The organism is Streptacidiphilus sp. BW17 (assembly GCF_041262485.1).
GTDB lineage: Bacteria > Actinomycetota > Actinomycetes > Streptomycetales > Streptomycetaceae > Streptacidiphilus.
In genome coordinates this window covers 1-96782 of sequence record NZ_JBGCCR010000030.1, presented here as the reverse complement: position 1 = coordinate 96782, position 96782 = coordinate 1, and the positions used below count along the sequence as shown (strand labels likewise).

Genomic DNA, 96782 nt, shown 5'->3' with positions numbered 1-96782 from the left:
GCCCAACGCGAAGAGGTGATCCGCGTCTACACGGCCGATCGCATGGAAACCTCCCGTGCCACCATCCGCCGCCTCGCCGAACGCAGCAACGCCATACGGCAGGAATACACCGCCCGCTATTCGACGCTGCGAGCCCGCCTCTTCGGCTGGTCCCTCGCCGCTACGGCAGTCGCCATCCTGATTCAAGAGCTGCTTCTCGGTCCGTGAACCGCGGCGCACAGCCGGTGCGCAGAGGCCGGATCACACCCCGCGGGCCTGGCGGGCCCGGCGGGCCTGGCGCTGGAAGAGCCGCTCGGAGAACTTCAGCGCGAAGGCGCTGCAGAGCGCCAGCACAATGAGCACGCGCTGGCGGTGACGCCACAAGAGCCATGGCAATCCTCCGGTCTCTGTACCCCGGGTCGATAGCAGCAGCACCGACCTGCTGCGAAGCGACCGTGCACGCGGGCGGGTTGCCGCCAGTAGCCAGGACAACCAGGGCGAGGACGAGAACGAGCGACGAGAGCCAGGCCAGGATAAAGGCCAATCCCTTGCGTACTCCCCGCTCCGCGGACAGCAGGAGAATGAACGCGATGATCGGCGCCGGCTCAAGGGTGATGGCCAGGCCGAGCAGGACGAGTCAAGAACCGTGGCGATCGGCCATCGAGAGCCTCACGAACGTTGGGGGGCGTGCAGGCTTGGTATCCCTCACTCGGCAGGAGGGGTCCAGCGCATTCCTCGACCACGACGGTGCCTTCCGCTGCGGTCAGGCGAGCGGCCCGGGGACTTGGAAGTTGAAGCCTGCCCTGCTCGAGACGCTTACCGCCCTGGACTGCCACAGCAGCCTGGTCCCTTCCACCACACTGACACAGTGCGGCCTGTGGATCTCTTGGGGACTCACCGAACACGGCTCCTTGAGCACGGCCTCTGGAGATGGCGAGCGTATCGACCCGCCGGCTAACCCTTGAGGAAGCGCTCCGCCCACAGTCGCAGCATCTCGTCGTCGAACGCCGGGTTCTCACGCAGGACGCCGGTGAGTGCGAGGCCCCGGTGGAGCACCAGGAGTGACTCGCAGAGCAGGGGGAAGTCCTCGCGGCTGGTGACGCCCGGTCCGAGGATGTCGGCGATGAGGGCGCGTTGGACCGCGCCCACTTCGCCGCGTTCGCGAGGCCGCGGGACGCGACCGAGAGCCCACCGCGGGCGTCATCGCAAGACTGAGACACAAGGGCCTCCTGGGCTTCGGGCTTCGACAATCCCGAGCTGACCAGGAGGCCCTGTCTTCATGCGCGCACCCACTGAAGATCACCCGACCGAGCCGCACCAATCGAACCCGATGCTCACCATGATCGGTACGACAACGGCGTCTAAGGCTCCGAGTGCCGTTCAGGTGTCAACACCCTGATCACGCCGCGTCGCTCATACTCGCAACCTGATCCAAATGGCGCCCTCAGCTCAGCAGATCTGCACTCATCCGGATGTATTCCGAGCCCGTCCACAGGTCCTGGGCATGGCACTCGCGCCGGGGGCGGTTGAATCTCGGTATGAGCAAGAGTGACGCCGCGTCCCTGTTCGGTAACCGTTTCCTCACCATGCCAGCTCCTTCGGAGACGTTCCCCGAAGAGGGCATGACGGCGACGGACGCTATGAGGCTGCTGGACGAGGACCTCGTCATGGAGGGCGACCCGCAGCGCAACCTCGCCACGTTTGTCACCACGTGGATGGAGCCGGAGGCACGACGGATCATCGCCGAGAACCTCCACCGCAATTTCATCGACCACGCGGAGTACCCCATTTCCGCCGAGATCGAGCAGCGCTGCGTGCGCATGCTCGCGGACCTCTTCCACGCACCGGGCAAGACCACCGGATGTCGGACCCAGGGCTCGTCCGAGGCGATCATGCTCGGCGCGCTGTCGCTGAAGTGGAAGTGGCAGGAGCGCCGCCAGGCGGCCAACCTCTCGGTCGACCGACCCAACCTGGTCTTTGGCGGCGATGTCCACGTTGTGTGGGAGAAGTTCTGCCGCTACTTCGACGTCGAGCCGCGGATCGTGCCCCTTGCCGAAAACAAGTACACGATCGGTCCTGAGGACGTGGAGCCCCACCTCGACGAGAACACGATCGGCGTCGTCGCCGTCCTCGGCACCACGTTCACCGGCCACAAGGACGACGTCGTCGGGATCGACAAGCTTCTGCGGGACGTCCACAAGGAACGGGACCTCGACATCCCGATCCACGTTGACGCCGCCAGCGGCGGCTTCGTGTGGCCCTTCCTCTACCCGGACTCGAAATGGGACTTCCGGCTCGAGCGGGTCCGCTCGATCAACGTCTCGGGACACAAGTACGGCCTCGTCTACCCCGGCATCGGGTGGCTGGTCTTCCGTGAGGAGTCCGACCTGGCCGAGAAGCTCGTGTTCTACGAGAACTACCTGGGCAAGACCGACGCGACGTTCACGCTGAACTTCTCGACCGGCGCGTCGATGGTGCTCGCGCAGTACTACAACTTCGTACGGCTGGGTCGCCAGGGCTACACCTACGTCATGGAGACGATGCAGTCGAACGCCCGCGCGATGGCGGACAACCTGCGTAGGAGCGGCCGCTTCGAAGTGATCGGCAGCGACCTGGAGCAGCTACCGCTGGTGGCTTTCCGCCTCACCGGCAAGCACGCCTACGACGAGTCCGACATCGCCTGGCAGCTCCAGGCCGAGCGCGGCTGGATGGTGCCGGCGTACACGCTTCCGCCCAACGCCGAGCGGGTGAAAATCCTGCGTGCCCTCGTCAAAGAGACCCTGAGCCGCGAGCAGATCCATCGCCTGACCCAGGACATTGCCAACGCGTGTGCCACCTTGGACCACAAGGGTACGACCAGCGACGTCGAGCGGGCCCGGGTCAAGAGAGGGACGGGCTACTGACGCCCGCAACCCACACCCCTCTGGGACGGGCGGCGGAGTCGCTCCCTGGAGTTGAGCGTTGCGTCATCGTCAGAGGTGATGGCGGCGGCGTGCCCCCGCCGTCAGTGATCACGCGGTGCTTCGAGCCCGGCGGGCTCGATCGACCAGGCGGGTCGCTTCGGCGCGGCACCGTCCGAGTCGGTGACGACGGGGAACAGGGCTTCGCTCTGGGTGGCGGCGGGGTGGGTGCGGTGAGACCGGGTGCCCACGTCAGCTCCCGCGCAGCCATCAGCTCCGACGCTGCCGCCGCGTGCCGATAGATCCCCGACAGCACGTCCTCGCCCAGGCCGGGGCTGGGGGTCCAACTCTTCTTCCTTGCCCTCCGCCGTGAACTCCGGATTCCAGGCATACCCCACCCCCGCCATCCCACTGGCGTCCAGCACCTGACGGATCCGCGCTCCGGTCCCGATCGGCACCGTCGACTTCACCACCACGGCACGTAGCGCGGGCGCGCGCTTCAGGCCCTCGACCACCGACTAGACCCGCGACAGATCGGCGGCGCCCGTCGGCCCAGGCGGGGTGTCCACGCACGCGTAGGCGACCTCCGCCTGCGCCAGGGCCAGGCCCGCATCCAGAGTGAACGTCAGCCGCTCGGCGTTGCCCTGCAGCAGCGCGGCGAGGCCGGGCTCGTAGAATGGGACCTCGCCGCGCCGCAGCGCCTCGACTCTGTCCTCGGCGACGTCGCGCAGGACGACCTGGTGGCCCAGCTCGGCCAGGCACGCGCCGGTCACCAGACCGATGTAGCCCGCTCCGAAGATGGTGATTCGACGGCTCGACTCAACACCCGATGGCGGGGAATCCTCTCGACTCCCCCGAGGCCGCGGCCCGGACCCGATGAAGCACTCTACTGCGCCGCCCGGCATCGGCGGCGTGACCCGTGAATCCTGGCGACCGCTCCAGTACTGCCTCACTGCAGCTGAGTTGACCGGTGGCCTGGGCAAGGTGCTGACTTGACTGCCCCCTCCCTGATGGGAGGGGATTTCTGACTCACGCTGACTGATCGTCCTGCGGACGCTCTGTTCTTCCACGATCAACACCAGCCGGGTTCAGACCAGCCCGGACGAGCATCACTGAAGGCGCGCACGATTTGCCTTCCTGACGCATGATCAGAAAAGTCAGCATTAGGTCAGCATTGCTCTGGCCGACGTTGTCAGGCGCGGACATACTCGGGATCCGCAGTTCATCCCCGCCAGATCGACACGCCCCCCGGATCCGCCGGCCACGGCTTGCCCTCAGATTGCAACTTCTGCACCTGGCAGAACGGCCGCTATCGCCGTGCAGCACGGAAGGACCTGGTCACGGGCTTGCCCGGCGCCCCACACCAACCTCGCCCCCAAGGTCCACCCTCCAGGCGGACACTCGATCCGAGTCCCCCGCAAAGCTCCCTTGAACTAGGCTGTAGCTTCTGGCCAGAGGGAATGTCGGGCATATCACAACCCTGGCGTTTCTTCCCTGCTCAGAGGTGTGTCGCATCCTCCGTGGTCAGCAAAAGTCAGCATTGGTCGCGGAGGAGTCCCAGAGCATCGCAGCAAAGACCCTGGCCCACGGCATAGGCCAGTTCTTCAAGGACCGCACCCGTCCCGAGTCGCGGTGGGCGAACTGCCCGCACAACTGCACGATCAGGTACCGGAACGCCCAGGGCCAGCAGACCGGGGAAGCTGGGTTCTCCAACCAGGAGAAGGCCACCGCCCGCCTGACGGAGATCTACCGGGAGAAGCGCGAGCTCGCGGCAAAGAACCCGAGCAAGGCCGAGCACATCCGCAAGTACGGCTCCCTGCGCTTCAAGGAGTACGTGACGGAGTGGAGTGCGGGCGCTGGGCATGACACCGAGGTCACCAGTCTCGTTACGGGGCGGTGATGACGACTTTGCCCCGGATGTGCTTGCCCGCGAAGTCGGACACCGCCTGCGGGGCGTCGGCGAACGGGTAGGTAGCGCCGACCTCCACCCGCAGCCGCCCGTCGGCCGCGCGGGCGGCCAGGTCCTCCAGGTCGCCCGGCTCGGCGGTGAAGCTGCCGATGTAGACACCAGTGACTCCCCGGCCCAGGTCCTCCGGCCCGAACAGCGGGGAGACCAGCCTGCCCCCAGCGCGGACCGCGCGGGCCGTGCTGGAGAGCGCGTCACCGCGATTGATCAGGTCGACCACCGCATCCACCCCGTCCGGGACCTGACGCAGCGTCTGCTCCGCGACGTCGCCCGCCTTGTAGTCGACGGTGCCCTGCGCGCCGAGCCCGCGCACGTAGTCCGCGTCCTCGGGGGTTGCTGTGGCGATCACCTTGGCGCCGAGTGAGGCGGCGAGCTGCACCGCATACAGGCCGATGCCTCCCGTCGCGCCGACCACCAGTACGCTCTCGCCCACTGCCAGGCCGACTGCGCGCAGCAGGCACATGGCCGTCATCCCGGACTCGGGGATGGCCGCGCCGTGCGGTGCGACCAGGCCGGCGGGCCGCTTGGCGAGGTGCGGGCCCACCGCGACCACGGTGTACTCGGCGACGGCCCCGGCTTGACCGGTGAAGGCGAGCACCGGGTCGCCCGGTGCGTAGGCCGTCACCCCCTGACCGACTTCGGCGACGGTGCCCGCGGCGTCCATCCCCACGACGAGCGGGTGCTCGACCGGGAAGACCTCCTTCATCGCACCCGTGATCAGCGCAAGGTCCAGCGGGTTGAGGGCTGCGGCTTCCACCTTGACCAGCACCTCACCGGGACCTGCGACGGGCTTCGGGATGTCAGTGACGATGACCCCGTCGAGCGTCGTGTACTCGCGGGTTACGAGAGCCTTCATTCGGGAACTCCGGGGTGTCGGGGCGTCAGCGCGGAACAGGCCTCGTTCACTTCTACACCCTTGCGTCTCTGAACCCAGGTAAGCAGCGTCGGCGGCGCGGCCGCCAGCGGTGCTCTCCGACTCGGGCGTCCCCGAGGCCACCATCTCCGGCCTGTCCGGCGGCGCCTTCTCGATCACCTGGAACGGCCTGTCATCCGGTCGGTGTACCGACACCCGTGCAGGTCGAGTGAGAGGGGCGGGCCGACCGCCCCTACCGCGCGCCGATACGGCGGACGCCCCCAGCGCGTGTAGCTCCGTGCTCGGCCCTGGCGTTCTTCCCCGAGCCGGGCCATCCTGGCGCACTGAGCACCCGTCGGGCGGCGGAGGCCGGCGTGCCGTGAGCGGTGTCCTGCATGGACGCCCCCGCTCAGCTGGGGTACCGAGCAGCCCGGAACCAGAGGATGACGACGGTATCCCGTGGATGAGTGACGTGGGGATCGAGGCGAGGCAGGAACCATCCGACTCCGGGGAAGCGTGGACTCAGGAGGAGCCCGGGCCTGCCTCGATCCCCACCACAGTTCAGGCCCGTCCAAGGGTGTTCTCCAGACCGTGCCGACCTGCCAGCAGGGCCACGTCTCCCAGAGCGACGACTACTGCGATTACTGCGGACTGATCATTTCCGCAGGACCGCAAACCGCGCAGACGCCCGCGACCGGACGGCCTGGGCCTGAGCAGCCCACGCCGTCGGCTGATCTGCCGGCATGTCCGGCGTGCGCCACCCCGAGCACCGGTCGGTACTGCGAGGAATGCGGCTGCGACCGGGAGCTTCGCATCGGCTGCCATTGCCTTCACTACGGTCACGCAATACTGACGTAACGTCAGGAGTTGACTGCGCCTCTCCGTCTGGATCGGCCATCTCCATCTCGAGAATCGCATTGCTCGCGGAGGGCGAGATCCTGACCGGGTTCGCTGACCCGCGCCATGTCGCGGACTGTGAACTGGCACGGGTGCAGCGCACGCCCGCAGAGCTGCGCGGGCGCCTGTCTGAGGTCGGCGCCCGCGCGAAGCAGCTGAGGACGCCGATCGCGAAGCCCTCGCCACCCCCTGTTTCAGGTGCGCTTTGCGAGGTGCCCGGCTCGCAGGCGGTCGGCGAGGATGGCGATGCCCAGGACTCCGCCCAGAACGATATTGGTGTAGTTGGAGTTGATCTGAAGCGTCGTCAACCCGTTGTTGATCAGCTCCAGCAGAATCGTGCCTGCCACGATTCCGAGGATCCGGCCCTGGCCGCCGACCAGGCTGACACCGCCGATGACCGCCGCGGCGATCGCGGAGAGCTCCCATCCGACACCGACCCCGCTGGCGGAGCCGACACCCATGCGACCGAGTACCAGCATCGAGGCCAGGCCGGACAGGAGGGAGCTGGCCACGTACATCGAGATGACCCGCCGGTCGCCCCGGATGCCGGCCAGGCGCGCCGCCTCGGGATTGCCGCCGACCGCGTACACCTGGCGTCCCGCGTAGGTGCGTTCCAGGAAGAACCAGGCCAGCACGGCGACGATGACGAAGAGGATCAGGGGCACGGGGATCTGGGCGATGTAGGTCTGCCCGACGTCGCCGAAGAAGCCGGAGATCCCCACGATCGAGGTGCCCGAGGTGATCGCCAGGGTGACGCCCTGCGCCACCGTGTACGTCACCAGGGTCACGACGAAGGGCGGCATCTTGAGCCGTGTCACCGCGACGCCGTGCCACAGGCCCACAAGTCCGGTGATGGCGAGCGTCGCGATCACGGCGACCCCGGCCGGCAGGCCGGCCCGGACGTTGAACCAGGACATGAGGATCACCGAGGTGCCCAGCAGCGCGCCGACCGAGAGGTCGATGCCGCCGGTGAGGATGACCAGGGACTCCCCGATCGCGATGAGCCCGTACTGGGCCAGGTCGAAGCCCATGCCCTGGAGGTTGACCGCGCTGGCGAAGGTGTCACGGGCGAGCGCGAGTCCGATGAACACGGCCACGCAGGCTGTGACGACACCGACTTCGGGTGTCTCGACCAGGGTGCGCAGTCGGTGCCGCGAAGGCGTCTCGGCTCCCTCGCGGAGGGGAGCGGTCTGGGTGGTCATGCCGGTTCCTCCGTGCCTACCAGGTGCTGGGTGCCTGCGGCTGCTGTCATGATCCGTTCCTTGGTGAAGTGCTCACGCTGCAAGTCGGCGACTATCTGCCCGTGGGCCATGACGACGATCCGGTGACAGATCCAGAGCAGCTCCTCCAGTTCCGAGGAAGCCACCAGAACCGCCAGCCCGTTGCGCGCCGCCTTGTCGATGAGGTGGTAGATCTCGGCCTTCGCGCCGACGTCGACGCCACGGGTGGGCTCGTCCAGGAGCAGGAGGTCGGGGTTCGCATGCAGCCAGCGGCCGAAGACCACCTTCTGCTGGTTCCCGCCGGACAGGGATCCGATCGGCTGCTCCTGCGAGTGCATGCGCACCCCCAGGTCCTTGACGATCTGCCGTGAGCGGTCCTTGTCCCCCTTGGGGGTGAGCACGCCGTGCGAGGAGTCGCGGCGCAGGGTGGCCAGCGTCGCGTTCCATCGGACCGGGTGGTGCAGGAGCAGGGACTGCTCCTTGCGGTCCTCGGGTACCAGCCCGATTCCGGCGGCGACCGCGTCGGCCGGGTGCCGCGGGCGGAAGGGCTTTCCGTTCAGTTCCGTCTCACCGCCGGTGCGGGGCTGGGCGCCCATGACGGTGTGGAGCAGCCGACTGCGGCCGGAGCCCATCAGTCCGGCGACACCGACGATCTCTCCCGCGCGCAGCTCCAGGTCGACCGGGCCCAGGCCGTCGGCGGTCAGCCCGCGGGTGGCCAGGACGATGCGGGAGTCCACGGTGAAGGGCGGCGCGATGTCGCCGTGGGCCAGCTCGCTGCCGACCATCTCGCGGATCATGCGCTCCTCGGTGGCCTCCACCGGGCTGAGGTCCGCCACCAGCCTCCCGCTGCGCAGGACCACGACGCGGTCGGCGATGTCCCGCACCTCGTCGAGGCGGTGGCCGATGAACAGGACGGCTCCCCCCGCCGCGGTGTGCCGCCGGGCCAGGTCGAGCACCTTCCCGGCCTCCACCGGCCCCAGCGACGACGTGGGTTCGTCGAGGATGAGGACCAGGGGCCGGTTGCCCCAGGCCTTGGCGATCTCGATCATCTGCCGCAGCGGGACCGGCAGTTGCTCCACCGGCCGCTCGACGTCGACGCCGTGGACGCCGATGTCCTCGAGCAGCTCCCGGGCCTCCCTGGTGGTGCCGGAGCGGTCGAACAGCGCCCGGCGCAACGCGCCTGCGTTCTGGGTGGCACGGGTGTGGCGGCCCAGCAGCAGGTTCTCGGCGACGCTGAGCCGGCCCACCAGGGGGAACTCCTGCGCGACCATGCTGACGCCGAGGGCCTTTGCGTGGTCGGGCCGCCCCGGCTGCAGGGCCTGGCCGGCGATCAGGATCTCCCCCGCCGTCGGGGAGACGGTGCCGGACAGCACACCCATGAGGGTGGACTTTCCGGCGCCGTTCTCTCCTACGACACAGGTGATCTGACCACGCCGTAGCTCGAGCTCGGGGATGTCCAGTACGGTGACGGGACCGTAGCTCTTCTTCACCGCGCGCAGCACCGCAGCCGCGTCGGCAGCGTGTCCCGTGCTGGTGCGGGGAGCACTGGTGGTCATCTGTCTCACCCCGAGATGCCGAGCTGGGCCTGCTTGGCCTCGAAGGCGCTCAGGTTGCCCTGGGTCAGCACGCCGACGCCGGAGCTGAGGGTGGTGCCGTCGGACTCCAGGTAGGGCTTGACGATGTTCATCGTGGCGTTCGTGCCCAGCACCTTGAGTGCGGCGAGCAGGTAGGCGCCGGTGTAGCCCTGCTGGTAGGGCGACTGGACGATGCTGGCCTGGATGACGCCCTGCTTGATGAAGGTCAGGGTCTGCGCGTCCGTGTCGTCGGAGATGACCTTGACCTGGCCTGCCTTCCCGGCTGCCTGGACCGCCTGCGCGGCCGAGGGGCCGTCGTAGGAGTAGACCCCGTACAGGCCGTTGACGTTGGGGTCCGTCTGGATCGCGGTCTGCGCGTTGGTCAGGGCGTTGGAGGCATCCATGCCGTCCGACAGCTTGTTGACGACCTTGATGGCGGTGCCTTTCAGGGCGTCCTCGAATCCCTGGATGCGCTGGACCGCGTTGGACGCGGTGAGCGAGCCGACCAGGATCACCACCTCGCCCTTGCCCCCGAGTGCGGCCTTCATCGCCTCACCGGCCTTCATGCCTGCCTCGTAGTTCGGGGTGCCCAGGTAGAGGGCGGCGCCGTCCTCAGCGGGGAGGGGCGAGTCGATCGCCAGTACCGGGATTCCGGCCGAATCGGCGGATTGGATGGGTGACTTGATCGCAGTCGGGTCGATCGCCGAGACGGAGAAGGCGGAGATGCTCTGGCCGCGCAGGGTCTGGATGATCGAGAGCTGCTGGTCGAGCCGGCCATTGGCGGGGGCCTGGAAGGTGCCCTTGACTCCGAGGTCCGCGATGCCCTTGTTGAAACCGACCTTTCCGGCGTTCCAGTAGTCCACGGCGACGTTCACGACCATGGCCAGGTCCAGGCTGGACAGGTTCTTGCCCTGCAGAGCCGCCTTGAGAGCGGCGTCGACCTTGGCCAGGTCGGTGTCGTTGAACGTGATGTCGCCCTGGATCGGCGCTGCCGCGGCGGTGGCACCCGAGCTTCCGGCGTCGCTGCTGCTGCCGGCACCCTGCTTGCTGCAGGCGGTCACGATCAGCGTCATCGACGCGACTGCCACGATGGCCGCGACACGGAGGCCTCTGGCCCGGCGGGTTGCGGTAGCGCTCATGATGTCCTCTTCCGACTTCTGTCAGGGGTGGGTGGTGAGGAACGGCCGCGCGGAGGTCGCACGGCCAAGTCTGTTATCGCTAACATGCATGGCTGTCAGTTTGCTGTGCACGTGGGCTCGGTGAGACGAGGTCAGCGCCCCGGAGGACGGCCGCTGCTGGCCCGCAGGACCAGCTCCGGTGCGACAATCGCCGCCTGGTGGCCCACGGTCGTGCCTTTCTTGCGGGGATCGGGGGTCTCGACATGGTGCACCAGCAGTTCAAGGCCGCGTCGGCCCAGCTCGCCGAAGTCCTGCCGCACAGTCGTGAGCGGCGGGGCGAGGAACGCGGCCTCGGGGATGTCGTCGAAACCGACGACGCTCACGTCCTCAGGTACCCGCCGACCGATCTCGTGGAAGGCACGCAGAACTCCGAGCGCCATGTGGTCGTTGGCACAGAAAATCGCAGTCGCCGAGGAGTCACGACGCAGGCGCAGGCCCGCCTCGTATCCCGATCGGGACGACCAGTCGCCGGAAAGACTGTCGGGAACCCTCCGGGACCGGGCTCCAAGTGCGTTGCGCCATCCCGCCTCCCGCGCGTTGGCCTCGAGCCAGTCCGCCGGTCCCGCGACGTGGTGCACGGTCTCATGACCGAGGTCGAGCAGGTAGCGGACGGCTGCCTCGGCGCCGACGAGGTTGTCCACTCCCGCCCCCGGCAGTCGGGCGGGGTCGATCGCGCCCACGGTGACCATGGGGACGGTGCCGATGCGCTGCGCGAAAGCGGCGACGGTCAAGGCCTGCGACGCGATGACGGCGATGCCTTCGACGGCCTGGTCGCGCAGTCGGTCCACGGCTTCGCGAACGGAGCGGACATCCTGGTAGCGCAGACTCGCGATGCTGACGAAGTATCCGGCGCTGCGCGCCGCCTGCTCGATGCCGTGCAGCATCTGCGCAGGCCCGTAGAGCGCGCTGTCGAAGCTGATGACGCCGAGGGTCCGGGAACGACGGGTCACCAGCATGCGCGCCGCGGCGTTCGGACGGTAGTCCAGCTCACGGACTGCGGCCAGCACCCGCTCCCGGGTTGCCGGGCGGACGTTCGGACGGTCGTTGAGCACGCGGGAGACCGTCTGGTGGGAGACGCCGGCCAGTGCCGCGACATCCGCCATCACGGCTTGCACACCGTGGGCGGTCCTATCTGCTGGCATGTGCGACTCCTGGCCGTTCGGTGCTCTGAGAGAGGCTGGGGCTGCCGGCCCGCACTCGGCCCGACAGCCCCAGTGGTCGGGGGCACTCGATTGTTAGCGTTCACATACAGGCGCGTCAATGGGTCTTGCAGGTCACGATTGCGTTTCCCCCAACCCACGCCGAAGGGCATGCGGCAGCAGCGTCTCCGCGCATCAACCGAAGAGAGCGGCCCCGGGCACCGCAGCACGCTCGCGGGCTCAGAAGCCCTGCGCCAGACGGTGATAGGCCTGGTTCCAGCGCAGTTCCTGGGTGAGGCGACGCACCGTGGTGCCCGCGTCGATCAGGGCCAGTTCCGTGCCCGTCATCTCCGCGAAGTCATACAGCTCCTCGCTCCCGACCGCGGTGGAGAGCACCGTGTGATGGGGCCCGCCCGCAGTGAGCCACGCCTCCGCCGAGGTGGTCAGGTCCGGGCGCGGTGCCCAGACGGCGCGAGCCACGGGCAGGGCGGGCAAAGGCTCAGGCGGTTCGACGATGTCGATCTCGTTGGCCACCAGCCGGAACCGGTCGCCCATGTCCGCGAGACCGACCACCACGCCGACGCCGGGGTCCGCGTCGAAGACCAGCCGCACCGGGTCCTCCCGGCCGCCGATGCCCAGCGGGTGGATCTTCGCGCTCGGCCGAGCCGTGGTGATGCTGGGGCACACCTCGAGCATGTGCGCGCCGAGGATCAACTGCCGCCCGGGTGTCAGGTCGTAGGTGTAGTCCTCCATGAAGGACGTGCCCCCCGGGCGCCCTCGGCCCATGGACTTCAGCGTGCGCAGCAGCGCGGAGGTCTTCCAGTCGCCCTCGCCGCCGAAGCCGTACCCGTCGGCCATCAGCCGCTGCACCGCGACTCCTGGTAGCTGACGCAGGCCGCCCAGGTCCTGGAAGTTGGTGGTGAAGGCCTTGAAGCCGCCCTCACCCAGGAAGGTGCGCAGGCCGACCTCGATCCGGGCCGCGTAGCGCAGCGAGGCATGCCGCTCTCCCCCCTTCCGCAGTTCCGGAGCGACTGCGTACAGCTCCTCGTATTCCTTGGCCAACGCGTCGGCATCGGCATCCGAGACCGCGTCGACCACCTCGACCAGGTCGTTGACGCCGTAGGTGTTCACGGAGACGCCGAACCGCAGTTGCGCGTCGACCTTGTCGCCCTCGGTCACCGCGACGTCGCGCATGTTGTCCCCGAACCGGGCGATCCTCAGGCTGCGCAGCTCAGCGCGCCCCGCCGCGGCACGGGTCCACACCCCGACCCGGGAGGCGACTCGCGGGTCGCTGACGTGACCGGCGACCGTTTTGCGGGGTACGCCGAGACGTGACTGGACGTAGCCGAACTCGCGGTCGCCGTGGGCTGCTTGGTTGAGGTTCATGAAGTCCATGTCGATGCCGGCCCAGGGGATCTCGACATGCGACTGAGTGTGCAGGTGCAGCAACGGCTTGGCGAGCGCGTCCAGACCAGCGATCCACATCTTGGCCGGGGAGAACGTGTGCATCCAGGCCACGACACCGATGCAGGCGTCGTCCGCGTTGGCCTCCAGCATCACCCGGCGGATCGCCGCGGCATCGGTCAGCACCGGCTTCCAGACCAGCTCGGCTGCCAACTCGCCGCTTGCGTGCAGCTCCTGCGAGATCGCCCGGGACTGCGCGGCGACCTGCCCCAGGGTCTCCTCTCCGTACAGGTGCTGGCTGCCGGTGAGGAACCAGACCTGCTTCAGGTCGTCGGGAGTGGTCATGCGCCGGCTCCGGTCGTCGTCGTGTTCTGCTGGCCGTAGACGTTCTGGTAGCGGTCGTAGAGCTTGTCGATGTCGGCCTGGCCAAGCCGGGGCACCGGACCCAACTGCCGGGCCAGGTGCACGGTCCGTGCCACGTCCTCGCACATCACCGCTGCCTTGACGGCCGCCTTGGCGTCCTTGCCGATCGTGAAGACGCCGTGCTGACGCATGAGGACCGCGGGTGAGCGATGGTCCTTGAGGGTTGCCACGATGCCCTCGCCGATGGAGTGGTCACCGATCAGCGCGAAGGGCCCGACGGGGATGTCGTCGCCGAACTCGTCCCCCATGGCCGTGATCGCGCAGGGGATGGGCTCTCCGGCGGCGGACCAGGCGGTGGCGTAGGGCGAGTGGGTGTGCACCACTCCCCCGACCTCGGGCATGTTCCGGTAGACGTAGGCGTGGGCCGCGGTGTCGGAGGACGGCTGATGGTGGCCGTCGACGACACTCCCGTACAGATCGGTGACGATCATCGAATCGGGGGTGAGGTCCTCGTACGAGACCCCGGAGGGCTTGATCACCATCAGCTCCCTGCCGGGAACGCGGGCACTGACATTGCCACTGGTCCAGGCGACCAGCCCCCAGCGGATCAGCTCCGCGTGCAGGGCGCAGACTTCGGTCCTGAGCGCGTCAGTTGCTTCGGCAGTGCTCATGCGGGGGCTCCGTCGAGGTCGGGGAGGACGTTCGTGGTCCGTGCCTGGGCGCGCATGACGCGCAGCCGGTGCATCGCGGCGGAGCCGCCGCGGCCGAAATGGTCGTGCAGCTCCTTGTATTCGGCGTAGAGGAGGTCGTAGACGCGGGCCCGTTCGGGGTCGGGGGTGTACACGGCCCGGTGGATGCTGCCCATCGCGGCCGAGGCGGCGTGGATGTCCGGGTGGGCCCCGGCTGCCACCGCGGCGTGGACGGCGGAGCCCAGGGCGCCGCCCTGCTCGGAGCCGATCACGTTGATCGGACGGCACAGTACGTCGCTGTAGATCTGCATGAGGAAGGCGTTCTTCGGCAGGCCGCCTGCCACGGTGAACTCGGTGACCGGGACCCCGGCGAGCTCGAATGCGTCGACAACGGTGCGTGCGCCAAAAGCGGTGGCCTCCAGCAGCGCGCGGTAGATCTCCTCAAGGCGGGTGTCCAGGGTCAGTCCGAGCACGAGCCCCGACAGGTGGTGGTCGACCAGAACGGACCGGTTGCCGCTGTGCCAGTCCAGCGCCACCAGGCCGTGCGCACCGACGGGCTGAGCCGCGGCCTTCTCGGTGAGCAGCTGGTGCGGACCGATTCCACGCTCCCGGGCTTCACGGGCGTACTCCTCCGGCATCGCCGTACGCACCGCCCAGGCGAAGATGTCACCGACACCGGACTGGCCGGCCTCGTACCCCCAAAGGCCGGGGACGACCCCGTCCTTCACGACTCCGCACATCCCCGGTACGTCGGCGAGCCGGTCGGAGTTCATGATGTGGCAGGTGCTGGTGCCCATGATCGCCAGCATGTGTCCGGGCTCCAGGGCCCGGGCGGCGGCATTGGTGACGTGGGCGTCGACGTTGCCCACGCTGACCGGGATGCCCTCGTTCAAACCGGTCCACGCCGCCGCCCGGGAGCTCAGGGCGCCTGCGCGGCCGCCCGGCGGCGACAGGGGGAAGTCCAGCTTGTCGGTGAAGTCGCCGAACCCGGGATTGAGCTCACGCAGGAAGTCGGCGCTGGGACGCCCCGAGTCGCCGAGCAGGTCGGGCTGATGGATGCCCTTGTAGCCGGCGGTGCACAGATTGCGGCTCTCGGCGCCCGTCAGCTCCCAGACGATCCAGTCCGCCGCCTCGATCCACCGCTCCGCCGCCCGGTACAGTTCGGTGTCCTCTTCGAGGAGTTGCAGTGCCTTGGCGTACTCCCACTCGCTGGAGATCCTCCCGCCGTAGCGCCGCAGCCAGCTCTCCCCGCGCTGGGTGGCGAGAGCGTTGATCCGGTCCGCCTGCGCCTGCGCGGCGTGGTGCTTCCACAGCTTCGGGTACGCGTGCGGCCGCGCCGCGTAGTGCGCCAGTTCGCACAGGGGCGTCCCGTCCGCAGTGGTAGGCAGCACGGTGCACGCCGTGAAGTCGGTACCGATGCCGATCACCTGGCCCGCCGTCACGCCAGCCCGCTCCAGGGCCTTGGGCACTGCGAGGCGCAGGACGTCACGCCAGTCCTCGGGCACCTGCAACGCCCAGTCGGGCGGAAGCCGCTCACCGGTCGCGGGGAGCAGGTGCTCGACCGCCCCGTAGCGGTATTCGTGGACGGCCTCTCCCAGCTGAGTGCCGTCGGCGACGGAGACGACCACGGCACGGCCGGACAGAGTGCCGAAGTCCACGCCGATCGTCACGGCCTCGTCGAGTGGTATGCGCTCTCGCACCAGAAGGCTCCAGTCGTATGCGCCCGGCTCGGGGCCAGGGCAAATGTTAGCGATAACAATCTGCTCGAGGTCGGCCGCAAGTAACGGTCGGGGCGATCTCCAGCTCCGGGCGCATCGCAGGCCCGCCGCCCGCCGGGTGCATGGCGGTGCAACGGCCAGCAGCCAGAGCGATTGTGAACGCTAACAGGAGGCAACGTCAACCACTCGGCACCCGGAGACGCCGGATCCAAGCCGTCGGCCGGTGCCGCTCGGCGCGTTCGAGATGGCCATACCCAGCCGGAACCCCGCGCAGCCCTGTGTGACGGGCTGTCCGTTCGCTCAGCGGCTACCTTTTCCGGAGCGTGAGCGGCACCAGGTGCCAGTCGTAGTGACCGCGTCCTGCGCGCAGACCTTGGGCCTATAGTTGTGTGAGCGTGCACAGTCGTGCCGACGGAGGAGGAAGCGATGCCGCGTGGCGTGGAGAGTGCCGCGGGGCCTCGGCCCCCGACGATGGCGGACGTCGCCCAGCGGGCGGGTGTGTCGCACCAGACCGTCTCGCGCGTGCTCAGCGACCACCCCCATGTGCGCGAGGTGACCCGAGCCGAGGTGCTCCGCGCGATCGAGGAGCTGGGCTACCGGCGGAACTCCTCCGCACGCGCCCTGGTGACCCGGCGCACGCTGACCCTCGGGGTGGTGGCGTGCCATCCCACCCTGTTCGGCCCTGCCAGCACACTGCTCGGGCTGGAGGAGGCGGCCCGGGACGAGGGCTACATGGTCTCCACCGTGAACCTGCGTCACTACACCCGGACCGCTCTGTCCGACGCCATCGACCACCTGCGCGATCGGGGCGTGGAGGGGATCGTTGTCATCGTCCCGCAGCGCGAGGCCGTCTCTGCGCTCACCGAACTGAAGGTCCCGCTGCCGATGGTCACCGTCGAAGGCGGCCACGACCTGAAGATCCCCAGCGTCTCGGTGGACCAGCAACTCGGCGCGCGTCTGGCCACCGGCCACCTGCTCGCCACCGGCCATCCCACGGTGTGGCACGTGGCCGGGCCGATGGACTGGCTGGAGGCAGAGGCGCGGTGCACGGGCTGGCGGGCGGCGCTCGAGGAGGCCGGTGCTCCGGTCCCTGAGCCGCTCGTAGGAGACTGGACGCCGTTGTCGGGCTACCGCATCGGCCAGGAGCTGGCCGGACGAGTCGCGATGGATGCGGCGCAGCGGCGTGCCCAGGGGCCGACGGCCGTGTTCGTCGCCAACGACCAGATGGCGCTGGGCGTACTGCGTGCGCTGCGCGAAGCCGGCATGTCGGTTCCCGACGACGTGGCCGTGGTCGGCTTCGACGACATCCCCGAGGCGGAGTTCTTCCTTCCGCCGCTGACGACGATCCGGCAGAACTTCACCGCCGTGGGCCAGGCCAGCATCAGCCTGCTGGTCAGCCTGCTCGACACGCAGGCGACCCGACGCGATGAGCGAGTGGTCATACCGCCCCGCCTGGTCATCCGCGCCAGCAGCGCCGCCGCACTGCGTTGAGTCTCCGCACCGCTCTCTGCTTCCGGTGCGAACCGACCCGCCGGCACCGGCCGGCGTCACCCGCCGCATGGTGATGCACCGTCGGATGCAGCGTCCACCGCACCCCGCCCAGGCCCTGTCGTCAAACTCGCGTCGGATCAGCCCGGGTTGTCTGGTGCGGACAGCTGCAAGGCGGAGGATCGCCCTCGTACTGGGCCGTACTTGGGCGATGCGACAACGCAGCGTGGGGGCACCCCCTAGCCGAAGGCCGGGGGAGGCCGTACCAGGCAAGCCGGGCCCGGCGGGAGTTTGACGACAGGGCCTAGCCGTCCCCGCCGCCCCCTGGCCTCGCGGTTCCCCGAAGGTCCGTCAGAGTCCTTGACGTGCCTAGGCCATATGGTCATAGTGATGGCGATCGAGCGATCCCCCTCCCATCTTTCCGAGGGTGTTGTCCGTCCAGGAATGTTAGCGCTAACAGAGATCGCTCCCCTCCACGAGCTGCGGAGACGTCCGCTCCGTGCCGCGTGCGGTCCGTGAGACCGCCGTGCGCCCGGCAGCTCCTCCAACCACTCGAAGAGCAAAGGAGTCCGTGCATGACTGCCCACACGTGGCTGAGCCGTGCCCGCCGCGCCCTACTCGCCGGCGCGGCCGCGGCCGCGCTCGCCGTCGGGGTGCTCCCCGGCACCACCACGACCTCGCATGCCGCCACCCAAGCCCCGTGCGACATCTACGCCGCGGGCGGCACGCCGTGCGTCGCGGCGCACAGCACGACCCGCGCACTGTACGCGTCCTACGACGGACCGCTCTACCAGGTCCGCCGCGCCTCTGACAGCGCCACCCTGAACATCGGCGTCCTGAGCGCGGGAGGCTACGCCAACGCCGCTGCACAGGACTCGTTCTGCGCCGGCACGAGCTGTGTCATCACCCTCGTCTACGACCAGTCCGGGAGAGGCAACAACCTCACCCAGGCCCCCGCGGGCGGCGCGGCGGGCGGCCCCGACAACCTCGCCAACGCGTACGCCGCACCCGTAGTCGCTGGCGGACACGAGGCCTACGGTGTCTACATCGCGCCCGGCACCGGCTACCGCGACGACAACACCTCCGGAATCGCCACCGGCGACCAGCCCGAGGGCATGTACGCCGTCCTCGATGGCACCCACTACGACGCCGGGTGCTGCTTCGACTACGGCAACGCCGAGACCAGCAACACCGACACCGGCAACGGCCACATGGAGGCGATCTACTTCGGCAACATCAAGGCCTGGGGCTACGGAACCGGCAACGGGCCGTGGGTGATGGCCGATCAGGAGAACGGCCTGTTCTCCGGGGTCAACGCCGGCTACAACGCCAACGACCCCAGCGTGGACCACCGCTTCCTCACCGCCATGGTGAAGGGCGAGCCCAACTACTGGGCCATCCGCGCGGGCGACGCCCAATCCGGCAGCCTGTCGACCTACTACAGCGGCACTCGCCCCAACGTGTCCGGGTACAACCCCATGCACAAGGAAGGGGCCATCATCCTCGGCATCGGCGGCGACAACAGCGACAGCTCGTCCGGCACCTTCTACGAAGGGGTGATGACCTCCGGCTACCCCTCCGACGCCACCGAGAACGCCGTGCAGGCCAACATCACCGCCGTCGGCTACACCACCACATCGGGCGCCGGGACCCTCGCCCCCGGCTCCCGCATCTCCCTCCAGGCCACCACCACCTGCTGCACCTCCGACTACATCCGCCACGACGACGCCGACACCAAAGCCGTGATCTCCCCCATCGACTCCACCAGTTCGGCGACGGACAAGGCGGACGCCACCTGGATCGTCCATCCCGGACTGGCAGACAGCTCCTGCCTGTCGTTCGAGTCGGCCGACGACTCGGGCCAGTACCTGCGGCACTCCGACTACGAGCTGTACCTGCAGCCCTTCGACGGCTCGGCCCTGAACGCACAGGACGCCACCTTCTGCCCGCAGACCGGCCACAACGGCCAGGGCTACTCCTTCCAGTCCGACAACTACCCCGCCCAGTACGTCCGCCACTACGACGACAGCGTCTACATCGCCGGCGACGGAGGTTCCAACACCTGGGACACCACCACACTCTGGAGCGACGACACCAGCTGGCTCGTCACCCAACCCTGGGGCTGACCGCCAGACAAGGTCCACGGGACGCAGGCGGTACCACCGCGAGGCGCGCTGGTACCGCCTGCGTCCCGTGGACCTGCCTGGTTCGTGCCCTCGTAGATCTGGGTGGTTTGGAGGTGGGCCGCGGTGACCTGATCCTTGGCCCGCGGCCAGCTTCGCGAGCAGGTCGGGTGCGCAGACCGTCCCCATCGGCCGCCCCTGCCGGTCCACGACCGGCAGGTCGTCAAGCCCGTTCTCGTGCAGCGCGGCGAGTGCTGCGGCGAAGTCGGCGTCGGGCGCGACCGCGATCACCCGGGGGGCCATCAGTTCCTCGACGCGGCAGTGTCGCGGCAGCGAGGTCCGGTCCGGTCGGGCGTGGTCGCCCGGGCTCGGGTGCACCGTCCTGGTCATGGTCCTCGGCCTCCTTCGGCCACTTTTCCTGTCCCTACGGTGCGGCGTCCGGGCTCAGCACACGAGCACGCGCTCGCCGGAACGCGGCACCACCGCGTTCCAGCCCAGCTCCTGCTCAATCCGGTCACGCAGGCGCTCGGAGCCCTCCGGATCGCCGTGCACCAGATGGACGGCGTGCGGAGGCTCGTGCGCGCCACGCAGCCAGGCAGCCAGGCAGCCAGGCAGCCAGGCAGCCAGGCAGCCAGGCAAGGATCTCGTCGGCGTCGGCATGGGCGGAGAAACCCCGCACGTCCACCACTTCGGCGCGGACGGGAACGTAGGTGCCGAACATCTTGAGCGAGCGGGCACCCTCGACCAGGTCGCGGGCCCGCGTCCCCTGGGCGGCGAAGCCGACGACCATGACGGTGTTGCGGGGGTCGGGTAGCAACCGACGCAGGTGGTGCACGACACGCCCACCGGTGGCCTTGCCACAGGCGGAGACGATGACGCTCGGCACCAGGCTGTGCTCGATCGCTTCCGACTCCTCGCACGTGCGGGCGGCTGTGAAGGGCTCCGGGTCGAGCGCCGCCCCGGCGTCGGCGAGGAGCTCGGGCCGCAGCTGCGGCGAGCGGCGGTCGAAGGCGTCCTGGTAGACGCCCAGCGCGCGCAGCGCCATCGGGCTGTCCACGAGGACGGGCACCCCGGCCGGAAGTGCGCCGGTGCGCCGCAGCTCGGCCAGTTCGTGCAGTACGACCTCGGTACGGTCCACGGCGAAGGACGGGATCAGCACGCTGCCGCCACGGGCGAGGGTGCGGGTGAGCGCGGCGGCGAAAACCGTCCGGGAGTTCGAGTCGTCGTGGTGTCGGTTGCCGTAGGTCGACTCGACGAGCAGCACGTCCGCGCCCGAGCAGGGCTCGGGCGGCAGCAGCAGCGGGTGGACCTGGCGGCCCAGGTCACCGCTGAAGGCAACGGTGCCGCCGTCCTCCAGGTCCAGGTGGGCCCAGCTGGAGCCCAGGATGTGGCCGGCGTGGTGCAGGCGAAGCACGGTTCCCTCGGCGATCTCGGATTCCTCGGCGATCTCGGCGTCCTCGGCGATCTCGACCGGACACAGCAGAGCAAGAACCTGTTCGGCGTCCTCCTCCGTGTAGAGGGGCATGGCCGGACGGTGCTTGGTCCAGCCCTCCCGGTTGGCGTGCAGCGCTTCCTCCTCCATCAGATGGGCGCTGTCACGCAGGATCAGCTCAGTGAGACGGGCCGTGTCGGGGGTGCAGAGGACCGGTCCGTGGAACCCCTCCCGCACCAGGCGGGGCGGGTAGCCGGTGTGGTCGAGGTGCGCGTGGGCGACCACGACGCACTCGACGTCGCGCGGATCCAGCGGCAGCCCACGCCAGTTGCGGCGGCGCAGCTCCTTCTGGCCCTGGAAGAGCCCGCAGTCGACGAGGACCCGGGCGTGGTCGGTCTCGACCATGAACTTCCTGCCCGTGACGGTCCCCGACGCCGCCGAGGAAGGTCAGCAGCCCGGGACGGAGGAGCGGGTGCGGGGTGGGGACGGCCGAGACGTCGCGGAGCGCGTTGGTCATGGGACACCTGCTTCCCGGGCCGGTGGGGCCGCGTCGAGGACTGGTGCTCCCACCCTGGACGGGCTCCGACGTACGTCCCTCCCACCGGGCCGAACGTCCCTGATTGCAGCTCATCTGCGGCGGGACCAGAGCGGCTCGAACACCTGCCACTCCGCCTCCCAGGCCTCCTCGTCACGGCGGTTCAGGCGCCACCGCACGAGAGAACCGGCAGAGACGAGCACGATGTCCCCGCCGAGCATGGCCAACACGCCCACCAGGGCGGCGGTTCCCCCGGTGTTGAGCGCGGAGGTGGGCGCCGCCGCAGGACTCCCGCTCGCGTCCAGCCAGACCCGGACCTGGTCCGCAGGGCCGACCGCGGCCGGGACGCTCACGACGCTTCGCTGGACCTTGCCGTCGGCAGCAGTCCAGCTCACCTCGGCCACCTCGCCACCCACACCGGTCATGTAGGGCTGGCCGACGATCCTGGCCTGCACTGGGTGCAGGTGCCGCGCCTGGTCGAGAGTGTGGGCACGTCCCTGCTGGTAGACGGACATCCCGATCAGTGTGCCGAGCACGGCCGCCGCGAGGACGGCGAGGAATTGGAACTTCACCAAGGCCGACCGCCACCGGTCGGTCGGGCGACGCAGCATACTGCGGTGGCGTGACAGCACCACGGCGAGACGAGAGCGTCTCGGAGCGGGGACGGACGGACCGGGTGCGGCTGCGGGCGTTGCCATGGGTCTCGCCTCCTCAGTGGTTCCGACGGCCTCGAAGCGATCGGCCTCACGGGTAGCTTGGGCCTCCTGCCGGGCAGCCCGGGAGGACCGGGCGGGCCCCATTCCGCCGCCGGTCGGCCCCGTCCGGCCAGGCCTGTGGGCCGGACGGCCCTCCCGCGCCGGAGGTCCGTGACGTTCCTGGGAACACCCCAGTCGGCGGACCCGTCATCGGCGTGGTCTCCCCGCACTCGGGCCCGCATACGGGGCTCGCCCTCGGTGCGGGCGCCTGCCTCGCAGCCGCCGTCCTGGGCCTGCTCGCCCTGCCCGGCGTCCCCCGCCATCCCCGCTTTGTCGAAAACACGGCCGCCCGCTCATAGCCTCCCCGTCCACCACCGAAACCGACCGGACCTGACCCACACGGCAGAATGCCGTCGCCCCTGCTCGCTCCCAAACCGCCGCCGACGGCCCAGGGGAGGTACTTGCATCCGGGAAGCCAGTCCACAGCGCCAGCCTTCCGGCGGCACAAGAAGCGGAACGGTCCGAGGACCGGAACGTCTGCCGTAAGTCACGGGGCCGGAGGCCCACGCCTTGATGCCTCCGTGGCGCTTGCTCCGACTGGCCCAGTGCTGGCCGGACAGTCGGACGAACCGGTCGCGCGGCCCGCCACACGGGACATCGGAGTCTGATGCCCGGTCCCCCAGAACCGACGCTCATACGATCGGGGGAAGCCGGGGCCGCGGAAAGCGTCCGGCTCGCCTCGGTCGAATAAGGTGGCACTCCTATCAACCTGACGGCAATGCGCCACTCCAGAGGCAACCGAGATGCAATCGGTTATCGCTTCGGCGGCGTCGCCGCCAAGTCGTGTGCGCCGCGCTCGCCCACCGGTTCGCCGGAAGAAGGTGAAACATGCTCAATCAGCTGTGGGGGCCGGTATTCGACCTGGTTGGTGAGGGCGGATTCCACGCCGCCACCTTCAGTTGGTTCACGCTCAAGGCCGCCAATCTCGTCGAGATGGGTTTGGTCGTGCTGATCTTCATTGCCGGATTGTTCATCAAGCTTCCAGGCGGGAAAGCCGAGTCGCCGGAGGACAAGCGATGAGCGGCCCGGCAGCCACGACCCGTCACCTTCGTGCCGGGAGCGCCCGGTGAGCGACGACGGCGCGGCACCAAACCGAGAGCCGGACCAGGTCACTGGCGCCACGGGTACCGAACCGTTCTCGTGGGTGAGGCCCAGCCCGTGGCTGCGGAGTTACCTGGTCCGCAACTTCCCGCTGCGCAGGTTGCTCCCCGACCGGGAACCGGCGTACGTCACCTCGGTTCTGTACACCATGGGCGTCCTGACTCTCGCCTCGCTCATCGTCACGATCATGAGTGGCACGATCATCGCACTCGGCGGGGTGTCGTTCTGGCACACGAACTCCTTCGGGGCGTTCATGAACAGCATTCACTTCTGGGGAGTGCAGACCATGTTCCTCTTCATGGCCGTGCACTTCATCACGAGCTTCTTCACCATGGGCTGGCGTGGCGGGCGCGGCTGGACGTGGATCACCGGCGTCCTCGCGTTCATCCTGAGCATCCTGACGGCTTTCACCGGCTTTCTGATGATGACGAACTGGGACAGCCAGTGGATCGGCCAGCAGGCCAAGGACGCGTTCAACGCCATCGGCATCGGCGCGGTCTGGAACGTCATGAACGCGGGCCAGCAGATCACCTTGCACGTGGTGGTCACGGTCGCCGTGCTGCTGTTCGTCGTCTCGGTGCACATCGGTCTGATCCGGCGTCGGGGCGTGGCGCCGCCACCCGGCGCCGAGGCACTTGAGGTCCCCGACGTTCGACTCCAGGCGTCGGACCGAGGCTGAGAGAGGCGACGATGGCTGCCCCGACCCACGAGCCCGCCGAACCACGCGCGAAGCGGCACCCGATCGCCACCTGGCAAGGCCCCGAACGTCGCTTCGACCTCATCACCGAGGGCACCGTCGCGGTAGTCGTCATCGCCCTGCTGTGCGTCCTCGCCACCAGTCTGTGGGGGTCCCCCGACGGCGGTCTCACCTACCCCAACGCGCCGGTCTCTCCGCCCGGGCAGGCGTTCAGCGCCCGGTACTGGGACGCCAACGACCCCTCCGACCTGGCCCAGACAGCGGTACAGGAACTGCTCGGGGGCAGCAAGACCGCCGGCTACGGCCCGCCTTTCAACACCACCTCCGGGGCGTCTCAGGAGTTCATCGGGATCCACCCCGCAGACGTCGCACGATCGATCTTCGGCCTGACCCTCCCGATCAACACCGCCGACGACTTCGTCCTGGCCCCGGTCTCACAGATCGTCTCACCCTACGATCCCACGGTCGCTGTCGCGGTCCGCCAGTACAAGCGCGCGGGTGGCGATCTGTCGCCCGGCGCTTCGGCCGACCGGCTCGCGTCCCCACTGCAGACGACCTGGCTCGACAACTACGCCAAGGCACTGGCCGCATCGACGGCGAAGTTCACTGCCACCACTGCCACGGTGCCACCGGGAAACTACGGCCCCGTCCCCGTGATCATCCAGGCGGAGCAGCTCATCGCCTCCAACGGAAGCCTCGACGGTTACCTCCAGGGCAGCGACCACCAACTGAGCACCGACACGACCAAGGGGACCATGTTCTTCAGCGACGGCACCCTCTGGGGCACCATCGCGACAGCCCAAGGCGTGGCCGGTGACCAGTGGGGCGTCATGAACGAACTGTGGGACTACCCCGGCCAGGTGTGGCTCTGGCTGTACGCAGGGATGTACCAGGTCCCCGCGTTGAACCCCTCCGGCAACGCCAACCTCGACCTCGACGTCGGCCTGCTCATGATCCTGCTCGGCTTCCTGCTGCCGATGTTCGCGCCATGGATCCCGGGCATCAACCGCATTCCCCGATGGATCCCCCTCTACAAGATCATCTTCCGCGACTACTACCGCGACGCAAGCGCCAAGAAGCGGAACGGCCGTGATCGTTCGGGGAGTTGACGCATCTCCACGACGCGCAGGCCCAGGTTCTGGAAGCGAACAAGAAGTCCGTACAGGTGCGCCTCGTCGGTGACCGGTCCGTACAGGACGGTCTGATGGGGCGCGACAAAGCTGTCCAGTTCTGGGAACGAGGTGAAGTTCCTTGGCTTTGCGGTCCGCTTCGCTGCGACGGGTGACAGACACTTTGCGGTTGATGTGCTTCATATGGGTCTTGATCGTGTTCACCGAGAGGCAGAGGTCGGCGGCGATCTCGTGGGCGGACATCATCTGCGCCGTCCTGGCGACCACGCGCTGGCGCTCCGTGAGCGGCCCAACAAGGTGGGTCTGGTAACTATGCCCCGGTGAGAGGTGGACCAGTCCGGTTCGCAGGTCGGCCGGGAGCCAGTCCTAATTCCGCACGAGCCCGGGTTGCGATTGCAGCAGGCGGCGCAGCCTAGTACTCCAGCCGTAGATCGCGATCTTCACGGCCGAACGGCCGCCTGACGACGGTGATGGCAGTCCCGTGCGCGGGCTTGATGCCGGCGTCGCCAGAGTGACCAGTGCAGGCGGTGCGCGAGGTCGTGCACCGGGTTGATCAGGGCTGCGAACAGGTGCTGGATCTCGTTGCCGGTCAAGGGGATCAGGCCGTCTGCGGTGGGCAGGTCGCGGCGTTCGGCGGCTGTGGAGACGGCGAGGAAGGCGTGGGCGAGCATCGCGAGGGTGACCTAGCGGTGCCAGGAGGTCCAGCGACGGACCTGGTGCTCGTCCAAGCCCGTCAGGCCTTTACCGGCCTGGAATGTCTCCTCGATCGTCCAGCGCCGTCCGGCCACCCGCACCATTTCCGACAGCGGTACCGGCCGGGGTGAGAAGCAGCGGTAGAAGGCGAGTGCGCCGGTACGGCGGTTGCGCCGGACCAGCAGACACCAGTGGCCGGGTCGGCCGGTGGGGTCGTGAATGTCGATCTGTGCCCAGTCGTAGTACCGCTCGCCCTTCGCGCCCGTTCCGGCCGACAGCCGCTGCCAGGCCCACGTCGGGATCCGCGCGGCCAGGGTCTTCGCCTGGAACTTCGCGGCGTGAGTGACGACGGGGTGGGTGCTGGAGACCGCCAAGACGTAGCCGGTCCGGCGGCGTTCCAGGGCGGTTCGCAGGTGCGGGTTGTCGCCATAGACCTCGTCTCCCGCAACCCAGCGCGCGGGCGTTCCCGCATCCAGGGCTCGTTCGACCATGCGGGCGGCAAGTTGAGGCTTGGTTTCGAAGGTCAACTCTTCCGGTATGCCTGCCCTTCGGCAGCGGTCCGGGTCCTCGGTCCACAAGCGTGGCACGTACAGAGCTCGGTCGATGGCGGCGTGTCCGCGGTCGGCGGAGTAAACGAGGTAGACGGCGACCTGGGCATTTTCGATGCGGCCAGCCGTGCCGGTGTACTGACGCTGGACGCCGACGGTCTCGGTGCCCTTCTTCAGATCGCCCGTCTCGTCCACCACGAGCACTGCCTCGGTGTCGTGCAGGTGCTCGACGACGTAGGTGCGAATGTCGTCGCGGATCGCGTCGGCGTCCCATTTCGCGCGGTGCAGCAGGTGCTGCATCCCGTCCGGAGTGGCGTCACCCGCGTGTTCGGCCAGGGTCCAGCAGTTCTTGCGTGGCAGATCCGACAGCAGCCCGGAGACCAGTCGCCGCACTCGGCGGCGGGGTTCAACTCGGGTAAACCGGCCCGCGATTCGGCTCATCAAACCCTCGAAGGCATCCTGCCAGCGGACAGGGTCTACGCTGCACGGTGCGACCACCGCCTGATCTTCTGCTGTCACACGCCGATGATGAACGGTGGCTTCGGCCGTCTCGCGTCCGCTGTCCGCCAGCACGATCACCGGTCTACGGCTGAAGCTGGCCCGCCTGAGCAGCAAGAAGCCGACGCGCTGTGGTCACCGCCTCAACGCGGCCGATGGTGGCCTGGAGGGCAACTGTGCAGACCACGGCGGCCCCAAAGGCGGGGCCACCACCGAGTGGTTCGGCGAGGACGGCCACCAGGAAGCAGAAGGCGGCGAAGCCCCACAGGCCCCGAAGCACGCCACGCAGTGTCGCCGTGGCGAGGATTGTTCCGCCCCGGGCCAGGGAGAAAGTGGCCACCACACTGGTGCCGATGGGGAATGGCGCAAGCACACCGGTCAGGCTGGGGCCGAGGTGCGCCGCCGCGGTGGTCACCGCGGTGACCAGCACCGCTGTGGCCGCAGCTCGTGCCAGCAGGTCCCACCACGGGGGCTGCGTCAGCTGCAGTGGGCCTGCCTCGGTCTCACTCTCCGCGCACGCGAGGGCTTTCGCGCCGCAGGCTGTCGCGACGAAGGACAGGCCCAACGCGACGACGGGCGTGACCGAAAACCGTGAGAGCGCGAGATCCGCGATCAAGCAGACAAGCCAGGCGAGCGCCAACGTGGCGGCCCAGTGGCCGGTGCGGGACGCCCTGGACAGCAGGGCGAAGACGACCGCGAACAGAGCGAGCGAGACCAGGCCCAACAGCGAGGCCGAAGCGGCCCGTGCGGCAAACACCTGGCCGTGCTCCAGGCAGGTGATGGCGAGGATAGGTCCGGCCACGATCGGCAGCGCGACCAGCGTGCCGGCCAGAGAGGGCCCCCAGCGCCGACCAGCCAGGGACGACATGACGACGAGCGCCGGCGCGAGTAGTAGCTTCAATATCAACATCGACACTGGCGTCATCCTTGCACAACCCCACTTCCGAGCCGCAGGCGTGGGCACCGGAACTGGGGGCACTCGGATGCCACTCCAACAGTCGCACCGGCGACGCTGGCATCAAGCCCGAGCACGGGACTGCCACCACCGTCGACTGACGGCTGTTCGGCCGTCAAGATCGCGATCTACGGCTGGAGTACTAGGCCCGGCTTCGCGGAAGGGAAGCCGGATGTCTTCGGGGCGGGCGCACACTGGAGCGCGAGTCAGCAGGCGCCGGGTGGCGGCCTGGTCCCCGGAGGCAATGGCGGTCTGTGTACGGACCAGTAGGGTGCGGACCGTCACGGCTGGGCCGGTGTGGCTGTCGTCGGCGATCGAGTCGAGGATCGTCCGCGCGGCTTCGTTCTCACCAGCGGCCAGGTGGGCCGGGCTGCGGCCGTAGCGTGTTCCGGCCTTAGCGTCATCTGCTGCAGGGTGTCCATCGCCGCTTGGGGATCCCCTCTGGCCAGGTGCGCGGCGGAGGTGGCCAGGGCCACCCGGTCCTTGACCCAGGGAGAGGGCATCGTGGACCCCGGTCCGGGAGGAGAGCAGCAGTCCGCTGCGTTCGGCCTCGCTGACCGCCTCCTGAGATGCCTCGGCGAGGCTGGGCCAGCCGCGCATCGCCGTCGCCGAACGCCTCAACGGTCCGCGTCCGCCTGTGCCCCTGGGTCTGCGTACTCCGTCCGGTGAACCGCTGCCCTACTGACCCGCTGACGCTCTCCCCCGCCTGGGAACGCGCCGCCCCGCCGGACGGCGCGTTGCGGCGCTCCCGTCCCGGTGAAAACCTGGAGGCGTCATCGTCGGCGTAGTCCCGACGGCACGCCGACTCCCCCCGAGGGAGGCAGTGATGGACGACTCACCCACCGGGACGGTGGTCGTCGGCCTCGACACCAGCGACAACGCCCGAGCCGCACTGGCCTGGGCCGCGCACGAAGCGAAGCTGCGGAACGCCAGGCTCCTTATCGGCCACTCCTGGAGCATGCAGCAGTACCGGCTCCCCGAGGCCTACCGGCGTGACATCGTGGAGGGCACTCACACCGCCGCACAGGAATTCGTCGACAAGGCCGCGGCAGACGTCCGGGCCGACCACCCCGGCCTGGTCGTCGCGGTGGAGCTGGTCGACGAGGCGGCGGTGGAAGGGCTGCTGAACCTGGCCCAGGAGGCGGAGCTGCTCGTCGTCGGCCACCATGGGCTCAACCCGATGCTGACCGTCCTGCTCGGCTCCGTGAGCCAGGGCATCATCGCGCACACCCCGGTTCCCGCCGTGGTGGTGCCGCCCGCCCCGCGCATGGGCGGTCCGGTGGTGCTGGGCGTGGCGCCCGGCGCCGACGCGCCCGTGGAGTTCGCCTTCGCCGAGGCCGAGCGGCGCGGCACACCTCTGCAGGTGATCCGCGCGTGGATGTACCCGCCGGTCATGCCCGGGTACATCGCCGTTCCGCCGGTCGACGAGGCGAAGCGCAACGCCGAGGAGGCGGACGAGCTGGAGCGCCTGCTCGCGCCGAGCCGCGCGGCGCATCCCGGGGTCGAGGTGGAACTGGACATCGGTCTGGCCCTGCCCGAGGAGGCGTTGGTCGACGCCTCCGCGACCGCCTCGCTCACCGTCGTCGGCGCCCACCGCAAACACGCCCGCTACGGGCTCCCGATCGGCCGGGTGCCGCACCGCGTGCTGCATCTGGCGAGGTCGCCGGTGGCAGTCGTCCCGGACTGATCCTTCGGTCAGGGTCAGTCGCCCGAGACCACGGCGACCGGGCAGCGGGCGTGCTGAACCACCGCCTGACTGACCGACCCGAGCCGCCCCACCAGCCCCTGCGGGCGGCCGTGCCGTCCGACGACCACCAACGAGGCGCCGGCTGAGAGGCCGACCAGGTGCTTGGCGGGTCCGGACCTGGCGCTGTCGGGACGGACCGCGCCGGAAGGGAACGTCTCGCGCCGGCCGGCCGGCACCTCCGCCAGCAGCCGGTCCTCCTCCGCTTCGACGTGCCCTTCCTCGGACACGGGCGGTGCGGCATGCCCGTGCCTCACCAGCGGGTACCGCCGGCGTGGGCAACCCACAGCGGAAGCTCCCGTCGCCCGGCCTCCGCGAAGGCGAACCGGCGGACGGCATCCTCCGGTTCCCGGGCGTCGACCCGACGACCACGCCGCCGACGCTGTGGCCGGTCGCACCGTTCGGCCAGGGGACGACCACGACGGGGCAGTCCCCCGTCGCCGCATGCAGCGCGGTCGAACCCACCAGGAGTCCGGGGAACCCCCGAGCCGCGGGTTCCGACCACGAGCAGGTCCGCCGCGTCGGCGGCCTCAGCTCGGCGCCGCGCAGCAGAGCCTCCGACTCGGCCCAGGCCACGGAGGGTCCGTCGTCCACAGGAAAGTCGATCCCGGCCACGATGGGACCGGACATGGTGTTCTCCTCATGGACAGGTTCTCGGGAGCTCAGGTCAGTTGCAGGATCTCGGCCACCGGGCGTCGCGGCGTCGCGGCACCGGGTGGTCCGTAGCCGAGTCGCAGGATGATTTGGACGTAGCCCGGCCCGGTCTCCGGGTCGCGCAGCTGCCAGCGGGTGTCGGGCCACTCGACGGCCTGGTGCAGCACCGAGGCGCGTAGGGCGTGTCCGGTTGCCAGCAGCCAGACCCGCTCCAGTGCCATGCCGGTGCGCACCCAGGCGCTGCGATCGTCGTGCGGTGTGGTGAACGTCGCCAGCTGCGGGAGGGCCTCGAAGCGCTCCGACGCAGGCACCGAGGCGGGCGGGTGTCCGGTGAAGCTGCGGACGGGCACGCGGGCGTCCCGGTCGAGCGGACCCAACGCGGCAGCGGGGATGCCGTCGGCGGCGGGGGCTTCCATCCGCACCCAGCTCCGCGCCTCGGCTTCGCGCGCCGCGTCGGCCGCGGTGCGGCGCTCGGCGTCGGCGGTCAGCGCGAGCACCCGGCGGGTCTCGTACTCCTCCAGCATCGCCAGCACGACGCCTTCCTGGTCGGCCGCCGCGATGAGCTCGCCCACCACCTGCTCCGGGATGTCCCGGTTGGTGAACGGCTGTCTGCTGCTGTGGCGCTGGGCGATGGCGGGAAACAGCTCTGCGTCCCGCGCCGGGCCTGCTCCGGCCACCCTAGGGGTGAAGTCCAGCAGGGCGAGCAGGTCCAGCTGCTCCGGGGCCGGGAGCAGCCGCAGCCGCGCGTCCAGGCCGAGCGCGGCGGCGGCCACCCGAAGGTTGAGTACCGACGCGCCCACGGAGACATGCAACGCGCGGCCCGTCGGATCCGTGGCCGGGACCGCGCGCGACGGGTCTCGGTAGACCGACAGCCCGCGCCGGTCGCGGGAGACACGGAAGCGCCACGGCTGGCTGTTGTGCAGCGACGGAGCCGCTCCACCCGCCGCCGCCAGGAAGGCCAGCTGTTCCGGTGTCAGCGTGTGCTGTGCGTGAGTGTCGTGGGTGTTCTCGGTCATGGCCGGCTCCTGTTCGTGCGGGTCCTGGCGCAGCGTGGGACGAGTGCCTGTCCGGTGACGTCCCACCGGACGTCCACCACTCCCTCGACCGCGCGTGTCAGCCGGGCGGCCACAGGGACGAGCATGGTGTCGGGGAGCCTGCCGGTCAGGGTCACGACGCCGTCCGTGACCTCGACCACGACGTCGATGGCCCCGTCGCCGAAGAGATAGGCGACGACCTCCCTGCGGACCTCCTCCGCGATCTCCTCGTCGGGGCGGAGGAACACCTTGAGCAGGTCCGCGCGGCTGACGACGCCGGCCAGCACACCCCACTCGTCCACCACCGGCAGGCGCTTGACGTGGTGCCGGGCCATCTCGCGGGCTGCCTGCGCGAGGGCCGCGTCGGCGCGCACAGTGACCGCGGGCGAAGTCATCAGCTCAGCGGCCGTGATCGCACTCGCCTTGGCCATGTCCCCCAGGCGGCGCACCTGCTCCGGGCGGCTGGGCTCCTCGTCGCGGAACTCCTCCTTCGGAAGCAGGTCCACCTCGGACACGACGCCGACGACACGGCCCTCCACCGCTGTCACCGGGAGCGCACTGACCTGGCACTGCGCCATCAACGCAACGATGTCCTTGAAGCCGGCCTCTCGGCCGACCGACACCACGGTCTGCGTCATCACATCGCCGACAAAGTGGGGGCTACCGCTCCCGTTCACGGCTGCCACCTCCATCCGATTCGGTGTGCCCCGTGTCCACGGCGTGGAGCAGCAGTTCGCGTCCGGTGAACCGGTTCGGACGGATCCGGACCAGGAGGTCACGGGGCCCGTTCGCCCACGGCTCGGGTTCCCCCTCCAGGATCCCGGAACGGTCGATGTCACGCCGGTCCACCTCGGCGTAGCCGGACACCAGCACGCTCCACCCCTGGGCGACGACGACGTCGGGAGAGTCGACCTCGAGGACGACTCGCCGTCCGGCCGCTGCACAAAGGACACCGCCCTCCTGCGTGCGGAAGAGCAGGATCCCGTCGACGACGCGGTAGTTGACGGGTCGGACGATCAGGGCGCCACCCATCAGGAACACGACCCGGCCCACACCGTGACGGCCCAGACAGCTCCAGCACTCCTCGTCGGACAACTCGACCGTGACGGTGCGTCGGTCGGGGCGGGCCTGGCCGGGTGCCGTCTCCAGGCCGCCGCCGCCCAGAAGTTCCTTACGGGACGTGTCGAGAGCCGCAGCCAGGCGACCGACCTCGCCAGGTCCCAGTTCGGCCGGGCCGGTCTCGACCCACTCGACGACGCCCGGGGACATGCCGGCCCGCCGCGCCACCTCATCGACGCTGAGGCCGAGTTCGTGGCGCCTCAAAGCGACACGTCGACCGAGGTCACCCGGGTGACGGCGACGGAGGGCTTCCTGTGCATCAGCGCGCGATGCTGCGAACATGGCCGTTCCTCCTCCTTCCAGCTTTTTCCGTCACCAGTGCGGAACGACCGCGACAGGACAGCGGGCGTAGTGGAGCGCCGCGTGCGCGACCGGCCCGAGCGCCGACACCGGACGGTGTCGACGTCGGCCGACGACCAGCAGCGAGGCCTTCTCGGCCTCCTCCACCAGGACCCTGGCGGGGTCGCCGGACAGCTCCGCGCTGGTGAACTCCACAGCCGGATACCGGGTGTGTGCCGTCGTCACAGCTTCTCGCAGGGCCAGCGCCTGGTAGTGCTGGACCTCCTGCCGCTCGGACTGTCCGGGCTGAACGGGACCCGCACCCCAGGGCACCGGAGGATGCCAGGCGTGGACGGCGCGCAGCACGACCCCGTGGTCCTGAGCGCTGCGCAGCCCGAACTCGAGCACGGGACCGCAGTCCCCTGACGGATCGACGCCGACGACGATCCGGTAGCCCGGCTCAGCCGCAGCGGCCCGTTGCGGTACCAGGATCACGGGACTCTCGGCCTGGGCGGCGACCGACTGCGCCACCGAACCGAGCAGCAGGGCCGCGAAGCCGCCGCTGCCCCGGGTGCCCAGGACCAGCGTCCCGACCTGGTCGGCGCTGCGCAGCAGCACCCGGTCAACCGGCCCGGTCGGCGTCTCGACGTCCACCCGCAGTCCTGGGTGGGCCCGGTGCAGGGCGTCGGCGAGGCACGTCATCGCATGCAGGGCATGCTCTTCCGCGTCCTTGACCCGGTCGTCGCCCGGCCGGATCCAGAACCCGCCCGGGCGGACGTGGACGAGTCGCACGTTCCGTCGCGTCGCGGCGGCCTCGCGGCCGGCCCAGTCGGCTGCAGCGAGGCTCGCGTCGGAGTCGTCGACTCCGACGATCAGCGAAGGGGTCATCGCCTCGTTCCTTCCCTCAGGCCCGCGGAGGCGGGGTGGCTCACCTCCCAGCGTTCGCCGCGGCCACGGCCGGGGACAGGGCCGACCGGCCCCCACTCCCCCGCCGGGAATGCCTCGGCCACGGTCCTCCGCAGGGCCGCTCGGTCCCTCTCCGCAGGCCCGAAGGGCCCTCGTCCCGCCCGAAGACCATGAGCAGTCGAGTCCGCGCCGAACGGGTGACGGGGCGTCCGCCGCCGCGAGGCGCGGAGCGGCACCCCAAAGCGATGCCGGAGGGCCCGTCCCGGAGCTACGCGGATGGCATGGCGAAGATGCACGAGACCAGGACGCGGTCGCCCACGGCGACGGTGCGCACGCTGTCGCCGACGGCCGTCACCGTGCCGACTGCCTCGTGGCCGAGGACCGGGCCGAAGGCGACCTCGGCACGTCGCCCTTGAGGATCTGCAGGTCCGTTCCGCAGATCGTGACGGCGTCGACCCGGACGACGGCACCCTCCCGGTCCTGGACGGTGGCGTCGGGGACCTCGCCCCAGACACGGCGTCCGGGACCGTGGTGCGTGAGCGCTTTCATGACCGATCGCCCCTTCCGCGGTCACTGCCTCTGCCTCCTCAGGGTTCTCCGCCGCGCACAACGGGGCTTGGGCCGATCGGCCTTGCCCCGGCCGCGTCTCCGGAGCGGGCCGCGCCGGCCGGGGTCAGGCGCCGGTGCGCAACGGCACCCGCCAGCGCAGCTCGGTACCGGACCCGGCCGGGTTCGCGGCGAGGCTGAGCCCGCCGCGGTGCTTCATTGCCCGCTCCTCCAGATTGGCCAGCCCGCTCCGTCGGCCTCCCTCGGGCAGGCCGACGCCGTCGTCGGTGACTGTCAGCACCACCTCCGATGCGGGCCCACCCGTAACTTTCGCGGAGACGTCGACGGCCCTGGCCGAGGCGTGACGAGAAGCGTTGCTCAGCGCCTCCTCCAGCACAGCGAGCACGTCGTCGGCCAGGTCGGCCGGGACGTCCGTGTCCAGGAGGCCCTCCAGCCGGAGCGAAGGCGTGAAGCCGAACGTCGGGATGGAGCGGGAGACGACGTCCACGATCCGGGCTCGCAGACCGCCCGCCTCCTGCGCCGACGAGCGAGCGCGGAGACCGAAGATCGACGTGCGGATGATCTTCACCGTCTCGTCGAGGTCCTCGACCGCCCGGCCGACCCGCTCCGCGGCCTGCGGGTGTGTGATGAACCGCTGCGCGCTCTGCAGGGTCATGCCGGTGGCGAAGATCCGTTGGATCGCCAGATCGTGCAGGTCGCGGGCGATCCGGTCATGGTCCTCCAGCATGGCCAGCTGCTCCGCGTCGCTGCGCCGGGCGGCCAGCTCCAACGCCAGTGCCGCCTGGCCGGCGAAGGCGTTCAGCGGCGCGACATCCGCGGACGTGAACGGGTACAGGCCGACCCGGCGCGCCAGCATCAGCACGCCTCGAGGCCCTTCGGGACCTCGGCCCAGGGGAACAGCCACCGCTGCGCCTAGGCCCGGCCAACGCGGAGGGCCTGCCGTCACCCGCGGGTCATGGGCGATGTCCACGCTGGTGATCGGCTCAGCCGCGGAGAAGGCCGCGCCCATGAACGTCCCCTCCAGGGGCAGCAGCAGGCCGCGGTGCAGCTCCGCGTCCACCCCCTCCGCCAGTTGCACCGCGAGGCCGACGCCGTCAGCGGTCGTCAGGCTGAGGGCGATGACGCCGAGATCCGCCTCGAGGATCTCCAGCGAGGCCTGGACCAGCTCGGCGAGCTCGTCCTGCTCGGACGCGCCGGAGAGCAGCCGGGCCGTGACCTCGCCGCTCGCGAGCAACCAACGCTCGCGCAGCCGCGCGTCGCGGTAGAGACGGGCGTTGTCGATGGCTACGCCGGCGGCGACGGCGAGCGTCTGCAGCACCGACTCGTCCTCGGCGTCGAACTGCCCGCCACCGCGCCTCTCGGTCAGGTAGAGGTTGCCGAAGACTTCGCCGCGCACCCGGATCGGCACACCCAGGAAGCTGCGCATCGGCGGATGATTGGCAGGAAAGCCGACGGAGGCGTGGTGGTGGGAGATGTCACGCAGCCGCAGCGGCTCGGGGTGCCGGATCAGCTCACCGAGGATGCCGTGGCCGGTGGGGAACGGCCCGATCTCCTTGACCTGCTCAGGCGTCAGACCGGTGGTGAGGAACTTGGCCAGCATGCCGCCCTCGCCGATGACACCGAGCGCGGCGTAACGGGCGTCCACGAGCGTCGCGGCGGACTCGACGATCTGCTGCAGCACCTGGTCGAGGTCGAGCTCACGGCCGACGGTGAGAACCGCCTCCAGCAGCGCGTGCACGCGGTCCCGGGTGCCGCGGGCGAGGTCGAGCCGGGACTGCAACTCCGCCAGGAGCTGGTCCAGACGCAGATCCGGAAGCCCCAGAGGTCCCTGCGACGCTTCCTCGGGCACCTGTTCCTCCACCTGGCAGGCGGATCGGCCGGTTACCCGGTCAAGGTCACGCTACCCAGCCGACGCGTCGAGTGCACCAGGTACCGGTCGACTGCCGGTCTGCCCTACGGCTGAGGACGCCTCCCCGGCCCGGGAACCTGAGCCGATCGGGGCACCGGGTGCGGCCGGTCGACCCGTGCCGGTCGGCTCCGATCGCGCGATGATGGGACCGTTCGGCCCTGTCGCAAGTCCCGGCTCCGGCGGGACGATCCTGGGGGTCTCCCGCGCGGCACTTCCCGGACCGGGACCGTGCACATCAAGGACATGGGGTAGAGGAATGGCTGGCGACTCAACCGGCGATGCTGCCGCCGACACGATCCGCGTCTTCCTGCTCGACGACCACGAGGTGGTGCGCCGCGGTGTCCACGACATGCTCGACGCCGAGCCGGGCCTGGAGGTGGTCGGCGAGGCCGCCACCTGCGCGCAGGCGCTGGCCCGGGTCCCTGCCCTGCGCCCTGACGTGGCGGTGCTCGACGTTCGGCTCCCGGACGGGGACGGCATCACCGTCTGCCGGGACCTGCGCTCGCAGCTGCCGGAACTGGCCTGTCTGATGCTCACCTCGTTCGACGACGAGGACGCCCTGCTGGACGCGATCATGGCCGGGGCCTCCGGCTACGTCCTCAAGCAGATCAGCGGCACCAACCTGATCTCCGCCGTACGCACCGTCGGCGCAGGCCAGTCGATGCTCGACCCCGGCGCGACGACCCGGCTCATGTCACGCCTGCGCGGCCAGGCCACCCAGGCCCCACCGCAACCCGACGCCCTCTCCGAGCTGACCGACCGCGAACGCGACATCCTGGCGCTCATCGGCGACGGCCTGACCAACCGCGAGATCGGGCAACGGCTCTACCTGGCCGAGAAGACCGTCAAGAACCACATCTCGCGCATGCTGGCCAAACTCGGCGTGGAACGCCGGGTCCAGGCGGCCGTCATCGCCTCCCATGCCGCCGAACACGCGGCCGAGCACGCCGCGGGCACGAGCGGGACCGGCCGCACCGGCAGGTCCTGACGCACGTCCCTCATGGGGCCGGTCGGCAGGACCGCACGGGCCGTCCGGCCCTCGCACCGGAACCCCCTGGTGGCGACGATCGAACACATGACCTTGCGCACCGAACACCTCGACCGGGGCCGCGCGTTGGAGCTACTGGCCGACGCGCGGACCGGCCGCGTGATCTACACGAGCGCCGCGATGCCCGCGGTGTGGCCGTCTCAGTTCCACATCGCCCCGGACGGCGGCGTGCTGCTGCGCACAGCGACCACCTCGGGGCTCGCCCGGGCCATCGGCGACTCTCTCGTCGCCTTCGAGGCCGACGCGCTCGACCAGACGGACGGCACGGGCTGGTGCGTCACCCTCCTCGGCCGCGCGGTCGTCAGCGCCGAGGATCCCACGACGGACACCCTGGAGATCCACATACTCGCCGAGGCCGTGCACGGCCGCCGGTTCCCGCCGCAGTTCGGCTGACGGCGCCGCGCTGCCGCACCGCTCCGTCTGTGTGGTACCGGCCCGTTGTTCTGGATATTCCAGTCAGGCGCGGCATCCGGTCCTCGTGCGGCGACAACTCCGCGCTACTCACGCCGCCGGACGGCACAGGCCGGGAAGGCCGGTCAGCTCAGCCGCGATCTGAGCCGCGTAGGCGTCGATCCGGGCGCGGTCGCGGAAATCCCCGCCGTGGCCGCCATCGACCATGGCGTGGGCCAGCCAGCCACGCGAGTCCGGGGACAGGCGGCCGCCGAAGGTGACGTGGTCGCGGGCGCGGAGACCGCGCGAAGCGCAGTCCGCGCTGTGGGTGGTAACCATGTCGCCCCTGCTCGCCGAGTCGTCCAGCGGGCCGCTGCTGAAAGTCCAGACCGGGGCGTGGGCCAAGTCGTGGCGGTGACGGCGGGCGAAACGTGAGGCGGAGGGCAGCCACCGGCCCTCGTAGAGAGCAGATCCGAGGACCACCGCGTCCCAACCGGTCGGGTCGAGTGTGTCTGAGACCTCGGCGACAGTGACGTCGAAGTGCTTCTCTCCGTCGCGGAGTCGGGCGGCCAGCCACTCGGCGATCTCGGCGGTCGCTCCGTTGCGGCTGGCGTAGGCGACAAGGACGCCCTTCGCGGGAGGCCGGGTGTCGTGGGTGCTCATCGCCGGCCCTCCTTTGGAACCGCGGACCGTGCGCCTGGGCTGCCGGTGACCGTCCCAACGCCGCCGAGGAAGGTCAGCGGCCCGGGACGTGGGCGCGGGAGCGCGACAGGGACGAACGGACGGAGTGCGGCTACAGGCGTTGTCATGGGTCTCGCCTCCTCAGGGTTCCGACGGCCTCGAAGCGATCGGCCTCACCGGTAGCTTGGCCCTTCTGCCGGGCGGCCAGGCAGGACCGGGCGGGCCCCATCGGGCCGCCGGTCGGCCGCGTCCGGCCGGAACTGTGGGCCGGTCGGCCCTGCCCCGGCGGCGCCGCCGCCCGCCACGGTGGACGGTGAACGGGAAGACGCCGTCGACCGCACTCCCGGAGGGGGAGCCCGACCATGAGCGCACCGCTGACCGACGCCCTAGTCGCCGAGCTGGACGCCCACTGGCGCGCCGCCAACTACCTGGCCGCGGGGCAGATCTACTTGATGGAGAACCCGTTGCTGCGGGAGCCGCTACGCCCCGAGCACATCAAGCCCAGACTGCTCGGGCACTGGGGCACCTCCCCCGGCCTCAACCTCGTGCACACCCACCTCAACCGGGTCATCCGCGACCGCGACCTGGATGCGCTCTGCGTCTGGGGCCCCGGCCACGGCGGACCGGCCGTACTCGCATGCTCCTGGCTGGACGGCAGCTACACCGACCACTACCCGGGCATCACCCGCGACGAGGCCGGCATGGCGCGCCTGTTCCGGCAGTTCTCCTTCCCTGGCGGTGTTCCGTCGCACGTCGCGCCGGAGACGCCCGGGTCGATCCACGAGGGCGGCGAGCTCGGCTACGCACTCGCCCACGCCTACGGGGCCGCGCTCGACAACCCGGGCCTGCTGGTCGCCTGCGTCGTCGGCGACGGCGAGGCGGAGACCGGGCCGCTGGCGGCCTCCTGGCACAGCAACAAGTTCCTCGACCCGGTCCACGACGGCGCGGTGCTGCCGATCCTGCACCTGAACGGATACAAGATCGCCAACCCGACCGTCCTCGCCCGCATCCCCGAGACCGAGCTGGACGAGCTGCTGCGCGGCTACGGCTACACTCCGATCCACGTCACCGGCGACGAGCCCGCCGCCGTGCACCGGGCGCTGGCCGCCGCGTTCGACGACGCCCTGGACGCCATCACCGCGGCCCAGCGGGCCGCACGCACCGAGGGCTCGACCGAACGGCCGCGCTGGCCGATGGTCGTGCTGCGCACGCCGAAGGGCTGGACCGGCCCGGCAGAGGTGGACGGGCTTCCGGTCGAAGGCACCTGGCGTGCCCACCAGGTGCCGCTGGACCAGGTTCGCGAGAACCCCCAACACCTGCGTCAGCTGGAGGCATGGCTGCGCTCCTACCGGCCCGAGGACCTGTTCGACGCCGACGGCCGGCCCACGTCGACCGTCCTCGCGCAGACCCCTTCGGGCGCCCGGCGCCTGGGGTCGAACCCTCACGCCAACGGCGGCGTGCTGCTGCGCGAACTCCCGCTGCGCGAGCTTGAGCGCTTCGCCGTCCCCGTCGACAGGCCCGGCGCCGGCATGCACGAACCCACCCGCGTCCTCGGCGACTACCTCGAACAGGTCATGGCCGACACCGCACAGCGCCGCGACTTCCGCCTCGTCGGCCCGGACGAAACCGCCTCCAACCGGCTGCAGGCCGTCTACCGGGCCACGGGCAAGGCCTGGCAGGCCGAGGTCCTGCCCGTCGACGAGCACCTTGCGCGCGACGGCCGGGTGATGGAAGTGCTCTCCGAGCACCTGTGCCAGGGCTGGCTCGAGGGCTATCTGCTGACCGGACGTCATGGCCTCTTCTCCTGCTACGAGGCGTTCGTGCACATCGTCGACTCGATGGTGAACCAGCACATCAAGTGGCTCCGCACCACCCGGCAGATCCCCTGGCGGGCACCGATCGCCTCACTCACCTACCTGCTCAGCTCGCACGTGTGGCGGCAGGACCACAACGGCTTCTCCCACCAGGACCCCGGCTTCGTCGACCACGTGCTCAACAAGAGCCCCGAAGCCGTCCGCGTCTACCTGCCGCCGGACGCCAACACCCTGCTCAGCGTGGCCGAGCACGTACTGGGCAGCCGCGACTACGTCAACGTCGTCGTCGCCGGCAAACAGCCGTGCTTCGACTGGCTGCCCCTGGATCAGGCCCGCACCCACTGCGCCCGCGGCCTCGGCATCTGGGAGTGGGCAGGCACCGAGCACGGGGACCGCGAGCCGGACGTGGTCCTGGCGTGCGCGGGCGACGTCCCGACCCAGGAGGTGCTCGCCGCCGCGCAGTTGCTGCGGCGGGAGTTGCCGGAGCTGGCCGTGCGGGTGGTCAACGTCGTCGACCTGGCCCGGCTGATGCCCGCCGAGGAGCACCCGCACGGGCTGTCCGACCGAGAGTTCGACGCGGTCTTCACCCGGAACAGGCCGGTGATCTTCGCCTACCACGGCTACCCGTGGCTGATCCACCGCCTCGCCTACCGCCGCGCGGTCCACCCGCAGCTCCACGTGCGCGGCTACAAGGAGTCCGGCACCACGACCACGCCGTTCGACATGGTCGTCCGCAACGACCTGGACCGCTACCGCCTGGTCATGGACGTGATCGACCGCGTCCCCGGCCTCGCCGTCCGGGCCGCGCCGCTGCGGCAGCGGATGGCGGACGTCCGCACGCGCCACGACGCATGGATCCGTGCCCACGGCACCGACCTGCCCGAAGTCGCCGACTGGACCTGGACGGGGTGACCGGCTGTCAGGCCCCGGGCGCCCCTCCGCGGCGACGGGGGCGGAGCGCAGGAGCATGCGGCACAGCCGCCTCCGCACCCTCAAAGTGCCGGGTGCCGCAGTCAGTGCGGCCCGCCTTGACCACCCGGAGGAGCGCCGCTCCCCCCGGCCGGTCCAGCACCTGTCGCGGTCGCGGCAGGCGGAGGCTTTCCTGGGGTCAAGACGGCCTACGGCCGCCAGAACGGAGAAGCACATGTCGCCATCGGACAGCGGGTAGGCCAGTGGGCCCGAGCCGGATTCGCGGCACGCGGACTCCGGCGAGCTGGAGGAGTTGCATCGGCTGATCACCCAGTTGGAGGCCGGTGATGTCCTGCTCATCGGACCGTTCGGCACGGACCAGCCGGCCGAGCGCTTGGTGCGGCCGCGACGTCGGCTGCGCGCCGGACTCGACCAAGGGACCACCCTGATCCTGGGCGTGCTCCTGGGACTGACGCTGCCCCGAGTCGAGGGACGGCCGCGGGTCTCGGCGTCGCGCACGGTCGAGGTGCTCGGGGTGGTCGGCATCGCCGTGTTGAGCGTCAGCAGTGTGTTCTTCTCGCTGTTGTTCCTGGTCGTTCAGTGGGTCGCCGCGAACTTCAGTCCCTGGTTGGCCCTGTCCCGCGCCGATCCGCTGGTATGGCGGGCCTTCGCGTTCGTGATCGGCGTCCTCGCCTTTGCCATCAGCGCAATATTGACGATCGGCACACGTTCCAGGATCCGCTCCAGGCGTTCCGCCTCCTCGCCGGCATCGGGCTGTGCGCGCTGTCACCGGCGGTGAACGACCCCGCCACCGCGGTCCAGGCACTGGACAGCATCGAAGGCCTGCTGCGCCGCCTGCTCGACGCGCGACTGGACGCCGCCTCCGTCCCGGGCGAGAACGGAGCCGTCCGCGTGGTGCTGGCCCTGCCCACCTGGGGCGACTTCCTACGCACCGGGCTCGACGACCTGTGCTGCGCGGCCCTGGACAGCCCCATGGTCCTGGCTCGCGCCGCACGTCTCATGCGCGACCTGCTGGAGGCGGCCCCGCCGCAGCGCGGGACCCACTGCGGGAACGTCTGGCGTGGGTCGAGCAGGAACCGCGTGTCCGGCACCCACCCTTCATGGGCGGCGGCCCCTCCTAGCCGCGACTCTTCCTGATGCCGGCACGCCGCTCACTCGTCCGGCCGCTCCCAGCCACGTCCTGCACGGCCCTCGACGAACGCAGGCCTAGGTTCGGAGCATACGTACCACTCCGCGCGCGAACCGCTCCTGAGCCGCTCGGTCCACAGACGGCGTGGCGAGCGAAGGGCAGGTCATGACCAGTCGCCCCAACATTCTGCTGATCGTCACCGACGAGGAGCGCGTCTCCCTGCCCCGACCGCAGGGTTTTTCCCTGCCTGCCCGGGAGCGGATCGCGGCCCGCGGCACCACCTTCGAGCGCTACTACACGGGCTCGGCGATGTGCAGCTCCGCCAGGTCTGTCATCTACACGGGGCAGCACCTGCCGATCACCGAGATCTACGACAACGACAACATGCCGTACGTCCGCCCGCTCGACCCCGAGCTCGGCACCCTCGGGACGATGCTGCGATCCGCCGGCTACTACACGACGTACCAGGGCAAGTGGCACCTCTCCAACGCCTACATCACCCCGGAGAACCCCGGACCCACCACCGACGCCCTGGAACCCTACGGATTCAGCGAGTTCAACGACTGGGGCGACATCGACGGCGGTGCCTGGGCGGGCCTCAAGATCGACCCCGTCATCGCCGGCCAGGCCGTCAAGTGGCTGCGCGCCCGGGCGCCGGCGGTCAGCAAGGACCAGCCGTGGTTCATGGCCGTCAACTTCGTGAACCCGCACGACATCATGAGCTTCGACTACGGCGGCAGCCCCCAGGTCCAGCTCCCCTTCGGGCTGGCCCACGCCGTTGTGGCTCGCGCCGCCGCCAACATCCCCGTCTACCAACGCCGCTGGGACTTCGACCTGCCCACCAGCCTGCACGACGACCTCTCCGGCGCGGCACCCGCCGTGGCAGAGTACAAGCGGATGCTCGACACCGTCTTCGGACCGGTCGCCGACGACCAGCACTGGTACGACGGCCTCAACTTCTACCTCAACGCCCTGCGCGACGTGGACCGCAGCGTCGAGGTCGTGCTCGACGCGCTGGAGGCGTCCGGACAGGCGGACCACACCGTCGTCGTCTTCACCTCCGACCACGGCGAGATGGCGGGCTCCCACGGCCTGCGCCAAAAGGGCAACCTCGTCTACGACGAGAACTTCCACGTCCCGTTCGTGATCGCCCACCCCGACGTGTCCGGCGGGGCCAAGACCGCGTCGCTCGCCTCCGCAGTCGACCTCGCGCCGACCCTGCTGGAGATCGCCGGGGTGGACACCGCCTCGAAAGCCGACCGGCTCCCGGCGCTCAAGGGCCACTCGCTGATGCCGGCCCTGCACGGGCAGTTGGTGCGCGACGGAGTCCTGACCGCCGTCGAATCGATCACCACGCTCGACGCGTCGTTCTGGTTCGAGTTCGCCGACCCGGAGGCCCCCAAGCGCATCGCCTCCGGCGACCTGCGACCCGACTGGAACAAGCGTGGCTTCCTGCGCGGCTACACCGACAGCCGTTACACCTTCGGCCGCTACTTCTCCCCGATCCACCCCAACCGACCGACCGACAACGAAGCGCTCCTGGCCGACAACGACGTCGTCCTCTACGACCGCGTCCAGGACCCGGCCGAGCTGAACAACCTGGCCGCCGACCCTGCCCACCACGACCTGGTCGAGCACTACCGCGCCCTGCTGGAGGACCTCATCGACGCCGAGATCGGTGCGGACACGCGTGCCTGGGTCACCGAGCGCCCCCGGCTCCTCGGCTGGCCCACCTGGCACGGCGACACCGACCGCCCCGAATCCGTCGCAGGGACGGCAGGAAGCTGAGCGCATCCAGGTGGCACCCACCTGGGTTCGCATTCTCCCGCGCATGGCAGCCCGCAAGAACCGGCGACTCGACCTCGCCCCGCCTACCACAGACCCGCGCAGGGTTCGACATGGTCGTCCGCAACGACCTGGACCGCTACCGCCTGATCACGGACGTCATCGACCGCGTCCCGGGCCCGGCGGCTCGCGCCGCAGGCGTCCGGCGGCACATGGCCGACGTGCGGACCCGCCACCAAGCCTGGATCCACGCCCACGGCACCCGACCTCCCGAAGCTCGCGGACCGGTCCTGGACGGCGTTCCTGCCGGTAGTCGCACGGTTGGCGATGAGAACGACTGCATCAGGGCCGTTCGGCGGGCCACGAGGTCCCGGGCGGCCCTACGGGCGGGTAGGTGGTGCGGCCGACGCTGAAGACAGCGGCACCGCCGCCGCCCGCCGCATTCGCAGGAGCGCGTCATGACCACCACCGTCCTCGACGCCGCCGTTCTGGAAGAGCTCGTCTCCGCCGCCGTCGCCGCCCCGTCCATGCACAACACCCAGCCCTGGCGGTTCCGGCTGCAGCCGCGCACCCGCACCGTCGAGATCCGCGCCGCGCTCAACCGCGAACTGCGCGCCGAGGACCCCGACGGCCGCGGACTGCACGTCTCCGTCGGGTCCGCCGTGTTCAACCTGCGGGTCGCGGTCGCGCACCGGGGGTGGGAGCCCGTGCTCCGGCTACTTCCGGACCCGCACGAGCCACAACTGCTCGCCACCGTCCGGCTGGCGGGCTGTTCGCCCACCGCCGCCGACGCCCTCGCATCCGATCTGTACGCGCAGATCTGGCGTCGCCACTACAGCCGCCAGCCGTTCTCCCCCGACCCGGTCCCGGGCGCGCTGCGGGCGGAGCTGGTCGACGCGGCGCTCAGCGAAGGTGTCCGGCTTCATCTGCCCGACGTGGACGAGGCCCGGCGGTTGCTCGGGCTCACCCGCGAGGCGGAGGCCCGCACGATCACCGACGAGGACCGCCAGGACGAGAGCCGGGCCTGGGTCCGACCCGGCGCCGAGACCGCCTTCGGTATTCCGCCCGAGGCGCTCGGCCCTCAGGATGCGACCGGGCACATGCCGATGCGGGACTTCTCCTCCCTGCGTCCACCAACGCCCATGCCCTCCCGCCCGTTCGAGCGGCACCCGCAGCTGGCCGTCCTGGCCACCGACCACGATCGGCCCGCCGACTGGCTCCGCACTGGCCTGGCCCTCCAGCACGTGCTGCTGCTGGCAACCCGCGCGCAGGTCCGCACCTCGCTGCTGCACCAGGCGGTCGAATGGCCCGACCTGCGCTGGATGCTGCGCGATCCGCGCAACGGCCCGGAACACGTCCAGATCCTCGTCCGCCTCGGCTACGGCCCGGACGGCGCGCCCACTCCGCGTGCCGCCGCCCGCGACGCTTTCGACTGAGCCCGGTCGACCCGCCCCCAGGGCTCGGCCCGCCCGCTGTCCCCTTCGCAAGAAAGCAGCGCACGATGGTCACCTCACCCGAACTCCCCCGCAGCGCCGAGGCATTGCTCGCCGACGGCACCGTCGTCAACATCCGCCCACTCGCCCGGGGCGACCACAACTCGGTCGCGGACCTGCACGCGTACCGGATGTCGCCGGAGAACCAGCGGCTGCGCTTCTTCGGGATCAGCCGCCGCGCACCGGAGCTCACCGCCGACCGGCTCTGCTCGGCCCCGCGTCCGGGCTTCGTCGCGCTGGGTGCGTTCGAGCCGGGCGGCGGGCTGCTACTCGGCGTCGTCGAATGCGAGAGTGGTCCCGAGGACCCGGGCCGGGCCGAGATGGCCGTCGCGGTCGCCGACGACTGGCACCACCGAGGCGTCGCCACCCTGCTCATCGAACACCTGGTGCACGCCGCGCGGGCGCAGGACATCCGCGTCCTGGTCGCCGACGCACTCGCCGACAACCACAAGATGCACAAGGTCTTCACCGACCTCGGCCTGGCCACGAACCGCCGCTGGGCGGACGGCGAGCTCCGGATCGAGGCCGTCCTCGACGAGACCGCCACCCCATATCTGGACGCCGTCGAGGCCCGCGGCAGCCGCGCCGACAACGCCAGCCTCCGCCCGCTGCTACGCCCTCGCTCCGTCGCCGTCGTCGGCGTCTCGCGACGCCCCGGAACCGTCGGCCACAGCCTCCTGCTGAAGATCCGTCACGGAGGCTTCACCGGCTCGCTCTGGCCGGTGAACCCGCACGCCGGGCAGGTCGACGGCCTCCCCTGCTACCCCTCCCTCGACGCCCTGCCAGGCGCACCCGACCTCGCCGTCCTGGCTGTCCCCGCGAACCAGGTCGCCGCCGTGGCCGAGGAGTGCGGACAGCGCGGCGTGCGGGCCCTGGTGGTGGTCACCGCCGGGCTGAGCCACACCCAGTCGACCGGCCTGCTGAGCACCTGCCGCCGCCACAGCATGCGCCTGGTCGGCCCGAACTGCCTGGGACTGGCCGTCACCGACCCGGAGGTGAGCCTCGACGCCGAATTCGGCCGAGCGACGCCGAAGCCCGGCGGAGCGGGCGTCGCCGTGCAGTCCGGCGGCGTCGGGATCGCGCTGATGGAGCAGCTCGACGCGCTCGGCATCGGCGTCTCCGACTTCGTCTCCCTCGGCGACAAGTACGACGTCAGCGGCAACGACCTGCTCCAGTGGTGGGAGCAGGACGGCCGCACCCGGCTGGCCCTGCTGCACCTGGAGTCCTTCGGCAGTCCCCGCGCCTTCTCCCGCACCGCACGCCGGGTCGCCCGGGTCATGCCGATCCTCACCGTGGACGCGGGTCGCTCCGTGGCCGGGCGTCGCGGCGCCGCCTCGCACACCGCCGCGGCGGCCACGCCGACCGTCACCCGCCAGGCGCTGTTCACCCAGGCAGGCATCACCGCGGCCCACTCCATCGCTGAACTCGTCGAAACGGCAGCCCTGCTGGACTCCCAGCCGCTTCCCGGCATCACCGGGACCGTCGCCGTCGTCTCCAACGCGGGCGGCATCGGCGTACTGGCAGCAGACGCCTGCACCGACCACGGCCTGACCGTCCCCGAGCTGCCCGTGCCACTGGCCCTGCGTCTCGCTGAGCTGCTGCCCGAGGGATCGTCCACGGTCAACCCCGTCGACGCCACCGCCGCCGCTCCGACCGGGACACTGGTCGCGGTCGTCGACGCACTTGCGGCGAGCGGCGCTGTAGAGGCGGTGCTGCTCTGCCTGGCGCCGACAGCGCTCGGCACGGTGCAGAGCACCGCAGAGGCGCAGGCACCGCTGCTGGCCGGCCCGGGACGGCGGACCCGTCCGGTCGCGGCCGTGCTGCTGGACCAACGCGAGCCGGTCCGCTTCCTCACCTGCGCCGACGGCACCCGGATCCCCGCCTACGCCGACGCCCAGTCCGCCGCCCGCGCCCTCGCCCAGGCGCTGCGCCGCTCCCTCTGGCTGGCCCAGCCGCTCTCCTCCGTGCCGGAGACTCCCGACTGCCACCCGACCGAGGCCGCGTCAATCGTGAAGCGCTACCTCGGCGATCACCCGGACGGCGGTTGGCTCGAACCACCCTTGGTGGCCCGGCTTCTGGGCTGCTACGGCCTGCCCTTGGCGGACGCGATCTGGTGCGACGACGAGGAGTCCGCCGTCCAGGCCGCTCGCATGCTGGCCCGCACCGGTGAAGGCGGCGAAGTCGTGCTCAAGGCCCACTGGCCCGGCCAGATCCACAAGAGCGACCTCGGCGCGGTCCGGACCACGGCGGCCGTCGACGAACAGGTGCGGACCCTGTACCAGGACTTCGTCGCCCGCTTCGGCGAGCGGATGGACGGTGTGCTCGTCCAGCCGCGCCAGGCGGCCGGGACGGAACTTCTCGCGGGCGTCGTCCAGGACCCGGTCTTCGGTCCGCTCGTCGTCTTCGGCGCCGGCGGCACCACCGCAGACCTGCTCGACGACCGCACCGCCCGGCTGGCGCCGCTCACCGACACCGACATCGGAGCGATGCTCACCTCGCTGCGCACCACGCCCCTGCTCTTCGGCTACCGCGGCCGCCCGCCCGTCGACCGGCAGTCCATCGAGGACCTGCTGGCCCGGCTCAGCCGGATGGCCTCCGACCTCCCCCAGCTGGCCGAGGCCGACCTCAACCCCCTGATCTGCGGCCCCGACGGCGCTGTCTGTGTCGACGCCCGCATCCGCCTCGAACCTCGCCACATCCCCGACCCCTACCTCCGCCGCCTGCGCCGCCTCCCGGACGCCCCGGGCCAGCCAGCCTGACCGCCGATCCTTCCATCCCAGCAAAGGAACTACCGCTACGGTCCGGCACGCATGGGGACGGCTGCGATGCGCGGGTCTGTACGGTCTTCGGCTCTGTCCCGTAATCGGTGGTGACGATCAGTGGCGGGATGTCGTGATCAAGAGTGGCTGACGTCAACTCTCTTGTTTCCATGGTGTTTTCAGGCCTGTCCGCGCTGGCTGTGGAGGATTTGTGGGACGAGGGTGAGGTGATCCGGGTGGCTGCGCGGACGCGGGGTGGCCCGGTCCCCTGCCCGGCGTGTGGGGCACCGATGTCGAAGGTGCACGGCTTTCACAGCCGGACACTCGCGGATGTTCCGATGGACAGTCGGCGCGTCGTCGTCTCGGTGCGACTGCGACGTCTGGTCTGCCCGGTGCTCGGCTGTCCGCGGCAGACGTTCCGCGAGCAGGTCCCGGGCCTGGTGAAGCGCTACCAGCGCCGCACCCACCGCCTCGCCAGCCAGCTCGGGTCGACAGTCAAAGAGTTAGCGGGCCCACACCGCCTGCTGGGCCACCGCCGTGAACCCGGCCCGGCCGGGCGGCGTACGCGAGCAGACCACCCGGGAACGCTGGCACCAGGTCCACGAGCTGCTCAGCAAGGGTGTCGGCCTGCTCGAATGCGCCCGCCGCCTGGACACCTCGCCCTGAACACCGTCAAGCGCTACGCCCGCAGGCAGGAGCCCCACGGCCGAGCGCCGCGCACCGCGGTACCGGCCCACCCTGGTCGATCCCTACTGCGACCACCTGCGCCGACGCCGGGCCGAGGACCCCGCCGTGCCAGTCACCCACCTCCTACGCGAAATCAAGGAGCTGGGTTGCACCGGCAGCGCGAACCTCCTGGTCCGCTACCTCACCCAGGGCCGCGCCGAGGGCGGCAAGCCCGTCACGACCGCGCGTCGACTGTCCCGGCTCCTGCTGACCCGCCCCGACAACCTGCGCGACAAAGACGGCGAACTCCTGCGAGAACTCACCGCCACCTGCGCCGAGATGACCGAACTCGCCCGCCTCGTCGGCGAGTTCGCCCGGCTCCTGGTCCCGGCCGAGGGCAACGACGCCAACCTCACCCTCCCGTACCACAACGGCCGGACTGAAGACGTCAACACCCGCACCAAGAAGATCATGCGGCAGATGCACGGTCGCGCTGGGTTCCCGCTCCTGCGCCAACGGATCTTGCTCCAATAGGCAACCCGAAGCGTCACCACCGATTACGGGACAGAGCCGTTGGCTGGACAATCCCTGCCCGGTCGGCGGGTGGCCGGCAGGGCGCAGCGCTTTTCGTCAGGGACAGGGGTACTGCCGGGGGCTCAGGCTTCCTGGAGGGACACCCAGTTCACGCCCTGGGTGCTCGGCCTGGCGATCGGCGACGGCTTCCCGAACCACTGGTCGTAGACCGGGCCGGAGGTAAGCACCCGGCCGACGATCGAGTGCGTTCCCTCCTCGGGGCCGTCGGTGACCCCCTCGACCTGCGCCACGAGGACGATGCGCTTCTCGGCCTCGAAGATGGCGTAGCCCGCCGTATGGGTGCGCGCTGCGTCGATTCGCCAGTTCCAGCGGTTCAGCGCGAAGACCACGTCATCGGCCAGGCCCTCGCGCCAGCCCCAGCAGGGGATGACTTCCCGCCCGGGAACGGCCGGGTCGGATTCGGTGAGCTTCGAGAGGTGCAGGTGGAGTATTTCGGATGCCACGGAGTTCTCCCCAGGTGCGATGTCCGGTCGTGCCTGTGGATTTCGTACTGGATAGTACTGAAGTTGAACTCGTGATGTCGGCCTTCAACAGTGCCTTGCTGGGCCAGGTCGGACGAACTTGGTCCAGTCGGTTGTGGTGCTCGTCGATCCAGCTCTCCGGCGGTCGGATCCACAGCATCGCGCTGGGCCAGTCGGGATCGTTGATCGCCACGACCAGGTAACGGCCCTCCTGCATGTGGAGGACCACATTCAGTCCGCGGTGCGCGCGGTGGGGCCGGGACTCCAGTCCCGGCCCCACCACACGCGCGCTACACCACGCTGAACAGCACGCGGATGGCTTTGTTAGGCCCCGCCGCCGGGCCGACGGGCCGCCCAAGGTCCTTGCGGGGAGACCCCAGGTTCGTGGTCTCACAGGCTGCCCTGGCGAAGATGTCGAGGCCTTCCCCGCGGGGCGGGCGGCTCCAGTCTGGGAGAGGGAGCCCCGACATGCAGGGGGTGGGTCAGCAGTCGCCGTAGTTGCCGGAGCCCCAGGCGCCGTTGTTGAAGTTGTGGTCGTTCCCGAAGATCGTCTTGTTGCAGGTCGTGTTTTGGTGCCACTCCGAGTCGGTGGAGTAGTTGGTCAGGTCCACGATGGGCATGAAGATCTTCGGGTTGGTGTAGGACTGTCCGGCCGGGTTGGTATAGATCGACTGGACCGGGGTGGTGGTGTAGGAGCCGTCCAGGTGGTCCAGGCGGAAGCTGATGTACGCGATGGCATGCCCGTTGGGGTCGTTCATGTAGAGGCGACCCTGCGGGTGCTCCACGTTCTGGGAGTTACCGGCGTTGTCGTTGAAGGGCGTGGAAGGGCCATAGGTCCAGTGGATCTCAGCGTAGACGCCCTTGCAGTCCGGGAACCAGCCCAGGTAGATCTGGCCAAGATTGGTGTTGTCTGCCCAGATGGTGACGGGGTGGGACTCCAGCACGGGCGCGCTGGAGGCTCCGCAGCCAGTGGCAGTGACGGCGCTGGCAGTGCCGCTGCTGGCCACGCCCAGGCCCACCGCGAGCGCGAAGGCGGAGGCTGCGTAGGTCATTTTGCGGCTGAGTGAGCGAAGACGCACGGTAGGTCCTGACTGTGGTGTTGATCTGATGTTGAGCCGCCGCTTGGGCCGGCCTTGCGCTGGGCGGCATGACCAGGCTGCTCGACCGGCCTGACGAAGTCCCGTTTCCCGTACGAATCCGTACAGCTCATAGACTCACCGTTGTCAGGGCACGATCACAGGGGGGGCATAGTGGGTGAGCAGCGTTGCGGGATGCCGGATCCGGATCGCGCCGCGGATCTCGCAGAATTCATCGGTCTGCTGGCTGAGTTGCGCGTGTGGGCGGGGTTCCCGTCCTACCGAACGCTGGCCAAGCGAGTCGGGCAGGCGATACGGCCAGCGCGCGTCGTGTCGCCTTCTACCGTCGTGGACGCCTTCGACGTCGGGCGGCGCCGTCTGGATCTGGATCTGGTAGTGGCAATCGTCCGGGCGCTGGGCGTGGACGAGACCGGGACCTCTCGCTGGCGCGAGGCCTGCATAAGGGTGCACGGATCGGCCAAAAGCGGCGGACCGGTCGGCGTATCGGCACAGCTCCCCACGGACTTGGCGACGTTCACCGGGCGCCAGGAGGAGCTCGCACGGCTGCTCGAAGCGGCGATGCACCCCCGCGACGGCGATGGCACGCACGCTGTGGTGATCTCCGCGATCGAGGGAATGGCCGGCGTGGGCAAGACGCAGCTGGCCGTTCGCGCCGCACATGAACTGGTCCGCGCGGGGCACTTCGCCGACCTGCAGCTGCATGTGAACCTGCGTGGCTTCGATCCCGAGCTTCCGCCTGCGGACCCGTCAGCTGTCCTCGAGGCGTTCTTGCGTCAGCTCGGGGTCCCCGCACAGCAGATCCCTGCCAGCCGGGATGAGCGGGCGGCGATGTACCGCGACCAGGTCCGCGAGCGTCATGCGTTGGTCCTGCTCGACAACGCAGCAGACGAGAACCAGGTCCGCGACCTCATTCCGGCAAGCCACACCAGTCTGGTGCTGATCACCAGCCGCCGTAGTCTTGCCGGCCTCGACGGCGTCACCCCCCACTGGATCGACACCTTCTCCGAAGCCGAATCACTGGACCTTCTCAGGCGGATCGCCGGACACGAACGCATCGAAGCCGAACCCGACGAGGCCCTCCGCATCGTCCAGTACTGCGACCGCCTCCCGCTGGCCCTTGCCCTGGCCGCCGCCAGGTTGCGTTCCCGCCCCGCCTGGACGCTCGCCGAGTTGGCCGACCGCCTGCAGGCCGGCCGACTGGAGGCGATCCGTGCCGGCGGCCGAGCGCTGCGCCCCGTTCTCGACCTCTCCTACCGGGAGCTCACCGAGCCGCTCCAGCGGGTCTTCCGCCTACTCGGTTGCCACCCCGGGCCCGACTTCACTCCCGCGATGGTCGCCGCGCTCGCCGACATCCCCACCCACGAGGCCGAGGACGTCCTGGAGTCGCTCCAGGACGAGAACCTGATCCGGCAGAACACACCCGGCCGCTACCACCTCCATGACCTGCTCCGGACCTTCGCCCTGCACGTGCAGGACCCCGGATCAGCAGAGACCGTCGAAGCCCTCGCCCGGCTCTTCGACCACATGAGAAGCACCGTGGCCGCCGCAGTCGATCTCCTCATCCCACACGAGAAACACCTCAGGCCCGCCGTCCCCACCGCGGGCACGGATGTGTCGTGCTTCGTGGACACGGACCAGGCCACCGCTTGGCTCCGAACGGAGCACGCCAATCTCCTGGCCGCAGCGGAGTGCGCGGCTCGCGGGGGCTTCGGGCGGCACGCCACGGACCTCTCCGCACTCCTGGGGCGCTACCTTGACACGAACGGCCACTACCAGGACGGTCACGTCCTGCACGCCCTTGCCCTCCAGGCGGCAACAGACGCAGCCGACCTCGCTGCCGAGCGCAGCGCCGCGGCCGAACTGGGAAGGGTCTGCGTGCGTCTCGGCCAGCTTCACCAGGCGCGCATGTTCTTCGAGCAGACCCTCGAAGCGAACCCGGGACACGCGGACGCGTCCAACGCCGCCCGCGCTATGTCGAGCCTGGGCGTGATCGACGTCGGTGAAGGACGGCACGATGAGGCCCTCAGGCGCTACCACGAGGCGGCGAACCTGTTCGAGACCGCCGGTGACGTGGCCGGGCAAGCGACAACAACCGGCAACATCGCAGTCGCCTATGTGAGGATGGGCCGCTTTCCGCTGGGAATCGCCCACCACGAGCGCGCTCTCGCTCTCTTCCGCGAGACTGGCGATCGCAGCGGCGAAGCCCGCACCCTGGGCAACCTCGGCCAGTTGTACATCCACACCCGACTCGACGACTCCGCTACGACGCACCTTACCCAGGCCCTTGATCTCCACCTGGCGATCGGCGACCTGGCGGGAGCGAGCCACAACCGGATACAGCTCGCCCACGCTCAGGTGCGCAGTAGCCAATTCGATCAGGCCTCAGAGCATCTGGAGCAGGCCCTGGCCTTCTTTCGAACCAGCGGACACAGACTCGGACAAGCCGAGGCGCTGCACATCCGTGGCGTACTGTTCACAGGCCAAGGACACCACCACCAAGCTGCCGAGCAACTCCAGGAAGCCCTCGCCTCATTCGAGGCGCTGGCCGAACCCGCGCATGCCGCAACCACACTCAACAGCCTGGGAAGCAACGCCTTCGCACAGGGCCAGTTCGATACCGCCCTTGAATTTCACCGACGGGCCCTCAAGCGCGCAGCAAGCGACGGCATCGGCGATCAAGCGGAAGCCCACTGCGGCATCGGGGACGCCCTCCACGCAAACGGTCAGCCGGAACTGGCTCGAGCGCACTGGCAGCAAGCACTCGATTTCTACGCGTACATGACGGTATGCAAGGCCGACGAAGTACGTCGTCGGCTTGCTCCCAGTCATGGATGAAGCGCCTCGCCCGCCAACCGGAGATCTTCAGCGGTGGCCCGTGTTGAACAACAGGTTGGAGCGGAGTGCGAACTTGCTGATCAGGATGGTGCGCAGGCTCCCAGACGAGCAGTTCTCAGTCGCCCCGCGAGTGATGGGTGTGGATGACTTCGCGTTCGAGAAGGGCCACGTGGACGGCACGATCATCTTGGACGTGGAGACCGGTGAGCGTGTGGATGTGTTGCCCGACCGCACCTCAGAGACACTCACCGCCTGGTTGAGCGCCCATCCCGGGGCCGAGATCGTGTGCAGAGACTGAGCCAGCGCCTACGCCGAAGCCGTCCGCACCGTCTGCCCCGACTCCAGGCAGGTCGCGGACAGTCGGGTGCGCACTGCCCACGGCCACCCCCCGTCGGCATCACCGAGCGGCGCACACGGCAGCCCTGGCACACCGCCAAGGCAACCCGCGGCGTTCAGGGACATGGCCGTCGAGCTCCGCCGGACGATCATCGCCGCCCGCCATATCCGCAACCCCGCAGGTCGGCCAAGCCCGAGGAAATCGCGGTCACCCCCCACACGCCAAGATCACGACCACGACCCGCTGCAAAGTCGAGCTGTCAGTAGCCTTTGACGAAGTTGATCACGTACCACTTCGCGGTGGTCACGTTGTAGATCGCGGTGAGGAAGTCCCGCTTGTTCGGCGTTGTGGTGAGTGTGGTCGAGGAGACGGTGGTGCCCAGGGCGAACGCAGAGCTGAGGATGAGCGCGCGGCTGCCGGTTGCGTCCTGGATGAGTTCCCAGGTGATGCGTTGTCCGTCGGCGGGGTTGGTGGGAGTGCCCAGGGTTCGGTTGCCCTTGAGGGTGACTCGGAACAGGATTCCCAGCGCGGCGTTGGTGGCGATGGTGGCGGCGTCGGTGAGGGTGACGGGGGCCGGGTTGACCTTCGCGTCGACGTAGTCCTTGCGCGTCAGGTGTTCGGCCGAGGTCGGGGAGGCTGTGGTGGAGACGTTGCCTTCGTAGTAGGCGGAGTTCGAGCCGTAGACGAAGCCGCTGGCCACCGTGCCGCCGGCGGTGTCGTTGATGACGTTGGTGTAGCCGGCCAGCGACAGGGGTTTCACGTTGCTGACATCGCCGAGGGTGGCCGAACACCCGGCATCGACGGTGACCGAGTTGACCGCCCCGGTGGTGGGGGTGTTCTCGGCGAATCCGAGGATACTGACGGCTCGTGCCGCGCCGGTGACCCAGATACTGACGTTGGGGCTGTTGTAGGTGAAGGAGTTGTACAAGCCCACGCCGATCGCGGCGTTGATCTTCCAGCTGTAGCCGTTGTATCCGGTGCCGCGGTTGACCGCGGATTCGGCGCCGCATCCCGTGAAGCTGATGCCCTGGCTGCCGACGCCGGTCACCTCGTACCCGATACCGCAGTAGTCGGCCGCGCAGCCGACGAAGGAGCAGTAGGCCATGGTGTCGATGTGGAAGCCCGCGTTGGTGACGGTGTCGGCGTAGCAGGCGACGAACGAGCAACTGGTCCCTGCGGCGCCTCCGGAGACACCGTGGATGTCCCAGCCGTGGTTGCCGTTGTTGGCCGAGGTCACGCCTTCGAACGTGGAGACGATCGGGTTGGAGAGGTCGATTCCGGTGTCGCCGAAGAACTTCACGGTCATCCGCGCGAACGCCAGCGAGACGGTCGCGGGATTGGCCGATCGCGTGAGCACGATGCCGCTGCCGCTGCCACTGCCCGGCCCTTGGATGGTGAGGTCCTGGATGGTCAACCGGGTAATGTCCGAGCCGCTCAGCCCGTTGGCCGTGGTGCTGCTCTGTGCGATCACCGACGAGCCGTCACTGACGCCCTCCAGGATCAGGTTGGAGCGGGCCACCAGCACGGAGGAAGTCTTGTAGGTGCCTGCGGGGAAGACGACCGTTCCGCCGGAGGAGGGGACCGCGTTGATCGCGGTTTGGATCGCGGTGGTGTCGTCGGTGACGCCGTTGCCGGTGGCGCCATAGTCCAGGACGTTGAACCAGTAGCTGGTGGCCATGGTGATCTCCGTTCAATCTCGCATCGAGTCGACAGGCCGAGGCAAGACTGAGGCCTTGCGAGGAATTCGGCCGCGGTAAAAGCAGCACCGTCGATTGACACGGAACCGGTTCGAGCCGGCCAGGAAAGGGCGCGGGCACGTGCATTCAACGTGCCTCGTTGAGGAGACAACTCGCCGCCATTACTTAGGGTAATGAGATCAAAGCGCTGAGTAAAGGGTTCTGCGGTGTCAACCTCTTCGCTTCTCGTTCATGACGCCACGTCAACCGCGTGCCGCGCGACTGCGTCCGCCGAAACAGGACGGTCGCCAACCGTGACCGTGCTCAGCGGAGCCGGTTCGTCTCTTCGGCGTGCCAGAGCCACGGTCCGGACGTGTGCGCGGCATTCTGGGCCGATGGGAGCGGAACAACGACGCCGGCGTGAGCGCGGGCGGGCTCTGGGCGTTTCGGAGAACCGGCCGTCTGCCGATGTTCGCGACTGGTGGCGTGACGCGGTCTGCTACCAGGTCTACCTGCGCAGTTTCGCCGATGGGAACGGTGATGGTGTCGGGGACCTCGCCGGGTTGCACCAGCGCTCGCCCTACCTGGCGGGGCTCGGCGTGGACGCGCTGTGGATCAATCCCTGGTTCCCCTCGCCGATGGTCGACGACGGCTACGACGTCGCCGACGACAGGGCCATCGATCCTGTCTTCGGCACCATGTTCGACGCCCGTGCGATGATCGAGGAGATCCATGCGCTGGGCCTGCGCCTGGTGATCGACATCGTGCCCAATCACACATCCGCCCAGCACCCGTGGTTGCGCGAGGCGTTGGCCGGCAGCCCCGACTGCGTCGAGCGCGACCGCTACATCTTCAGGCCTGGCGTCGGCCCGGGAGGTGACGCCCCGCCCAACAACTGGCGCAGCGTCTTCGGTGGCTCCGCGTGGACCCGCATCGTCGAACCCGACGGCAGGGCCGGGACGTGGTACCTCCATCTGTTCGCGCCCGAGCAACCCGACCTCAACTGGGACAGCCCGCTGGTCCGCCGGGAGTTCGAGTCGATCCTGCGGTTCTGGTTCGATCTGGGCGTCGACGGGATCCGCATCGATGTCGCGCACGCGATGATCAAGGCCCCGGGCCTGCCCGACCTTGTCCCCTCGGACATCGAGCTCACCGCATCGGCCGCCCATCCCGGCCACCCCCTTTGGGACCGAGAAGGGGTCCACGAGATCTTCCGCGGCTGGCGCGCGGTGGCCGACTCCGATCCCGCACCCCGCGTGTTCCTCGCCGAGGCGTGCGTGGGCGCGTCCGAACGCCTGGCACGATACGTCCGGGCCGATGAACTGCACACCGCTTTCAACTTCGACTGTCTGACGGCCTCGTGGCGGGCGGATACTCTGCCTATCGCGATCGACAGCTCCCTTCGGCGATGGCGGCCGTCGGCGCCCCGGCGACCTGGGTGCTCTCCAACCACGATGTCGTGCGCCACCTCACCCGCTACGGCAGGGCGCAGTCCGACGGCCCGGTTCACACACTCGCCAACCACTCCCCGCCCGGTCCGGTCGACCTGGCGCTGGGTACGCGGCGTGCGCGGGCGGCCGTCCGGCTCATGCTGGCGCTCGCCCCGCCGTTCGGCTTCAGCCCCGACCACGCCCAGAAAGTCCCATGGCTGCCTCAACCGCCGCAGTGGAAGCAGCTCACCGCGCAGGCTCAGAAAGGCGACGAGCGGTCGATGCTCGAGCTCTATCGGAAGGCACTTCACATCCGGCGGGTCCACCCGGCGCTGGGAGAGGGAAGCCTCGGATTCCGATGCGTCGTCAACCTGGGCCAAGAGCCGGTTCGGCTGCCGGACCACCGGGAGGTGCTGCTGAGCAGTGTCCCCCTGGAGGCCGGGCTGCTGCCCGGCGACGCGGCAGTCTGGCTGGCCCGGTGACGACCCGTCTGTCCACGGCGCCGGATCTGCGACTGCGAACTGGCGGTCTTTCACTGCGCAATCATGGGGATCGGCCACCGAAGGCTGAGGATGGAGTGAATGAAGTGGTGGAGCGTTCGCTGCCCCGGGCACGGCCAGCTTTCCGGCTGGGCCGCGGATGAAGGCCTGGATGTGGCTGATCCTGCTGGCGCTGGCTTCCGCCGGCGCTTCTCTCCCCACTGCCTCGCCCGAGAGATCGGTCCGCAGCGTCACTACCGGGGCCTATATCCCCGACCCCGATGGGGATCCGGCGGGATGGCACGGTCAGCTGGACCAGTACGACGCTGCCGTGGGTCGGCGCCCCAGCACGGTGCAGTGGTACGTCCAGTGGGAGGGGCGGCAGCCGTTCCCGACCTCCGACGCCCTCTACGTCCGCTCGCGCGGGCAGACGCCGTTCATCACATGGGAGTCCTGGGACTCGAGCGGCGGTGTGAACCAGCCCGCCTACGCACTGTCGAAGATCCTCGCCGGGAAGTTCGACGCGTACATCGCGCAGTGGGCGATCGCCGCGAGAGCCTTCGGCACGACCGTCTACCTGCGATGGGGCGCGGAGATGAACGGGAACTGGAACCCGTGGGATCCAGGAGTCAACGGGAACACCACCGCGCAGTACGTCGCGGCGTGGAAGCACATCCGGACGGTCTTCACCGCGGCCGGCGCCACCAACGTGAAGTGGCTGTGGACCCCGATCAACCAGTACACCGACTCGACGCCCCTGTCCGAGGTCTACCCGGGGGACGAGTATGTGGACCTGGTGGGCGTCGACGGCTACAACTGGGGCACCTCCCGCAGCGGTCGCACCTGGCAGAGCTTCACCGAGGTCTTCAACCCCACCATCGCCACCATCCGCACCCTCACCGTGAAGCCGCTCTGGCTCACCGAGGTGGGCTGCACGGAGCTGGGCGGCGACAAGGCCGCCTGGATAACGGCGATGTTCGCCGCCGTCGCCGGCGACACGCGGATCGGCGGCCTGATGTGGTTCAACGCCGACAAGGAAACCGACTGGCGCGTCTGGTCCTCCCCCGCGGCCCTGAGCGCCTTCCGTACCGGCATCGCGTCCGCGCTCTATACCTCCGCATAGGGCGGGACGCATGCGCCGACCCGAGCGGCGCCCGGCTGCCGAGCACTTCGGCAGACCCACCGCAGCCCCGATCGGGGGACGGCTGCTGCTCTGTTCGGGTCAAGCACCACCCGGGCCGGGGCGACCCGGCGCCAGAATCCTGTACGTGAGGCCTTGAGGCTTCGGCCCGGCCGCTTGGCGTGGGATGTGGAGGAGTCACTGGTGAGCCGGTTCGGACCGACACGGGGACAGACGCGCAAGGAGGCGCGCGGGCCGGCGTTCGTACGCCAGCCCAGGAACCTGACCCGGGAGGGCCGCACCAAGCCCGGGCACATCCCGGACCTGCGCTACGCCGGGCCGGGACGCATCGTCGTGCTGGTACCGGCCCACAACGAGGAAGCGCTCATCGCCGAGACCCTGGAGTCCCTGGCGGCCCAGACCAGGCCGCCGGACGAGGTCATCGTGGTCGCCGACCGCTGCACCGACCAGACGGCTCGGATCAGCAGCGCCCACGGCGCCAAGGCCATCGAAACGGTCGGCAATACACAGGACAAGGCGGGCGCGCTCAACCAGGTCCTGGACCGGCTGCTGCCGCAGCTGAGCGACCACGACGCCGTCATGGTCATGGACTCCGACACCTCACTCTCCCCCCAGTTCATCGCCGAAGCGGCCCGGCGCCTGCGCCACCAGGAACCCGACCAGTCACCCATCGGTGGCGTCGGCGCCATCTTCTTCGGCTACCCCCTGCGCGGCCTGGTCTGCCACCTCCAGAACAACGAGTACGTGCGCTACGCCCGTGAACTCCACCGCCGCCACGGCCGCGCCGACGTCCTGACCGGCACCGCCTCCCTCTACCCCGTCCACGCCCTGCGCCACGTCCACCAGGCCCGCGCCCACGGCTCACTGCCCCGAGGCCGCGATGTCTACGACGTGGAGTCGCTGACCGAGGACAACGAACTCACCCTCGCACTCAAGCACCTCGGCTACCGCTGCGTGTCACCGTGCGCCGGCATCGTGGGCACCGAACTCATGCCCACCTGGTCCCGGCTGTACTACCAGCGGCTGCGCTGGCAACGGGGCGCCCTGGACAACCTCAAGGCCTACGGCACCACCCGGGTCACCCTGCCCTACATCTGCCGGCAACTGCTCACCTACCTCAGCGTGGCCTTCGTCCCCTTCTTCCTCACCGTCCTGCTCTACAACACCGTCACCAAGGGCTTCCCCGGGTGGCCATGGTTCTGGCTCGGGATCACCTCCATCGCCGCCTTCGAACGCATCTGGGCCGCCAAACGCGGCGGATGGAAGGCCCTGCTCCTGGCCGTCATGATCGTGCCCGAGGTCCTCTTCGACCAGTTCCTCAACGTGATCTACGCCAAAACCCTCATCGACATACTGACCGGTACCGGCGCCACCTGGGAACGCACGCACAGCCGAACCCGCCGCCTGCGCGCGGCGGCCACCACAACAGCAGGCTTCACCCTCCTACTCGCCGCCGTCGTAGGCCTGGCCCTTGCCTGCATCGCCCTCGGCATCGCCTGGACCCTCATCGCGGCCTTCGTACTGTGCGGCGTCGCCGCGGCCACCATCCGCCTCAGCCGCCTCCACCCCCTCGGGCTGCTCCTGTCCCTACCCAGCGGCGAACAACCGCACGGCGAAATCCCGCCCTGGCGTCAGTGAGAAGGCCTCAGTTCACAGGTGCGGGGGGCGTGCAGGCCGTCCGTCAGATAGACCCCCCACTGCTGCCATCCTGAGGATTGCCCCACGACCACAGTCCGCGGCGTGACGGGCCGTCATCCGGCCGACGGGGGCCGCCCGCTCGGTGGCCGCCGCGCTCGACCACTCGTACTCGTACACCTGCGGCATAGCGTCGACCCCGGTGGCTTCCGGCATTGTCGGGCCGATCTCGGACCACCCGACCAGCTCATCCCCACCCCGCACATGCCGTCCCGTAGCCGACCAGCTCGGCAGCCGTCCGGGGCCGGACCCCGTCACCTGCAGTCCGGAGCCGGTCGCCGATTCCTGGTCGTCCGCACCTCATGCCCCTTGGGAGGGCCAAGGACACCTCCGACCGAAGGTGGTCTTCACAGCGCGACACGCCGCAATATCGCGGGGCGCCAGCGTCTCTGATCGGGCATCAGCAGCCAATCAGGAGAAGTTTGGCGCTGACGTCCACGGCCGCGACTGCACGGGGAGCGGCTGGCGCTACGTCGCAGGTTTGGTGGTGGCGGTCAGTCCGGTGAGGAGGATGTCGAGGCCGCGTTCGAGTTCGGTCGCGCCGTCGTAGGAGGCCAGGACGGTGGCGAGGCCGCGGAGCTGGGGGAATTCGCGGATCGGCAGGTGGTGGAGGCCCAGGCGGAGCAGGTCGTCCGTTTCGTCGGGGTTTTCGACGAGTTCCTGGAGTTCGTTGAGGATGTGTCCATGCAGGAAGCCGAACAGGGCGCGGTAGATGTGCAGGGCGTCGGCGCCGCTGAAGCCGGCGCGGGTGAGCAGGGCCAGGACGTCCTCCAGCGGGCGCAAGGTGCCGTGCGGGCGCAGTGCGAGTGGTGTGGCCAGTGGGCGGGTGACCAGCAGGGGTACCACGTGCGGGTGGGCCAGGGCGACGCGGCGGAACCGGTGAGCCACGGCGCGTAGTTGGGCCATCCAGTCGGGGTCGGTGGGATCCACGGTGAGCTCGGCCATGACGGTTTCGGCGACGCCGTCGAGCAGGGCGGCCTTGTTGTCCGCGTGGCGGTACAGGCTCATCGGGTCGCGGCCCAGCGCTCTGGCCAGGGCGCGCATGGACAGCTTCTCGACGCCGTCGCGGTCGACGATCTCCAGGGCACAGGCCAGCATCCGCTCCCGGGTGAGCTTGCCGTCCGGGTGCGCCCTTTCTTCCTCCCGGAGCGTGTGACGGACCAAGGACGCATCCATGCCAAGCACCTTCTCTCTCGCCACGCCGGGCCCGCCATCGGGTGGAGGACCCGTGCCACCTGCAAACCCGTAGACCTACGGTGTAGACACCAGTCTAGCCAAGGAGTTCACTGTAGATATACGGCGTATGTCCTTTTTAGGAGGAAACGTCATGATCATTATCCTCGGACTCATCATCCTGGTCGTCGCGGCCGTCGTGGCCGTCGCGGGATTCTTCAGCAACACCGGCAGCGCACACGCCCTCAACGGCGCGTTCTCGGTCTTCGGCCACCACATGAACGGCTCCACCGGAACGCTGTTCCTGTTCGGCATCATCGTCGGCGCCGCCGCCATGCTGGGTCTGGGCCTGCTGCTGACCGGCGCCCGCCGCACCTCCCGCCGGGGACTTGTCGCCCGCCGCGACCTGCGGCACTCCCGCCGCGAGACCGCAGCCGTCGACAAGGACCGCGACGCCCTGGCCGGGCAGCGCGACACGGCGCGTGCGAAGACGGCAAGCGTCGCCCAGGAACACGACGACCTGGCCCGGCAGCGGGACGACCTCGCCGAACAGCGCGAGGACCTGCTCAACCAGCGCGAGGACCTGCTCGACCGGGACCCACGGATGCGCGCCACGCCGACCGGTGCACGCGCAGCGCCGGACGGCGAGGCAGCGGGCGGTGACCCGGCCCCCTTCGGGTGAGAAGCAGCCCCGCAAGGAAAACCCGGTCGGTAGTCGCCCGGCACCCCTGACGATCACCAGTCCAGCGAAGGGAAGCAGTCATGAGCATCGGCAAGAAGGCCGCGCACAAGGCCGAAACGGTCAAGGGCGGCATGAAGAAGGCCGCTGGCCGCGCCACCGGCGACCGGCCCCTTGAAGCCGAAGGCCGCGCCGACCAGGCCAAGGGCGACGTCAAGCAGGCCGGAGCCAAGGTCAAGGACGCCTTCAAGCACTGACCCAGGCGTCCGGTCAACAACCTGCCGCGCCGTCACTTGCCAGGCAGGGCACCACTCCAGCCGCGCTGCCGCCGGGGGCTGGCCCCCGGCGGCAGCCACATCGCGAAAGGGAATCACCGCATGACCGACATCTGGGGCTACCGCCCCACCGCCCAGTACACCACCGGCACCGACCTGACCGGCTACCAGGTCGACGCGATCGACCGCCGCATCGGGAAGGTCGACGACGCCGCCGACGACGTCGGCTCCGCGTTCATCGTCGTCAACTGCAAGCCGTGCCTCTTCGGCAAACACGTGATGCTGCCCGCCGGCACCGTCACCCTCGTCGACGCCGGCCAGGAGACCATCCGCGTCGCCCTCACCAGGGACCAGATCAAGAACGCACCTGAGTACGACCCCGACGCCCACCGCGACGACACCGGCTACCGCGCCACCATCGGCACCTACTACGCACCCCGCTGAACAGCCCAGCCAGGCACGCGGGCATGGACGACACCCCCGCGCCGGACAACCCGAGCGCGCACCGACCCGCCCACCCCGTCCCCCTCCGGGACCTGAGACCGCGCCTCCGCACAACTTAGGGAAAGGAGGTGTTCCCCATGGTTCTCCTGATCGTTGTCCTTCTCCTGGCACTGGTTCTGGGCGGCGCCGGGTTCGCCCTGCATGCCCTGTGGTGGATCGCGCTGGTCGTCCTGGCCCTGTGGCTGCTCGGCTTCGTCTTCCGCGGCGAGCGCGCCGGCGCGGGCGGCCGCGGCCGCTGGTACCGCTGGTAGCCGCAGCAGGCAGACAACGTGACAACCCGCCGGTCAAGCCCGGCACCGCATGGCGCCCGGGCTTGACCGGGAGCGTGACAACAGAACCTTCTCGCCCTGCACGCGGCCGTGCAGGGCGGCAGCCGTGCCGAGTACATAGGGCGTCCAGGGTTCAACGTGCCGGACGGAGACGGCCGATGCGTTCCTGGCTTGCGTTGTCTTGCGGCGAGCTACCTTGGAATCGCGAGGCTGGGACTGGAGGCGATGGCCGTGAGCTGGGACGACGACGATCGTTACTGGAAGCTGGGCCAGTTCTGCGTCAACCGGGATGATCGCCGGATCCTGGTGCCCAAGCGAATAGGCTTCGGCCGCACGCTGAATTTCGCCCACCCGGTGGCCTGGCTGATGTTCGCAGCGCCGATCCTGATCGCTGTGCTTGCCGCCGCCTACAAGGGCTGACCGGAACCACAAGGCGCAACACGGCTAGGTTTTAGGCATCCGGTGGACCCCCGACAATGCGTCCTCGAGCTTGCTGTCGAGCAGATACCGGCATTCTCGGGCGAGCATGACTGGACCGGTCGACGGAGCTGATCATCTGGCGCGGTCCGTACATCAAGGGGCCGGCCGGGCGTCTGATGCAACAACAGCGGATGATCAGGCAGCACACGCAGCGTCTCGTCCCGCATCCGCCGGGCCTCCCGAGCCGCCGCCAACGGCGGCCACTCGTCCTCCCGCTCCTGCGACCGTTCCTTCTTGCCCTGGCCAGCCTTTGCAGACCGCGCGCCGAACCGGGGCTGACCTGCATGAATGACCGTCAAGAATGACGCGTCCCCGCGCATGCCCCGCAGCTGGGCACGTAGGGGTCATCGGCACGCCGCCCCCGGGCCGCGCCAGGGCGGCTCGGGGGCTTGAGGGACATGTATGCCGGGTGGTGCGCTAGACGGCGTTGCCGACTCGGGAGGCAGTGGCGGTAAGGAGGTCGGTGATGTCGAGGACGCTACCGCCGAGCAGGCCGCCGCTGCCAAGGTCGCTGCTGACGCCGTTGAGGAAGGACCCGAGGCCGTTGTAGGCCGCTCTGACAGGGGTGAGGAGGCCGCGGGTGTGCGGGGTGGCAGCGGCGGCGCGCGGTGCGGGGCGGGTGGCCGCGGTGGCCGCGGGGGCGGTGGCGAGGAGGGCGCCGAGCAGGGCGGCGGTGGCGGCGGCGCGCGTGAGGGTGGTGGTCATGCCCGGTCGGATATCCAGGGCCAGGCGCGGTCACGCCGCCGGGCGGGCGGCGTCACCCTCCGGTGCGGTGCGGAGCGTCCGGACGGCCGCCCCAGGTGGCACAGGATAACGACAAGGCTCCCGTGCCGCGTCGGCGACGGCCGAGGAGATCCGCGGCCAACCAAGGAGCGGGCGCGCCCTCCACCGTCTCTCTGACCCGGCCGAGGCAGCCGATCCCGCCCTTTCCGTCACCGAGCCATGGCCCGCCGCCCGTTGGCCGCCTTGATGAGAGCGGTGTTTCATAGGCGTATGGCCCGGTTCTGGGGCCGTTCCCGGGCCCCCACAGGCCCCGGTTCCACCGATGGGGACCGGGGCGGCCCGCGCCCGGAGCGGGATCAGCAAAGTGACCGGCGCCCGGACCGGCAGCTTCCGCCTGAGCGTCGCCGGGCGATCCTCGGCATGCGCAGCGTCGCCGGACAGGTTTTCATCCTCCAGGTCGTGATCATCCTGGTGCTGGTGCTGGCCGCAGGCATCGAGGTCTTCGTCCAAGCCCAGCACGACACCACGGTGGAGGCCAGGAACCGGTCGCTCGCGGTGGCCCAGACGTTCGCCAACGCCCCCGGAACCGTGGCCGCGATGGAGTCGGCCCACCCGACCGCGCTGCTCCAGCCGCGCGCCGAGGCCACCCGCCTGGCGACCGGCGTGGACTTCGTCGTGGTCACTGACGACCACGGAATCCGCTACACCCACCCCATTCCCAACCGGATCGGCAAGAAGTTCGTCGGCGACATCGGCCCCGCGCTCGCCGGGCAGACGGTCACCGAGACCATCCAGGGCACGATCGGCCCACTGGTGCAGGCGATCGTCCCCGTCTTCGACAGCCACCACCGGGTGATCGGCGTTGTCTCCGCGGGCATCACGCTCAAGAAGATCAGCAGCACCGCGCAGCACCGGCTGCCGGTCGTCTTCGGGGCGGGCGCCCTGGCTCTCGGGCTCGCCACCGCCGGGACCTGGCTGGTCGTACGGCGGCTGAGACGCCAGACCCACGGCCTCGGCCCGGCTGAGATGACCCGCATGTACGAGCACCACGACGCGGTACTGCACGCGGTGCGCGAGGGCGTCCTCATCATCGGTGACGACCGCCGCATGCTGCTCGCCAACGACGAGGCCTGCCGACTGCTCGACCTACCCCTCGGCGAGTACGGCCGTCGGCTCGTCACCGACCTGGGTCTGGACCACCACCTGACCGAGCTGCTGGACTCCGGGCACGCCGTCACCGACGAGGTGGTCAGCGCCGGCGAACGGCTGCTCGTGGTCAACATTCGGACCACCGGCCACGACGGCGGCCCATCCGGCGTCGTCGCCACGCTGCGCGACTCCACCGAGCTGCGCGCCCTGACCGGCAAAGCCGACCAGGCCCGCAAGCGCCTCAAGCTGCTCTACGAGGCCAGCGCCGCCATCGGCACCACGCTGGACGTGACCCGCACCGCGGAGGAACTGACCGAGGCGGCCGTCCCGAGATTCGCCGACTTCGTGACCGTCGATCTGGCGGAGCCGCTGCTGCGCGGGGACGAACCCACTCCTGGCCGGCCGACGGACCTGCGTCGCGCCGCCCTCCACGGCGTCCGGCCGGACACTCCGTTCTTCCCGGTCGGGACGTCCATCCCGTTGCCGTCCGGAACGCCGCACGCCCACGCCCTCGACGGGCACTCCGTCCTCGAGCCCGCTCTGTCCGACCCCGCGTCCAAATGGCGACTGACCGACCCGGAGCGGGCCGAGCTGATCCTAGAGCAGGGCGTCCACTCCTTGGTCACCGTGCCGCTGCTGGCCCGCGGCCTGCTGCTCGGCGTGGCCCACTTCTACCGATCGGAGAAACCCGAGCCGTTCGACGCCGACGACCTGTCGGTCGCCGAGGAGCTCGGGGCCCGCACCGCCGTGTGCATCGACAACGCCCGTCGCTTCACCCGCGAGCACCAGATGGCGGTCACCCTTCAGCAGAGCCTGCTCCCCGGAGGCCTGCCCGAGCAGAGCACCCTGGACGTGGCCTACCGCTACCTGCCGGCCGAGGCCGGCGTCGGCGGCGACTGGTTCGACGTCATCCCCCTGCCCGGCGTCCGGATCGCGCTGGTCGTCGGCGACGTGGTCGGCCACGGCCTGCACGCCGCGGCCACCATGGGCCGCCTGCGCACAGCCGTGCACAATTTCTCCACCCTGGACCTGCCGCCGGACGAGCTGCTCGGCCATCTCGACGTCCTGGTCAACCAGATCGACCAGGACAGCGCGGCCACCGACGGCGAGACCTCCATCACCGGAGCGACGTGCCTGTACGCGATCTACGACCCCGTCTCGCTGCGCTGCAGCATGGCCCGGGCCGGACACCTGCCGCCCGCGCTGGTGCACCCCGACGGGTCGGTCGAGTTCCCCGACCTGCCCGCCGGGCCGCCGCTCGGCCTGGTCGGCGCGCCCTTCGAGACGGCGGAGCTGGAGCTGCCCGAGGGTAGCCAACTCGTGCTCTACACCGACGGCCTGGTGGAGGACCGTGCACGGGACATCGACATCGGCCTCGACCTGCTGCGTACCGCGCTGGCCCGGCCGCACCGGACGCCGGAGGAGACCTGCCAGGCGGTGCTCGACGCGCTGCTCCCCAGCCGTCCCACCGATGACGTCGCCCTGCTGGTGGCCCGGACCCGGGCACTGCCGGCCGACCAGGTCGTGGCCTGGGACCTCCCGGCCGACCCGGCGGCCGTCGCCCGGCTCCGGGCGGACGTGACCGAGCAGCTGAGCGCCTGGCAACTGGACGAGCTGGCCTTCGCCACCGAACTGATCGTCAGCGAGCTTGCTACGAACGCCATCCGCTACGCGACGGAGCCGATCCGGGTACGCCTGCTGCGTGACCGGGCCCTCGTCTGCGAGGTCTTCGACGGCAGCAGCACCTCCCCACACCTGCGGTACGCAGCCACCAGCGACGAAGGCGGCCGGGGACTCTTCCTGGTCGCCCAGCTCTCCGAGCGCTGGGGCACCCGGTACACGGCCGACGGCAAGGTGGTCTGGGCCGAGCAGCCCCTGCCGTGATCCCGATAGTCACCGTGCCGCGCCGCCATCGGGCGGCGGCCACGCCCGGTCCCATCATCGCCGCGGAACGCAACCGGCTACGCGCCGAGCTGGCATGAGGAGAATGGGCCGGATCGCCGACCTGCTCGGCGAGAGCGGATCCTCGACGTCGTAAGGCGATGTCACGCTGACGCCGCACCGCCCGCGGTGACTACGCCTTGCCCGCGAGAACGATCTCCAGCTCTCCGTCGGCGTACTGGGTCCGGATCAGCTTTTTGTCGAACTTCCCAACGCTGGTCTTGGGCACCGCCGGAATCAGTGCCCAGCGCTCCGGCAGCTGCCAGGAGGCGACCCGCTCGGCGAGGAAGGCCCGCAGTGCGGCGAAGTCGACGGAGGCGCCGTCACGCAGCACCACGGTGGCCAGCGGACGCTCGCCCCACTTGTCGTCGGGTACCGCGACCACGGCGGCCTCGGCTACGTCGGGGTGGCCCATCAGGTGGTTCTCCAGCTCCTGGGAGGAGATCCACTCGCCGCCGGACTTGATCACGTCCTTGGCCCGGTCGGTCAGGGTCAGGTAGCCCTCGGGGGAAAGTGTGCCGACGTCCCCGGTACGCAGCCAGCCGTCCGGGGTGAACTTGTCGTCCGGGCGCTCAGGGTGCGCATCGGTGCCGTCGCCGATCGCGCCGCCGAAGTAGGCGCCTGCGATCCACGGGCCGCGGACCTCGAGTTCGCCGGCCGACCGGCCGTCGTGCGGGAGGAAGTCCCCGGCGAGGCCGGCCAACCGGGCCTCCACGGAGGCCGGGAAGCGGCCCTGGGTGATCCGATAGGGCTGCTCCTCCTCTGGGGTGAGGCCGGCCGGGGGGTGGGCGACCGAGCCCAGCGGGGAGGTCTCGGTCATGCCCCAGGCGTGAATCAGCTCGATACCGTGGCGTTCCTTGAAGGCGCGCATCAGGGCCGGCGGACAGGCCGAGCCGCCGATCACCACCCGTGTCAGTGAGGAGGTGTCGTACGAGCCGCGGTCCAGCTCGCCGAGCAGTCCGGTCCAGATGGTGGGGACCGCAGCGCTGAAGGTGGGGCGCTCGGCCGCGATCATCCGAGCGATCGCCTCGGGCTGGAGGAACCGGTCTGGCATCAGCAGGTTGGCGCCGGACATGAAGGCGGCCTGCGGGACGCCCCAGGCGTTGACATGGAACATCGGCACCACCGGGAGGATCCGGTCGCGGGTGCCGAAGCCGAAGCTCTCCACGGTGTTGACCTGAAGGCAGTGCAAATAGATGGAGCGGTGGCTGTAGGCGACGCCCTTGGGGTCTCCGGTGGTGCCGGAGGTGTAGCAGAGGGCGGCGGCGGCGCGCTCGTCGATCCCGGTGGCCCAGGGGAACTCGGTCGGCCGGTCCGCGATCAACTCCTCGTAGCCGTGGACGGTGCCGGTGAAGCCGGCGAGGGCGCTGCGGTCGCCGTCGCCGACCACGACGATGTGCCTGAGGGTGGTCTGGAGCAGCGGCAGAGTGGGGGCGAGCAGCGGCAGGACGCTGTCGTCGACCAGGATCACGTGATCGGCCGCGTGGTTGATGATGAAGGCCAACTGGTGGGTGGGCAGGCGCAGATTGAGGGTGTGCAGCACCGCACCCATGCCGGGCACCGCGAGATAGATCTCAAGGTGCTCGGTGTTGTTCCACATCAGGGTGGCGACCCGCTGGTCACCGCTCACGCCGAGCTCGTCCCGGAGCGCGTGCGCGAGCCGGGCGGCCCGTGCGCCGACGTCGGCATAGGCGCGGTGCCGAGCCGAGGTGCCGTTCCAGGTGGCGACGGTGGAGCGGCCGTGCTGGGTCGAACCGTGGACCAGAATCCGGCCGAGGGTGAGCGGTACGTCCTGCATCGTGCTGAGCATTCGGGTCCTCCCTGATGTGTCGGTTGCGCCCCGCGGCGCTGTTGCCGGTCATCCCGGGGCGGGGACGGCAAGGCCGCCGGGGCTTCCGCCCTCAGCCACCGGTGCCGCCGGGGAGCGGCACCCGGGTGCAGCGCCGGCGGCTGAGGACGCCGGCGTCCGCCGGGGAAGCGCGGTCGGGCAGGGCCTGGACGGTGGGCTTCCTGGCGGCGGCCGCCGCGTGCTCCTGTTCCGCGTGGCGGGGTCAGGAGGCGGTGGGCACCGCGCGGTTGTCGGCGGTGAACGGTCGTCCGCAGACGAGCTCGGACTCGCGCCCGTCCGGGCCCACCGGCACCTCGCCGAGCAGGGTGACCCGGTGCAGGCGCCGGTCCACCTCGAGGTGTTCCAGGTCGCGCGGGGCGAGGTGCGAGGTGACCCGGTTGTCCCAGAAGGCGACGTGCCCTGCCTCCCAGCGGAACCGCACCGTGTACTCGGGTCGGGTGATCTCGGCGAAGAGCAGGTCGAGGATGTGCTGGCTCTCGTTCGCGGAGACGTCGACGATGCTGCTGGTGAAGCCGGGGTTGACGAAGAGCGCGCGCTCCCCGGTCTCCGGGTGCACGCGCACCACCGGGTGGACCGCCACCAACAGATTCTCCTTGACGGCCCGGGTGAACTCGTTGTCGTTCTTGAACCCGTAGCTGCCGCCGTAGCGGTGCTCGGCGCGCAGGGTGTCGACGAACGCGCGGACCGGGGCGGACAGCCCCTGGTAGGCCGCGACCAGGTTGGTCCACTGGGTGTCGCCGCCGAAGTCGGGGACGACCTCGGCACGCAGGATGGAGCCCGCGGGCGGGTTCACCGCAGGGGTGACGTCGGTGTGCCAGCGGTACTCGTCCCGGAAGCCCTTGCCGAAGCGCTTCTCGAAGCGGGCCGGGTCCACAGTGAAGATCTCCGGGTGCTCCTCCGGCGGGGCATTGTCGTGCGGGTGGGCGAAGGTGAGCTCGCCGAAGCGACGGGCGAAGGCGATCTGGGAGGCGTGGTCCAGCGTCTGGCCGCGGAAGAAGATGACCTTGTGGCGGTGGAGGGCCTGCCGGATCTCCTCGACGGTTGCGGCGGACAGCGGTTGGGACAGGTCCGCGCCGTCGATGTCGGCGCCGATGTGTCCGGCGACCGGTCGGATGGTGAGGCTGCTCATGGTTACGGTGTCCTTTCTGTTGCGGTCGTGCTGGTGGGAAGCGGCCACGGATCGACATGGACGATGTTGAGCGGGGACTCGCCCGAGACGTCGACCCTGCACGGCAGTTGGCCGTCGGCCAGGATGTGGTCGGCCTGGAGTCGCGGTGCGCAGGGCACGTCCCGGTCCACGACGTTGGAGCGGGCCTCTCCTTGCAGCCGTCGACGCAGGAGGTGTTGATCCATGCGTCGGCCTGCCGGGTTCCGCAGCTCGCTTCGGTGACCGCTGGGTACAGTCTGGCCCGGAGGCACCGATTGATGGAAGTGGCCGCTAGAGACCGCAGCGATCGTCACTGTCGATCACCTGGCGACCCGTCGCGCAGGATGCATCGGACTGCCAGGGGCCCGGACGCACCAGGCACCCCCGACCGGCGGCCGGGGGTGCCTGGCATACGCGATGACGACCCGTGGTTCGTCCTGGGCCTGGACTCCGAGGACTGAAGCGTGCTCAGCTGGACGCCGCTGCGGACCGCTCGGTTGCGTCCCGCGTAGTGGCTGTCACGAAGTTCCGACCAGGGGCTGCAGCGCGAGGTGGCCGTGGAGACGCCTGGAACAGTTCAGGCGTTGGGCGCGAGGTCGGTACCCGCGCCCCGACGGCGCACCGAGACCAGGTCCGGACGTGCCTGACCCGGCGTCGGATCGGGCGCGCCGTCGCCGCACGGGGCGCAGCCGCCGTACCCGCCCGAACCGCACCCGGGCGATGCTGGTGCAGCCGCGCGGTGCTCGGGCAGCGTCGTGGTGCCCGCGCCCTCCACCTCGAAGCCCGCGTCCGCGATCATGTCGAGGTCGGCCCCGCCGGCCTGGCCCTCGCTGGTGAGGTAGTCGCCCAGGAAGATCGAGTTCGCCAACTGCAGTGCGAGCGGCTGCATCGAACGCAGATGGACCTCGCGACCGCCCGCGATGCGGACCTCCACGTCCGGGCACACGAACCGCACCATCGCCAGGATGCGCAGGCAGCGCTGCGGGGTGAGGTTCCACTCCTTCGCCAGCGGGGTGCCCTCGAACGGGATGAGGAAGTTGACCGGCACCGAGTCCGCGTCCAGGGCCCGCAGGGCGAAGACCACGTCGACGAGATCCTCGTCGGTCTCGCCCATGCCCGCGATGAGTCCGGAACAGGCGGACAGGCCGGCAGCCTGCGCCTGCTGCACCGTCTCGACCCGGTCCGCGTAGGTGTGCGTGGTCGTGATGTCCCCGTACGTGGCCTCCGAGGTGTTGAGGTTGTGGTTGTAGGCATCCGCGCCGGCCGCACGCAGCCGCTGCGCCTGGCCGTCGGAGAGCAGGCCGAGGCAGGCGCACACCTCCACGCCCTGGTTCTGCTCCTTGATCGCCTCGATGGTCTTCGAGACCCGGTCGACGTCCCGGTCAGTGGGGCCTCGCCCGCTCGCCACCAGACACACCCGCTTCGCGCCGCCGGCGACGCCGGCGGCCGCGGCCTGCGAGGCCTCGTCGGGCTTCAGCCAGGTGTACTTGAGGATGCCGGCCGTCGAGCCGAGGCGCTGCGAGCAGTACGAGCAGTCCTCGGGGCAGAGCCCGGACTTCAGGTTCACCAGGTAGTTGAGCTTCACCCGGCGCCCGAACCACCGGCGGCGCACCTTGCCGGCGGCGGCCACCACATCGAGCAGGTCGTCGTCGGAGGTCGCCAGGACGGCGAGCGCTTCTTCGCGGGTCGGCAGCTCGCGCCGCAGTCCCTTGGCGACGAGGGTGTCGAGCAGGTCCATCGGTCCTCTTCTCTGGAGTCCTCGCGCTCGGGCGGGAGGGGTATGACGTTGCGCGGCAGGTGTTCAGACGGCTCCCGCCTGGTCGATGCTCATGCCGGTGGTCTCGCGGGCGCGGAGCATGACAGGTCCCAGGCAGAGCAGAAAGACGGCGCCGACGATCCAGAACGGCGCGCCGTTCCCCCAGTGGGCCTGGACGTAGGGGACGGACCCGGCCACGACGACACCACCGAAGAGGCGGCCGATCGACTCCACCCATCCGGCTGCCGTTCCCCGTATGGAGGAGGGGAACTGCTCGGCCGTGAACAGCCGGGAGAAGGGCACCATGCCGGTGCTGAAGAACGCCGCGAGAAGCCCGAAGCAGACGCTCAGTGACGCGTTCGGTGACATCGCCAGCAGGCTGTAGCCGACGACGGAACCGAGGCTGAGGACCAGAAAGGTCTTCTTGCGCCCGATGCGGTCCGCCATGCGTCCCACCGTCAGCGCGCCGACCACCCCTGCGACGACGAGCGCGGCGGTGGCGAGCAGCGCTTGGTGGCTGGACAGTCCCATGCCCGCGTACAGCGTCGGCGCGTAGACGACCATCACGTAGCCGCTCGCGGTACCGCCGACGCAGATCAGCAGGGACAGCGCGAACCGACCCAGGAGTGGCCGGCGCAGCAGAGCCGTGGCCCGGTGGCCCGGTGCGGCGTGAGCCTCGTACTCGGTCTGCACGACATCGGTGATCCCGGGGTGCGCCAGGCCCTCCCCGTCCGCGAGTCCCGCCTCGCGTTCCATCCGCTCGACGAGAGCCTGAGCCTGTGCCGTCCGGCCGTTGAGCAGCTGCCAGCGGGGGCTCTCCGGCAGGTGGAGGTGGATGAAGGGGATCGCCACGGCGGGCAGGGCGCCGAGGAGGAACAGGATGCGCCAGGACCAGGTGAAGGACGTGTTGCCGATCACGGCGAGCGCGGCGAGCTCGGGGATGACGTAGCTCAGCGCGAGCACGGCGGAGGCGGTGGCGATCACCTTGGCGCGGGATCGTTTCCCCAACAACTCCGAGAGCAGCAGGTAGGGGATCGGGAAGACCGCGCCGAGTGCGAGGCCGCCCAAGGCACGCATCGCCATGATCCAGCCGGTGTCCGGGGAGACCGAGCAGGCTGCGGCGAAGAGCGAGAACGAGCTGATGCCGTAGAGCAGCACGACCTTGCGTCCGTAGCGGTCCGCGAGACGGCCCGCGAGCGCCGCACCGACGAGAATGCCGAGGGTCGAGGCGATGCCCAGCTGGGCGGTGCTCTGCGAGGTCAGATGCCAGGGCCCTTTCACGATGAGCAGGACGGGGCCGATGATGCCGGCCTCGAACCCCTCCGCGACCCAGACGACGGTCAGCAGCACCGTGGTCAGCAGAGCTGTCCTCGTCACGGGGAGCCGGTCCAGGCGGGCGAGCAGGTCGGTGGTCGCCACCGGGCCTGAAACGGCATGGGTTTCGCGCATGACGAACCTCCTGGGGGGTGAACAGGGTCGCCGGAGGTGAGGACCTCGCGGTGACCGAGACGAGACGTCAGCCGGCGTCGAGAACCATGACCATGTAGGCGGACATGACCATGCCTCCCGCCTGCACCAGACAGGTGCGGGCTCCGGGGACCTGACGTGCGCCGCATTCGCCGCGCAGCTGGCGGACCGCCTCGATCATCAACTGCATGCCGAACTGGCCGGAGTGGTTGAACGACAGCCCTCCGCCGGAGGTGTTCAGCGGGAACGCCCCGCCCGGGGCGATACGCCCGCCGCCGACGAACGCGCCCGCGCCGCCGGGTTCGCAGAAGCCGAGTGCCTCCAGCGCGACGAGTACGTTGATGGTGAACGCGTCGTAGATCTGCACCAGGTCGAGGTCCTGGCGGTCGATCTGCGCCATGGTCAGCGCCTCGTCGGCGACCGTGCGCAGCGCGCCGTCGTCGAGCCAGTCGTCGGTGCCGAGCGGGGTCAGGTGGTGGCGGTAGGTGTCGCCGAAGCCGCGGATCGTCACGGGCCGGCGGGCCAGGTCGCGGGCACGTTCCGCGCTGGTGAGGATCATGGCACCGGCGCCGTCGTTGATCTGGCAGATGTCGAGCTTGCGCAGCGGGTCAGCGATCAGGGGCGAGGCGAGGTAGTCCTCCATGGTCAGCGGTGACTGCACCGCCGCGCTCGGGTTGAGCTGCGCCCAGCGGCGGGCGGCGAGGGCCACCTCGCCCAGGTGCTCGGGCGCGCCGCCGTAGCGGTGCTGGTAGAGCTGGGCCAGCATCGCGTAGTAGCCGACCGGGTTGAGCATCCCGTAGGGCAGGGCGAACTGGCCGATCGGTGACCGCGGGTCCTGGGCGTGTCCACCGCGGGCCCTGCTCCTGTCCAGGCGCTGGGTGCTGCCGTAGGTGACCAGGGCGACCTCGCAGAGCCCCGCCTCGATGGCGGCCATCGCGTGCACCAGGTGGGTGATGTTCGACTGGCCTCCGACGACGGTGTTGTCCGCGTAGCGCGGATGGATGCCGAGGTACTCGGCGACGAGCAGGGCGTTGGCGCGGTCGTCCCAGTGGGCGAAGACACCGTCGATGTCGGTCAGGCTGAGCCCGGCCTCGAGGACGGCGTCGCGGGCCGCGCGGCACTGCAGTGACAGCGCGGTGGCCCCGGCGGGGGCCTTGCCCAGTCCTGCCTCGCCGAGCCCGACGATGGCGTGGCGTCCGGAGAGCTTGGTCTTGTCCACTGCCATCCCTCAGACCGTCGCCGTGTCAGCGCCCGTGTCCGCGCTGGTGAGCCTGGCGCGGACGTCCTTCTTGAGGACCTTGCCGACCGCGCTGCGCGGCAACGTCTGCCAGAACTCCACCTGCTTGGGGGTCTTGAGAGCGCCGAAGCGGGTCCGGCACAGCTGGACGATCTCCTCGGCCGTCGCCTGCGCTCCGGGCTTCAACTCGACCACGGCGGTCAGCCGCTCACCCCAGTCGGCGTCCGGCACCCCCACGACGGCACAGTCCTGTACCGCGGGGTGCGACCAGATCAACTGCTCGATCTCACTGGGGTAGATGTTGAACCCGCCCGAGATCACCATGTCCTTCTTGCGGTCGACGACGTAGAGGTAGCCGCTCTCGTCGAAGACCCCGATGTCACCGGTGTGGTGCCAGCCGAAGCGGTGGGCCTCGTCGTTCGCCTCGGGGTTGTTGAGGTATCCGGGAGAGACCAGCTCACCGCGGGCGACGATCTCACCGCGCTCGCCCGGCGCGACGATCGTGCCGTCGTCGTCCATGAGCACCACCTCGCAGGCACCGGTCGGCCGGCCGGCGGACTGCAGGTGCCTGACGGCCCGCGGATCGTCGCTGAGGTAGTGGTCCTTGCGGGAGAGGCAGGTGATCACTCCGGGCACTTCTGCCTGGCCGTAGAACTGGACGAAGACCTGACCCCAGAGCGCCAGTCCTTCCTTGAGCTTGTCGACCGACATGGGGGCCGCACCGTAGATCACGTACTCGAGCGAGGAGCAGTCGCGCGTGCGGGCGTCCGGGTGCGCCAGCAGCCGGTAGATCATCGTCGGCGGCAGGAAGACGTGCGTCACCCGCTCACGCTCGATCAGTTCCAGGATCACCGCCGGATCCGTCGACGGCGCCATCACGTTGCGCGTGCCGAAGGCCGACAGGCCCATCGCCGTGGCGCCGGCCGCATGCGTCAGCGGTGCCACCACCAGGTGCACCGGGTCCCGCTCGGGCGGGCAGAACTGGTTGGCGATCCGGTAGGCGGACAGCAGGCTGCGGTGGGTCTGCAGGATCGCCTTGGGGCGGCCGGTGGTGCCGCCGGAGGACTTGATCAGTGCGACGTCGTCGAGGCCTCGACGCGTCTCGCACCTCTGCCCGGCGTGGTCCCGCTGCCAGGCCTCGATGCTCGGCCCGGTCGTGTTCTGCCCGGTCGCGCCCTGCTCGTTCAGTGCGATGCACGTCTTGAGGGTGGGGACCTCGGCCTGGATGCGGTCGAGGTCCGGCAGGTACTGCTCGTGGTAGACCAGCGCCGACAACTCGGTGAAGCGCATGAACCAGATCAGGTCCTCGATCTGGTCGCGGGCGTTGAGCGGCACGTAGCTCGCGCCCGAGCGCAGCACCCCGAGCATCGCCACGAAAGCGCTGGGGTGGTTCGGCGAGAGGATGCCGACGCTGCCGCTGCCCAGACCTTCCTGGGTCAGGCCGTGCGCGATGGCGTGTGAGGCGACCACGACGTCGTGATAGCTGAGCTGCACTGCGTCGGACTGCAGGAAGGTGCGGTCAGGGAACCGGGAGGCTCCGGCGTCGAAGTAGTCGGTGATCATCGGTCTTCCAGGTGGGCCAGGGTGAATTGGGGAAGGACGCAGGTGCTGCTGATCCGTTCGAAGCGGACCTCGACGCGGGCCCCGATGCGCATCTGCTCGATCGGGCAGTCCACGAGGTCGGTCAGCATGCGCACCCCCTCGTCGAGGTCGATGACGGCCACGGCGTAGGGGACCTTGTCCGCCATCGAGGGGTGGGCCGGGATCCGGCAGACCGTATAGGTGTAGACGCGGCCGAGCCCCGCCGACTCGACCCACTCCAGGCGGTCCGAGAGGCAGGCCGTGCAGAAGGCGCGCGGGTAGAACTGATGACGCGCGCAGCTCTCGCAGCGCTGGATCACCAGGCGACCCTCGGCGGCCGCCTCCCAGTAGGGCCCGCTCTCGGCCGTCGGGGTCGGCTCGGGACGTGCGATGGGGTCAGTCATGGTCGCCGGCCCGTCCGTTGGCGCGGAACTCGACGCCGGGCGCGACCAGCCGGACCCTGCGCTTGCTCGGCATGCGGGCGAGACCCGCCACCAGTTCCACGATCGACTGCTGCACGCTGAAGGTGTCCTCGACCGGGACGAGTCCGTCGATCTTCTCGTCGCCGTACATGTAGCGCAGCAGCAACTGGTCGTCCGACTGGTTCCGGTAGCGGCTGCGCAGCGCCGGCAGGACCGGGTCCAGCGTCGGCGGGGTCTCGGCGACGTCCCGCGAGCCGTTGCCCAGCACACGGTCCTTGATGTCGGCGTCGATGGGCAGCGGCAGGTCGCCGTAGTATCCGCAGACGTACTTCTTCACCTCGTCCGGCACCACGGAGTAGCGCTCACCGTGCAGGACGTTCATCACGGCCTGGGCGGCGACGATGGCGGGGAAGGGGGTGGCCATCACCGGTGAGCCCAGCTCCTCGCGCACCCGGCCGATCTCCTCGATCACCGCCGGCAACCGGTCGGCGATGCCCGCCTGCTTCAGCTGCGCCTCGAGGTTCGTCATGGCACCGCCGGCGTACTGCGTCTGGTACAGCGAGGGGTCGAACTCGGCGGGGACTCCTACGGGATAGCCCAGGTCGGCGGCGAGCTTGCCGAGATAGTCGCCGACGTCGTCGAGCAGCCGGTCCTCGACGTTGACGTCGAACCCGAGGGCGCGCAGGTCGCGGGCGATCGACTGGGCGGACGGCAGCGAATTGCCGTTGGCCAGCGGGTCCACCGCCGTCATGATCTGGTCCGCGCCGTACACCGCGGCCTCGAGGGCGACCTGCGGGCCCGTCGCGGTCAGGCAGTGAGTGATCAGCTCCAGCCGCTTGTCACCGATCGCCGCTCGCAGCGCGGGCACCAGCGTCCGGGTTCGTTCGACGGTCAGGCTGCCGCCGGCGTCCCCCAGACAGACGGTGTCCACGTCGAAGCGGTCGATGACCTCACGGGCCTGGCGGACGTAGAAGTCGTCGTCGTAACCCGGCGCGAGGTTGAACACGAGTCCGACCAGCACCTTCGCCCCGAGCCGCTTGGCGACGCGGATGCCGGGGGCCACGTTGTCCCAGCAGTGCAGGGAGTCGAGCACTCCGAATTCACGGATGCCGTTGGCGGCCATCCGCTCGACGAAGAGTTCGTTGACGTCGTCCGGCTGCGGGAAGAAGCTCCGCATCAGGTTGCTGCGGATGGCACCGCGCAGGGGTGTCGAGGTGATCCGCTCCCGGAGCAGCCGCACCCGCTCGAAGGGGTCCTCGTTGAGGAAGAGGACGCCGGCGTCGAAGCCCACCAGTGCGAGGGCGTCGATGCTGTGGAATCCGGAGTCGTCGAGCTGTTTCGCGATGGGCAGCATGTGCTCGGTGCGCATCCGGGTCGCCCACAGGCACTGGTGGGCGTCCCGGAAGGTGCTGTCGACCAGGTCGATCGTCCGGCGCCGGCCGGTCCGGGCCGTCTCGGCTGCGACAAGAGAACGCAGATGACTGAGCATGACTTTCACGCTTCCTGTTGCAGGTGGACGCGGACGCCGGGTCCTTGCAGGCTCAGCACGGCGAAGCGGCCGGCACGCGTGACCAGGCCACGAACCAGGGATTCGTAGGGAGTGAGCGTCTCGTAGCCGAACGAGCCCGCCCCTGTTCTCGGCGTCCTCGGCGGCAGCGCGGAGGTCTCGACCCCGGCGATCCAGGCGAGCAGCGCCTCGGGTCCGTCGACGTCGGTGACCGCAGGCTCGGCGGCAGGCAGGACGCCGACCCGCCTGCGCAGATCCGCGCGCAGCTCGCCGTCCACGGTTCCGTACGCTCCCTGCAGCAACCGGCGTAGCACCGGCCGCAGGCTCTCGTACCGCGCGTCGCCGTCGAAGTGACTGATCGCCTGCTCGGCGATCGCGCGGGCGAACGGGGCCACCATCGGAGGTGACCCCATCTCTCGGCGCACGGCGGCGCACTCGGCGGCGAACTCGTGCAGCTCGGCCCAGCGCCCGCGGTCGCGCAGCGCCGCCAGGAAATCGACCGCGACCTCACCGGGCAACTCATGGGCGTAGGCGGCCAGGTCGAAGGCCCACGACGCCGCCTGGGGGAAACCCTCCTGGTCGGCGATCGCTGCCAGGATCGCGTCGGCCTCCAAGAGACTGCCGTGATCGGGCAGTTCCTGCATGGTGACCTGTTGCCGCAGACCGCGCAGCAGCGAAGGCAGCGACGGCAGCGAGGCGCCGTTGGCCAAGCACGGCAGGGCAGTGTCGAAGCCACTGACGCCGAGGCCGGCTGCTTCCAACGCCACGGCGGTTCCGAGCGCGGTATGACAGCGGGTGTGGAGATCGAGCGGCGTGGTTCCGAGCGCCTGGACCAGGGCCGGGACCAGCGTGCGCAGCCGATCCGGCGTCAGCACGCCGCTCTCGTCACGGAGCATCACCCGTGCCGCACCGCTTGCGGCGAGGGAGGCGGCCAGCTGCGCGTACGCCTCGTCGGGGCGGTCGTTGTCGGCCTGGTAGGGCAGGGCGGCGATCGCGACCAGACCTGCTGCCGAGGCCGACTTGAGCGCCGCATGCAGGCGGTCCGCGTCGAGCAGCGGATCGAGCAGGACGACCTGCTGCAGGCCCGCTCCCGCGAGCGTGGCCAACCAGCGGTCGATCACCTCGGGACCGAGGACGTCGGCGCCGGGTCGGCCGTGCCCGGTAAGCAGGTTGACGGTGGCGCGGAGCGGCACGGCTCCGAAGTGCCGCCGCGCGAGTTCCAAGCGGTGCAGCGGGTTCTCGCCGCGGGCGAGGCAGGCGTCCAGGACGGCGGGGCTGAGGATCTCGATCGCGGCGAGTCCCGAGACCGACAACCTGGCGGCCGGCGCGAGCATCATCGAGGTGTCCAGTGCCCCGCCCCACACGGCCGTCTGGCCGTCGGTCAGGCTGGTGTCGGTGAATGCGAGCTTGTACGTGGTCATGCCGGCGCTCCCGCCTCGGTGAGGGACTGACGGGTGTCCGAGCCCTGGCTGCGTGCGGGGAGGAACACGTCCTCGACCCAACGCGTCGTCACCGCCCCGTCGCAGAAGTCGGGGTGGGCCAGCACCGCTCGGTGGAACGGGGCCGTGGTCGTCGGGCCGTCGACCTTCAGCTCGGCCAGCAGGGTGCGCATCTTCTCGATCGCCTCGGCGCGCGTGGGGGCGTGCACGATGGCCTTGGCCAGCAGCGAGTCGTAGTAGGGGGAGACGGTGTATCCCGCGTAGCAGTGGGTGTCGACCCGGACGCCCTCGCCGCGCGGCGCGGACCAGTCGTTGACCAGGCCCGGGCTGGGGGCGAAGCCGCGCTCGGCGTCCTCGGCGTTGATCCGGCACTCGATGGAGTGGCCCTGCAGGACGATCTCGTCCTGGGTGAAGGAGAGCGGCAGGCCGCAGGCGACGCGAATCTGCTCGGCTACCAGGTCCCTTCCGCTGATCATCTCGGTCACCGGGTGCTCGACCTGGATGCGCGTGTTCATCTCCAGGAAGTAGAACTTCCCGTCACGGTCGTCGACGACGAACTCGACCGTGCCCGCGCCGACGTAGTCGACGTTCTTCGCCAGTCGGACCGCAGCCTCCCCCATGGCCTCACGGGCCTTCGACCCGAGCGCGGGCGAGGGCGCCTCCTCGATCAGCTTCTGGTGGCGCCGCTGCGTCGAGCACTCGCGCTCGCCCAGGTGCACCACGTTCCCGAACTGGTCGCCCATCACCTGGATCTCGATATGACGTGCCCGTTCGATGAACTTCTCGACGTAGAGCGTCGGGTCTCCGAAGGCGGACTGCGCCTCCGTGGACGCGGCCCGGAACGCCTGCGGGAACTCCTCGGCCGACCGGACGACGCGCATGCCGCGGCCGCCACCGCCGGCACTCGCCTTCACCAGGACCGGGAAACCGATCTCCACGGCGATCGGCAGGCCTTCCTCCGGGTCGGCGACGGCGCCCGAGCCGGGTACGCACGGAACCTTCGCCTTGGCGGCCAGGCCCACTGCGGTGATCTTGTCCCCCATGCTCTCGATGGCTTCGGGGGTCGGACCGATGAAGATCAGACCGGCCTCGCCGCAGGCGCGGGCGAACGCCGCGCGCTCGGACAGGAAGCCGTAGCCCGGGTGGACCGCGTCGCACCGGCTGTGCTTCGCGGCGTCGATCAGCACGTCGACGCGCAGGTAGCTCTGCGTCGGCTGGGGCGGCCCGATGACCACGGACTCGTCGGCCATGCGCGCCGCCAGGCTGTCGACGTCCGCCTCCGACACTCCGACGACGGTCTCGATGCCGAGCGACCGGCAGGCTCGGATGATGCGGACGGCGATCTCGCCGCGGTTGGCGACGAACAGCCTGCGGATGTCGTGGCGGACGACGGGGGCGTCGAGGATCATGCCGCGTCCTCCGCCTCGTCCGGCACGATGATCATCAGGATCTGGTCCTTGTCCACCGCTTGGGCGTGCTCGACGAGGATGCTGTGGACCCGACCGGTCACCGGTGCGGCAACCGAGTTGAACATCTTCATGACCTCGACCAGGCACATGGTGGTGCCTTCCGTGATCGACTCGCCGGCCTCCACGAAGGGCGGTTGGTCGGGTGCGGGTGTGCGGTAGAACGTCCCGGGCATGGGCGCCCGGATCGCGGTCATGCCGGCCGGGATCTCGACTCCCTGCGCGCCCACAGTCGCCGCGGGCCGCGCCGACGCCGCGACGGGACCCGTCGGTTCGGCGGGACCGGTGGGGGCGGCCGAGGAACCGGCCGCCTGCACCGGCGGCGCGATGGTCAGTGCCTCCAGCGGGGCCGCACCGGGCTTGCGGGCCTGCAGGACGAACTCTCCGATGCGGATCTCGAGCGATTCCAAGTGCTCTGCGCTGTCGAGAAGCTGGAGGATGCGCCGGACATCTGCGTGCTGCAGTGTCATGTTCCACTCCTTGTCATGTCCCACTCCTTGCGTTGCGCTTCCGCGACGGCGCGTTCGGTCAGGCCCGCATGGTGCGCGCAGGCGCCGCTGAGCAGCCCCGGCAGGAATCGGTGGACCTGCCGCACCCATGCGCACGGCAACAGGCGGATTTCGCGGGGATCTGATGTTCGGGGTTCCGAAGCGCTCTGCGGTCCGGAACGGGTTCGCTACAGGAAGGACCCGGGCACACAGGTCGCGGCGCAGCGCCTCGCAGTCGTTACGTTCCAAGTGCCGCTGCTGGTACGCGGCTTCACTTCCGCGCTCCACCAGGATCGGTTCCCAGCGGGCGGTGGGTCAGGCACACCCCAGGTCGACGCCACCTGCGCCTAACTGTGGGGTAACTGGCGCCGAGCAGATCGGGGAGCGTGTGCGGTCATCGGGAGGTTCTCCTGTCCGTGAGCGACGCCGACGCGCGAAGCGCTCCGGCCGGCAGAACTTCCTGCAGGTAGGCGCGGACTTCGTGGGTCGAGCGGGCGACCCGGACGCCGGCGTCGCGCAGCGCTGCGATCTTCTCCTGGACGGTCGCCCCGCCGGCATAGCGCGGGGCGTGCCCGAACGGCAGGGCATCCGGCAGGGAGTCGCCGGCGCGTCCTGCCACCATCGCGACCACGGGCACGTCGATCCGTCCGTCGGCCACGGCGGCCGCAAGGTCGAGCTCCTGCCGGCTGGCGGGTTCACCGAAGACCAGCACGGCCCGGGTCAGCGGGTCCTGGGCCACCAGCTCGACGCCTTCGGTGAGGGGCGTGCCGACCATCGGCACGCCGCCGATCGACACCTGCACGCTGGTGCCCCAGCCCCAGGTCCGCACGAACATCCCCAGCTCGGAGGCCATGCCACCGCTGCGCGAGACGATACCGACCGGACCGGGGGCGAATCGCTCCCATGGCTCATCGCCACCCGGGCAGCCGATCCGACCCACGCCCGGCACCACGATCCCCTGGGAGTTCGGCCCGATGACCCGGCAGTTGCCCCTACGGGCCACCTCCAGGACCCGCAGCCAGTGATGCTGCGGAATCTTCTCGGAGGCGACCACGACCAGTTCGAGCCCGGCCTGCGCCGCCTCCACGACCTCATCCGCTGCGGTCTGCGGCGGCGCGTAGCTCATCGCCACCCGTGCGCCGGTCGCCGCGACGGCCTGCGCGACCGTGTCGAAGACCGGCACGCCGTGTACCTCGGACCCTCCTCGGCCGGGGGTGACGCCGGCCGCCACGCGAACACCCGAGTCGAGCATCCAGCGGGTCTCCAGCCGGCCCTGCATGCCGGTGATGCCCTGCACGAGCAGCCCCGGACCGGATTCCAGAAGTCCTCGGATCATCGGGCGGACCCCTCCCATGCCCGGGGCGCTCGGCCCATTGCTGAGATCAGTAGGTCGCAGGCGTCTTCGAGCGACGCCTCGCGGTCGAGTACGAGTGCTCCCGGCAGGCGCGCCTTCAACATCCCCCGCGCCTCGGCCTCGTACGGCCCGGCCAACCGGACCACCGTCGGCACATGCCCCGCGTCGAATCCGGCCGCCTCGGCGGCCTCGATGAACTCCTGGGCCAGCTCGCGAGCGTCGACCAGGTTCAGCACGGCCGCGCCGAACAGCGCCCCGCGGATTCCGGGGACGGACAGGGCGGAACGGAACAGCGCCTGCACCTTGGCACTCCCGGCACCCGGCGAGGCGTCGAGGTAGCAGGCCGGGAGAACGCCGTTGTCGTACAGGTAGTCCAATCCGACCAGACCCGCTCCTCCCCCGCTGACCAGATAGGCCACGTCCCCGTCGAGCTCGAAGAACGTCACGCCGGGACGGTGGGGCTCGGCGGCGTCCGCCTCCCGGACAGCGATCTCGCGCGGCGTGGGCGCCCGGTGCGGGGTGGTGCCGGGCTCGACCAGAACCGCCGGCCGCAATGCCCTGGCGGCCGCCCGGCCGTGCGGATCGAACTCGACGGCCGCGCCGACGGCGACCAGCCGCCGCGCGTCCCACCGAAAGGGGTTGACCTCGACGAGAACCGCTTCGGCAGCGCAGAAGGCGGCCCAGAGGATCCGCAGCGCGTGAGCGAGTGCCCTGCGCAGGCGCCGGTCCTTCACGTCGGCCTGGTTGAGCAGGGTGACGACCTCGCGGTCGTGCAGTCCCTCCGACAGGCGGACCCTGACCGCAGCCGCCTGACGCGCGTCGAATCCGACGCCACCGGTGACGCTCGCCCGCACGACGGCGCCGTACGAGACCTCGTCGAGAGCGACGGAGAGGTAACACTCGGCCCCCTCGACGTACTCGGCCACGAGAGCGGGCGCCCCACTGCGGAGAGTCGCGGCGACCGCAGCCGCCAGCTCGTCCCGGGACCGGCAGACGTGCACGAGACCGGCCAGTCCCTTGCCGCTGCCGGCGATGTCGGGCTTCACCACCCAAGGCGGCCCGAACGCGGACGCGTGCGGCGCCAGTTCCCGCTCATCTGTCACGACGACCAGTTCGGGCGTCGCGACGCCAAGCCGGCGCAGCCATGGCATCGTCGCGCTCTCGGTGGCACGGGGCATCTGGACTCCCTTCACGGTCGAGTGTCTTGGCGTTCACGCGGTGGACCGCTCGTGTCAGTCTGGAGCGGACCTCCGATTCACGGAAGTGGCCAGTGGTGACCACGGTGATTGCCATCATCGATCGCCCGGCTTATCGTCGGCGCATGAGATCGGAGCAGATGCGCTATCTGGAGGCGGCGATCCGCCTCGGTTCCCTGCGGAAGGCGGCCACGGAGGTGGGCATCGGGCAACCGACGCTCAGCCAGCAGATCCGACGCCTTGAGGAGGACCTCAACGTCAACCTGTTGATCCGCCGCGCCAACGGGGTTCTCCCCAGCGCCGAGGCCCGGATTCTGCTCCCGCACATACGGCAGGTCATCCAGGCCGACCGCGCCCTCCGGGAGGAGGCCGAGCTGATCAACGGACTGCGCAGCGGCTACGTCCGCCTGGGCGCGGTCACCACGGCGGGCCAGATCCTGCTGCCGGAAGTGGTCCCGCTCTACCGGAACTCGTTCCCCAACGTGCGCTTCTCCGTGTGGGAAGCCAGCTCCGCAGCCGTGCGCGAAAAGGTGACGAACGGCGAGCTCGACCTCGGACTGGTCGCGGGGCCCAGCGATCCCGACACCGACGCCGGCCTCGTCTCCACCGATCTGATCTCCGACGAGATCGTGCTGTGCGTACCCCGCGGCCACCCCTTGGCGGACAAGCCGACCGTGAGCGTCGCGGACCTGGAAGGCCAGTCCTGGGTGCTCCCCGCGCGAGGCTACTCCGCGCGGCAGCTGGCGGACTCCCTGTGCGCGGCCAGCGACCAGAACGTCGTCTACGAGACGACCAACCCGCACTCGACCCTGCTCATGGTCGCCGCACGCGTGGGCATCTCCCTGCTGTCCCGATCCGCTCTCCTCAGCCACCGCTCCGACGAGATCGTCACGCCGCCTACCGACTGGGACCCGCTGCGGCTGACCGTGTCCATGATCGCGCGCGCGGACATGCAACCGGGACCGGCGGTGCGAAAGCTCATCGAGGTACTGCGCAGGGTCAGTGCGGAGCGGTCGCAGGCCGCCCTTCGTCACACGACCGCGCCACCGGCCCGAACGCCGCACTGAATCCGCCGGCCGGACGCCTCCACCACACGTGACTCGCGACAACCACCGTGGCGCTATAGACCTGAAGAGCAAGGCTCCCAGCCGACCAACGGCGGAGAACCCGTGCCGCCAGGTCTGGAGGTGATCCCATGGCCGGGAGTGACCCGACCGCCTCCAGGAGTGATCTGGAGGCAGCACTGATCGACGTCCTCTTCACTCAGTCGCCCGTGGGACTGCATCTGCTGGACAGCGATCTGCACGTCGTACGCTTCAACACCGCCACGGCCCTGGCCCGGTCCGTGCCGCCCGAGGACATCCTCGGGCGCGCGTTCACCGAGACATACGGGCTCGTCGAACCCGACGAGATCGAAGCCCTCGTACGCGGGGTCCTCGCGAACGGCGTCCCGGCGATCGATCGCATCGTGCGGCTCCGTCCACAAGCCGCCCCTGAGCGCGAGCACCGATTCGCAGTCTCGGTCTTTCGCCTTCAGAACGACCAGGGGACAGTGCTCGGCCTGGCCGCGGCCGTGGTCGACGTCACCGAGCGCGAACGGGCGCGGGAACGCCTGAACCTGCTCGCCTCGGCGCGCGACAGCGTCGGCCGCACCCTCGACGTAGGGGTTACCTGCCAAGAACTCGCGGACACCGTGGTGCCGGACTTCGCGGACACCGCCGTGGTGGAGGTCGTGGACTCGGCAGTGCGCGGCGACGAACCGCCTCTCGCCCCGCTTTCGGCCGACACCCCACTGCGCCGCGCCGCATTCCGCAGCTGCGTCCCGGACGCACCGCAGGCGCACCCGGTCGGGCATACCCGCGGCGTCCCCGGGCCCACGCCCTACACCGAGGCCCTGAGCGATCTGCGTCCCCGCGTGGTGCGTCTGGGCGACGACCTGCCGTGGCTGGCCGCCGACCCGATCCGGGCCCGGGCCATCCACGCCTCCGGTGCCCACACGCTGCTGATCACACCGATGACGCTGCGCGGTGCCGTGCTCGGACTGATCAGCCTCTACCGCGTCGGGCACGCGGACCCGTATGACGAGGACGACATCGGACTCGCGCTCGACCTGGCCAACCACACCGCCCTGTGCATCGACAACGCCCGCCGCTACACGCGGGAACACACCATCGCCACGGCGCTCGAGCCGCGCCTGCTGCCCGACCGTGCCCTCCCCCGGACTGCCCTGGAGGCCGCCGGCATGCCGCTCCCTTCCGAGGGCACCGTGGGGTGGTACGACACGATCGCCCTGCCCGGCGCCCGGACCGCCCTGGTCGTCGGCGAGATCGCGGGACAGGGTATCCACGTCACCGCAGCCGCAGGGCAACTGCGCACCGTTGTCCGCACCCTGGCCGCCTTCGACCTGGCACCCGACGAGCTCCTCGCCCGTCTGGACGACACCGCGACCCTCCTGGCCGCCGAACGCGCAGCGCTCCCGCCGGGCGACCCCCTGCATCACGAAGCTCTCGCAGCCACCTGCGCGTACACCATCTACGACCCCCTCTCCCTCACCTGCGCGGCCGCCAGCGCCGGCCACCCGGCCTTTGCCGTCACCCTCCCCGACGGGACCACCTGGGCCCCTGATATCCCGCCCGGTCCGCACCTGGGCGCCGTCGACAGGACACCGTTCGCCGCGAACACCTTCGAGATTCCCGAAGACAGCGTGCTGGTCATCGCGAGCCCCTCGACCGTGGGCGCGCCGCCCGTCGATCCCCGACTCCTCCAGAGCCCGCCGGCCGGCGCGGCCCAGCCCGTGGAAGAGCTCCGCGACGACATCGTGTCCACGCAGCTCGCCGCCGACAGCGGTCCGCGGTCCGCCGCAGTGCTTCTCGCCCGCACACGCGGCTTTCCTGCGGAGTGCGTCGCCTCCTGGCAGTTCGACGCCGACCTCACCGCCGCCGCAACCGCCCGACACCACGTTCGCGCCCAACTCGCCGTCTGGAACGTGGATGAGGAGACGGCGTTCAACACCGAACTGATCGTCAGCGAACTCGTCACGAACGCAGTCCGCCACGGCAACCCCCCGATGGAACTGCGCCTGATCCACGACCGCACCCTCACCTGCGAGGTGCGCGACGCCAGCCCTGCCGCACCCCACCTTCGCCACGCCGGCACGGTCGACGAAGGCGGTCGTGGGCTCTTCATCGTCGCCCAGCTCGCTCAGGTCTGGGGTACTCGCTACGCGGCCGACGGCAAGACCATCTGGACCGAGCAGGCGCTCACATGAAGTTCTCAACGATGACGAGGACGAGGAGGGTACGGGGCCGTGAACGCCTTCGACGCCGTCGAGTCCGATGTCGCTGGCGGGGAGGGGCGGAGGCCTCAACTGGCCGATCGGCACGGCCGTTCAGGCGCGTCCGGCGCCCCGGTACAGGTCGAGTTCGCCCGCGAGCTCGACCGCCAGGACGGTGGCGTGCTCGTCGACGTCCGCGGGCACGGGCGCGTCGATCCAGGTGACGCCGGGGACCTCGCCGAGTCCGCCCGTGACCCGGTGGCCGAGTTCGGCGCCCGTGCCAAGGACGCTCACCCGCTTGACGGCGGTGCGCAGGCCCTTGACGGCGATGTGGTCGCGCGGAGCGTCGTAGCAGATCAGGTACAGCGTCCGCCCGTCGGCGGACAGCGTGCTGGGACCGTAGTGGTGGCCCGGCGGCAGGCCTGCGCCGGTGCCGTGCACGGCGGTGTCGTGCCGGGCGATCCAAGCCCCCAGTCCCTCCAGCCGCTGGATCTGCTCGTCCGGGATGGTCCCGTCCTCCTTGGGTCCCACGTCCAGCAGCAGGTTGCCGCCCAGCGCGATGGTCTCCGTGAAGTAGCGGACCAGCTGGCGCACGCTCTTGTGCCGGTGGTCGGCGTGCTGGTAACCCCAGGAGTCATTGATCGTCAGGCAGAGCTCCCACGGACCGTCGGGGACCTGGATCGGGAGCCCCTGCTCGGGAGTGGCGTAGTCGCCGCGCGAGAGCATGCGCGCGTTGAGAACCGTGTCCGGGTTCTCGGCGAGGATCAGGTCGGCGAGCGCGTCGATGCCCCACTGCTGCTCGCTGCGCTCCCACTCGCCGTCGAACCAGAGCAGGTCGGGCCGGTAACGCTGCATCAGCTCGGCGACCTGGCCGTCGCGGTAGGCCAGGTAGCGCCGCCACGCGGCCGGGTCCTCACGGCCGTCGGCCGGTGCGACAAGCGGGTTGGTACGAAGGTCCTGGTTGGACGTCTCGGCGTGGACCACACTCGCGTAGTCGGGATGGTTCCAGTCGGAGTGGGAGTAGTACAGGCCCACCTTGAGTCCCTCGCCACGCAGGGCGTCGACGTAGCCGCGCAGCAGGTCGCGGCCCGCCGGGGTGCGCTTGGCGACATCGAGGTCGCCGTGCGCGGTGTCCCACAGCGCCACGCCGTCATGGTGACGCGCGGTCAGAACGGCGTAGCGGGCGCCGGCTCGGGCGAACAGGGCGGCCCAGGCGTCGGGGTCGTAGCGCGATGCGGTGAAGCCGTCCAGCTGGGCCAGGTACTTCTCCCGGCTGAGCTGGCCGCTGTACATGGCCCAGGACTCCGGGACGCCGTCGACGGCGTAGATCCCGTAGTGGATGAAGATGCCGAGCTTGGCATCGGTGAACCAGGGCTGCATGGGCATGAAGGAACTCCTCGATCGGGAGCCGGGTCGGAGAGGCCCCGGTCCTGCTGGTCGATGATGCTCACGCTAGGAGCAGGGAGTACCTGTTGGCGTGGGTCAGGTTCACCAAGTACTGGTATTTTCCCACCATGACCGAAAGCCCAGGGACAGTCCTGCTCCGGCTCGACACTCCCCCACGCGTGGCGCAGGTCGGCGTCGGCGTGCATGGCACCACGGTCGACCGCGAGGTGTTCCGGCTGCCCGACCTGTGGCAGTTGCACCTGTACCGCTACAGCGCCGAGTTGGTCGTCGACGGGATCGTGCACCTCGTCCGCCCCGGCTGCGTGAGCCTCGTCCCACCGGGAGCCGTCGTCGAGTTCCGCTACCGAGGGCGCTCAGAGCACCTCTACGCGCACTTCGAGCTCGCAGGCCCAGGGGCGCCTGTTCGCCTGCCCGTGGTCCAGGACGCCGCCGCTGACGCGCCAGGCCTGTCCGACACCCTGCTGCGAGCCGTTGCCGCCCACCCGCACACTCCGGCTCGCACGACGGCGGAGGTCTGGGCCGCGCTCTGGTCGGTCGCCGATCTGGCGGCTCCGCGCACCGACGGCCCGCACCCGGCCGTCGCCACCGCGCTGGCGCACATGGAGGCGCACCTCGCCCTCCCGCTCACCGTTCCCGAGATCGCGCGCGCCGCCGGGGTGTCGCACAACCACCTCACCCGGCTCTTCCGCAGCGAACGCGGCGACACCGTGGTCGGCTACCTGCGCCGACGCAGACTTGAGGTCGCACGCCACCTGCTGCGCAACTCCACTCTGCCGATCACAGCGGTCGCCGCGCACGTGGGCATCCCCGACCTCCAGGCCTTCAACAAGGCCTGCCGCCGCGAACTCGGCGCCCCGCCACGGGCGGTACGAGGCGAAGCCACCTCCCGGCCGCTTCCGTGAGCCGTCGGAGGCGGTCGACGAGCTCCGGCGGGGCCCCGGGGAACGAGGCACGGATCCGTTCGCGCCGCCGTGCTCAGGCGGGAGCGTCCCGGACACCGGCCCGGGAGGCAGCCCAACCGGCGGTCAGGCGCGCGGCCTGAGCGCGTAGGGCCCTCAACAGCCGCTCGGTGGTGGCGTTCGCGGTGCCGCCGAGGAGCGCCAGGGCGATCTGTCGGGACAGGCTCTGGTCGTGCGAGCTGGCGATGGGGCGGACCGCCAGGTCGCTGCGCTGTTCCCTGACGCCGAGCCGGCGGACGCCGTGGGCGCCATGGCCGCGGGAAACGCTCCTCTCCCCCGCCCTCACCCGGCGGCTGATCCAGGAGTTCTGCAGCCGACCCGCGCCCGGCACCCCGACCGGGGGTGGAGCGGGGCGGCTGAGCGAGCGCGATCTCGGCGTCGTCCGGCTCGTGGCGAAAGGACTGTCCGACACCAAGATCGCAGCCAGGGTCGAGGTCGGCACCGACGAGGGCGCGGAACCTCCTGTGTGACCAACCAGTGGTGACCCAACTCCACTGTGTGACCGTCCAGTTGTCCGCGTGCATGGGCGTTGCTTGAATCGAGCGGCCGTCGAGCCCGAAGGGGGATCCCCATGTCCGAGACGTCCCGACGTCGCCTCACCGCCACAACCGCGCTGGTCGCCGGCGCTCTACTCACACTCGCGGTTCCCGGTTCCGCGTACGCCAACTCTGTGAGCGTCACCGTCAAGACCCCCGGCGCCACCGCCGGGCCCACCGCTATCGATTCCTCGGTCTCCACCGACGCCGCCTGCGCGAGCGGCCTCGTCTCCGGCGGCGGGATCGACCAGGCCATCGGCACCGGCACCGGCGTGAACGGCAACCACGTGCTGGGCAGCGAGCCCAGCGCCGACGGCACGACCGAGTACACCGGCACGGCCGGCGTCGTCGGCACCGACGTGGCGTACTGGATCGCCAAGGGCGGCAGCGGAGGCCAGATCAACTCCTCCTTCTCCACCACGCCGTACGCGATGTGCCTGACCAGCACCCTGATCAACCACACCCAGGTGGTGATGAACAAGGTCAACGCGCCCACCACCGCGTCGACGGTGGGTCTGGTGACCGCGACCTGCCCGGTGAACACCGTGCTGCTCGGCGGTGGCGCGCTTGTGTCGCCCGCCAACACCGGCAACTTCAAGGTGATCGGCAGCTTCCCGACCTACAACAACAGCGCCCACGACTTCGGCAAGAAGGCCGCGGCCGACGGGGAAACCAACCCTGACTCGTGGAGCGCCGTCGGCTGGGACAACAGCAGCAACGCCGCCAACGAGACCTACGCGTACGCAATCTGCAGCGGGAGTGGCATCAACGTCAGCGGCGTCACCGTGAAGGTGCGCAACACCGAGGCGAGCGGCCCGAACACCGCGAGCACCGGCCAGAACGCGACGGCCACCTGCGGCGGCACGGACGGCAACCTGGTGAGCGGGGGTGCGGCCATCAGCGGTGGCAGCCCGACCACCGCCGACTTCACCGGGCCGGGCTCGTCCGGCGACCACCTGAACGGCGCCTTCCCCAGCGACTCCAGCGGCAACCCGGTGGCCGACGGGACCACCACGGCCGCGTCCTGGACCGCCTTCGCGCACACCGGCGGGATGGCGTCGACCAGCAACCACACCGACGCCTGGGCGCTGTGCGCCAACGACGGCGTCTGATCCATCCGCTGACGGCAGAGAGACCAACGCACATGAAGAACCGATCCCTGCGCTCCTCCCTCCTGGGCAAGGCGCTCGTCCCCGGCAGCGCCCTGGTCCTGGCCTTGTCCGGGGTCGCCGAGGCGCACACCGCGAGCGTCACTGTCGCCAGTCCGGGCCCGACGATCGGCCCCGGAACGCCGTTCACCGGCGTCTCCGCCGACGCCGACTGCCCGCAAGGGCTGGTCACCGGTGGCGGGGCCGACCAGGAGACGGGCGACAACCGGGCCGGCAACGGCAACCACATCATGGGTGTCTCCCCGAGCTCCGACGGCGCAACCGAGTACCTCGACACGGCCGGTGTCGTCGGCGCCGACGCCACCCACTGGCTCGCCTTCGGCGGCAGCGGCAGCAACTCCAGCCCCGCCTTCTCCACCACCCCGTACGCGATGTGCCTGACCAGCAACGGGATCCGGCACACGCTCGTGGTGATGAACAAGGCCGCCGGACCCAGCGTCGGGCAGACCGCGCAGCTCGTCGTCGCGACCTGCCCGGCCGGGACGCGGCTGCTCGGCGGCGGCGCGCGGGCGACCCCGGCGAGCGTCGGCAGCCTCAAGCCGATCGCGAGCTACCCCACCTTCGCCGACGCCGCCCACGACTTCGGCCAGAAGGCCGCGGCCGACGGCGAGACGAACCCCGACTCCTGGGCCGCCGTCGGCGGCATCGGCGGCGGGCGGAACGACGACAACACGACCTACGCCTACACGATCTGCACCGGCTTCGGCGTCGACGCCAAGCACGACACCACCACGGTCCACTTCCGCGAGACGGCGGGCCCGACCGTCGCCAGCACCAGCCAGAAGGTGACGACGGGCTGCACCGACGCCGACGGGGTGCTGGTCAGCGGCGGCGCGGCGGCCAGCGGCGGGTCGGTGACATCGACCGACTTCACCAAGGCCGGGTCGGGGGGCACGCACCTGATCGGCAGCTTCCCGAGCGACGCCGACGGCGTCGCGCTGGGCGACGGGACCGGCGATGCCGCGAGCTGGACCGCCGACATCCACGCCGGCGGCTCGCCCTCGCCGAACACCTTCTCCGACGTCTGGGCGCTCTGCCTCAACGTCCGCGACGGCCAGGGCCGTTAGCCCGGAGGGTGCCGGACCCGACGGCGGGCGTCACACGATGTGGCGTCCGCCGTCGACGGTGAGGACGTCGCCGGTGGTGCAGGCGGCGTCGACCAGCCCCGGGGCCACCGTGTGACGTTCACGCCCCGCCGTCACCCCTTCAGAGGTGGCGGTTCAGGTGGCGTAGACGGAGAAGCCGGAGGCCTGCCCCGCTGGCCAGCCGGTGTTGGCGGTGAAGAAGAGCCGCAGGTAGCGCGCCGTGGCTCCGCCCGGGTAGGTGATGGTCGCGGTGTTACCCGTGGCCGGGTCGAACAGGTAGCCCGCCGAGGTGACGACCGTGCTGAAGTTGGTCCCGTCCGTGCTGCCGAGCACGGTGACGGTCTGGGTGCGGGCGCCCCACGCGGTCGACGGAGGCAGGGTCAGCACGATCCTGCGCGTGGTCACCGCAGTGCCCAGATCGACCTGGAGCCACTGCGGGAACGCGTTGTCCACGCTCTCCCAGTAGGTCGTGGGGTCGCCGTCGACCGCGTTGGCGGCGACGTAGTTCTGGGTGTGACCGCTGTCGACGACAGACTGATGCAGCGCCAGGTCCGGATCGGGGGTCCCTCCGCCGGAGCCGGTCACCGGTTGCGTGGGACGGGTGGCGGTGAGCGCGATCTGGCCCTTGAGCATGGAGCCGCCGTCGGCGGTCAGCCGCAGGTAGTAGTCGGAGGAGCAGGCGGTGCCGTCCTCGTCCAGGGCCAGCAGACCCGATCCGGTGGGCACCCGGCTCTGGTTCTTGGCGGTCTCGGCGATCTGGTTGCCCTCGCCGAACTCGTCGAACATCGAGATGTAGACGCTCTGCACCCCGGCCCGGGTCATGTTGTAGAACTGCCGCCACATGAAGTCGCCGTGGGCCCGCTGGCGGGCCGAGAGGTCGCCCGGCAGCACGCAGGGCTGGTAGTCGATGCCGTTGGCGGCGCAGTCGGCCAGGTCCGGCACGGTGGCGTTGGTGTAGAAGTTGTCGGAGTCCGCGGCGGTACCGATCCGGCCGACCATCCACGGCGAGAGCATGTCGAAGGCGTGGTAGACGTCCAGATAGCCCGGCCGGGAGTCGCTGGTGCCCAGCCGCCACCAGGTCGGCACGCCGCCCATGACGTAGCAGCCCTGGGACTTGAACCAGCTGATGACGTCGCTGCAGGCGGCCGGATCCCAGGGGTGATTGGCGTCGTTGAAGCCGAACCCCCAGATGCCGACGACCGGTTGGCCGTTCTGACGGGCGTAGGCGGAGGACGCGGTGTGCGTGGACATGGTGTTCGTCCAGTCCGTCTTGATCTCGGACTGCATGTTCGTCCAGCCGCTCACGTCGTACATCACGTAGAACTTGACGCCGTGCGACTCGGCCGAGCTGCGGACGCGGGCGGTGATGGCGTTGCGGGTCGGCCCCTCGCTGCCGTTGGGGTCGAAGCGCTGCAACGCGGCGGTGTCACAGCCGTTCTGCTGCATCCACTGGAAGTGGGTGTCGATGGTCTGCTGGTCGTAGGAGGAGAAGAGGGTCGCCGGTGTGCCGTCGCCGAGGTTGGCGTAGCCGGTCTGGTAGGTGGCGGTGAAGGCACGCGAGTCGGGCCAGGCCTTGATGACGTTGTTGCTCGGCGAGGGCGCCTGGGACCAGTCCTGGCTCCAGTGCCACCAGGCGTCGATCGGCGCGCCGTCGCCGGGGCAGGCGAACCAACCCTGGTAGCCGACGGTAACCTTGCCGACGACGTCACCGACGGGGCTCGCGGCCCGCGCCGTACCAGGCAGCGTGATCCCGCCGAGGGCGACGCCGGCGGCACCCGCGGAGAGGGTGGACAGGAAGGTGCGACGAGAGACTGCCATGGACCATCCCGGGGACAGGGCGGCCGATCCGGACGGGGTGGATCCCGGCCGCGTTCTGTGCGGGAGCGTATTGACGCGACGACATCAAAGCAAGACTTCGAACCACTTGCGCAAGAAATGACGTACAGCACGCAAAACTTGAGTTGGAGTCACCGCGACCGCACCACTCGGGTGCGTCCGACGCAGCGTGCCTGACGCGCGGCGTCGGCACCGGGAAGCGGTGCCGGGTGTCGGGCAGTCGTCGGAACTGGAGCGAGCGCCGCGGTTCGGCGAGGGCCCGCGGTGGGTCCTCGCCGAGGCGGCGCGCGCTACGGGATGATGACGGCCAGGCGCTGCACACCCGTTCCGTAGTTGATGTACAGCAGGGCGGTGGTTGCGGTTGCTGTGGAGGGGACGACCACGTCCAGGTTGTCCGGTCCCCACGCGGCATCCGACGCGAGGGCGGGGATGTCCCAGTACTCGAAGTTGCCGACGGTGATGCCCTGGGTGGCGGTGGTGTCGGCCAGTTCAGTCGCGGTGCTGGTCGAGGTCGCGTTGTTGGTGACCGTGAAGGGCAGCGTTGTGGTCGCCCCGCGGGTGACCTCGCAGGTGTTGGGCGGGGTGGCGCTGACGCTGAGCGGCCCGTGGCTGGCAGTGCCGGTCAGACCGCCCATCTCCGCGGAGAACGCGCCCAGCCAGCTGCACGCGCTCGCGTCAGTGGGTGTGTTGCCCCAGAGGACGGCGCCCTGGGTGTCGGCCTGCAACTGCTGGAACTCCACGTCCCAGTCCACGCCGCTGAGCCAGCTGGTGCTGCTGCCGTTGTCCCACTGGCCCTCGACGTAGGGGTAGATGGGCAGGCTGGAGTTGATCGCGTGGTCGTTGGTGACCGCGGCGCTCAGCTCGGAGGACCAGTCCGAGGTGGTGGCCCAGCGGTTGTACATGGAGGGGGCGAAGAAGTTGAGGTAGCCGCTGGCGTACAACTCGGCCGTGTAGGAGCTGTAGGCGCTGGACCAGTCGTAGGAGTACTCGCCGATCGGGGCGGACGGTTCGGCGTCGTGCGCCCAGGTGATCAGCTCCTTGAAGAGGGTGACTTCCTGGGCGGCCTGGGCGTCCGAGCCGGCGCTGACAGGGAGGATGTTCTCGAAGTCCAGGGTGATCGGCCCGGTCGAGCCGGACTTGTCGAGGCTGACGTATTCCTGCACCTTGGCCTCGAACGTGCTCTGCGAGGGCACGTTGCTGCAGCCGGTGGTGGAGCAGGACAGGCTCCAGTCGTCGTAGACGGTCGCGGCGTCGGTCACGCCGAACTGCTCCAGGTCGGCGTTGGGGGCGTTCTCGTTGGTGGAGTTGTACACAGTGAACGACGCCGCGTGGGCGGGGGTGGCCGCCGGCGCGAGGACCAGGGCCAACATCAGGACGATGAGCGTCGGAACGAACCGGTGGGTGAGGTGCACGCGCATAGTGACTCCCGTGTCACAGTAGGGGTGGCAGTGCTGGTCGTGACTCCTTTCGTTGCATGGCGCCCCGGGGCGGTGCTCGGAGCGCAGGGGCTGGCAGGTCAGCGGAGGTGGACGGTGACCGCCTGGGTGGTTCCGGTGAGGCCGGTCAGGTCGCCGAAGGTGAGTTGGAGGGTGCGGCCGGTGGTCGCGGCTGCTAGCGAGGCGGGCTGGGCGGTGACGGTGCGGACCGGGCGGTTCCAGGTGACGGTCAGTCCGGTGTTCAGCCGCGTCGGGTCGGAGACGCAGAGGGTGGCGGTGCCGTCGCGGTGCTCGCGGATCAGGACACTCGCCGGGGCGCTGGCGGTGAGCTCGCCGACGGTGCCTGCGGCGAAGAAGTTGACGGCCGTGAAGCCGAGCCTGGGCACGGTCACGCCCTGCTGGGCGCCGGTGTTGGCGAGGACGTGCAGCCAGTCGCGGTCGGCGGCGCGGTCGGCGACCTGCCGGGTGCGGGCGGTCGGCATCAGGATGTA

At 70.0% G+C, this 96782-nt stretch carries 78 protein-coding genes and 9 pseudogenes; 35 read left to right on the top strand and 52 right to left on the bottom strand.

Going from position 1 to position 96782, the window contains the following annotated elements:
• Positions 1 to 207 (top strand): annotated as a pseudogene (locus ABH940_RS28855) (hypothetical protein); the annotation flags it as partial.
• Between the two features lie 247 nt (positions 208 to 454).
• Here ABH940_RS28855 and ABH940_RS28850 read toward each other — a convergent pair.
• Positions 455 to 610, bottom strand: a pseudogene (locus tag ABH940_RS28850) (GAP family protein); the annotation flags it as partial.
• Between the two features lie 323 nt (positions 611 to 933).
• Positions 934 to 1128 carry a hypothetical protein gene (locus tag ABH940_RS28845; RefSeq protein WP_370071997.1) on the bottom strand — a complete coding sequence of 65 codons (195 nt, stop codon included), beginning with the start codon at positions 1126 to 1128 and terminating at the stop codon, positions 934 to 936.
• 389 nt (positions 1129 to 1517) lie between these two features.
• On the opposite strand from ABH940_RS28845, the gene ABH940_RS28840 reads away from it, so the two are divergent.
• Entirely contained in the window at positions 1518 to 2882 is a 1365-nt protein-coding gene (locus ABH940_RS28840) for a glutamate decarboxylase (protein WP_370071996.1), read from the top strand.
• A gap of 101 nt (positions 2883 to 2983) precedes the next feature.
• Here the strand turns inward: ABH940_RS28840 and ABH940_RS28835 are convergent, their stop codons facing one another.
• Positions 2984 to 3130: a hypothetical protein gene (locus ABH940_RS28835; RefSeq protein ID WP_370071994.1), complete on the bottom strand. Its 147-nt coding sequence runs from the start codon at positions 3128 to 3130 to the stop codon at positions 2984 to 2986.
• Between the two features lie 267 nt (positions 3131 to 3397).
• The gene (locus ABH940_RS28830) at positions 3398 to 3784 is read right to left on the bottom strand and encodes a hypothetical protein (RefSeq protein WP_370072000.1); all 387 of its coding nucleotides are present in this window, start codon (positions 3782 to 3784) and stop codon (positions 3398 to 3400) included.
• Positions 3785 to 4419: 635 nt separating this feature from the next.
• On the opposite strand from ABH940_RS28830, the gene ABH940_RS28825 reads away from it, so the two are divergent.
• On the top strand, positions 4420 to 4779 hold the full coding sequence (locus tag ABH940_RS28825) for a hypothetical protein (RefSeq protein WP_370071993.1): 360 nt from the start codon (positions 4420 to 4422) through the stop codon (positions 4777 to 4779).
• Here ABH940_RS28825 and ABH940_RS28820 read toward each other — a convergent pair.
• From ABH940_RS28820 to araB, 8 genes are all read right to left on the bottom strand, one after another.
• Positions 4766 to 5701, bottom strand: a complete 936-nt coding sequence (locus ABH940_RS28820) for an NADP-dependent oxidoreductase (RefSeq protein WP_370071992.1) — start codon at positions 5699 to 5701, stop codon at positions 4766 to 4768. The two genes, ABH940_RS28825 and ABH940_RS28820, sit on opposite strands and share 14 nt — an antisense overlap.
• A gap of 1088 nt (positions 5702 to 6789) precedes the next feature.
• A complete protein-coding gene (locus ABH940_RS28815; RefSeq protein WP_370071991.1) occupies positions 6790 to 7797 on the bottom strand; it encodes an ABC transporter permease in 1008 nt (335 codons plus the stop codon).
• On the bottom strand, positions 7794 to 9371 hold the full coding sequence (locus ABH940_RS28810) for a sugar ABC transporter ATP-binding protein (RefSeq protein WP_370071990.1): 1578 nt from the start codon (positions 9369 to 9371) through the stop codon (positions 7794 to 7796). Before ABH940_RS28810 ends, ABH940_RS28815 begins: the two co-directional genes overlap by 4 nt.
• Positions 9372 to 9376: 5 nt before the next feature.
• Complete coding sequence (locus ABH940_RS28805; protein WP_370106589.1) at positions 9377 to 10528, bottom strand: substrate-binding domain-containing protein; 1152 nt, start codon at positions 10526 to 10528, stop codon at positions 9377 to 9379.
• A 131-nt stretch (positions 10529 to 10659) separates the two neighbouring features.
• On the bottom strand, positions 10660 to 11709 hold the full coding sequence (locus ABH940_RS28800) for a LacI family DNA-binding transcriptional regulator (protein ID WP_370071988.1): 1050 nt from the start codon (positions 11707 to 11709) through the stop codon (positions 10660 to 10662).
• Positions 11710 to 11946: 237 nt separating this feature from the next.
• Positions 11947 to 13455, bottom strand: coding sequence for an L-arabinose isomerase (gene araA, locus ABH940_RS28795; RefSeq protein WP_370071987.1), 1509 nt, complete (start codon positions 13453 to 13455; stop codon positions 11947 to 11949).
• Positions 13452 to 14144, bottom strand: a complete 693-nt coding sequence (locus ABH940_RS28790) for an L-ribulose-5-phosphate 4-epimerase (protein WP_370071986.1) — start codon at positions 14142 to 14144, stop codon at positions 13452 to 13454. Before ABH940_RS28790 ends, araA begins: the two co-directional genes overlap by 4 nt.
• Entirely contained in the window at positions 14141 to 15862 is a 1722-nt protein-coding gene (gene araB, locus ABH940_RS28785; protein WP_370071985.1) for a ribulokinase, read from the bottom strand. The genes ABH940_RS28790 and araB overlap by 4 nt, the downstream gene beginning before the upstream one ends.
• 444 nt (positions 15863 to 16306) lie before the next feature.
• Between araB and ABH940_RS28780 the strand changes: the two genes are divergently transcribed.
• Both ABH940_RS28780 and ABH940_RS28775 read left to right on the top strand, forming a co-directional pair.
• Complete coding sequence (locus ABH940_RS28780; RefSeq protein WP_370071984.1) at positions 16307 to 17371, top strand: LacI family DNA-binding transcriptional regulator; 1065 nt, start codon at positions 16307 to 16309, stop codon at positions 17369 to 17371.
• Between the two features lie 572 nt (positions 17372 to 17943).
• Positions 17944 to 19494 carry an alpha-L-arabinofuranosidase B gene (locus tag ABH940_RS28775; RefSeq protein WP_370071983.1) on the top strand — a complete coding sequence of 517 codons (1551 nt, stop codon included), beginning with the start codon at positions 17944 to 17946 and terminating at the stop codon, positions 19492 to 19494.
• A gap of 159 nt (positions 19495 to 19653) precedes the next feature.
• Here ABH940_RS28775 and ABH940_RS28770 read toward each other — a convergent pair.
• From ABH940_RS28770 to ABH940_RS28755, 4 genes and pseudogenes are all read right to left on the bottom strand, one after another.
• Positions 19654 to 19794: pseudogene (locus tag ABH940_RS28770) on the bottom strand (CBS domain-containing protein); the annotation flags it as partial.
• A 141-nt stretch (positions 19795 to 19935) separates the two neighbouring features.
• Positions 19936 to 20043 carry an MBL fold metallo-hydrolase RNA specificity domain-containing protein gene (locus ABH940_RS28765; protein WP_370071982.1) on the bottom strand — a complete coding sequence of 36 codons (108 nt, stop codon included), beginning with the start codon at positions 20041 to 20043 and terminating at the stop codon, positions 19936 to 19938.
• Positions 20006 to 21328, bottom strand: coding sequence for an MBL fold metallo-hydrolase (locus ABH940_RS28760; protein ID WP_370106588.1), 1323 nt, complete (start codon positions 21326 to 21328; stop codon positions 20006 to 20008). The genes ABH940_RS28765 and ABH940_RS28760 overlap by 38 nt, the downstream gene beginning before the upstream one ends.
• A 222-nt stretch (positions 21329 to 21550) precedes the next feature.
• Positions 21551 to 22033, bottom strand: coding sequence for a hypothetical protein (locus ABH940_RS28755; protein WP_370071980.1), 483 nt, complete (start codon positions 22031 to 22033; stop codon positions 21551 to 21553).
• A gap of 1008 nt (positions 22034 to 23041) precedes the next feature.
• Here ABH940_RS28755 and ABH940_RS28750 point away from each other — a divergent pair.
• The 3 genes from ABH940_RS28750 (at position 23042) to ABH940_RS28740 (ending at position 25120) form a co-directional block, all read left to right on the top strand.
• Complete coding sequence (locus ABH940_RS28750) at positions 23042 to 23233, top strand: hypothetical protein (protein ID WP_370071979.1); 192 nt, start codon at positions 23042 to 23044, stop codon at positions 23231 to 23233.
• A gap of 124 nt (positions 23234 to 23357) precedes the next feature.
• A complete protein-coding gene (locus tag ABH940_RS28745; RefSeq protein WP_370106587.1) occupies positions 23358 to 23993 on the top strand; it encodes a cytochrome b N-terminal domain-containing protein in 636 nt (211 codons plus the stop codon).
• 11 nt (positions 23994 to 24004) lie between these two features.
• On the top strand, positions 24005 to 25120 hold the full coding sequence (locus tag ABH940_RS28740) for a hypothetical protein (RefSeq protein ID WP_370106586.1): 1116 nt from the start codon (positions 24005 to 24007) through the stop codon (positions 25118 to 25120).
• On the opposite strand, the gene ABH940_RS28735 is transcribed toward ABH940_RS28740, so the two are convergent.
• The 4 genes and pseudogenes from ABH940_RS28735 to ABH940_RS28720 form a co-directional block, all read right to left on the bottom strand.
• Entirely contained in the window at positions 25066 to 25299 is a 234-nt protein-coding gene (locus tag ABH940_RS28735) for a hypothetical protein (protein ID WP_370106593.1), read from the bottom strand. The genes ABH940_RS28740 and ABH940_RS28735 overlap by 55 nt on opposite strands.
• Before the next feature lie 37 nt (positions 25300 to 25336).
• Positions 25337 to 25384 (bottom strand): annotated as a pseudogene (locus tag ABH940_RS28730) (hypothetical protein); the annotation flags it as partial.
• 197 nt (positions 25385 to 25581) lie between these two features.
• Positions 25582 to 26823 (bottom strand): annotated as a pseudogene (locus ABH940_RS28725) (IS701 family transposase).
• A gap of 142 nt (positions 26824 to 26965) precedes the next feature.
• On the bottom strand, positions 26966 to 27805 hold the full coding sequence (locus tag ABH940_RS28720) for a hypothetical protein (RefSeq protein WP_370071976.1): 840 nt from the start codon (positions 27803 to 27805) through the stop codon (positions 26966 to 26968).
• An 856-nt stretch (positions 27806 to 28661) separates the two neighbouring features.
• Here ABH940_RS28720 and ABH940_RS28715 point away from each other — a divergent pair.
• The gene (locus ABH940_RS28715) at positions 28662 to 29522 is read left to right on the top strand and encodes a universal stress protein (RefSeq protein WP_370071974.1); all 861 of its coding nucleotides are present in this window, start codon (positions 28662 to 28664) and stop codon (positions 29520 to 29522) included.
• A 14-nt stretch (positions 29523 to 29536) separates the two neighbouring features.
• Here the strand turns inward: ABH940_RS28715 and ABH940_RS28710 are convergent, their stop codons facing one another.
• The 7 genes and pseudogenes from ABH940_RS28710 to ABH940_RS28680 form a co-directional block, all read right to left on the bottom strand.
• The gene (locus ABH940_RS28710) at positions 29537 to 29809 is read right to left on the bottom strand and encodes a universal stress protein (protein ID WP_370071973.1); all 273 of its coding nucleotides are present in this window, start codon (positions 29807 to 29809) and stop codon (positions 29537 to 29539) included.
• 432 nt (positions 29810 to 30241) lie between these two features.
• On the bottom strand, positions 30242 to 31249 hold the full coding sequence (locus tag ABH940_RS28705) for a hypothetical protein (protein ID WP_370071972.1): 1008 nt from the start codon (positions 31247 to 31249) through the stop codon (positions 30242 to 30244).
• Complete coding sequence (locus ABH940_RS28700; RefSeq protein ID WP_370106592.1) at positions 31246 to 31905, bottom strand: CBS domain-containing protein; 660 nt, start codon at positions 31903 to 31905, stop codon at positions 31246 to 31248. Before ABH940_RS28700 ends, ABH940_RS28705 begins: the two co-directional genes overlap by 4 nt.
• Positions 31906 to 31927: 22 nt before the next feature.
• Positions 31928 to 32668 carry a helix-turn-helix domain-containing protein gene (locus tag ABH940_RS28695; RefSeq protein ID WP_370106585.1) on the bottom strand — a complete coding sequence of 247 codons (741 nt, stop codon included), beginning with the start codon at positions 32666 to 32668 and terminating at the stop codon, positions 31928 to 31930.
• A 30-nt stretch (positions 32669 to 32698) separates the two neighbouring features.
• A complete protein-coding gene (locus ABH940_RS28690) occupies positions 32699 to 33553 on the bottom strand; it encodes a universal stress protein (protein ID WP_370106584.1) in 855 nt (284 codons plus the stop codon).
• Between the two features lie 301 nt (positions 33554 to 33854).
• Positions 33855 to 34120, bottom strand: a pseudogene (locus tag ABH940_RS28685) (alcohol dehydrogenase catalytic domain-containing protein); the annotation flags it as partial.
• Between the two features lie 124 nt (positions 34121 to 34244).
• The gene (locus tag ABH940_RS28680) at positions 34245 to 35987 is read right to left on the bottom strand and encodes a GAF domain-containing protein (protein ID WP_370071969.1); all 1743 of its coding nucleotides are present in this window, start codon (positions 35985 to 35987) and stop codon (positions 34245 to 34247) included.
• Between the two features lie 316 nt (positions 35988 to 36303).
• Here ABH940_RS28680 and ABH940_RS28675 point away from each other — a divergent pair, with 316 nt between their 5' ends.
• Both ABH940_RS28675 and ABH940_RS28670 read left to right on the top strand, forming a co-directional pair.
• Positions 36304 to 37035 carry a response regulator gene (locus ABH940_RS28675; RefSeq protein WP_370071968.1) on the top strand — a complete coding sequence of 244 codons (732 nt, stop codon included), beginning with the start codon at positions 36304 to 36306 and terminating at the stop codon, positions 37033 to 37035.
• An 87-nt stretch (positions 37036 to 37122) separates the two neighbouring features.
• Entirely contained in the window at positions 37123 to 37488 is a 366-nt protein-coding gene (locus ABH940_RS28670; protein ID WP_370071967.1) for a pyridoxamine 5'-phosphate oxidase family protein, read from the top strand.
• A gap of 108 nt (positions 37489 to 37596) precedes the next feature.
• On the opposite strand, the gene ABH940_RS28665 is transcribed toward ABH940_RS28670, so the two are convergent.
• A complete protein-coding gene (locus ABH940_RS28665) occupies positions 37597 to 38148 on the bottom strand; it encodes a flavodoxin domain-containing protein (protein ID WP_370106583.1) in 552 nt (183 codons plus the stop codon).
• Positions 38149 to 38528: 380 nt separating this feature from the next.
• On the opposite strand from ABH940_RS28665, the gene ABH940_RS28660 reads away from it, so the two are divergent.
• The 8 genes and pseudogenes from ABH940_RS28660 (at position 38529) to ABH940_RS28625 (ending at position 49276) form a co-directional block, all read left to right on the top strand.
• Entirely contained in the window at positions 38529 to 40892 is a 2364-nt protein-coding gene (locus ABH940_RS28660) for a phosphoketolase (RefSeq protein WP_370106582.1), read from the top strand.
• A gap of 310 nt (positions 40893 to 41202) precedes the next feature.
• Entirely contained in the window at positions 41203 to 41688 is a 486-nt protein-coding gene (locus tag ABH940_RS28655) for a hypothetical protein (RefSeq protein WP_370106594.1), read from the top strand.
• Positions 41601 to 42047, top strand: coding sequence for a DUF2254 family protein (locus ABH940_RS28650; protein WP_370106591.1), 447 nt, complete (start codon positions 41601 to 41603; stop codon positions 42045 to 42047). Before ABH940_RS28655 ends, ABH940_RS28650 begins: the two co-directional genes overlap by 88 nt.
• A gap of 157 nt (positions 42048 to 42204) precedes the next feature.
• Positions 42205 to 43827: a sulfatase-like hydrolase/transferase gene (locus ABH940_RS28645; protein ID WP_370106581.1), complete on the top strand. Its 1623-nt coding sequence runs from the start codon at positions 42205 to 42207 to the stop codon at positions 43825 to 43827.
• Between the two features lie 92 nt (positions 43828 to 43919).
• A pseudogene (locus ABH940_RS28640) lies at positions 43920 to 44124 on the top strand (hypothetical protein); the annotation flags it as partial.
• 158 nt (positions 44125 to 44282) lie between these two features.
• The gene (locus ABH940_RS28635) at positions 44283 to 45260 is read left to right on the top strand and encodes a nitroreductase family protein (protein WP_370106580.1); all 978 of its coding nucleotides are present in this window, start codon (positions 44283 to 44285) and stop codon (positions 45258 to 45260) included.
• Positions 45261 to 45325: 65 nt separating this feature from the next.
• A complete protein-coding gene (locus tag ABH940_RS28630; RefSeq protein WP_370106579.1) occupies positions 45326 to 48076 on the top strand; it encodes a GNAT family N-acetyltransferase in 2751 nt (916 codons plus the stop codon).
• A gap of 173 nt (positions 48077 to 48249) precedes the next feature.
• A pseudogene (locus ABH940_RS28625) lies at positions 48250 to 49276 on the top strand (transposase family protein).
• Positions 49277 to 49398: 122 nt separating this feature from the next.
• On the opposite strand, the gene ABH940_RS28620 reads toward ABH940_RS28625, so the two are convergent.
• Both ABH940_RS28620 and ABH940_RS28615 read right to left on the bottom strand, forming a co-directional pair.
• Positions 49399 to 49779, bottom strand: coding sequence for a hypothetical protein (locus tag ABH940_RS28620; RefSeq protein WP_370071962.1), 381 nt, complete (start codon positions 49777 to 49779; stop codon positions 49399 to 49401).
• Positions 49780 to 50279: 500 nt separating this feature from the next.
• Entirely contained in the window at positions 50280 to 50849 is a 570-nt protein-coding gene (locus ABH940_RS28615) for a hypothetical protein (RefSeq protein WP_370106578.1), read from the bottom strand.
• A gap of 219 nt (positions 50850 to 51068) precedes the next feature.
• Between ABH940_RS28615 and ABH940_RS28610 the strand changes: the two genes are divergently transcribed.
• Positions 51069 to 53729, top strand: a complete 2661-nt coding sequence (locus tag ABH940_RS28610) for a tetratricopeptide repeat protein (protein ID WP_370071960.1) — start codon at positions 51069 to 51071, stop codon at positions 53727 to 53729.
• Between the two features lie 40 nt (positions 53730 to 53769).
• Positions 53770 to 54027, top strand: a complete 258-nt coding sequence (locus ABH940_RS28605; protein ID WP_370106577.1) for a transposase — start codon at positions 53770 to 53772, stop codon at positions 54025 to 54027.
• Positions 54028 to 54325: 298 nt separating this feature from the next.
• Here the strand turns inward: ABH940_RS28605 and ABH940_RS28600 are convergent, their stop codons facing one another.
• Entirely contained in the window at positions 54326 to 55744 is a 1419-nt protein-coding gene (locus tag ABH940_RS28600; RefSeq protein WP_370071958.1) for a glycosyl hydrolase family 28-related protein, read from the bottom strand.
• A 393-nt stretch (positions 55745 to 56137) separates the two neighbouring features.
• Here ABH940_RS28600 and ABH940_RS28595 point away from each other — a divergent pair.
• From ABH940_RS28595 to ABH940_RS28585, 3 genes and pseudogenes are all read left to right on the top strand, one after another.
• Positions 56138 to 57654, top strand: a pseudogene (locus ABH940_RS28595) (alpha-amylase family glycosyl hydrolase).
• A 169-nt stretch (positions 57655 to 57823) separates the two neighbouring features.
• On the top strand, positions 57824 to 58774 hold the full coding sequence (locus ABH940_RS28590) for a glycoside hydrolase family 26 protein (protein ID WP_370106576.1): 951 nt from the start codon (positions 57824 to 57826) through the stop codon (positions 58772 to 58774).
• A gap of 201 nt (positions 58775 to 58975) precedes the next feature.
• Positions 58976 to 60430 carry a glycosyltransferase family 2 protein gene (locus tag ABH940_RS28585; protein WP_370106575.1) on the top strand — a complete coding sequence of 485 codons (1455 nt, stop codon included), beginning with the start codon at positions 58976 to 58978 and terminating at the stop codon, positions 60428 to 60430.
• Between the two features lie 525 nt (positions 60431 to 60955).
• Here the strand turns inward: ABH940_RS28585 and ABH940_RS28580 are convergent.
• The gene (locus ABH940_RS28580) at positions 60956 to 61663 is read right to left on the bottom strand and encodes a TetR/AcrR family transcriptional regulator (protein WP_370071955.1); all 708 of its coding nucleotides are present in this window, start codon (positions 61661 to 61663) and stop codon (positions 60956 to 60958) included.
• 151 nt (positions 61664 to 61814) lie between these two features.
• On the opposite strand from ABH940_RS28580, the gene ABH940_RS28575 reads away from it, so the two are divergent.
• The 5 genes from ABH940_RS28575 to ABH940_RS28555 all read left to right on the top strand — a co-directional run bounded on the left by ABH940_RS28575 (position 61815) and on the right by ABH940_RS28555 (position 63807).
• On the top strand, positions 61815 to 62342 hold the full coding sequence (locus tag ABH940_RS28575; protein ID WP_370106574.1) for a hypothetical protein: 528 nt from the start codon (positions 61815 to 61817) through the stop codon (positions 62340 to 62342).
• Positions 62343 to 62422: 80 nt separating this feature from the next.
• Positions 62423 to 62596, top strand: a complete 174-nt coding sequence (locus ABH940_RS28570) for a CsbD family protein (RefSeq protein WP_370071953.1) — start codon at positions 62423 to 62425, stop codon at positions 62594 to 62596.
• 120 nt (positions 62597 to 62716) lie between these two features.
• Positions 62717 to 63058, top strand: a complete 342-nt coding sequence (locus ABH940_RS28565; RefSeq protein WP_370071952.1) for a PRC-barrel domain containing protein — start codon at positions 62717 to 62719, stop codon at positions 63056 to 63058.
• Positions 63059 to 63195: 137 nt separating this feature from the next.
• Positions 63196 to 63369 carry a hydrophobic protein gene (locus ABH940_RS28560; protein WP_370071951.1) on the top strand — a complete coding sequence of 58 codons (174 nt, stop codon included), beginning with the start codon at positions 63196 to 63198 and terminating at the stop codon, positions 63367 to 63369.
• Positions 63370 to 63618: 249 nt separating this feature from the next.
• On the top strand, positions 63619 to 63807 hold the full coding sequence (locus tag ABH940_RS28555) for a DUF5808 domain-containing protein (protein WP_370106573.1): 189 nt from the start codon (positions 63619 to 63621) through the stop codon (positions 63805 to 63807).
• Between the two features lie 477 nt (positions 63808 to 64284).
• Here ABH940_RS28555 and ABH940_RS28550 read toward each other — a convergent pair whose 3' ends face one another.
• Positions 64285 to 64572 carry a hypothetical protein gene (locus ABH940_RS28550; RefSeq protein WP_370106572.1) on the bottom strand — a complete coding sequence of 96 codons (288 nt, stop codon included), beginning with the start codon at positions 64570 to 64572 and terminating at the stop codon, positions 64285 to 64287.
• Between the two features lie 288 nt (positions 64573 to 64860).
• Here ABH940_RS28550 and ABH940_RS28545 point away from each other — a divergent pair, with 288 nt between their 5' ends.
• Positions 64861 to 67623 (top strand): SpoIIE family protein phosphatase, encoded by a 2763-nt coding sequence (locus tag ABH940_RS28545; protein ID WP_370106571.1) that lies wholly within the window; start codon positions 64861 to 64863, stop codon positions 67621 to 67623.
• A gap of 190 nt (positions 67624 to 67813) precedes the next feature.
• Here ABH940_RS28545 and ABH940_RS28540 read toward each other — a convergent pair whose 3' ends face one another.
• The 14 genes from ABH940_RS28540 to ABH940_RS28475 form a co-directional block, all read right to left on the bottom strand.
• Positions 67814 to 69490: a long-chain fatty acid--CoA ligase gene (locus tag ABH940_RS28540; RefSeq protein WP_370071948.1), complete on the bottom strand. Its 1677-nt coding sequence runs from the start codon at positions 69488 to 69490 to the stop codon at positions 67814 to 67816.
• Between the two features lie 241 nt (positions 69491 to 69731).
• The gene (locus ABH940_RS28535; protein ID WP_370071947.1) at positions 69732 to 70658 is read right to left on the bottom strand and encodes a TauD/TfdA dioxygenase family protein; all 927 of its coding nucleotides are present in this window, start codon (positions 70656 to 70658) and stop codon (positions 69732 to 69734) included.
• A gap of 2 nt (positions 70659 to 70660) precedes the next feature.
• Positions 70661 to 70882 carry a hypothetical protein gene (locus ABH940_RS28530; RefSeq protein ID WP_370071946.1) on the bottom strand — a complete coding sequence of 74 codons (222 nt, stop codon included), beginning with the start codon at positions 70880 to 70882 and terminating at the stop codon, positions 70661 to 70663.
• Positions 70883 to 71253: 371 nt separating this feature from the next.
• Positions 71254 to 72414 carry a biotin synthase BioB gene (bioB, locus tag ABH940_RS28525; protein WP_370071945.1) on the bottom strand — a complete coding sequence of 387 codons (1161 nt, stop codon included), beginning with the start codon at positions 72412 to 72414 and terminating at the stop codon, positions 71254 to 71256.
• A 63-nt stretch (positions 72415 to 72477) separates the two neighbouring features.
• Positions 72478 to 73881, bottom strand: coding sequence for an MFS transporter (locus tag ABH940_RS28520; protein WP_370106570.1), 1404 nt, complete (start codon positions 73879 to 73881; stop codon positions 72478 to 72480).
• Between the two features lie 67 nt (positions 73882 to 73948).
• Positions 73949 to 75124, bottom strand: a complete 1176-nt coding sequence (locus ABH940_RS28515; protein ID WP_370071943.1) for a hypothetical protein — start codon at positions 75122 to 75124, stop codon at positions 73949 to 73951.
• Between the two features lie 3 nt (positions 75125 to 75127).
• Positions 75128 to 76699: a class I adenylate-forming enzyme family protein gene (locus ABH940_RS28510; RefSeq protein WP_370071942.1), complete on the bottom strand. Its 1572-nt coding sequence runs from the start codon at positions 76697 to 76699 to the stop codon at positions 75128 to 75130.
• Positions 76696 to 77121: a Zn-ribbon domain-containing OB-fold protein gene (locus tag ABH940_RS28505; protein WP_370071941.1), complete on the bottom strand. Its 426-nt coding sequence runs from the start codon at positions 77119 to 77121 to the stop codon at positions 76696 to 76698. The genes ABH940_RS28510 and ABH940_RS28505 overlap by 4 nt, the downstream gene beginning before the upstream one ends.
• Entirely contained in the window at positions 77114 to 78628 is a 1515-nt protein-coding gene (locus ABH940_RS28500; RefSeq protein ID WP_370071940.1) for a hypothetical protein, read from the bottom strand. Before ABH940_RS28500 ends, ABH940_RS28505 begins: the two co-directional genes overlap by 8 nt.
• A 5-nt stretch (positions 78629 to 78633) precedes the next feature.
• Positions 78634 to 80067, bottom strand: a complete 1434-nt coding sequence (locus tag ABH940_RS28495; protein WP_370071939.1) for a hypothetical protein — start codon at positions 80065 to 80067, stop codon at positions 78634 to 78636.
• Entirely contained in the window at positions 80064 to 81494 is a 1431-nt protein-coding gene (gene accC, locus ABH940_RS28490) for an acetyl-CoA carboxylase biotin carboxylase subunit (protein WP_370106569.1), read from the bottom strand. Before accC ends, ABH940_RS28495 begins: the two co-directional genes overlap by 4 nt.
• Positions 81491 to 82021: an acetyl-CoA carboxylase biotin carboxyl carrier protein subunit gene (locus ABH940_RS28485; RefSeq protein WP_370071937.1), complete on the bottom strand. Its 531-nt coding sequence runs from the start codon at positions 82019 to 82021 to the stop codon at positions 81491 to 81493. The genes accC and ABH940_RS28485 overlap by 4 nt, the downstream gene beginning before the upstream one ends.
• Before the next feature lie 412 nt (positions 82022 to 82433).
• Complete coding sequence (locus tag ABH940_RS28480; protein ID WP_370071936.1) at positions 82434 to 83375, bottom strand: hypothetical protein; 942 nt, start codon at positions 83373 to 83375, stop codon at positions 82434 to 82436.
• A complete protein-coding gene (locus ABH940_RS28475) occupies positions 83372 to 84571 on the bottom strand; it encodes an ATP-grasp domain-containing protein (protein WP_370071935.1) in 1200 nt (399 codons plus the stop codon). The genes ABH940_RS28480 and ABH940_RS28475 overlap by 4 nt, the downstream gene beginning before the upstream one ends.
• A gap of 143 nt (positions 84572 to 84714) precedes the next feature.
• Here ABH940_RS28475 and ABH940_RS28470 point away from each other — a divergent pair, with 143 nt between their 5' ends.
• Together ABH940_RS28470 and ABH940_RS28465 are read left to right on the top strand one after the other, a co-directional pair.
• Entirely contained in the window at positions 84715 to 85656 is a 942-nt protein-coding gene (locus ABH940_RS28470; RefSeq protein WP_370071934.1) for a LysR family transcriptional regulator, read from the top strand.
• Positions 85657 to 85784: 128 nt separating this feature from the next.
• The gene (locus ABH940_RS28465; protein WP_370106568.1) at positions 85785 to 87857 is read left to right on the top strand and encodes a SpoIIE family protein phosphatase; all 2073 of its coding nucleotides are present in this window, start codon (positions 85785 to 85787) and stop codon (positions 87855 to 87857) included.
• Positions 87858 to 87977: 120 nt separating this feature from the next.
• Here the strand turns inward: ABH940_RS28465 and ABH940_RS28460 are convergent, their stop codons facing one another.
• On the bottom strand, positions 87978 to 89249 hold the full coding sequence (locus ABH940_RS28460) for an alpha-L-fucosidase (protein WP_370071932.1): 1272 nt from the start codon (positions 89247 to 89249) through the stop codon (positions 87978 to 87980).
• 128 nt (positions 89250 to 89377) lie between these two features.
• On the opposite strand from ABH940_RS28460, the gene ABH940_RS28455 reads away from it, so the two are divergent.
• Positions 89378 to 90172 carry a helix-turn-helix domain-containing protein gene (locus tag ABH940_RS28455; RefSeq protein WP_370071931.1) on the top strand — a complete coding sequence of 265 codons (795 nt, stop codon included), beginning with the start codon at positions 89378 to 89380 and terminating at the stop codon, positions 90170 to 90172.
• Positions 90173 to 90245: 73 nt separating this feature from the next.
• On the opposite strand, the gene ABH940_RS28450 is transcribed toward ABH940_RS28455, so the two are convergent.
• Positions 90246 to 90641 carry a hypothetical protein gene (locus tag ABH940_RS28450; RefSeq protein ID WP_370071930.1) on the bottom strand — a complete coding sequence of 132 codons (396 nt, stop codon included), beginning with the start codon at positions 90639 to 90641 and terminating at the stop codon, positions 90246 to 90248.
• A gap of 159 nt (positions 90642 to 90800) precedes the next feature.
• On the opposite strand from ABH940_RS28450, the gene ABH940_RS28445 reads away from it, so the two are divergent.
• Entirely contained in the window at positions 90801 to 91877 is a 1077-nt protein-coding gene (locus ABH940_RS28445) for a hypothetical protein (RefSeq protein ID WP_370106567.1), read from the top strand.
• A gap of 32 nt (positions 91878 to 91909) precedes the next feature.
• A complete protein-coding gene (locus ABH940_RS28440; protein ID WP_370106566.1) occupies positions 91910 to 93001 on the top strand; it encodes a hypothetical protein in 1092 nt (363 codons plus the stop codon).
• A 153-nt stretch (positions 93002 to 93154) separates the two neighbouring features.
• Here ABH940_RS28440 and ABH940_RS28435 read toward each other — a convergent pair whose 3' ends face one another.
• From ABH940_RS28435 to ABH940_RS28425, 3 genes are all read right to left on the bottom strand, one after another.
• A complete protein-coding gene (locus ABH940_RS28435; protein WP_370106565.1) occupies positions 93155 to 94837 on the bottom strand; it encodes a discoidin domain-containing protein in 1683 nt (560 codons plus the stop codon).
• Between the two features lie 308 nt (positions 94838 to 95145).
• Entirely contained in the window at positions 95146 to 96273 is a 1128-nt protein-coding gene (locus tag ABH940_RS28430) for a hypothetical protein (RefSeq protein WP_370071926.1), read from the bottom strand.
• 98 nt (positions 96274 to 96371) lie between these two features.
• Positions 96372 to 96782: polysaccharide lyase beta-sandwich domain-containing protein (locus ABH940_RS28425; RefSeq protein ID WP_370106564.1), on the bottom strand; the 411-nt coding region annotated here is incomplete at its 5' end.

Excerpts from the sequence above, each read along its gene's own strand:
- ABH940_RS28670 (WP_370071967.1), top strand. The coding sequence starts at position 37,123 with ATGACCTTGCGCACCGAACACCTCGACCGGGGCCGCGCGTTGGAGCTA.
- ABH940_RS28760 (WP_370106588.1), bottom strand. The coding sequence starts at position 21,328 with ATGGTCGAGACCGACCACGCCCGGGTCCTCGTCGACTGCGGGCTCTTC.
- ABH940_RS28690 (WP_370106584.1), bottom strand. The coding sequence starts at position 33,553 with ATGACCCCTTCGCTGATCGTCGGAGTCGACGACTCCGACGCGAGCCTC.
- ABH940_RS28520 (WP_370106570.1), bottom strand. The coding sequence starts at position 73,881 with ATGCGCGAAACCCATGCCGTTTCAGGCCCGGTGGCGACCACCGACCTG.
- ABH940_RS28505 (WP_370071941.1), bottom strand. The coding sequence starts at position 77,121 with ATGACTGACCCCATCGCACGTCCCGAGCCGACCCCGACGGCCGAGAGC.
- ABH940_RS28715 (WP_370071974.1), top strand. The coding sequence starts at position 28,662 with ATGGACGACTCACCCACCGGGACGGTGGTCGTCGGCCTCGACACCAGC.
- ABH940_RS28630 (WP_370106579.1), top strand. The coding sequence starts at position 45,326 with ATGGTCACCTCACCCGAACTCCCCCGCAGCGCCGAGGCATTGCTCGCC.
- ABH940_RS28575 (WP_370106574.1), top strand. The coding sequence starts at position 61,815 with ATGATCATTATCCTCGGACTCATCATCCTGGTCGTCGCGGCCGTCGTG.
- ABH940_RS28740 (WP_370106586.1), top strand. The coding sequence starts at position 24,005 with ATGGCTGCCCCGACCCACGAGCCCGCCGAACCACGCGCGAAGCGGCAC.
- ABH940_RS28500 (WP_370071940.1), bottom strand. The coding sequence starts at position 78,628 with ATGCTCAGTCATCTGCGTTCTCTTGTCGCAGCCGAGACGGCCCGGACC.
- ABH940_RS28720 (WP_370071976.1), bottom strand. The coding sequence starts at position 27,805 with ATGACGCCAGTGTCGATGTTGATATTGAAGCTACTACTCGCGCCGGCG.
- accC (WP_370106569.1), bottom strand. The coding sequence starts at position 81,494 with ATGATCCTCGACGCCCCCGTCGTCCGCCACGACATCCGCAGGCTGTTC.
- ABH940_RS28465 (WP_370106568.1), top strand. The coding sequence starts at position 85,785 with ATGGCCGGGAGTGACCCGACCGCCTCCAGGAGTGATCTGGAGGCAGCA.
- ABH940_RS28675 (WP_370071968.1), top strand. The coding sequence starts at position 36,304 with ATGGCTGGCGACTCAACCGGCGATGCTGCCGCCGACACGATCCGCGTC.
- ABH940_RS28560 (WP_370071951.1), top strand. The coding sequence starts at position 63,196 with ATGGTTCTCCTGATCGTTGTCCTTCTCCTGGCACTGGTTCTGGGCGGC.
- ABH940_RS28535 (WP_370071947.1), bottom strand. The coding sequence starts at position 70,658 with ATGAGCAGCCTCACCATCCGACCGGTCGCCGGACACATCGGCGCCGAC.
- ABH940_RS28820 (WP_370071992.1), bottom strand. The coding sequence starts at position 5,701 with ATGAAGGCTCTCGTAACCCGCGAGTACACGACGCTCGACGGGGTCATC.
- bioB (WP_370071945.1), bottom strand. The coding sequence starts at position 72,414 with ATGGACCTGCTCGACACCCTCGTCGCCAAGGGACTGCGGCGCGAGCTG.
- ABH940_RS28610 (WP_370071960.1), top strand. The coding sequence starts at position 51,069 with ATGCCGGATCCGGATCGCGCCGCGGATCTCGCAGAATTCATCGGTCTG.
- ABH940_RS28435 (WP_370106565.1), bottom strand. The coding sequence starts at position 94,837 with ATGGCAGTCTCTCGTCGCACCTTCCTGTCCACCCTCTCCGCGGGTGCC.
- ABH940_RS28480 (WP_370071936.1), bottom strand. The coding sequence starts at position 83,375 with ATGATCCGAGGACTTCTGGAATCCGGTCCGGGGCTGCTCGTGCAGGGC.
- ABH940_RS28455 (WP_370071931.1), top strand. The coding sequence starts at position 89,378 with ATGACCGAAAGCCCAGGGACAGTCCTGCTCCGGCTCGACACTCCCCCA.
- ABH940_RS28700 (WP_370106592.1), bottom strand. The coding sequence starts at position 31,905 with ATGACGCAGACCGTGGTGTCGGTCGGCCGAGAGGCCGGCTTCAAGGAC.
- ABH940_RS28430 (WP_370071926.1), bottom strand. The coding sequence starts at position 96,273 with ATGCGCGTGCACCTCACCCACCGGTTCGTTCCGACGCTCATCGTCCTG.
- araA (WP_370071987.1), bottom strand. The coding sequence starts at position 13,455 with ATGACCACTCCCGACGACCTGAAGCAGGTCTGGTTCCTCACCGGCAGC.
- ABH940_RS28445 (WP_370106567.1), top strand. The coding sequence starts at position 90,801 with ATGTCCGAGACGTCCCGACGTCGCCTCACCGCCACAACCGCGCTGGTC.
- ABH940_RS28565 (WP_370071952.1), top strand. The coding sequence starts at position 62,717 with ATGACCGACATCTGGGGCTACCGCCCCACCGCCCAGTACACCACCGGC.
- ABH940_RS28530 (WP_370071946.1), bottom strand. The coding sequence starts at position 70,882 with ATGGATCAACACCTCCTGCGTCGACGGCTGCAAGGAGAGGCCCGCTCC.
- ABH940_RS28840 (WP_370071996.1), top strand. The coding sequence starts at position 1,518 with ATGAGCAAGAGTGACGCCGCGTCCCTGTTCGGTAACCGTTTCCTCACC.
- ABH940_RS28470 (WP_370071934.1), top strand. The coding sequence starts at position 84,715 with ATGAGATCGGAGCAGATGCGCTATCTGGAGGCGGCGATCCGCCTCGGT.
- ABH940_RS28775 (WP_370071983.1), top strand. The coding sequence starts at position 17,944 with ATGACTGCCCACACGTGGCTGAGCCGTGCCCGCCGCGCCCTACTCGCC.
- ABH940_RS28780 (WP_370071984.1), top strand. The coding sequence starts at position 16,307 with ATGCCGCGTGGCGTGGAGAGTGCCGCGGGGCCTCGGCCCCCGACGATG.
- ABH940_RS28460 (WP_370071932.1), bottom strand. The coding sequence starts at position 89,249 with ATGCCCATGCAGCCCTGGTTCACCGATGCCAAGCTCGGCATCTTCATC.
- ABH940_RS28750 (WP_370071979.1), top strand. The coding sequence starts at position 23,042 with ATGCTCAATCAGCTGTGGGGGCCGGTATTCGACCTGGTTGGTGAGGGC.
- ABH940_RS28495 (WP_370071939.1), bottom strand. The coding sequence starts at position 80,067 with ATGACCACGTACAAGCTCGCATTCACCGACACCAGCCTGACCGACGGC.
- ABH940_RS28830 (WP_370072000.1), bottom strand. The coding sequence starts at position 3,784 with ATGCCGGGCGGCGCAGTAGAGTGCTTCATCGGGTCCGGGCCGCGGCCT.
- ABH940_RS28600 (WP_370071958.1), bottom strand. The coding sequence starts at position 55,744 with ATGGCCACCAGCTACTGGTTCAACGTCCTGGACTATGGCGCCACCGGC.
- ABH940_RS28550 (WP_370106572.1), bottom strand. The coding sequence starts at position 64,572 with ATGACCACCACCCTCACGCGCGCCGCCGCCACCGCCGCCCTGCTCGGC.
- ABH940_RS28515 (WP_370071943.1), bottom strand. The coding sequence starts at position 75,124 with ATGGCAGTGGACAAGACCAAGCTCTCCGGACGCCACGCCATCGTCGGG.
- ABH940_RS28580 (WP_370071955.1), bottom strand. The coding sequence starts at position 61,663 with ATGGATGCGTCCTTGGTCCGTCACACGCTCCGGGAGGAAGAAAGGGCG.
- ABH940_RS28660 (WP_370106582.1), top strand. The coding sequence starts at position 38,529 with ATGAGCGCACCGCTGACCGACGCCCTAGTCGCCGAGCTGGACGCCCAC.
- ABH940_RS28615 (WP_370106578.1), bottom strand. The coding sequence starts at position 50,849 with ATGACCTACGCAGCCTCCGCCTTCGCGCTCGCGGTGGGCCTGGGCGTG.
- ABH940_RS28645 (WP_370106581.1), top strand. The coding sequence starts at position 42,205 with ATGACCAGTCGCCCCAACATTCTGCTGATCGTCACCGACGAGGAGCGC.
- ABH940_RS28815 (WP_370071991.1), bottom strand. The coding sequence starts at position 7,797 with ATGACCACCCAGACCGCTCCCCTCCGCGAGGGAGCCGAGACGCCTTCG.
- ABH940_RS28635 (WP_370106580.1), top strand. The coding sequence starts at position 44,283 with ATGACCACCACCGTCCTCGACGCCGCCGTTCTGGAAGAGCTCGTCTCC.
- ABH940_RS28805 (WP_370106589.1), bottom strand. The coding sequence starts at position 10,528 with ATGAGCGCTACCGCAACCCGCCGGGCCAGAGGCCTCCGTGTCGCGGCC.
- ABH940_RS28510 (WP_370071942.1), bottom strand. The coding sequence starts at position 76,699 with ATGATCACCGACTACTTCGACGCCGGAGCCTCCCGGTTCCCTGACCGC.
- ABH940_RS28705 (WP_370071972.1), bottom strand. The coding sequence starts at position 31,249 with ATGACCGAGAACACCCACGACACTCACGCACAGCACACGCTGACACCG.
- ABH940_RS28440 (WP_370106566.1), top strand. The coding sequence starts at position 91,910 with ATGAAGAACCGATCCCTGCGCTCCTCCCTCCTGGGCAAGGCGCTCGTC.
- ABH940_RS28810 (WP_370071990.1), bottom strand. The coding sequence starts at position 9,371 with ATGACCACCAGTGCTCCCCGCACCAGCACGGGACACGCTGCCGACGCG.
- ABH940_RS28790 (WP_370071986.1), bottom strand. The coding sequence starts at position 14,144 with ATGAGCACTGCCGAAGCAACTGACGCGCTCAGGACCGAAGTCTGCGCC.
- ABH940_RS28695 (WP_370106585.1), bottom strand. The coding sequence starts at position 32,668 with ATGTTCGCAGCATCGCGCGCTGATGCACAGGAAGCCCTCCGTCGCCGT.
- ABH940_RS28590 (WP_370106576.1), top strand. The coding sequence starts at position 57,824 with ATGTGGCTGATCCTGCTGGCGCTGGCTTCCGCCGGCGCTTCTCTCCCC.
- ABH940_RS28485 (WP_370071937.1), bottom strand. The coding sequence starts at position 82,021 with ATGACACTGCAGCACGCAGATGTCCGGCGCATCCTCCAGCTTCTCGAC.
- ABH940_RS28475 (WP_370071935.1), bottom strand. The coding sequence starts at position 84,571 with ATGCCCCGTGCCACCGAGAGCGCGACGATGCCATGGCTGCGCCGGCTT.
- ABH940_RS28800 (WP_370071988.1), bottom strand. The coding sequence starts at position 11,709 with ATGCCAGCAGATAGGACCGCCCACGGTGTGCAAGCCGTGATGGCGGAT.
- ABH940_RS28545 (WP_370106571.1), top strand. The coding sequence starts at position 64,861 with ATGGCCCGGTTCTGGGGCCGTTCCCGGGCCCCCACAGGCCCCGGTTCC.
- ABH940_RS28570 (WP_370071953.1), top strand. The coding sequence starts at position 62,423 with ATGAGCATCGGCAAGAAGGCCGCGCACAAGGCCGAAACGGTCAAGGGC.
- ABH940_RS28540 (WP_370071948.1), bottom strand. The coding sequence starts at position 69,490 with ATGCTCAGCACGATGCAGGACGTACCGCTCACCCTCGGCCGGATTCTG.
- ABH940_RS28665 (WP_370106583.1), bottom strand. The coding sequence starts at position 38,148 with ATGAGCACCCACGACACCCGGCCTCCCGCGAAGGGCGTCCTTGTCGCC.